General features: G+C 60.5%; 106 protein-coding genes (2 of these 106 running past the window's edge). 39 read left to right on the top strand and 67 right to left on the bottom strand.

The features are described 5' to 3' along the window. From Q8X48_RS06190 to Q8X48_RS05975, 44 genes are all read right to left on the bottom strand, one after another. A protein-coding gene (locus Q8X48_RS06190; protein WP_007980738.1) for a flagellar motor protein crosses the window boundary here: on the bottom strand, nt 1–710 show its 5' portion. 31 nt of this gene lie to the left of the window's left edge; 710 of the gene's 741 nt are visible here — the first part of the coding sequence; its start codon is at nt 708–710; the stop codon falls past the left edge of the window. Beyond that, nucleotides 710–1,840 carry a protein-glutamate methylesterase/protein-glutamine glutaminase gene (locus Q8X48_RS06185; RefSeq protein ID WP_407799443.1) on the bottom strand — a complete coding sequence of 377 codons (1,131 nt, stop codon included), beginning with the start codon at nt 1,838–1,840 and terminating at the stop codon, nt 710–712. Before Q8X48_RS06185 ends, Q8X48_RS06190 begins: the two co-directional genes overlap by 1 nt. A 48-nt stretch (nt 1,841–1,888) precedes the next feature. Further along, nucleotides 1,889–4,141: a chemotaxis protein CheA gene (locus tag Q8X48_RS06180; RefSeq protein ID WP_407799442.1), complete on the bottom strand. Its 2,253-nt coding sequence runs from the start codon at nt 4,139–4,141 to the stop codon at nt 1,889–1,891. A 46-nt stretch (nt 4,142–4,187) separates the two neighbouring features. Continuing rightward, nucleotides 4,188–4,976: a protein phosphatase CheZ gene (locus Q8X48_RS06175; RefSeq protein WP_102674960.1), complete on the bottom strand. Its 789-nt coding sequence runs from the start codon at nt 4,974–4,976 to the stop codon at nt 4,188–4,190. Between the two features lie 21 nt (nt 4,977–4,997). Next, complete coding sequence (locus tag Q8X48_RS06170) at nt 4,998–5,369, bottom strand: chemotaxis response regulator CheY (protein ID WP_003183998.1); 372 nt, start codon at nt 5,367–5,369, stop codon at nt 4,998–5,000. Nucleotides 5,370–5,536: 167 nt separating this feature from the next. Then, complete coding sequence (gene fliA / locus Q8X48_RS06165; protein ID WP_007975362.1) at nt 5,537–6,277, bottom strand: RNA polymerase sigma factor FliA; 741 nt, start codon at nt 6,275–6,277, stop codon at nt 5,537–5,539. Then, nucleotides 6,274–7,104 (bottom strand): flagellar synthesis regulator FleN, encoded by an 831-nt coding sequence (fleN, locus tag Q8X48_RS06160; RefSeq protein ID WP_007975361.1) that lies wholly within the window; start codon nt 7,102–7,104, stop codon nt 6,274–6,276. The genes fliA and fleN overlap by 4 nt, the downstream gene beginning before the upstream one ends. Before the next feature lie 116 nt (nt 7,105–7,220). Continuing rightward, nucleotides 7,221–8,549: a flagellar biosynthesis protein FlhF gene (gene flhF, locus Q8X48_RS06155; protein ID WP_407799440.1), complete on the bottom strand. Its 1,329-nt coding sequence runs from the start codon at nt 8,547–8,549 to the stop codon at nt 7,221–7,223. Between the two features lie 11 nt (nt 8,550–8,560). Then, nucleotides 8,561–10,690 carry a flagellar biosynthesis protein FlhA gene (gene flhA, locus Q8X48_RS06150; protein ID WP_126046766.1) on the bottom strand — a complete coding sequence of 710 codons (2,130 nt, stop codon included), beginning with the start codon at nt 10,688–10,690 and terminating at the stop codon, nt 8,561–8,563. 196 nt (nt 10,691–10,886) lie between these two features. Next, a complete protein-coding gene (flhB, locus tag Q8X48_RS06145) occupies nt 10,887–12,026 on the bottom strand; it encodes a flagellar biosynthesis protein FlhB (protein ID WP_102699423.1) in 1,140 nt (379 codons plus the stop codon). A gap of 3 nt (nt 12,027–12,029) precedes the next feature. After that, nucleotides 12,030–12,812 carry a flagellar biosynthetic protein FliR gene (gene fliR / locus Q8X48_RS06140; RefSeq protein WP_407799439.1) on the bottom strand — a complete coding sequence of 261 codons (783 nt, stop codon included), beginning with the start codon at nt 12,810–12,812 and terminating at the stop codon, nt 12,030–12,032. A 3-nt stretch (nt 12,813–12,815) separates the two neighbouring features. Next, nucleotides 12,816–13,085: a flagellar biosynthesis protein FliQ gene (gene fliQ / locus Q8X48_RS06135; RefSeq protein ID WP_057398373.1), complete on the bottom strand. Its 270-nt coding sequence runs from the start codon at nt 13,083–13,085 to the stop codon at nt 12,816–12,818. Beyond that, nucleotides 13,082–13,840, bottom strand: coding sequence for a flagellar type III secretion system pore protein FliP (gene fliP / locus Q8X48_RS06130; protein WP_015096239.1), 759 nt, complete (start codon nt 13,838–13,840; stop codon nt 13,082–13,084). Before fliP ends, fliQ begins: the two co-directional genes overlap by 4 nt. Beyond that, entirely contained in the window at nt 13,840–14,295 is a 456-nt protein-coding gene (gene fliO, locus Q8X48_RS06125; RefSeq protein ID WP_407799438.1) for a flagellar biosynthetic protein FliO, read from the bottom strand. The genes fliP and fliO overlap by 1 nt, the downstream gene beginning before the upstream one ends. After that, the gene (gene fliN / locus Q8X48_RS06120) at nt 14,296–14,742 is read right to left on the bottom strand and encodes a flagellar motor switch protein FliN (protein WP_095963854.1); all 447 of its coding nucleotides are present in this window, start codon (nt 14,740–14,742) and stop codon (nt 14,296–14,298) included. It lies immediately after the preceding gene. 66 nt (nt 14,743–14,808) lie between these two features. Next, nucleotides 14,809–15,777, bottom strand: coding sequence for a flagellar motor switch protein FliM (fliM, locus tag Q8X48_RS06115; RefSeq protein ID WP_008052878.1), 969 nt, complete (start codon nt 15,775–15,777; stop codon nt 14,809–14,811). Between the two features lie 9 nt (nt 15,778–15,786). Further along, nucleotides 15,787–16,290, bottom strand: coding sequence for a flagellar basal body-associated protein FliL (fliL, locus tag Q8X48_RS06110; protein ID WP_095963853.1), 504 nt, complete (start codon nt 16,288–16,290; stop codon nt 15,787–15,789). A 181-nt stretch (nt 16,291–16,471) separates the two neighbouring features. Further along, nucleotides 16,472–17,818: a flagellar hook-length control protein FliK gene (locus Q8X48_RS06105; protein ID WP_407799437.1), complete on the bottom strand. Its 1,347-nt coding sequence runs from the start codon at nt 17,816–17,818 to the stop codon at nt 16,472–16,474. A 100-nt stretch (nt 17,819–17,918) separates the two neighbouring features. After that, nucleotides 17,919–18,269: an Hpt domain-containing protein gene (locus Q8X48_RS06100; protein WP_015096245.1), complete on the bottom strand. Its 351-nt coding sequence runs from the start codon at nt 18,267–18,269 to the stop codon at nt 17,919–17,921. A 30-nt stretch (nt 18,270–18,299) separates the two neighbouring features. Then, entirely contained in the window at nt 18,300–20,006 is a 1,707-nt protein-coding gene (locus Q8X48_RS06095; RefSeq protein ID WP_407799436.1) for an ATP-binding SpoIIE family protein phosphatase, read from the bottom strand. Nucleotides 20,007–20,011: 5 nt separating this feature from the next. Then, nucleotides 20,012–20,311, bottom strand: a complete 300-nt coding sequence (locus Q8X48_RS06090) for an STAS domain-containing protein (protein WP_126046775.1) — start codon at nt 20,309–20,311, stop codon at nt 20,012–20,014. A gap of 137 nt (nt 20,312–20,448) precedes the next feature. After that, complete coding sequence (gene fliJ / locus Q8X48_RS06085; protein ID WP_407799435.1) at nt 20,449–20,898, bottom strand: flagellar export protein FliJ; 450 nt, start codon at nt 20,896–20,898, stop codon at nt 20,449–20,451. A 6-nt stretch (nt 20,899–20,904) separates the two neighbouring features. Beyond that, on the bottom strand, nt 20,905–22,263 hold the full coding sequence (gene fliI, locus Q8X48_RS06080; RefSeq protein WP_407799434.1) for a flagellar protein export ATPase FliI: 1,359 nt from the start codon (nt 22,261–22,263) through the stop codon (nt 20,905–20,907). Then, complete coding sequence (gene fliH / locus Q8X48_RS06075; protein ID WP_407799433.1) at nt 22,253–23,050, bottom strand: flagellar assembly protein FliH; 798 nt, start codon at nt 23,048–23,050, stop codon at nt 22,253–22,255. Before fliH ends, fliI begins: the two co-directional genes overlap by 11 nt. A 4-nt stretch (nt 23,051–23,054) precedes the next feature. Continuing rightward, nucleotides 23,055–24,074: a flagellar motor switch protein FliG gene (gene fliG, locus Q8X48_RS06070; protein WP_126052867.1), complete on the bottom strand. Its 1,020-nt coding sequence runs from the start codon at nt 24,072–24,074 to the stop codon at nt 23,055–23,057. Continuing rightward, nucleotides 24,067–25,854, bottom strand: a complete 1,788-nt coding sequence (gene fliF, locus Q8X48_RS06065; protein ID WP_218501875.1) for a flagellar basal-body MS-ring/collar protein FliF — start codon at nt 25,852–25,854, stop codon at nt 24,067–24,069. Before fliF ends, fliG begins: the two co-directional genes overlap by 8 nt. Nucleotides 25,855–25,870: 16 nt before the next feature. Beyond that, nucleotides 25,871–26,197, bottom strand: coding sequence for a flagellar hook-basal body complex protein FliE (fliE, locus tag Q8X48_RS06060; protein ID WP_102674967.1), 327 nt, complete (start codon nt 26,195–26,197; stop codon nt 25,871–25,873). A gap of 238 nt (nt 26,198–26,435) precedes the next feature. Continuing rightward, nucleotides 26,436–27,821 (bottom strand): sigma-54-dependent transcriptional regulator, encoded by a 1,386-nt coding sequence (locus Q8X48_RS06055; protein ID WP_407799432.1) that lies wholly within the window; start codon nt 27,819–27,821, stop codon nt 26,436–26,438. Next, the gene (locus Q8X48_RS06050; RefSeq protein ID WP_193601790.1) at nt 27,822–29,027 is read right to left on the bottom strand and encodes a sensor histidine kinase; all 1,206 of its coding nucleotides are present in this window, start codon (nt 29,025–29,027) and stop codon (nt 27,822–27,824) included. Nucleotides 29,028–29,155: 128 nt separating this feature from the next. Next, nucleotides 29,156–30,631, bottom strand: coding sequence for a sigma-54 dependent transcriptional regulator (locus Q8X48_RS06045; protein ID WP_095963843.1), 1,476 nt, complete (start codon nt 30,629–30,631; stop codon nt 29,156–29,158). Between the two features lie 172 nt (nt 30,632–30,803). Beyond that, complete coding sequence (locus Q8X48_RS06040) at nt 30,804–31,100, bottom strand: flagellar protein FliT (RefSeq protein WP_407799431.1); 297 nt, start codon at nt 31,098–31,100, stop codon at nt 30,804–30,806. Between the two features lie 11 nt (nt 31,101–31,111). Beyond that, entirely contained in the window at nt 31,112–31,507 is a 396-nt protein-coding gene (fliS, locus tag Q8X48_RS06035; RefSeq protein ID WP_126046789.1) for a flagellar export chaperone FliS, read from the bottom strand. A gap of 187 nt (nt 31,508–31,694) precedes the next feature. Then, nucleotides 31,695–33,119 carry a flagellar filament capping protein FliD gene (gene fliD / locus Q8X48_RS06030; RefSeq protein WP_407799430.1) on the bottom strand — a complete coding sequence of 475 codons (1,425 nt, stop codon included), beginning with the start codon at nt 33,117–33,119 and terminating at the stop codon, nt 31,695–31,697. 86 nt (nt 33,120–33,205) lie between these two features. Then, nucleotides 33,206–33,571 (bottom strand): flagellar protein FlaG, encoded by a 366-nt coding sequence (locus Q8X48_RS06025; protein ID WP_126046792.1) that lies wholly within the window; start codon nt 33,569–33,571, stop codon nt 33,206–33,208. Nucleotides 33,572–33,645: 74 nt separating this feature from the next. Next, on the bottom strand, nt 33,646–34,476 hold the full coding sequence (locus Q8X48_RS06020; RefSeq protein ID WP_126046794.1) for a flagellin domain-containing protein: 831 nt from the start codon (nt 34,474–34,476) through the stop codon (nt 33,646–33,648). Between the two features lie 306 nt (nt 34,477–34,782). Further along, nucleotides 34,783–35,709, bottom strand: coding sequence for a ketoacyl-ACP synthase III (locus Q8X48_RS06015; RefSeq protein WP_126046796.1), 927 nt, complete (start codon nt 35,707–35,709; stop codon nt 34,783–34,785). A 315-nt stretch (nt 35,710–36,024) separates the two neighbouring features. Continuing rightward, nucleotides 36,025–37,593, bottom strand: coding sequence for a flagellar hook-associated protein 3 (locus tag Q8X48_RS06010; protein WP_407799429.1), 1,569 nt, complete (start codon nt 37,591–37,593; stop codon nt 36,025–36,027). 13 nt (nt 37,594–37,606) lie between these two features. Continuing rightward, on the bottom strand, nt 37,607–39,664 hold the full coding sequence (gene flgK, locus Q8X48_RS06005) for a flagellar hook-associated protein FlgK (RefSeq protein WP_407799428.1): 2,058 nt from the start codon (nt 39,662–39,664) through the stop codon (nt 37,607–37,609). Between the two features lie 23 nt (nt 39,665–39,687). Next, nucleotides 39,688–40,974, bottom strand: coding sequence for a flagellar assembly peptidoglycan hydrolase FlgJ (gene flgJ / locus Q8X48_RS06000; protein ID WP_407799427.1), 1,287 nt, complete (start codon nt 40,972–40,974; stop codon nt 39,688–39,690). Nucleotides 40,975–40,985: 11 nt separating this feature from the next. Continuing rightward, nucleotides 40,986–42,095, bottom strand: coding sequence for a flagellar basal body P-ring protein FlgI (locus Q8X48_RS05995; protein WP_407799594.1), 1,110 nt, complete (start codon nt 42,093–42,095; stop codon nt 40,986–40,988). Nucleotides 42,096–42,113: 18 nt separating this feature from the next. Next, entirely contained in the window at nt 42,114–42,809 is a 696-nt protein-coding gene (gene flgH / locus Q8X48_RS05990; protein WP_015096281.1) for a flagellar basal body L-ring protein FlgH, read from the bottom strand. 52 nt (nt 42,810–42,861) lie between these two features. Further along, nucleotides 42,862–43,647: a flagellar basal-body rod protein FlgG gene (flgG, locus tag Q8X48_RS05985; RefSeq protein ID WP_015096282.1), complete on the bottom strand. Its 786-nt coding sequence runs from the start codon at nt 43,645–43,647 to the stop codon at nt 42,862–42,864. A 45-nt stretch (nt 43,648–43,692) separates the two neighbouring features. Then, nucleotides 43,693–44,433 (bottom strand): flagellar basal body rod protein FlgF, encoded by a 741-nt coding sequence (locus tag Q8X48_RS05980; protein ID WP_015096283.1) that lies wholly within the window; start codon nt 44,431–44,433, stop codon nt 43,693–43,695. Nucleotides 44,434–44,789: 356 nt separating this feature from the next. After that, a complete protein-coding gene (locus tag Q8X48_RS05975) occupies nt 44,790–46,349 on the bottom strand; it encodes a sigma-54-dependent phenylalanine hydroxylase transcriptional regulator PhhR (RefSeq protein ID WP_046037726.1) in 1,560 nt (519 codons plus the stop codon). 404 nt (nt 46,350–46,753) lie between these two features. On the opposite strand from Q8X48_RS05975, the gene phhA reads away from it, so the two are divergent. From phhA to Q8X48_RS05945, 6 genes are all read left to right on the top strand, one after another. After that, the gene (phhA, locus tag Q8X48_RS05970) at nt 46,754–47,539 is read left to right on the top strand and encodes a phenylalanine 4-monooxygenase (protein WP_007983447.1); all 786 of its coding nucleotides are present in this window, start codon (nt 46,754–46,756) and stop codon (nt 47,537–47,539) included. Between the two features lie 105 nt (nt 47,540–47,644). Further along, nucleotides 47,645–48,001 (top strand): 4a-hydroxytetrahydrobiopterin dehydratase, encoded by a 357-nt coding sequence (locus tag Q8X48_RS05965; protein ID WP_007975310.1) that lies wholly within the window; start codon nt 47,645–47,647, stop codon nt 47,999–48,001. Continuing rightward, nucleotides 48,001–49,194: an amino acid aminotransferase gene (locus Q8X48_RS05960; RefSeq protein ID WP_102674980.1), complete on the top strand. Its 1,194-nt coding sequence runs from the start codon at nt 48,001–48,003 to the stop codon at nt 49,192–49,194. The genes Q8X48_RS05965 and Q8X48_RS05960 overlap by 1 nt, the downstream gene beginning before the upstream one ends. A gap of 264 nt (nt 49,195–49,458) precedes the next feature. Continuing rightward, nucleotides 49,459–49,590 (top strand): hypothetical protein, encoded by a 132-nt coding sequence (locus Q8X48_RS05955; RefSeq protein ID WP_015096286.1) that lies wholly within the window; start codon nt 49,459–49,461, stop codon nt 49,588–49,590. Between the two features lie 74 nt (nt 49,591–49,664). Beyond that, on the top strand, nt 49,665–49,862 hold the full coding sequence (locus Q8X48_RS05950; protein ID WP_102699463.1) for a hypothetical protein: 198 nt from the start codon (nt 49,665–49,667) through the stop codon (nt 49,860–49,862). Between the two features lie 99 nt (nt 49,863–49,961). Beyond that, nucleotides 49,962–51,161 (top strand): MFS transporter, encoded by a 1,200-nt coding sequence (locus tag Q8X48_RS05945; protein WP_407799426.1) that lies wholly within the window; start codon nt 49,962–49,964, stop codon nt 51,159–51,161. Here Q8X48_RS05945 and arfB read toward each other — a convergent pair. From arfB to Q8X48_RS05910, 7 genes are all read right to left on the bottom strand, one after another. Further along, on the bottom strand, nt 51,158–51,571 hold the full coding sequence (gene arfB / locus Q8X48_RS05940) for an alternative ribosome rescue aminoacyl-tRNA hydrolase ArfB (RefSeq protein ID WP_007984117.1): 414 nt from the start codon (nt 51,569–51,571) through the stop codon (nt 51,158–51,160). The two genes, Q8X48_RS05945 and arfB, sit on opposite strands and share 4 nt — an antisense overlap. Before the next feature lie 229 nt (nt 51,572–51,800). Then, nucleotides 51,801–53,213 (bottom strand): amino acid permease, encoded by a 1,413-nt coding sequence (locus Q8X48_RS05935; protein ID WP_126046814.1) that lies wholly within the window; start codon nt 53,211–53,213, stop codon nt 51,801–51,803. Nucleotides 53,214–54,065: 852 nt separating this feature from the next. Further along, on the bottom strand, nt 54,066–55,286 hold the full coding sequence (gene rluB, locus Q8X48_RS05930) for a 23S rRNA pseudouridine(2605) synthase RluB (RefSeq protein WP_015096290.1): 1,221 nt from the start codon (nt 55,284–55,286) through the stop codon (nt 54,066–54,068). Nucleotides 55,287–55,580: 294 nt separating this feature from the next. Further along, complete coding sequence (gene scpB / locus Q8X48_RS05925) at nt 55,581–56,552, bottom strand: SMC-Scp complex subunit ScpB (protein ID WP_407799425.1); 972 nt, start codon at nt 56,550–56,552, stop codon at nt 55,581–55,583. Nucleotides 56,553–56,563: 11 nt separating this feature from the next. Beyond that, entirely contained in the window at nt 56,564–57,322 is a 759-nt protein-coding gene (locus tag Q8X48_RS05920) for a segregation and condensation protein A (RefSeq protein ID WP_172435665.1), read from the bottom strand. Nucleotides 57,323–57,382: 60 nt separating this feature from the next. After that, entirely contained in the window at nt 57,383–58,012 is a 630-nt protein-coding gene (locus Q8X48_RS05915) for an L-threonylcarbamoyladenylate synthase (protein WP_041475076.1), read from the bottom strand. A 13-nt stretch (nt 58,013–58,025) separates the two neighbouring features. Next, nucleotides 58,026–58,889, bottom strand: coding sequence for a PHP domain-containing protein (locus Q8X48_RS05910; RefSeq protein ID WP_015096293.1), 864 nt, complete (start codon nt 58,887–58,889; stop codon nt 58,026–58,028). An 87-nt stretch (nt 58,890–58,976) separates the two neighbouring features. Between Q8X48_RS05910 and Q8X48_RS05905 the strand changes: the two genes are divergently transcribed. From Q8X48_RS05905 to Q8X48_RS05880, 6 genes are all read left to right on the top strand, one after another. After that, nucleotides 58,977–59,573: a septation protein A gene (locus tag Q8X48_RS05905; protein WP_095963823.1), complete on the top strand. Its 597-nt coding sequence runs from the start codon at nt 58,977–58,979 to the stop codon at nt 59,571–59,573. 1 nt (nt 59,574) lies between these two features. Then, nucleotides 59,575–59,874, top strand: coding sequence for a YciI family protein (locus tag Q8X48_RS05900; RefSeq protein ID WP_102699473.1), 300 nt, complete (start codon nt 59,575–59,577; stop codon nt 59,872–59,874). Between the two features lie 112 nt (nt 59,875–59,986). After that, nucleotides 59,987–60,400, top strand: a complete 414-nt coding sequence (locus Q8X48_RS05895; RefSeq protein WP_407799424.1) for a translation initiation factor 2 — start codon at nt 59,987–59,989, stop codon at nt 60,398–60,400. Between the two features lie 7 nt (nt 60,401–60,407). Beyond that, a complete protein-coding gene (locus tag Q8X48_RS05890; protein ID WP_007975295.1) occupies nt 60,408–61,085 on the top strand; it encodes a response regulator transcription factor in 678 nt (225 codons plus the stop codon). A 249-nt stretch (nt 61,086–61,334) separates the two neighbouring features. Continuing rightward, complete coding sequence (locus Q8X48_RS05885) at nt 61,335–61,784, top strand: Spy/CpxP family protein refolding chaperone (RefSeq protein ID WP_126046817.1); 450 nt, start codon at nt 61,335–61,337, stop codon at nt 61,782–61,784. Nucleotides 61,785–61,971: 187 nt separating this feature from the next. Beyond that, a complete protein-coding gene (locus Q8X48_RS05880) occupies nt 61,972–63,315 on the top strand; it encodes a sensor histidine kinase (protein WP_015096298.1) in 1,344 nt (447 codons plus the stop codon). Between the two features lie 136 nt (nt 63,316–63,451). Here the strand turns inward: Q8X48_RS05880 and Q8X48_RS05875 are convergent, their stop codons facing one another. Further along, entirely contained in the window at nt 63,452–64,018 is a 567-nt protein-coding gene (locus tag Q8X48_RS05875; protein WP_126046821.1) for an NAD(P)H nitroreductase, read from the bottom strand. Between the two features lie 121 nt (nt 64,019–64,139). On the opposite strand from Q8X48_RS05875, the gene Q8X48_RS05870 reads away from it, so the two are divergent. Further along, nucleotides 64,140–65,594: a TrkH family potassium uptake protein gene (locus Q8X48_RS05870; protein WP_126046823.1), complete on the top strand. Its 1,455-nt coding sequence runs from the start codon at nt 64,140–64,142 to the stop codon at nt 65,592–65,594. Here the strand turns inward: Q8X48_RS05870 and Q8X48_RS05865 are convergent. Continuing rightward, entirely contained in the window at nt 65,551–66,612 is a 1,062-nt protein-coding gene (locus Q8X48_RS05865) for an AraC family transcriptional regulator (protein ID WP_126046825.1), read from the bottom strand. The genes Q8X48_RS05870 and Q8X48_RS05865 overlap by 44 nt on opposite strands. A 160-nt stretch (nt 66,613–66,772) precedes the next feature. Here Q8X48_RS05865 and Q8X48_RS05860 point away from each other — a divergent pair, with 160 nt between their 5' ends. Beyond that, nucleotides 66,773–67,084 (top strand): DUF962 domain-containing protein, encoded by a 312-nt coding sequence (locus Q8X48_RS05860; RefSeq protein ID WP_102673841.1) that lies wholly within the window; start codon nt 66,773–66,775, stop codon nt 67,082–67,084. Nucleotides 67,085–67,111: 27 nt separating this feature from the next. Beyond that, nucleotides 67,112–67,702: an HD domain-containing protein gene (locus Q8X48_RS05855; RefSeq protein ID WP_126046829.1), complete on the top strand. Its 591-nt coding sequence runs from the start codon at nt 67,112–67,114 to the stop codon at nt 67,700–67,702. 138 nt (nt 67,703–67,840) lie between these two features. Here the strand turns inward: Q8X48_RS05855 and Q8X48_RS05850 are convergent, their stop codons facing one another. Beyond that, a complete protein-coding gene (locus Q8X48_RS05850) occupies nt 67,841–68,656 on the bottom strand; it encodes a UDP-2,3-diacylglucosamine diphosphatase (protein ID WP_095963815.1) in 816 nt (271 codons plus the stop codon). Nucleotides 68,657–68,790: 134 nt separating this feature from the next. On the opposite strand from Q8X48_RS05850, the gene Q8X48_RS05845 reads away from it, so the two are divergent. Further along, on the top strand, nt 68,791–69,555 hold the full coding sequence (locus Q8X48_RS05845) for a helix-turn-helix transcriptional regulator (protein WP_407799423.1): 765 nt from the start codon (nt 68,791–68,793) through the stop codon (nt 69,553–69,555). A gap of 71 nt (nt 69,556–69,626) precedes the next feature. Further along, nucleotides 69,627–70,520, top strand: coding sequence for a DMT family transporter (locus tag Q8X48_RS05840; protein WP_407799422.1), 894 nt, complete (start codon nt 69,627–69,629; stop codon nt 70,518–70,520). On the opposite strand, the gene Q8X48_RS05835 is transcribed toward Q8X48_RS05840, so the two are convergent. From Q8X48_RS05835 to recQ, 4 genes are all read right to left on the bottom strand, one after another. After that, nucleotides 70,514–70,801, bottom strand: a complete 288-nt coding sequence (locus Q8X48_RS05835; RefSeq protein WP_095963812.1) for a SelT/SelW/SelH family protein — start codon at nt 70,799–70,801, stop codon at nt 70,514–70,516. The two genes, Q8X48_RS05840 and Q8X48_RS05835, sit on opposite strands and share 7 nt — an antisense overlap. A 33-nt stretch (nt 70,802–70,834) precedes the next feature. After that, nucleotides 70,835–72,085, bottom strand: a complete 1,251-nt coding sequence (locus Q8X48_RS05830) for a type IV pilus assembly protein FimV (RefSeq protein ID WP_407799421.1) — start codon at nt 72,083–72,085, stop codon at nt 70,835–70,837. A gap of 127 nt (nt 72,086–72,212) precedes the next feature. After that, the gene (locus Q8X48_RS05825; RefSeq protein ID WP_007975279.1) at nt 72,213–72,647 is read right to left on the bottom strand and encodes a MarR family transcriptional regulator; all 435 of its coding nucleotides are present in this window, start codon (nt 72,645–72,647) and stop codon (nt 72,213–72,215) included. 119 nt (nt 72,648–72,766) lie between these two features. Further along, nucleotides 72,767–74,893: a DNA helicase RecQ gene (gene recQ / locus Q8X48_RS05820; protein ID WP_407799420.1), complete on the bottom strand. Its 2,127-nt coding sequence runs from the start codon at nt 74,891–74,893 to the stop codon at nt 72,767–72,769. A gap of 388 nt (nt 74,894–75,281) precedes the next feature. On the opposite strand from recQ, the gene Q8X48_RS05815 reads away from it, so the two are divergent. The 5 genes from Q8X48_RS05815 to Q8X48_RS05795 all read left to right on the top strand — a co-directional run bounded on the left by Q8X48_RS05815 (nt 75,282) and on the right by Q8X48_RS05795 (nt 80,438). Beyond that, on the top strand, nt 75,282–75,869 hold the full coding sequence (locus tag Q8X48_RS05815; protein ID WP_007975277.1) for a UPF0149 family protein: 588 nt from the start codon (nt 75,282–75,284) through the stop codon (nt 75,867–75,869). A gap of 10 nt (nt 75,870–75,879) precedes the next feature. After that, nucleotides 75,880–76,275, top strand: coding sequence for a YbaN family protein (locus tag Q8X48_RS05810; protein ID WP_015096310.1), 396 nt, complete (start codon nt 75,880–75,882; stop codon nt 76,273–76,275). 142 nt (nt 76,276–76,417) lie between these two features. Beyond that, nucleotides 76,418–77,125: a cysteine protease LapG gene (gene lapG / locus Q8X48_RS05805; protein ID WP_407799419.1), complete on the top strand. Its 708-nt coding sequence runs from the start codon at nt 76,418–76,420 to the stop codon at nt 77,123–77,125. 22 nt (nt 77,126–77,147) lie between these two features. Next, entirely contained in the window at nt 77,148–79,118 is a 1,971-nt protein-coding gene (gene lapD, locus Q8X48_RS05800; protein WP_407799418.1) for a cyclic di-GMP receptor LapD, read from the top strand. A 102-nt stretch (nt 79,119–79,220) separates the two neighbouring features. Beyond that, nucleotides 79,221–80,438: a carboxypeptidase regulatory-like domain-containing protein gene (locus Q8X48_RS05795; RefSeq protein ID WP_407799417.1), complete on the top strand. Its 1,218-nt coding sequence runs from the start codon at nt 79,221–79,223 to the stop codon at nt 80,436–80,438. Nucleotides 80,439–80,559: 121 nt separating this feature from the next. Here the strand turns inward: Q8X48_RS05795 and Q8X48_RS05790 are convergent, their stop codons facing one another. Further along, entirely contained in the window at nt 80,560–89,955 is a 9,396-nt protein-coding gene (locus Q8X48_RS05790) for a retention module-containing protein (protein ID WP_407799416.1), read from the bottom strand. A 587-nt stretch (nt 89,956–90,542) separates the two neighbouring features. On the opposite strand from Q8X48_RS05790, the gene Q8X48_RS05785 reads away from it, so the two are divergent. From Q8X48_RS05785 to Q8X48_RS05775, 3 genes are all read left to right on the top strand, one after another. Next, complete coding sequence (locus tag Q8X48_RS05785) at nt 90,543–91,901, top strand: TolC family outer membrane protein (protein ID WP_407799415.1); 1,359 nt, start codon at nt 90,543–90,545, stop codon at nt 91,899–91,901. Between the two features lie 16 nt (nt 91,902–91,917). Next, nucleotides 91,918–94,077, top strand: coding sequence for a type I secretion system permease/ATPase (locus Q8X48_RS05780; protein ID WP_407799414.1), 2,160 nt, complete (start codon nt 91,918–91,920; stop codon nt 94,075–94,077). Between the two features lie 180 nt (nt 94,078–94,257). Beyond that, nucleotides 94,258–95,622 carry an HlyD family type I secretion periplasmic adaptor subunit gene (locus Q8X48_RS05775; protein WP_407799413.1) on the top strand — a complete coding sequence of 455 codons (1,365 nt, stop codon included), beginning with the start codon at nt 94,258–94,260 and terminating at the stop codon, nt 95,620–95,622. Between the two features lie 145 nt (nt 95,623–95,767). Here the strand turns inward: Q8X48_RS05775 and Q8X48_RS05770 are convergent, their stop codons facing one another. Continuing rightward, complete coding sequence (locus Q8X48_RS05770; RefSeq protein ID WP_407799412.1) at nt 95,768–96,364, bottom strand: tRNA-uridine aminocarboxypropyltransferase; 597 nt, start codon at nt 96,362–96,364, stop codon at nt 95,768–95,770. A gap of 4 nt (nt 96,365–96,368) precedes the next feature. Next, nucleotides 96,369–97,262, bottom strand: coding sequence for a LysR family transcriptional regulator (locus Q8X48_RS05765; RefSeq protein ID WP_007972518.1), 894 nt, complete (start codon nt 97,260–97,262; stop codon nt 96,369–96,371). 350 nt (nt 97,263–97,612) lie between these two features. On the opposite strand from Q8X48_RS05765, the gene speB reads away from it, so the two are divergent. The 7 genes from speB to Q8X48_RS05730 all read left to right on the top strand — a co-directional run bounded on the left by speB (nt 97,613) and on the right by Q8X48_RS05730 (nt 103,721). Next, nucleotides 97,613–98,563 carry an agmatinase gene (gene speB, locus Q8X48_RS05760; RefSeq protein WP_007972517.1) on the top strand — a complete coding sequence of 317 codons (951 nt, stop codon included), beginning with the start codon at nt 97,613–97,615 and terminating at the stop codon, nt 98,561–98,563. A 9-nt stretch (nt 98,564–98,572) separates the two neighbouring features. Then, nucleotides 98,573–98,995: a YybH family protein gene (locus tag Q8X48_RS05755; protein ID WP_126046857.1), complete on the top strand. Its 423-nt coding sequence runs from the start codon at nt 98,573–98,575 to the stop codon at nt 98,993–98,995. A gap of 54 nt (nt 98,996–99,049) precedes the next feature. Continuing rightward, the gene (locus tag Q8X48_RS05750; RefSeq protein WP_126052864.1) at nt 99,050–100,561 is read left to right on the top strand and encodes a purine-cytosine permease family protein; all 1,512 of its coding nucleotides are present in this window, start codon (nt 99,050–99,052) and stop codon (nt 100,559–100,561) included. A gap of 163 nt (nt 100,562–100,724) precedes the next feature. Next, nucleotides 100,725–102,104, top strand: coding sequence for a sodium:solute symporter (locus Q8X48_RS05745; RefSeq protein ID WP_407799411.1), 1,380 nt, complete (start codon nt 100,725–100,727; stop codon nt 102,102–102,104). Nucleotides 102,105–102,190: 86 nt separating this feature from the next. After that, complete coding sequence (locus Q8X48_RS05740; protein ID WP_116580303.1) at nt 102,191–102,916, top strand: MBL fold metallo-hydrolase; 726 nt, start codon at nt 102,191–102,193, stop codon at nt 102,914–102,916. A gap of 70 nt (nt 102,917–102,986) precedes the next feature. Beyond that, nucleotides 102,987–103,238, top strand: coding sequence for an acyl carrier protein (locus Q8X48_RS05735; RefSeq protein ID WP_126046863.1), 252 nt, complete (start codon nt 102,987–102,989; stop codon nt 103,236–103,238). A 168-nt stretch (nt 103,239–103,406) separates the two neighbouring features. Further along, the gene (locus tag Q8X48_RS05730) at nt 103,407–103,721 is read left to right on the top strand and encodes a hypothetical protein (RefSeq protein WP_407799410.1); all 315 of its coding nucleotides are present in this window, start codon (nt 103,407–103,409) and stop codon (nt 103,719–103,721) included. Between the two features lie 151 nt (nt 103,722–103,872). On the opposite strand, the gene Q8X48_RS05725 is transcribed toward Q8X48_RS05730, so the two are convergent. Together Q8X48_RS05725 and ptrR are read right to left on the bottom strand one after the other, a co-directional pair. Then, nucleotides 103,873–103,995, bottom strand: a complete 123-nt coding sequence (locus Q8X48_RS05725) for a PA1414 family protein (RefSeq protein WP_265102312.1) — start codon at nt 103,993–103,995, stop codon at nt 103,873–103,875. A 135-nt stretch (nt 103,996–104,130) separates the two neighbouring features. Continuing rightward, on the bottom strand, nt 104,131–105,024 hold the full coding sequence (gene ptrR / locus Q8X48_RS05720; protein ID WP_407799409.1) for a putrescine utilization regulator PtrR: 894 nt from the start codon (nt 105,022–105,024) through the stop codon (nt 104,131–104,133). Between the two features lie 104 nt (nt 105,025–105,128). Between ptrR and Q8X48_RS05715 the strand changes: the two genes are divergently transcribed. Next, nucleotides 105,129–106,310: an MFS transporter gene (locus Q8X48_RS05715; protein ID WP_407799408.1), complete on the top strand. Its 1,182-nt coding sequence runs from the start codon at nt 105,129–105,131 to the stop codon at nt 106,308–106,310. Here the strand turns inward: Q8X48_RS05715 and Q8X48_RS05710 are convergent. After that, nucleotides 106,255–107,187, bottom strand: a complete 933-nt coding sequence (locus tag Q8X48_RS05710; protein WP_126046871.1) for a DMT family transporter — start codon at nt 107,185–107,187, stop codon at nt 106,255–106,257. The two genes, Q8X48_RS05715 and Q8X48_RS05710, sit on opposite strands and share 56 nt — an antisense overlap. Nucleotides 107,188–107,381: 194 nt before the next feature. Next, nucleotides 107,382–108,218 carry a CvfB family protein gene (locus Q8X48_RS05705; protein WP_007972500.1) on the bottom strand — a complete coding sequence of 279 codons (837 nt, stop codon included), beginning with the start codon at nt 108,216–108,218 and terminating at the stop codon, nt 107,382–107,384. Between the two features lie 351 nt (nt 108,219–108,569). On the opposite strand from Q8X48_RS05705, the gene Q8X48_RS05700 reads away from it, so the two are divergent. The 3 genes from Q8X48_RS05700 to Q8X48_RS05690 all read left to right on the top strand — a co-directional run bounded on the left by Q8X48_RS05700 (nt 108,570) and on the right by Q8X48_RS05690 (nt 110,632). Next, on the top strand, nt 108,570–108,758 hold the full coding sequence (locus Q8X48_RS05700; RefSeq protein WP_015096330.1) for a hypothetical protein: 189 nt from the start codon (nt 108,570–108,572) through the stop codon (nt 108,756–108,758). Nucleotides 108,759–108,962: 204 nt separating this feature from the next. Continuing rightward, nucleotides 108,963–109,685, top strand: a complete 723-nt coding sequence (locus tag Q8X48_RS05695; protein WP_407799405.1) for a TorF family putative porin — start codon at nt 108,963–108,965, stop codon at nt 109,683–109,685. A gap of 77 nt (nt 109,686–109,762) precedes the next feature. Further along, a complete protein-coding gene (locus Q8X48_RS05690) occupies nt 109,763–110,632 on the top strand; it encodes a DUF6279 family lipoprotein (RefSeq protein ID WP_407799404.1) in 870 nt (289 codons plus the stop codon). Nucleotides 110,633–110,768: 136 nt separating this feature from the next. On the opposite strand, the gene Q8X48_RS05685 is transcribed toward Q8X48_RS05690, so the two are convergent. Beyond that, on the bottom strand, nt 110,769–111,161 hold the full coding sequence (locus tag Q8X48_RS05685; protein ID WP_407799403.1) for a transcriptional regulator: 393 nt from the start codon (nt 111,159–111,161) through the stop codon (nt 110,769–110,771). A gap of 194 nt (nt 111,162–111,355) precedes the next feature. On the opposite strand from Q8X48_RS05685, the gene Q8X48_RS05680 reads away from it, so the two are divergent. Further along, the gene (locus Q8X48_RS05680) at nt 111,356–112,090 is read left to right on the top strand and encodes a DUF899 domain-containing protein (RefSeq protein ID WP_015096334.1); all 735 of its coding nucleotides are present in this window, start codon (nt 111,356–111,358) and stop codon (nt 112,088–112,090) included. A 188-nt stretch (nt 112,091–112,278) separates the two neighbouring features. Beyond that, nucleotides 112,279–112,557, top strand: coding sequence for a hypothetical protein (locus tag Q8X48_RS05675; protein ID WP_407799402.1), 279 nt, complete (start codon nt 112,279–112,281; stop codon nt 112,555–112,557). Nucleotides 112,558–112,620: 63 nt separating this feature from the next. On the opposite strand, the gene Q8X48_RS05670 is transcribed toward Q8X48_RS05675, so the two are convergent. Continuing rightward, a complete protein-coding gene (locus Q8X48_RS05670) occupies nt 112,621–113,961 on the bottom strand; it encodes a DEAD/DEAH box helicase (protein WP_126046881.1) in 1,341 nt (446 codons plus the stop codon). Nucleotides 113,962–114,152: 191 nt separating this feature from the next. Between Q8X48_RS05670 and Q8X48_RS05665 the strand changes: the two genes are divergently transcribed. Next, nucleotide 114,153 carries a 1-nt sliver of a mechanosensitive ion channel family protein gene (locus Q8X48_RS05665; protein ID WP_407799401.1) on the top strand. 1,295 nt of this gene lie beyond the right edge of the window, so just 1 of its 1,296 coding nucleotides falls inside the window; its start codon straddles the right edge of the window (only 1 of its three bases is visible, at nt 114,153); its stop codon lies off the right edge, out of view.

Genomic DNA, 114,153 nt, shown 5'->3' with positions numbered 1-114,153 from the left:
ATGGAACGAGGGTTTTCACCTTCGGCGATCGACAGCAGTCCTTCCAGCAACATTTCGCGATAACGCGACTGGCGCAGCGCGATGGCTTTGAGTTTGGCGGCAATCGGCAGCAGCACCAGGTTGGCACTGGCCACGCCGTAGATGGTGGCGACGAAGGCCACGGCGATGCCGTTACCCAGTTGCGACGGATCCCCCAGGTTGCCCATGACGTGAATCAGGCCCATCACCGCACCGATGATGCCGATGGTCGGCGCGTAACCGCCCATGCTTTCGAACACCTTGGCCGCTTCGATATCGCGGCTTTCCTGGGTGTAGAAATCCACTTCCAGAATGCTGCGGATCGCTTCCGGCTCGGCGCCGTCGACCAGCAGTTGCAGGCCTTTGCGGGCGTAATTGTCAGGCTCGGCGTCGGCGATGCCTTCAAGCCCCAGCAAACCTTCCTTGCGAGCGGTCAGGCTCCAGTTCACCACGCGATCGATGCCACCGGCCAGGTCGACGCGAGGCGGGAACAGGATCCAGGCGAGGATCTGCATGGCGCGCTTGAAGGCGCTCATCGGTGATTGCAGCAGCGCCGCACCAATGGTGCCGCCGAGAACGATCAGCGCTGCCGGGCCGTTGGCCAGGGCGCCCAGGTGACCGCCTTCAAGGTAGTTGCCGCCGATGATCGCGACAAAGGCCATGATGATGCCGATCAGGCTTAGAACATCCATCAGATGCACGCCTCGACCAGATGCTTGCCAATGTCGTCGAGGCTGTACACCGCGTCGGCCAGTTCAGCTTTTACAATGGCCATCGGCATGCCGTAGATCACGCAACTGGCTTCGTCCTGTGCCCAGATCGAACTGCCGCCCTGCTTGAGCAGACGCGCGCCTTCACGGCCATCGGCGCCCATGCCGGTCAGGACCACCGCCAGAACTTTGTCACCGTAGGACTTGGCTGCCGAACCGAAGGTGATGTCCACGCACGGCTTGTAATTCAGACGCTCGTCACCCGGGAGGATTTTCACCGCGCCGCGACCGTCGATCATCATCTGCTTGCCACCCGGCGCCAGCAGCGCCAGGCCCGGACGCAGGATGTCGCCATCCTCGGCTTCCTTGACGCTGATGCGGCAGAGCTTGTCCAGGCGCTCGGCGAAGGCCTTGGTGAAAGCGGCCGGCATGTGTTGAACCAGCACGATCGGGGCCGGGAAGTTGGCCGGCAATTGGGTCAACACCCGTTGCAGTGCCACCGGGCCGCCGGTGGACGTACCGATGGCCACCAGCTTGTAGTTTTTGCGTTTTGGCGCGGGCGACGCCGTAGCGGTTGCATGCGTACGCACCGGGATCGGTGCCGGTGCCGGACGCGCGGGCGCGCTGCTGGCAAAACTGCCCACACTGGAAGGCACAGGCGTCGGCGCTGGCGCAGCGACAGGCGCCGGAGCACTGTAGTGACTGACACGACGATTACTGCGCGAGATGCTGAGAATCTTCTCGCACAGCAGTTGCTTGACCTTCTCGGGGTTGCGCGAGATGTCTTCGAAATTCTTCGGCAGGAAGTCCACTGCACCGGCATCCAGCGCATCGAGGGTGACCCGGGCGCCTTCATGGGTCAGTGAGGAGAACATCAGGACCGGGGTCGGGCAGCGCTGCATGATGTGCCGTACGGCCGTGATGCCGTCCATCATCGGCATCTCGTAGTCCATGGTGATCACGTCGGGCTTGAGGGCCAGCGCCTGATCGATCGCCTCTTTGCCGTTGGTCGCCGTGCCGACGACCTGGATATTGGAATCCGCTGAAAGAATTTCCGAGACGCGGCGGCGGAAAAACCCCGAATCGTCCACCACCAGGACTTTGACTGCCATAAACACTCCATTAGATGGAGCGAGGCCAGGCGCCCCGCTCCACCAGAATCAAATACGCCGTGTGGCGTAACGCTTGAGCATGCTCGGAACATCGAGAATCAGCGCGATGCGGCCGTCACCGGTGATGGTGGCGCCGGACATGCCCGGCGTTCCCTGGAGCATTTTGCCCAATGGCTTGATGACCACTTCTTCCTGGCCCACCAGTTGATCGACGACAAAGCCGATTCGCTGTGTGCCCACCGAAAGGATCACCACATGGCCCTCGCGCTGCTCTTCGTGAGCGGCGGAGCTGACCAGCCAGCGTTTGAGGTAGAACAATGGCAACGCCTTGTCCCGTACGATCACCACTTCCTGGCCGTCCACGACGTTGGTGGTCGATAGATCGAGGTGGAAGATCTCGTTGACGTTCACCAGCGGGAACGCGAACGCCTGGTTGCCGAGCATGACCATCAGCGTCGGCATGATCGCCAGGGTCAGCGGCACCTTGATGACGATCTTCGAACCCTGGCCCTTGGCCGAGTAGATGTTGATCGAACCGTTGAGCTGGGAAATCTTGGTTTTCACCACGTCCATGCCCACGCCGCGACCCGACACGTCGGAGATCTCGGTCTTGGTCGAGAACCCCGGGGCGAAGATCAGGTTGTAGCACTCGGTGTCGCTCAGTCGATCGGCCGCGTCCTTGTCCATCACGCCACGTTTCACCGCGATGGAACGCAGGACATTCGGGTCCATGCCTTTACCGTCATCGGAGATCGACAGCAGGATGTGATCGCCTTCCTGCTCGGCTGCCAGGATCACCTTGCCGCCACGGGCCTTGCCCGAGGCTTCGCGTTCTTGCGGCGACTCGATGCCGTGGTCGACGGCGTTGCGCACCAAGTGGACCAACGGGTCGGCCAGGGCCTCGACGAGGTTCTTGTCGAGGTCGGTTTCTTCGCCGACCAGCTCCAGGTTGATCTCTTTCTTGAGCTGGCGAGCCAGGTCGCGAACCAGGCGCGGGAAGCGCCCGAAAACTTTCTTGATCGGTTGCATCCGGGTCTTCATGACCGCGGTTTGCAGGTCGGCGGTGACCACGTCGAGGTTCGATACGGCCTTGGACATGGCTTCGTCGCCGCTGTTGAGCCCCAGGCGGACCAGGCGGTTACGCACCAGCACCAGCTCGCCGACCATGTTCATGATCTCGTCCAGACGCGCGGTATCGACCCGTACGGTGGTCTCGGCTTCGCTCGCCGGTTTTTCCGCCGGTGACGCGGCCGGGGCGCGGGCAGCAGCCGGTGCAGCGGCGGCCGGCGCTTGGGCTTTTGGCTCGGGGGCCTTGGCCACAGGTTTGGGCGCCACAGCCTTGGCTGCCGGTGCCGCAACCGCAGCGTTCGAACCGTTGGCCGCCGCCGCGGTGCCGACTTCGCTGAACTTGCCTTTGCCATGCAATTCGTCGAGCAGCGCTTCGAACTCGTGATCGGAAATCAGATCGCTGCCAGCCGCTACCGCGCTTGGGGCAGCAGGTGCAGGCACCGAAGCAATGGCCGACTCCAGGGCCTCGACAGCAAAGTTGCCCTTGCCATGCAACTGGTCGAGCAGTGCTTCAAATTCGTCGTCCGTAATATCGGAACTGTCGCCCGACGCTTTCGGAGCTTCTGACGCAGCCGGAGCCTGCGCAATCGCATCGACGGCAAACTGGCCTTTACCGTGCAACTGATCGAGCAACGACTCGAACTCGGCATCGGTGATTTCGTCGCTTGCAGGTGCTTCGCTTGCAGGTGCGTGGGCAACCGCTGGCGCCTCGGCCTGTGCCTTGACGGCATTGAGCGAGTCCAGCAATTGCTCGAATTCGTTATCGGTAATATCGCCTGAATCGGCTTCAGCCACCGGCGCTTCAACCACGGCGGCAACAGGTGCAACCACTTCGTCAGCCGATTGCGGCTCGGCCAGACGGGCCAGCGCCGCTAGCAGTTCAGGTGTCGCCGCCGTGATCGGGCTGCGCTCGCGGACTTCGCTGAACATGCTGTTCACCGCGTCCAGCGCTTCGAGAACCACGTCCATCAGTTCCGAATCGACGCGACGCTCACCCTTGCGCAGGATGTCGAACACGTTCTCGGCGATGTGGCAGCACTCCACCAGTTCGTTGAGCTGGAGGAAGCCGGCGCCCCCTTTTACAGTGTGAAAACCGCGAAAAATTGCATTGAGCAAATCCGCATCATCCGGACGGCTTTCCAGCTCGACCAGTTGCTCGGACAGTTGCTCTAGAATCTCGCCGGCCTCAACCAGGAAATCCTGAAGGATCTCTTCATCGGCGCCGAAGCTCATCAGGGGGGTGCTCCTAAAGGTCTAAAAACCCAAAAAACCTAAAACTCTAAAATCCCAGGCTGGATAGCAAATCGTCCACATCGTCCTGACCGGACACAACGTCTTCTCTTTTATCGGCATGAATCTGCGGACCTTCACCCTGAGAGAGATGTTTTTGTGGATCTTTTTCTGCAAGCATCGCTTCACGGTCATGCTCGATGCCCGCAAAGCGGTCCACCTGACTGGCCATCAACACGAGCTTGAGCAGGTTGCTTTCAACTTCGGTGACCAGTTGGGTCACACGCTTGATCACTTGCCCCGTGAGGTCCTGATAATCCTGGGCGAGCAGGATGTCGTTGAGGTTGCCCGACACCGCGCGATTGTCCGTGCCGCTGCGCGCCAGGAAGCCGTCGACCCGCCGGGCCAGTTCACGAAACTCTTCGGCACCGACTTCACGACGCATGAAGCGCCCCCAGTCCGTGCTCAAGGCCTGGGCTTCGTCCGCCAGGCTGTTGACCAGCGGCGTGGCATTTTCCACCAGATCCATGGTGCGGTTGGCCGCGGCCTCGGTCAGCTTGACCACATAGCCCAGGCGCTCGGTGGCGTCGGTGATCTGCGACACTTCTTCGGCTTGCGGCATGTGCGGGTCAATCTGGAAATTGACGATCGCGCTATGCAGTTCGCGAGTGAGCTTGCCCACTTCCTGATACAGGCCGCGGTCACGGGTCTGGTTGAGCTCATGGATCAATTGCACCGCGTCGCCGAACTTGCCTTTTTCAAGGCTCGCGACCAATTCGACGGCGTGTTTTTTCAGGGTCGATTCAAAGTCGCCCAATGAAGTTTCGTTATTGCCCATAGCTCCCCCGTGGCGCAGTCATCAACCGATGCGTTCGAAAATCTTCTCGATTTTTTCTTTCAACGCCTGGGCCGTGAAGGGCTTGACCACATAGCCGTTAACGCCGGCCTGGGCCGCTTCGATGATCTGCTCACGCTTGGCTTCAGCGGTCACCATCAGCACCGGCAGGTGCTTGAGCTTTTCATCGGCACGCACGTGACGCAGCAGATCGATGCCGGTCATGCCCGGCATGTTCCAGTCCGTTACCAGAAAGTCGATGCTTCCGCTGTTGAGCACCGGAATGGCGGTAGTGCCATCGTCGGCCTCGACGGTGTTGGTGAACCCAAGGTCACGCAGCAGGTTCTTGATGATCCGCCGCATCGTTGAGAAGTCATCAACGATGAGGATTTTCATGTTCTTGTCCAATTCGACCTCCAAGCAGTCTTAAACGCGCCCAGCACCTGGACGCGCCATTTCAATCAATCCGGCAAAGCACTCAATGACTGTCTGGAGCACAACAGATCGGGACCGGCGCAGTTCAACACCACACCCGCCTCTTTCGCAGTGTCCCCACACTGCCTTCAGCGCGCTCGCCACTCCCCCAAACGCCCCCGCAAGCGGGCCGCGCACTGGCTGTGTAACTGGCTGACCCGAGATTCGCTGACCCCCAGGACCTCACCGATTTCCTTGAGGTTCAACTCTTCGTCGTAGTACAGCGCCAACACCAGTCGCTCACGCTCCGGCAAATTGGCAATCGCATCCGCCAGCGCAGCCTGGAAGCGTTCATCTTCCAGATCGCGTGACGGCTCGGTATGAGCACTCGCGCCATCCTCGTGCAGCCCTTCGTGTTCGCCGTCCTGCAATAGGTCGTCGAAACTGAATAACCGGCTGCCCAAGGTGTCGTTCAAAATTCCGTAGTAATCGTCGAGACTCAATTGGAGTTCGGCCGCAACTTCGTGATCTTTAGCGTCACGGCCGGTTTTCGCTTCAATCGAGCGAATGGCGTCGCTGACCATGCGCGTATTGCGGTGGACCGAACGTGGCGCCCAGTCCCCCTTGCGCACTTCATCGAGCATGGCGCCGCGGATTCGAATGCCCGCGTACGTCTCGAAACTGGCGCCTTTGCTGGCGTCATATTTGGTCGATACCTCAAGCAGGCCAATCATCCCGGCCTGGATCAGGTCTTCGACCTGGACACTGGCCGGCAAACGCGCCAGCAAGTGGTAAGCAATGCGTTTTACCAGCGGCGCGTAACGCTCGATCAGCTCGTACTGCGCATCACGAGCCGATTTTTTGTAGAGGTTGTAACCGCTGGCTGTCATAGAACAGGTCCTGCTGTCTGCTGCACGAGACGCTCGACGAAAAACTCCAGGTGCCCGCGCGGGTTGGCAGGCAGCGGCCAGGTATCGACCTTCTGCGCGATGGCCTTGAACGCCAGCGAGCACTTGGAACGCGGGAAGGCCTCGTAGACGGCGCGCTGCTTCTGCACAGCTTTGCGCACGCTTTCGTCGTAGGGCACCGCGCCGACGTATTGCAGGGCGACGTCGAGGAAGCGATCCGTGACCTTGGTCAACTTGGCGAACAGGTTGCGCCCTTCCTGCGGGCTCTGGGCCATGTTGGCCAGGACGCGGAAGCGGTTCATGCCGTAGTCGCGATTGAGCAACTTGATCAAGGCGTAGGCATCGGTAATCGAGGTCGGCTCGTCGCACACCACCAGCAGCACTTCCTGGGCTGCACGAACGAAGCTGACGACCGACTCACCAATGCCCGCAGCAGTGTCGATCACCAATACGTCGAGGTTGTCGCCGATATCACTGAAGGCCTGGATAAGGCCCGCGTGTTGCGCTGGACTCAGATGCACCATGCTCTGAGTGCCGGATGCGGCCGGAACGATACGGATGCCGCCAGGCCCCTGCAGCAGTACATCGCGCAGTTCGCAGCGGCCCTCGATCACGTCGGCCAGGGTACGTTTGGGTGTCAGGCCCAGCAGAACGTCGACGTTCGCCAGTCCCAGGTCGGCGTCCAGCAGCATGACGCGCCGGCCAAGCTCAGCCAAAGCCAGGGACAAGTTCACTGACACGTTAGTTTTCCCGACGCCACCTTTGCCGCCGGTCACCGCGATCACCTGTACGGGATGCATGCTGCCCATGTTATTTCTTTACCTTGTCTTGCATAGACGGAGGCCACATTACTGGCTGCGCGTTCACAAACGGAACAATGCATGGCAGACCATCGATGTAGGTACAAAAACGATTCATTATTACCTCAGCCAACCTGCTTGGTCGGGCTGTGGTAGATGTCAGCGAACATGTCAGCCATGGCTTCTTCGCTGGGTTCTTCCTGCATTTGCACACTGACGGCGCGACTGACCAACTGATGACGGCGCGGCAGATGGAGATCATCCGGAATCCGCGGGCCATCGGTCAGGTACGCCACTGGCAACTCATGACTGATGGCCAGGCTCAACACTTCGCCCAGGCTTGCCGTTTCATCCAGTTTAGTCAGGATGCAGCCGGCAAGCCCGCAACGCTTGTAACTGTGATAAGCGGCGGTTAGAACCTGTTTCTGGCTGGTGGTTGCCAGGACCAGATAATTTTTTGAGCGGATGCCACGACCGGCCAGACTTTCGAGCTGCATGCGCAAGGCCGGGTCGCTGGCCTGCAGGCCGGCGGTATCGATCAGCACCACGCGCTTGCGCAGCAATGGATCGAGCGCCTGCACCAGGGACTGGCCCGGATCGACGTGGGTCACCGGCACATTGAGAATGCGCCCCAGGGTCTTGAGTTGCTCCTGGGCACCGATGCGGAAGCTGTCCATGCTCACCAGCGCAATGTTCTGCGCGCCGTACTTGAGCACGTAACGGGCAGCCAGCTTGGCCAGGGTGGTGGTCTTGCCCATGCCGGCAGGGCCGACCATGGCGATGACTCCACCCTCTTCCAGCGGCTCGACTTCCGGGGTAACGATCATGCGCGCCAGGTGCGCCAGCAACATGCGCCAGGCCTGACGAGGCTCCTGGATTTCGGTTATCAGTGCCAGCAGGTCGCGCGACAGCGGGCCAGACAGGCCAATGCGTTGCAGACGACGCCAGAGGTTGGCCTGATCCGGACGGCTGCCTTGCAGCTGGTTCCAGGCCAGGGACCCGAGTTGTACTTCCATGAGTTCGCGCAGGCTGTTGAGCTCGAAGCGCATCGAGTCGAACGCGCGCGGGTCCACGCCACCGACCGCTGGTACAGCAGCTGGTGCCGGGCGACGGGGCTCGTCGTACGTGGGCTCGATCAGCGGCTCGGCTGCGGTGAGCGGCAAGCCGGCGAACAACTGGCGGTTGGTCGCATTGTCGCTCTCGCCATCGCTGCGCAGGCTCAATTCGGCCTGGGCGGTGACGATCCGCGACTGAGTCTTGCGCAGCTCGTCTTCGAGCTCCATGTTCGGAACACGCGGCGCCAGCGCCGACAACTTGTAATCCAGCGCAGCCGTCAGCTCGACGCCCCCGGCAATTCGGCGGTTGCCGATAATGGCTGCATCAGCGCCCAGCTCATCGCGAACCAGCTTCATGGCCTGACGCATATCGGCGGCGAAAAAACGCTTAACTTGCATAAACCACTACCTCAGCCGTTGGGCCCTACTGTCGCAACGATGGTCACTTGCTTGTTGTCAGGGATTTCCTGGTAAGCCAACACGTGCAAACCCGGGACTGCGAGCCGGCCGAATCGCGAGAGCATCGCGCGAACCGGACCGGCCACCAGCAGAATCACCGGCTGACCTTGCATCTCCTGGCGCTGCGCCGCGTCAATCAGCGAGCGCTGCAGTTTCTCAGCCATGCTTGGCTCCAGCAGAACGCCCTCTTCCGAGCCTTGTCCTGCCTTTTGCAGACTATTGAGCAATATCTGTTCCAACCTTGGCTCCAGCGTGATAACTGGCAGCTGCGACTCAGTGCCTACAATGCTTTGCACGATTGCGCGGGAGACGCCAACCCGCACGGCAGCCACCAGCGCGGCGGTATCTTGACTCTTGGCGGCATTGTTGGCGATGGCCTCGGCAATGCTGCGGATATCTCGAACCGGCACTTGTTCGGCCAACAGCGCTTGCAACACCTTGAGCAGTTGCGACAGCGAAACCACGCCCGGCACCAGCTCCTCAGCCAGTTTCGGCGAGCTTTTGGCCAGCAATTGCATGAGTTGCTGCACTTCTTCGTGACCGATCAGTTCACTGGAATGCTTGTAGAGTATCTGGTTCAAGTGGGTGGCCACCACTGTACTGGCATCGACCACCGTGTAACCAAGGGACTGCGCCTGGGCACGCTGGCTGATTTCGATCCAGACCGCCTCCAGGCCGAAAGCCGGATCTTTGGCGGTAATGCCGTTGAGCGTGCCGTAGACCTGCCCCGGGTTGATCGCCAGCTCGCGATCCGGGTAAATCTCCGCTTCCGCCAGGATCACCCCCATCAGGGTCAGGCGATAGGCACTCGGCGCCAGATCAAGGTTGTCACGGATATGCACGGTCGGCATCAGGAAGCCCAGATCCTGGGACAGCTTCTTGCGCACCCCCTTGATCCGCGCCAGCAACTGGCCGCCCTGGTTGCGGTCCACCAGCGGAATCAGGCGATAGCCCACTTCCAGGCCGATCATGTCGATGGGCGTCACGTCATCCCAGCCAAGCTCCTTGGTTTCCTGGGCGCGGGCCGGCGACGGCAGCAGCTCCTGCTGGCGCTTGACCTCTTGCAGGGCCTGAACCTTGGCGACGTTCTGCTTTTTCCAGAACAGGTAGGCGCCACCGGCCGCCAGGGCCGCCATGGTCAGGAACGAGAAGTGCGGCATGCCGGGCACCAGGCCCATGACCGCCATCAAACCTGCCGCCACCGCCAGCGCCTTGGGCGAGGCGAACATCTGGCGATTGATCTGTTTGCCCATGTCTTCCGAACCGGACGCACGGGTCACCATGATCGCCGCTGCTGTCGATAACAACAGTGATGGCAATTGCGCCACCAAACCGTCACCGATGGTCAACAGCGCATACACCTTGCCGGCATCGCCGAAGGTCATGCCGTGCTGGAAGATACCGACTGCCATGCCGCCGATCAGGTTGATGAACAGGATCAACAGGCCGGCAATGGCGTCACCACGGACGAATTTGCTGGCACCGTCCATGGAACCGTAGAACTCGGCTTCCTGGGCGACTTCCGAGCGGCGGGCCTTGGCCTGGGCCTGATCGATCAGGCCGGCGTTGAGATCGGCGTCGATCGCCATTTGCTTGCCGGGCATCGCATCGAGGGTGAAACGCGCGCTCACCTCGGAAATCCGCCCCGCACCCTTGGTCACCACGACGAAGTTGATGATCATCAGGATCGCGAAAACCACGATACCAACCACGTAGTTACCGCCGATCACCACCTCGCCGAACGCCTGGATCACCTTGCCGGCGGCTGCGTGACCGTCCTGGCCGTGGAGCATCACCACCCGCGTGGAGGCCACGTTCAATGCCAGGCGCAACAGCGTCGCCACCAGCAAAATGGTCGGAAACACCGCGAAATCCAGCGGGCGCAAAGCGTAGACGCACACCAGCAGCACGACGATGGACAGGGCAATGTTGAAGGTGAAGAACACGTCCAGCAGGAACGGCGGCACCGGCAACATCATCATCGCCAGCATGACCAGCAGCAACAGCGGCACGCCCAGATTGCCCCGACTGAGGTCGGCAATGTTGCTGCGGGCACTGTTGATTAACTGAGAGCGATCCACCGGTTTTCCCCGTTCCTTTAAAGCAAACTTTTGACGCCTGAAGCAGGCGCAGGGCGGCTACTGCAAGAAGCTTTCCAACTTTTGCAAAGGGAGAAATAGAGCGATTTTTCAGTGGGATATGTGCTGCCTGGGCTGACGTCATCGCGGGCAAGCCACGCTCCCACAAGTTATCGCCGAACCTGTGGGAGCGCTAGACTCAGGAATCGCGGCGCAAATCCGGCGGAATCGGCAGGTCATCCTTGAGCGGATCCGGTCGTTTGCCCTTGCCCGCCCGGTACTGTCGAATCTGATAGACGTAGGCCAGTACCTGCGCGACCGCCAGATAGAGCCCGCCGGGGATTTCCTGCTCCAGTTCGGTGGAGTAATAAATCGAGCGCGCCAGCGCCGGTGACTCCAGCAGCAGGATCTCGTTGGCCGCGGCGATCTCGCGGATCTTCAGGGCCAGGAAGTCACTGCCCTTGGCCAGCAGCACCGGGGCACTGCCCTTCTCCGGGTCGTACTTGAGCGCCACGGCGTAGTGCGTCGGGTTGGTGATGACCACGTCAGCCTCGGGAATGGCGGCCATCATCCGCCGCTGAGACATCTCACGCTGCAGCTGTCGAATCCGCTGCTTGACCTCCGGCCGCCCCTCCTGGTCCTTGTGCTCGTCGCGCACTTCCTGCTTGGTCATCAGCAGTTTCTTGTGGCTTTCCCAGAGCTGCACCGGCACATCGACCGCAGCGATGAGGATCAGCCCGCACGCCATCCACAAGGTGCTCCAGCCCACCACTTGCAGGCTGTGGATGATTGCCATGTCCAGGGGTTCATGGGCGATACGCAGCAGGTCGTCGATGTCCGACGACAACACCGCCAGCGCCACGAACAGGATGATGATGAACTTGGCCAGGGCCTTGAGCAGCTCGACCAGCGACTTGGTCGAGAACATGCGCTTGAGGCCGGGACCGGGGTTCAAGCGGCTGAACTTGGGCGCCATTGAGCTTGCCGCGAACAGCCAGCCCCCCAGGGAGATCGGACCGATGATGGCGGCCAGCACCAAGGTGATCATCACCGGCTGGATCGACCACAGGGCAATTTGTCCCGAGCGCATCAGGTAGTTGGCCATTGAGCGCTGATCCAGAATCACTTCCCGCGGCAGCGAGAAGTTGATGCGCATCAGCTCCATCATGTCCTGCGCCATGGCGCCGCCAAAAATCAGCAAGGCCGAGGCACCAACCAACATGATCGCCAGGGTGTTGAGCTCCTTGGACCGCGCTATCTCACCCTTTTCACGGGAGTCTTGCTTGCGCTTCTCCGTGGGGTCTTCTGTTTTGTCCTGACCGCTTTCGCTCTCAGCCATGACTCAGCTCGCCCGCGCCATTTCGCGTAACAACTGCAAGGCCTCGGTGGCCAGCGGTTGATACTGATTGAGAATGTCCGCCAGCCCGACCCAGACGATAAACAGCCCCAGGACCAGGATCAGCGGGAAGCCGACCGAGAAAATATTGAGTTGCGGCGCCGCCCGGGTCATGACGCCAAACGCGATGTTGACCACCAGCAGTGCGGTGACCGCCGGCAACACCAGCAACAACGCCGAACCGAGCACCCAGCCGAGCTTGCCGGCCAGCTCCCAGTAATGGTTGACCATCAGGCCGCCACCCACCGGCAACGTAGTGAAGCTTTCAGTGAGGACCTCGAACACCACCAGATGACCGTTCATGGACAGGAACAGCAGCGTCACCAGCATGGTGAAAAATTGCCCGATCACCGCCGTCGAGACGCCGTTGGCCGGGTCGATCATCGAAGCGAAACCCATGCCCATCTGGATGGCGACAATTTGCCCGGCCACCACAAAGGCCTGGAAGAACAGTTGCAAGGAAAACCCCATCACCGCGCCGATGAGGATTTGCTCGGCGATCAGCAACAGCCCGCTCGGATCCAGGGGATTGACTGGCGGCATCGGTGGCAGCCCCGGCGCGATGACCACGGTAATGGCCAGCGCGAAATACAGGCGGATGCGCCGAGGCAGCAGGGTCGTGCCAAACACCGGCATGACCATCAGCAGGGAGCCGACACGAAACAGCGGCAACATGAAAGTCGCCACCCAGGTGCTGATCTGCGTATCGGTCAGCGCTAGCAGTGACATGGTTTAGCCGATGACCTGAGGAATACTGCCGTACAGCTGCAGGATGTAATCCATGAAGGTCTGTACCAGCCACGGACCGCCGACGATCAGCGTCACCAGCATCACCAACAGGCGCGGCAAAAAGCTCAGGGTCTGTTCGTTGATCTGGGTGGCGGCCTGGAACATCGCTACCAGCAGCCCCACCAGCAGGCTCGGAATCACCAGCACGGCAACCATCATGGTGGTCAACCACAGGGCTTCGCGGAAAATATCTACGGCGACTTCAGGGGTCATGGCGACACACCACCAAAGCTGCTGGCCAGGGTGCCGATGATCAGCGCCCAGCCATCCACCAGCACGAACAACATGATCTTGAACGGCAGGGAAATGATCAGCGGCGAGAGCATCATCATACCCATGGCCATCAGCACACTGGCCACGACCAGGTCGATGATCAGGAACGGAATGAAGATCATGAAGCCGATCTGGAACGCCGTTTTCAGCTCGGAGGTCACGAAGGCCGGTACCAGGATGGTCAACGGCGCCTGATCCGGTGTCGCGATGTCAGTGCGCTTGGACAGGCGCATGAACAGCTCCAGATCGCTGGTGCGGGTCTGGGCGAGCATGAAATTCTTGATCGGCACCTGCGCCTTGGCGACCGCATCCTGAGCCGTCAGTTTTTCCGCCAGATAGGGTTGCAAGGCGTCCTGGTTCACCCGGTCGAACACCGGCGCCATGATGAACAGGGTCAGGAACAGCGCCATGCCGGTGAGGATCTGGTTCGACGGCGTCTGCTGCAGGCCCAGGGCCTGGCGCAGGATCGAGAAGACAATGATGATCCGGGTGAAGCTGGTCATCAGCATGACAAACGCCGGGATAAAACTCAGCGCGGTCATGATCAACAGGATTTGCAGGCTGACCGAGTATTCCTGCGCACCCTGCGCATTGGTGCCCAGGGTGATGGCCGGGATCGACAGCGGATCGGCGGCGAATGCCAGCGGTGCGGCCAGCATCAGGGCCAGCGTCAAGACGATGCGTAGCGCACCCATTACTTCTTATCCTTCTGATCTTTACCCAGCATTTCCAGCAGGCGCTGCGCAAACTCCGGTGTCGGCTTCTCGGTGCCCGGCACCTGCACCGGCTCCTTGAGGACGTGCAGCGCAGTGATGCTGCCTGGGCTCAGGCCAAGCAGAATCTGCTCGTTGCCGACCTGCACCAGCATCAGGCGGTCGCGCGGCCCCAGCGCGCGGGAGCCGACAATCTCGATCACCTGCCCCTTGCCGGCCGGACCGGCCTGCTGGACCCGACGCAACAGCCAGGCGAGGAGAAAGATCAGCCCGAGCACCAGCAGCAGGCCGAACACCAGTTGCGTCAGTTGCCCAGCCACCCCGCTGCTCACCGCGGGCGCAGCAGCCGTGGTCGCCGTAGCGACCGGCTCGGCCGCCAGCACGCTGAACGGCATGGCCAGCGCGCTCCCCAGCACAGCCCCGAGAAACTTTTTCACTCAGCGCAGCTTCTTGATGCGTTCGCTTGGGCTGATCACGTCCGTCAGGCGGATGCCGAACTTCTCGTTGACCACCACCACTTCGCCGTGGGCGATGAGCGTGCCGTTGACCAGCACGTCCAGCGGCTCGCCGGCCAGGCGATCCAGTTCGATCACCGAGCCCTGGTTCAGTTGCAGCAGGTTACGGATGTTGATGTCGGTGCTGCCCACCTCCATGGAAATCGACACCGGGATATCGAGGATCACGTCCAGGTTCGGGCCTTCGAGGCTCACCGGATCGTTGTTTTTCGGCACGCTGCCGAACTCTTCCATTGGCAGGCGGTTGGACGCGGAATTGGCGGAATCGGCGGCAAGCAATGCGTCGATGTCGGCCTGCCCGGCATCACCGGTTTCTTCCAGGGCCGCGGCCCACTCATCGGCCAGGGCCTGGTCGTCTTGCGTGTTCATAATGTCAGTGTCCTCGGCGAGCAAAAGTTCAGAATTCGGTTAGTCGCGAATGGGTAAGAGCGCCGGTCAACGGCGCTCGATCGGCTCGATCACTTGCAACGCCAGGTTGCCCTTGTGCGAACCCATCTTGACCTTGAAAGCCGGCACGCCGTTGGCGCGCATGATCATTTCTTCCGGCATGTCGACCGGGATCACATCCCCCGGCTGCATGTGCAGGATGTCGCGCAGGCGCAATTGACGGCGGGCTACCGTCGCACCGATCGGCACGTCGACGTCCAGCACGTCCTGACGCAGGGCGTTGACCCAGCGCTCATCCTGATCGTCGAGGTCCGACTGGAAGCCGGCGTCGAGCATCTCGCGCACCGGCTCGATCATCGAGTACGGCATGGTCACGTGCAGGTCGCCACCACCGCCATCGAGTTCGATGTGGAAAGTCGACACCACAATGGCTTCGCTCGGGCCGACGATGTTGGCCATGGCCGGGTTCACTTCGGAGTTGATGTACTCGAAGTTGACCTCCATGATCGCTTGCCAGGCTTCCTTCAGATCGACGAACGCCTGCTCCAGCACCATGCGCACCACACGCAGTTCGGTCGGGGTGAATTCACGCCCTTCGATCTTGGCATGCCGGCCGTCGCCACCGAAGAAGTTGTCCACCAGCTTGAACACCAGCTTGGCGTCGAGGATGAACAGCGCGGTGCCGCGCAGGGGTTTGATCTTGACCAGGTTGAGACTGGTCGGCACGTACAGCGAGTGCACGTATTCGCCGAACTTCATCACCTGCACGCCGCCGACCGCTACGTCTGCCGAGCGACGCAGCATGTTGAACATGCTGATGCGGGTATAACGGGCGAAACGCTCGTTGATCATTTCCAGGGTCGGCATGCGTCCACGGACGATGCGATCCTGGCTGGTCAGGTCGTAGCTTTTGACGGCGCCGGGTTCGGCAGCGTTTTCGGTCTGTACCAGACCATCGTCGACGCCATGCAGCAGCGCGTCGATCTCATCCTGGGACAGCAGGTCCTGCACGGCCATGTCGTGTTCCTACTGCAGTACGAAATTAGTGAAAAGCAACTGTTCGATCACCACTTTGCCGAGCTCTTTCTGCGCCACTTCCTGGACGCTGGCGGTGGCCTTCTGCCGCAGCATTTCCTGACCGACCGGCGACGCGAGGGTCGCAAAGTCCTGGCCGGAGAACAGCATGACCAGGTTGTTGCGGATCACCGGCATGTGGACCTTGAGCGCTTCCAGATCCGCCGGGTTGCGCGCGAGCATGGTGATGCTCACCTGCATGTAGCGCTGGCGGCCGTTCTGGTTGAAGTTGGCCACGAAAGCCGGTGCCATCGGCTCGAAAATCGCTGGCTGCTTGCCGACGGGAGCGGCGTCCACCACGGCGGCGGCAGGCTTGTTCTGAGCGCTGTGCATGAAGTACCAGGTCGCGCCCACGGACACACCGATCGCCAGCAGCAGGGCCACCACGATCAGGATGATCAGCTTGAGTTTGCCTTTGGTTGCGGGGTCTTTTACTGCTGCGTCGCTCTTCGCCATGCCAATAATCCGTCACTATTCGGGGTTTCACAGTCGCACGGCAAGGCAAGAGCAAGTGTTATGCCATGTAGGAGCGAGCCTGCTCGCGATGAATTCAAGAGCGCCGCGTTTAGCCAGTAAACACGCGTTATCGTTAACGATCATCGCGAGCAAGCTCGCTCCTACAGGGCGGGGCGTTTGATCAGGCGTAATAGTCGACCGCGCTGGAGCCGATCACACTGGCGGTACTGGCAGCCACTTCAGCGACGCCCGGCGTCAGGTCGTCATCCATGGAGTCGATACGGCCGCCGCTGGCGCTGGTCCGTCCGGTCTGGCTTTGCCGGGCTTGTTCCTGCCCTTGTTGCGAACCACGGGACTGGTCCGAAACGTTGACATCGACCTGCCCCATGCCCTGCTGCGCAAACATGTCGCGCAAGCGATGGACCTGGCTGTCCAGCGCCTCACGGACGCCCGGATGCGCACTCATGAACGTGACCTGGGTCTGCTGATCGGGAACCATGTTCACCCGAATGTCCAGACGCCCCAGCTCAGCGGGTTGCAACTGGATGTCCGCGGCCTTGAGGTTGGCGCTGGACAGGTACATGACCCGGTTCACCACCTCTTCGGTCCAGCCGCTCTGGTGCATGGCGATTGGCTGGTTCACCGGCAAGGCATTGGCGGTCTTCGGTGTGGCCGCCTGGGTCAGCGCGGCCAGACGGCTGGCGAAATCATCGACACGGGTGTCGCTGCCGGCAGCCTTGAGATCCTTCAGACCGTCATCGATCAAGCCGCTGAAAGCCTTGTCGTCACCTTTGCCGGTACTGTCCTTGTCGGCCTGAACATCCAGCATGGTCGCCATGCCGGCGGCAAAGTTTTGTGCCGACGTCAGCTCACCCTCAGCTTGTGTTGGTGCCGCCTTTGGTTGCGCTTGACTGGAAGCCGACACGTGACCGCTCTGCTCCATCGCCAGGCGTAACGCCGGCAGGGCGTCGAGTGGATCGGCCTCGGGATCGAAATCACCGTCAGCGCTGGTCGGCGTCGAAACGCTTGCAGCCGAGATCGCCGCAGCAACCGGCACTTCAACCGTTGACTGCACCGCATCGGCTACGGCAGGCGCTTCTGACGCTGACACCACTGGCTGTATGGCTTGCGGCAATGCGGGATCAAGCGCCGGATCGACCGGCGCGGCATCGACGACCTGAGCCGGCTCGGCCTCTGACGCCTCTTCGCCGGCGGTCTTGTCGTCAGCCCGCACCGATTGGTCGGCAGGCAAGGATTTGCCGCCATCGGCAACCACTGGTTCCCCCGCGGCAGACTTGTCGTCGCCAGCGTCCTTCTTCGCGCCGACACCGGAAGTCTTGTCGCGATCAGGTTTGAACGAAGCATCGGCCAACGCATTGGGCTTGCTTTGGGCCTGATTGGCGTAGACACGGGCGAAGCTTGCGGCCTTGTCCCCGGGCTCTGCGGCCACTGCCGGGGGATTGGCGCAGGCAGCCTGAGTCTTGGCCTGCCTGGAGGCCTGAAGCAGAATATTGGGGGTAACGGGCATGAAACGGTCTCCGCTGCACAGGGCTCGTAAGTACAGTTGGGTTAGATCTTTGCAAAGGTCGAGCCAGTTTCACTCGATAGAGACCAAAAGCAGCGCTTGCTCAGATTTTCGCCGAGCAACGCTTTCGCTCTGCTTCGTAGAGAGGGCGGATATTGGCGAATTCGCGGTCGATTTTGCCGACCAGTTCCTGAACGGCCGCGCATGGCAAACTGGCGGCCTCATGCTCAAGCTGGCGGCAAAGTTCGGTCAGCCTGAGAGCCCCCATATTGCTGCTGCTGCCCTTGAAGCTATGGGCGGTTTCAGCGAGCCGTGCGGCACTGTCAGCCGCTCTCAGGACTTTCAGGCGCTCTTCGGAGTCCGCAAGAAAGATATCCAGCAGATCCGGATAACCCTCCTCCATCACTTCCCGCAATGCACTCAACGCGCTGCGATCCACATGTGTGTCGTCCACTTGCTCACTCCTTGATCAAGAATGCGCGGATTATGCCAGAGCCTCCCAGACAAACTCCACGCGTGCACTTCGACCATTGTCGGTCCAGCGGGCATTACGCCCCAACTGGCGGATCAGGCTGATCCCGCGTCCCGACAGGCGGATGGCGTCCAATGGCCTTTCCATCACCCGCTCGACATCGAACCCCTCGCCACTGTCTTCGACCTGAATCGTCAGGCAACCGCCGTCATCTGTCGGCGCCACCTGCAAATGGACCCGCACATAGCCTTCCTGCAGCTCGCCGAGCCGGGCATTGCGCTCTTGATAATATCGCGCAAAACCCGATGCATTGCGCTTGAGGCTCGAATCCAGCCCCAGCACGCCATGCTCCAGCGCATTGGAATAGAGCTCCGCCAACACACTGTAAAGCGCACCGCTCTGAGCCCGAAGGCCATGCACCTCAAGCAGCAACTGCAACAGATAGGGCAAGGGGTTGTATCGCTTGAGCGTAGCGGCGCGGAACTCGAAGCTCACCGACCAGTCCAGCGGACACGACTGGCCGCTGTCGGAGTAGACCAATGCCGGTGGCGTGACCTGCTCCGACTCCAGCAGGCTGATTTCGACCATGCTGACATCGTCGCGCGCTTGACCACCGAAATCGCGCAGCGCCTGCTCGATCTCTTCGAACAGCGCAGCCGGCTGACGATTGGCGGCGAACACCTGCTGCAATCGCTGCACGCCAAACAACTGTTCATTGGCGCCGCAGGTGTCGATCACCCCATCGGACAGGAGGAACACCCGATCCCCGAGCGCCATGGGAAATACTTCGGTGCGCTCGTCGAAGGATTCCGGGCTCAGCACCCCCAAAGGCAGGTGCCGCGCCGGCAGAGGGGTGCGCTCGCCACTGGTAATGCGATGCAGGTAACCGTCGGGCATTCCACCGTTCCAGACCTCCACTGAACGACGCTGAAAACTCAGGCACAGCATCGTGGCGCAGCAGAACATGTCCACCGGCAGGATGCGCTTGAGCTTGGCATTCATTTCACGCAGGGTTTGCGCCAGGCCATAGCCCTTGGCGGTCATCCCGTAGAAGACTTCGGCCAGGGGCATGGCGCCCACGGCTGCCGGCAGACCGTGGCCGGTGAAGTCGCCCAGCAATACGTGCATGTCGCCGGCCGGGGTGAACGCGGCCAGCAACAGGTCGCCGTTGAACAACGCATAGGGTGATTGCAAATAACGGATGTTCGGCGCGGCGTTCAGGCAGCCGGCGTGCGCCACCTTGTCGAAAACCGCCTTGGCCACACGCTGCTCGTTGAGCAGGTAGTCGTGGTGCCTGGCGATCTGGTCTCGCTGCTGCAGAACGGTGTCCTGCAGGCGCCGCAAGCGATCCATCGCCTTGATCTTGGCCGCGAGAATCACCTGGTTATAGGGTTTCGCCAGAAAGTCGTCACCGCCGACCTCCAGACAACGGGCCAGCGCCTCGCTTTCGGACAAGGACGTGAGGAAGATGATCGGCACCAGGGTTTCCCCGGCCAGGGCCTTGATTTGCCGGGCCGCCTCGAAGCCGTCCATGACCGGCATCATCGCATCCATCAACACCAGGTGCGGTGATTGCTGGCGAAACGCGTCGACCGCTTCGGCGCCGTTGGCCGCCGTCAGCACGTCGTGCCCCTGGCGGCGCAGGATGCTCGCCAACAGCAGGCGATCGGCAGCGCTGTCCTCGGCAATCAGGATCGTCAGCGACTCCAGTGGCTGCATGGCAATCAACTGATGTCGAACAGTTTGTCGAAGTTGGAGATGGCGAGGATTTTGCGCACGTCGGTATTGCTGTTGACCACGCGCACATCGGAGTCGTCGCCACCGGCGTGATCGCGCAGCAAAAGCAGCATGCCCAGGGCCGAGCTGTCGAGGTAAGTGGCGTCTTTCAGGTCGACCACAACCGCCGATAGCTCTTTATCTTCGTAGGACTGACGAAACTCCTGATGCTTGGCGAAATCGAAACGCCCCTTGACCGAGATCGTCAGCTTTCGCCCATCGGGTGATACTTCTGTAACAACTGGCATGTCATGGCTTCCTTGTCATTTGTAAACCTGCTGTACAAGGTTTAGCAGCTGGTAGAGGTTGGGGCAAGGCAGGAAATGGCGCAAATCCTGTGGGAGCGTGGCTTGCCCGCGATGAACGATAACGCGGTCCACCCGATTCAATACTGATCCTGCCGTGGCAATCGTTGGGATAATTCGTCCAACAACTTTTGTTCGCGCCGGTCTTCGAGCGCCCGTGCCTCATCGGCATAGCGCTGAACCAGCTTGCGCAGGCCTTCGACCCGGGCAAATGCCTGCTGCCAGGTTTCCCGGGCCTTGTTCAGGTTGTTCTGATGCCAGGCCAGGCTTTGCCGCTGCTGGTCGATGGCCGTGCCCAGCTGCGCCAGGAAGCCCTGATAACCCAGCAGCCATTGGCCCGAGACGCCGCCACTGCCGCGCACGATCCATTGTTCCTGATAGTCGAGGCGGAAGGCTTCGAGGTCGGCGAGCTTGCTTTGCGCCAGACGAACCTGCCCTTGAAAGTGCCCCAGGCGCTGAACCGCGGCTTTCTCGGCCTTTTCGGCCATTTCCACCACCGGCGCCAGCCTTCCTGCCCGACTCTGGGCCATGACCGCTTAACCGCTCGCCGCGGGTGCGAAGATCGAGGCGAGATACGCTTCGCTTTCACCCAGGCTGATGCTGTCGTTGAGGCCCTGCCGCAGGTATTTGACCAATTGCGGTTGCAGGGAAATCGCCAGGTCGGTCTCGCGATCGCCGCCGGCGACATAGGCGCCGACGCTGATCAGGTCGCGACTCTGTTGATAACGCGACCACAACTGCTTGAAATATTGCGCACGAGCCATGTGCTCCGACGACACCACCGCCGGCATGACCCGGCTGATGGACGCTTCGATATCGATGGCCGGGTAATGCCCCTCCTCGGCCAGGCGCCGGGACAGCACGATGTGCCCGTCGAGTACTCCTCGTGCCGAGTCGGCAATTGGGTCCTGCTGGTCGTCGCCTTCGGACAGCACGGTGTAGAACGCGGTGATCGAACCGCCGCCCTTTTCTGCGTTACCGGCCCGTTCCACCAGTTTCGGCAATTTGGCGAACACCGATGGCGGATAGCCCTTGGTCGCCGGTGGCTCGCCGATGGCCAGGGCGATTTCCCGCTGGGCCTGGGCAAAACGGGTCAGGGAATCCATCAGCAACAGGACATTCTTGCCCTTGTCGCGGAAATATTCGGCGATACGCGTGCAGTACATGGCGGCGCGCAATCGCATCAGCGGCGCATCGTCCGCCGGGGACGCCACGACCACTGAACGCTTGAGTCCTTCTTCACCGAGGATGTGCTCGATGAATTCCTTGACCTCACGACCCCGCTCACCGATCAGACCAACGACGATAATGTCGGCCTCGGTAAAGCGCGTCATCATCCCCAGCAACACCGATTTACCGACACCGGTACCGGCGAACAGGCCGAGCCGCTGGCCGCGGCCGACCGTCAACATGCCGTTGATGCAACGGATGCCCACGTCCAGCGGTTCGCTGATCGGCTCGCGCTTGAGCGGGTTGATGGTCGGGCCGTCCATCGGCACCCAGTCTTCGGCCTTCATCCCGCCCTTGCCGTCCAGTGCGCGACCGGCACCGTCGAGCACCCTTCCGAGCATGCTCATGCCCATGGGCAGGCGACCGTTGTCCGCCAACGGCACCACTCGGGCGCCGGGTGCGATGCCGGCGACACTGCCGACCGGCATCAGAAAGACTTTGCTGCCAGAGAAGCCCATGACCTCGGCTTCCACCTGCACCGGGTGATAGCTGTCGTCATTGATGACCATGCAGCGGCTGCCCATGGCGGCGCGCAGGCCTTCGGCTTCGAGGGTCAGGCCGACCATGCGCAGCAGACGGCCTTCGAGGATCGGTGCGCCCTCCAGTTCCGTGGCCTCGGCGTAGCTGCCCAGGCGCCTGGCGAAGCTGGTGCGTTCAAGGCGCATCAGGTGCATCCGGCTCTGGCGCGGCAGCAGGCTTGCTGTCGACCGGCAGTTCCAGGCTCAGGTCTGGCGCGGCCGGGTGCAGGGCCTGCTCGTGCAACTGGTCGAACAGCTTGTCCATCACCCGCGCGACGCGGGTTTCCACCGTGGCGTCGATGCGACTGTGCTCTGTTTCGACCCGGCAGCCGCCGGGCAACAACGACTCGTCTTCGACGATGCGCCAGGTTTCTTCATGGCGTTCGCGCAGGGCTTTGACCTGTTCGAAATCCTGCGGATTGATGTACAGCCGCACATTGCCCACGCCCAGCGGCAGGAGCTTGAGCGCTTCGCGCATGACGTGTTCGATCTGTGTCGAGTCGATGGCCAGTTCGCGCTGGATCACCTGTCTGGTGATGTGCTGCACGAGGTCGACCAGGGACTTTTCGATCTGGGTGTCCTGTTCGGCGATGGGCTCGAACAGATGCGTCATCAATTGCTCCAGCGCCCTGATCTTGGCGGTCAGGGCCACTTCGGCCTCCTGGCGGACCTTGAGCGTGGTGCTGTGGAAACCTTCCTTCTCACCCACCGCGAAACCTTCGTTGTAGGCTTCCTGGCGAATGCTTTCGAGTTCTTCGAGAGTCAGTGGCTGGACTTCCTCCAGCGGCACTTCCTCCATTTCCGGCGGCTCGGGTTCAGGCTCAGGTTCCGGCTCGGGTTCCGGCGGGTCGAAACTGGGCAACGCCCAGGTATCGAAGCCACTGACATCCCTGGCCCGGATCAGGTCAGTGGGTGCATCATCATTCTTGACCATGGTGTTAAATCATTTCCTCGCCACCCTTGCCGCCGAGAACGATTTCTCCGGCTTCAGCCATACGACGGGCGATGGTGAGGATTTCCTTCTGCGCGGTTTCCACGTCGCTGACGCGCACCGGGCCCTTGGCTTCCAGGTCGTCGCGCAACAGTTCGGCGGCACGCTTGGACATGTTCTTGAAGATCTTCTCCTTGACCCCTTCGTCCGACCCCTTGAGGGCCAGCACCAGCACATCGGAGGACACCTCGCGCAGCAGCGCCTGGATGCCGCGGTCGTCGACATCGGCCAGGTTGTTGAACACGAACATGAGGTCTTCGATCTGCCCGGACAGGTCTTCGTCGACTTCGCGGATCGAATCCATGAGCTGGCCTTCGATCGAGCTGTCGAGGAAGTTCATGATGTCCGCCGCACGCTTGATGCCACCCAGAGTGGTGCGCGAGGCATTCGAGTTGCCGGAGAACTGCTTCTCGAGAATCTGGTTGAGTTCTTTCAGGGCCGCCGGTTGCACGGTGTTCAGCGAGGACACGCGCAGGATGATGTCCAGTCGCACCTTGTGGTCGAAGTTGCCGAGCACTTCGCCGGCCTGGTCCGGATCGAGGTAGGCCACCACGATCGCCTGGATCTGCGGGTGCTCATAACGGATCACGTCGGCGACGGCGCGCGGCTCCATCCACTTCAGGCTGTCGAGGCCACTGGTGTTGCCACCGAGCAGGATGCGGTCGATCAGGCCGTTGGCCTTGTCTTCGCCCAAGGCCTGGGTGAGCATTTTGCGCACATAGTCGTCGGAACCGACGCCCAGGCTGGTCTGGTCGCCGACGATATCGATGAATTCGCTCATCACCTGCTCGACCTGCTCGCGGTGCACATTACCCATCTGGGCCATGGCCACACCCACGCGCTGAACCTCTTTGGGCCCCATGTGGCGCAGCACCTGGGCCGCGTCGGTGGAACCAAGGGACAGCAACAGGATTGCGGCTTTGTCGACCTTGGACAGTTTGGCGGCAACGGCTCGGTTATCACTCATCTGCGTTAATCCACTCTTTCACGACCTGGGCCACCCGACCCGGGTCTTCTGCCACCAGACTCTTGATTGCGTTCAACTGAGCGTCATAACCCTCGCTCGGGCTCGGTAGCAGAATGCTGGTCGGGCCACCGAGGCTGACACGGTCGTTGGCCAGTTCGCCATCCAGACCACCCATGCCACCCAACTCGACGTCGCTGCCGATACCGACCAGCTGCTTGCCTTTGCCACCACCGGTGATGTTGTTGAGCACCGGACGCAGGACACCGAACACCAGCACCAGAATGAACAGCACACCCAGCACTTGCTTGACGATGTCCCAGAACCACGGCTGGGAGTAGAACGGAATATCGGCAATCACCTCACCGCGCTCGGCGGAGAACGGCATGTTGATCACACTGACGCTGTCGCCACGGCTGGCGTCGAAACCGACGGCGTCCTGCACCAGACGGGTGAAGCGCGCCAATTCATCGGCGGTCCAGGGCGCACGGGTGGTTTCGCCGTTGGCCGGGTTGATCTTGACCTGATCATCGACCACCACCGACACCGACAGGCGATTCAACCGGCCCTGCTGCTGTTTGGTGTGGCTGATGGAACGGTCGAGTTCGAAGTTCCTGGTCGATTGCTGACGCTTGTCCGCAGGGTACGGGGCGAGCATCGGCTGACCGGTGGCCGGGTCCATGATTTGCTGGCCATTGGCATCAACCAGTGGCTGGCCTGGCTGCACCATGCCAGCTGCACCCGGCGTGCCGCCTGTGGTTTGCGGCGCGGAGGCCGGCGATGGCGGCTGGTTGCTCAAGGCACCCGGCACGCCCTGCGGACCATTGCTGGCGGTACGTTGCTCGTTCACCGACTGCTCGCTGCGCAACGCCGGTTGATCCGGATTGAACTGCTCGGAAGTCGACTCGACCGCACTGAAGTCCACGTCGGCGGACACTTCGGCTTTATAGCGATCGTTGCCCAGCACCGGCTGCAGGATGTTGTGCACGCGCTGGGTGAGCATGCTTTCCATGCGGCGACTGTAGTCGAACTGCTTGCCGGCCATGGTCAGTTCGGAGTTCTCCGCCTGATCCGAGAGCAGGTTGCCCTTCTGGTCGACAACGGTGATCTGCGACTTGCTGAGTTCGGGAACGCTGGTCGCCACCAGGTTGATGATCGCCACGACCTGGCCTGGCTCGAGGGAGCGACCGGAATAGAGTTCAACCAGCACCGAAGCGCTCGGCTTGCGCTCGTCGCGCACGAACACCGAACTCTTCGGGATCGCCAGGTGCACGCGGGCACCCTTGACGTTGTTCAGGCTGGAAATGGTGCGGGCCAGTTCGCCTTCGAGGCCGCGACGATAGCGGGTCGCTTCCATGAACTGGCTGGTGCCCAGCCCCTGCTCCTTGTCGAGGATTTCAAAACCGATGTTGCCGTCGCTGGGAGTGACACCAGCGCCCGCGAGTTTGAGCCGCGCACGGGACAGGTCCTCGGCCTTGACCAGCAAGGCACCGGAATTGGGTTCGACGGTATACGGAATATCGGCGGAGGCCAGGGTATCCATGACCTGCTTGGCGTCCATGCCGGCAAGGCTGCCGTACAGAGGCCGGTAGTCCGGCTGTTGAGACCACAACACCACGGCAAAACCAATCGCCACGCTCGCCGCCAGACCGACCAACAGGCCCACCTGACGCAACATGGTCATCTCGGAAAGGTTTTCCAGGAAGGACAACCCGAACAGCGGCGGTTTGCCGTCTATTGGAGTGGCCTTGGCCGGAACGTTATCGGCGACTGCTTCTGCCATGACTCAATCTCGTCCTTTAAACCGGCATCTGCATGATGTCTTGGTAGGCCTGAACCAACTTGTTGCGCACCTGGGTCAACGCCTGGAATGACACACTGGCCTTCTGCGAGGAAATCATCACGTCTGTCAGGTCGACGCCGCTTTTGCCGATTTCGAAGGCGCTGGCCAACTGAGTGGAAGCCTGTTGGGTGTCGTTCACTTTATTGACGGCCTGGCCGAGCATGTCGGAAAAGCTGCTGCCCGCCACTTCAGGGGCGGCAGTCGATTTCGGCGCAGACATGGCATCCATTTGCATGGCGCGCATATCCAGCATCAACCGATTGAATTCAATACCTTGGCTCATGGTTTCTCTCTTTGACGACCCGCAATTTTTTGACACTCACTCGGCGGGTCATGAGGTGTTAGCAACAAGGGTGCCAGCTCCATGGCCACGCTGAACAAAAGCCCTTCCCCGACTCCATGCAAACTTCTGTGGGAGCTGGCTTGCCAGCGAATCGATGGTGGCCGTGACGCAGCCTTCGCTGGCAAGCCAGCTCCCACAGGGATTGTGTTGCGGCATGAATGGTTGTCCAGCTCACGAATCAGGTGGCGAACAGAAAGGCTTCCACATCCATGCCGGCATCACGCATCTGCGCCAGCTTGTAGCGCAGGGTGCGCGGGCTGATCCCCAGGCGCTCGGCCGCCTCTTTGCGCCGACCGCGTTCGGCGCGCAGGGTATCGATGATCATCTGGAACTCACGGCGACGCAGGTCATCCCCCAGCGCACCGGCCGACTCGGACTCGACCTCCACTGACCGCACCGGCGCCGCAACCGACACAGGCAACGGAGCACAGACCACCGGCCCGGCCAGGCAGAAGTCCTGCGGCTGGATCAGACCGCCCTGCTGCAATATCAGCGCGCGCTGAATCGCGTTGTCCAGCTCACGCACGTTACCTGGCCACGGATAACCGATCAGGCACGCCTGAGCCTCGGGCGACAACCTGGCAGTCGAATGCTTCATTTTGTTGACGTGCTTGGCCAACAGACGCTCGGCCAACGGCAGAATGTCAGCGGTGCGCTCGCGCAGCGGACGCCAGGCCAGCGGAAACACCGACAGGCGATAATAGAGGTCTTCGCGAAAACGCCCCGCCGCCACTTCACCCGCCAGGTCGCGGTTGGTGGTCGCCACCACGCGAATATCCAGCGTGATCGGTTTACGCGCCCCAACCCTCTCGACCTCGCGCTCCTGCAGCACGCGCAGCAATTTGGCCTGGAGTCCCAGGGGCATCTCGGAAATTTCGTCGAGCAGCAGGGTGCCGCCGTCGGCCTGCTCGAACTTGCCGGCTTGCGCCGCAATGGCGCCGGTAAAGGAACCCTTCTCGTGACCGAACAACGTCGCTTCGAGCATGTTGTCCGGGATCGCGGCGCAATTGATCGCAATGAACGGCTGACTGGCCCGATGAGAATGCTGATGGATGTAACGCGCCAGCACCTCCTTGCCCGTGCCCGACTCCCCCGAGATCAACACCGTGGAATCACTGCGCGCAACCCGCGCCGCCAGCTCGAGCAACTGCGCGCTCGCCGGCTCGAACGCTACCGGCCCCTCACCCTCGGCCAGGCCAAGACTGCCCAGGGCATGGCGCGCCACCAGATCAAGCAACGCCTTGGGCTCGAATGGCTTGACCAGGTAGTCCGCCGCCCCCTGGCGCATCGCATCGACCGCACGCTCGACCGCACCGTGAGCCGTCATCAGCAACACCGGCAACTGCGGCTGCCGCGCTCGCAGCAGGCCCAGCAACTGGTGGCCGTCCATGCCCGGCATGTTGACGTCGCTGACCACCAGGCTGAAGGCCTCGGCGCCAACGGCAACCAACGCCTCTTGCGCCGAACCCACCGCCTTGTAATCGTGCCCCGCGAGCAACAGCGTATCAGCCAGTGCCTCGCGCAACGCACGGTCGTCCTCGACCAACAGAACCTTGATGCCCATCTATGTCGCCCCCTGAGCGCTGCTGAACAGCGGCAGGATCACCTGCGCGCAAGTGCCGCGACCGAGCCGCGAACGCAGCTGCAATTCTCCCTGATGCGCACGGGCCACTGCCTTGACCACGGTCAGACCAAGACCTGTTCCGGTGGTTTTGGTGGTAAAAAAAGGTTCGCCCAATCGCGCCAGAACCGCGGCATCGATACCCGAGCCACTGTCACTGACACACAGGCGCAGGGTGTTGCCGCGGGTGTAGAGGTGAATCTTCAGGCGCAATTGACCGGCACCGGCCTGAATGGCGTTTTCGATCAGGTTGAGGATCGCGCCGACCAGGGTGTCGCGATTGCACAGCAACTCCCCCGAATGACTGTCGCACTGCCAGCGGATCGGCAGATCCTGCACGTGGGTCAGTGCGGCCGCCTGCAGCGATTGCATCAGTTGGCCAGGGGTTACGCGGTCGGTCAGCGGCAACTCACCACGAGCAAACACCAGCATGTCGCGCACCTGGTGCTCGAGCTCGTGCAGGCGCTCCTTGAGACGCCCGGCAAAGCGCTGCTGGGTAGCGACCGGCAACGCTTGCTCGGCCAAATGACTGGCGTACAGCAACGCGGCGGACAGCGGCGTGCGTATCTGATGAGCCAGGGAAGCGACCATGCGCCCCAACGACGACAGACGCTCATGCCGAGCCAATTGATCCTGCAGATGGCGGGTTTCAGTCAGGTCATTGAGCAACACCAACTGGCCTGGCTCGGCGTCCAGCGAGCGCGTGGCGATCGACAGACGCCGGCCATCCTTGAGGGAGACCTCATGGCCATCGTCTTCGCGCGGCGCAAAACAGCGGGCAATGACGTGGCGCCACAATTCACCTTCCAGCGGCAGGCCCAGCAACTCGCACGCCGCCGGATTGGCTTCGCGCACGATGCCTTGGGCGTCGATGACGATGACACCGCCAGGTAACAGATCAAGGAGATTTTGCAGGCGGTTGGCCAGGCGTTCTTTTTCCGCCAGCTCCTGCATGCGCTGGGCGCTGACCACCGCCAGCTCACCCTTGAGCTCGGTGACCCGGGCTTCAAGCATGCTGTAGGAATCGGTCAACTGACTGGACATCTGATTGAACAGCGCGAATGCCTGCTCAAGGCCCAGACGGCTCGCCTGCTCTACGGACGACGGTTGCCGCGAAGCATCCCCAAAAGCATCTGAGGCAGGAGATATCTGGGCGGATGGGGGCATTGTGCTCTCTCGCTTGGCTGACCGTCAGTGAAACGGAACGTTGCGAGGGACAAAGCAATACCCATGCCTAAAAAAAACTTCTTATAAATGAACGGTTTGAAAAACAGGCGTCAATCATCCGCCTGTTCGTCTCCATCACGACGACTCATGCCGTACTTGCGCATCTTTTCCACCAGCGTGGTACGACGAATACGCAGGCGCTCGGCCGCGCGCGCCACGATGCCATTGGCATCATCCAGCGCCTGCTGAATCAACCCTTGCTCCAGGCCACCGAGGTAGTCCTTCAGGTCCAGGCCCTCCGGCGGCAACATGGCGCTGGCCGTGAAGTCCTGCGTATGGCCGTTGATGGCCACGCGCTCTTCCAGATCGGTGCGCAGGCTGTCGACCATTTGCTCGTCTTCATCGTCGACGTAGCGGAATTTCTTCGGCAACTCGACCACACCGATCACGCCGTATGGATGCATGATCGCCATGCGCTCCACCAGGTTGGCCAGTTCACGGACGTTGCCCGGCCAGCCATGCCGGCACAGCGACATGATCGCCGCCGAGTTGAAACGGATCGAACCGCGCTTCTCGTGCTCCATGCGCGAGATCAGCTCGTTCATCAGCAGCGGAATGTCCTCGACGCGCTCTCGCAGCGGCGCCATCTCGATCGGGAACACATTCAGGCGGTAGTACAGGTCTTCGCGGAAGGTGCCAATCTCGATCATGCTTTCGAGATTCTTGTGGGTCGCGGCAATGATGCGCACGTCGACGCTCTGGGTCTTGTTGCTGCCCACGCGCTCGAAGGTGCGCTCCTGCAATACGCGCAGCAGCTTGACCTGCATCGGCAGCGGCATGTCACCGATTTCATCGAGGAACAGGGTGCCGCCATTGGCCAGCTCGAATCGACCGGCACGGCTGGTGATTGCCCCGGTGAAGGCGCCCTTCTCATGACCGAACAATTCGCTTTCCAGCAACTCGGCCGGGATCGCCCCGCAGTTGACCGGCACGAACGGCGCTTCACGGCGCTTGGAATGGTAATGCAGGTTGCGCGCAACCACTTCCTTGCCGGTGCCGGACTCACCGAGGATCAGCACGCTGGCATCGGTATCGGCGACTTGCTGCATCATCTGGCGGACGTGCTGGATCGCCCGGCTGGTGCCGACAAGACTGCGGAAAAGATTGGGTTCGCGATGACGACCGCGCTCGCGGGCCTGGTCGTACATCTCGCGATAGACCTGGGCACGGTGCAGCGAATCGAGCAACTTGCTGTAGCTGGGCGGCATTTCGAGGGTCGAAAGCACCCGGCGACGCTGGTCTTCCGGCAGGTCAATGGAAGAATTATCGCCCATTAACAAAACCGGAAGGAACTCATCCCAGGTCGAGAGTGTCTTTAGCAAGCCCAGAAGTGCACCAGGAGCATTGACCGTCCCGATCAGGACACAGATTACTTCACGACTTGACGACAAAGAGCCGACAGCCTGCTGCCAGTCATGGCTACCGCAGGGTAAATTTTCTTCGCCAAGAAAATTTAAAATCACCGCCAGGTCGCGGCGGCGGACGCTATCGTCATCAATCAGCAGAATTTTGGTTTCACGCCACATGCAATAGCAACTTCCCTAGTCAACTCAATGCCCAAAATGCTGGGGCAAGCTAGACGCTTGCAGACACGTTATGCCTGAAGACGACTGAAATCTGGAACCAGCCACTAGTTAAGTCAAAAAACCGTTCACAGTCAAATTTATGGCGCACTATGTCTGGATTAACTAGCGTCAATTAACCAAACAGATGGTAAACCTTTGATGCCTTTTGTGCTTGGGTGATCTGCGACATCTCTTCGACTATCGCTTGTCGCTCCCCAGTAGCCACCTCAAGAAGCTGCTTGTACACACCCAGCAACTCCTCCAGGTTATCGCGCAACTCGGCCTCGTTCACTGAAGCTTCACTCAAGACGTCTTCCACACAGGAACGGCAAGCCAGGTCCAATTCACCGATGGCTTCCCAGTTTCGCTTGGCTAATGCATCCACCAGACCCTCACGGGCTTCTTCGATTCGGCGCAGTACAAGACTCATGGTGCTCTCCTTCAGAACTGTGGAGCAGGCGTGCCAATAGCATCCCAACCGTCTTTGACCGTACGCAGCAGATCAGCGACTTCGTCGAGGATTTTCGGATCGGTCTTGGCGTTAGCCTCGGTCAGGCGCTTCATCATGTATTCGTAGAGGCTATCCAGTTCGCCTACCGTTTCGGCCTGATTGTCCAGATCCAGACCTTCGCGCAGGCCACCGATGATGCCGATGGCCTTGCCAATCAGAACACCTTTGTTCGGGATATCCTTACGTTCCATGGCACCCTTGGCCTGGGCAATTCGATCCAGACCACCCTCCATCAACATCTGCACAAGGCGATGGGGACTGGCTTCGGAAGTCTGCGCCTGCGCGCCAATCTTCTGATACTGCCGAAGGGCTAACATTGGGTTCATGTTTTACCTCATCAAAACGCTAGTATTCGTATGATCCATGTATCGACCGCGCATCAAAAAACTTTAGCCGGGTGCCGGGCTGGAGTAGCGCATGCTTCACCATGCCTGTTTTTTGGCGATTCCCAAAGTAAAAAGCCCGACACACTGGAGCGTGCTGTCGGGCTTTTGCGTCAATGCGCTAACAGCACTAGGAGTTCCTTTGCTGCGCCGTCATGGCTTCAAATATCGAAGTAATGTTGCTGGCCGTAGCTTTCAGCTTGCCCACCAGAGAATCCATATCGTTGTATTTTTTGGTCAACACCGCAGTCAGTGTTGCTACCCGACGATCGAGGGCCGCTTGCTGCTCGGCCAGGTTGGCTTTGTTCTTGTTCAGATTGGTGGTGCGAGTATCAAGGATCTCCCCCGTTTGGGTGTAAGGGACAATCGCCTTGTCCATTCGCTCCAGCAAGCCACCGGTCCCGGTAAAGAACGCCTGAACCTCGCCACCAAGGCTCTTGTCGGTCATTGCCGCAGTGAACTTGGTGCTATCGAAGTCCAATGCACCGGTCTTCTGATTGGTGGTGATACCCAATTGCGCCAGCACGGTAAGCTTATCCCCTGCCCCTATCTCGGTCAGCGGCCCACGGATAGCCGCCAGAATGGAGCGCGGCAGCGCGTCCCCAGTCAACGCAGCAGCGACCGTCGGCTTACCGTCACTGTCGAGCGTGGGCTTGGTCAACGTGCCAATGCTGCTGACTACCGCGTTGTAAGCATCGACGAACTTCTGGATCGAGGCCTTCAGGCCATCGGTATTAGTCGCCACCGTCACCGTCGACGTGGCCCCGCCCCCAGCCAACAGGTTGAAGCTCAAACCCGAGACGGCATTGTCGATGGTATTGGTTTTGCTGGTCATGCTCAGACCGTCGACCGAGAACTTCGCATCGGTTGCCGCATCACCAATACGCCCGGCTCCCAGAGGGACATTAGGATAATCAGGGTCATTAGGGTCTGCGGCCATCGCTTGCTGGCCGTTGATGGTCATCACACCAGTGACGGAAATTTCAGACCCCGCCCCCGTAGCCGAGGAGCCCAGCACCAGTCGCGAGCCGTCTTTGTCGGTAATGATGTTGGCGTTGATGCCATCGCCCTGGAACTTGCTGTTGATCAGGTCGCGGACTGACTGCAGGGTCGCACCGGCCGGGACATCAAGGACATAGTCCTTGCTGTTCAGCGTGATGGTCAGAGGACCCTCTGCAACAGCGCTGCTTGCATTTGTAAAGACTTCGCTGGCAACTTTGGCCGAGGTAGCAAGGTTATCGACTTTGATAACGTAGCTGCCCTTGACCGCCGAGTTATTGGAGGTTGCGGTCACAACCTTGACATCGGAAGAGCTTGCAGCAAAACCCGAGAACTGTGGCGTTGTGGTACTGCCAAGGTTCTTCATCGCGGTCTGAAACGCCGCCAACACCGACTTCAAGGTCCCGATACCGGAAAGGCTCGAGGTGGTAATCTTTGTCTGCCGGTCGATCTGCGTCTGCTTGGCCACCTTGTCTGCGTCGACCAGAGCCTTGACGATAGCACCGGTGTCCAGGCCGGAACCCAGCCCAGCACCCGGTAGAATTGGACTTGCCATGTGAATCTCCCTTCAGTTTGTCGGTCGCCAGCCGTTTGACTCTTACTGCGCCGCAAAGAACGGTGCAACACTTTTCATGCCAGCCTTCAGGCCTCGGCGCTGAACAACAGGCTGCTCGCATCATTCAAGCTATTGGCCAGCCTCAGGACTTCTTCATTGGGGATCTGGCGAACTACTTCTCCCGACTCGCTGGCTATGACCTTAACCACCACCTGGCCGGAGGCCTCGTCGATAGAGAACTCCAGATTACGCTTGACCGACTGCACGAACTTTTCAATTTCCTGAACAGCCGCTTTCAGTTTGCCTTGCTCGGTTTCACTTCCTTTGCTTTGATCCTCGACATCGGCGACCGGCGTCACATTCGTTCTAGGCTTTTCCAGCGCTTTTTCCACGACAGGTGTCGCGGGCTGGGCAACAGAGTAAGACAAGTTCAGCTTGACGCTCATATCCATGTCCATCACCTCACTGAAGCAAAAAAGCGGGAGAGCACGACCAGCGCACTCTCCCGCCAACTTTCAACCGGCGATTACTGAAGCAGTTTCAGTACAGCGGAAGGCAGTTGGTTGGCTTGAGCCAGGATAGCAGTGGACGCTTGTTGCAGAGTCTGCTGCTTGGTCATCTGAGCGGTTTCAGCGGCGAAGTCGGTATCTTGTACGCGACCCAGTGCGGCGCTGGCGTTTTCGTTGATGTTTTGCAGGTTGGAGATGGTGCTGGTCAGGCGGTTCTGAGCGGCACCCAGGTTGGAGCGCAGGGTGTTAATAGTGTCCAGAGCCGTATCAATTGCGGTAATCGCAGCCCCGGCGTTGGTAATATCGTCAAGATCAGTGGTATCCAGCAACAAGCCAGCTGCAGTCATTGCTGTCGCACCCAGATCCAAATCGATATCGTCAACACCAGCAGTGACGCCAGCACCCACCTGAATTTTGATAACACCCGCACCATCCAGTAGCGTAGTACCGTTCAAATTAGTGCTAGAGGCAATACGGGTCAGCTCAGCTGACATGTCCTGATATTCTTTGTTCATTGCAGTGTTATCGAGCGTGGTATTGCTACCATTTCGAGCCTGAATACCCAGCTCACGCATACGCTGCAGAATATTGGTGGACTCTTGCAGAGCGCCTTCAGCGGTCTGAGCCATCGAGATACCGTCGTTGGCGTTTTTGATCGCCATGGTCTGGCCGCGAATCTGGCTGGTCATGCGGGTAGCGATTTGCAGACCGGCAGCGTCGTCTTTGGCGCTGTTGATTTTCAGGCCGGAAGACAGACGAGTCATCGAGGTGGACAGAGCATCGGAAGCGCGGTTCAGGTTCTTTTGAACGTTCAACGATGCAACGTTAGTGTTTACGGTTAAAGCCATGACGAATTCCTCGTTGGTTGGGTACTGCGGTTTCCGGCCCTGGCAACCGCCGGGTATGGCCTAGAGAACCTTCGTAATAGTTATCGTCGCGATGGCAGGTTGCTTTAGGAATTTTTGAAAATATTTTGCCATCACACTGCCACCTCCAACAAAAACAAAGGGTTAACACCACCACGAATGAAAAAATGGCGCCAGGGAACTGTCGGGCGCAATGTCATAGGTGCTTTTCTGCTCATAAAAATCGGGCACAAAAAAAGCGCTCAAGGAGAGACCTTGAACGCTTTTTTTGTGCCCGGGCTTAATGATTCAAGGGCGATAAATGATCGCCGACCCCCAAGACAACCCCACGCCAAATCCGCTCAATGCAACGCGCTTCCAGCCGGAGTCCAGAACGTGCTTCTCCAACAGCAACGGAATGCTCGACGACACGGTGTTACCGGTCTCGACCATGTCCTTGATGAACTTCTCGGGTTCTCCCTCGAAACGCCGCGCCACCGCGTCGACAATCGCCGCACTGCCCTGATGAATGCAAAATGCGTCGATGTCATCGGCCGTCAGCCCGGAATCATTGAGCAGTTCCTGCAAGTGTGCAGGAACTTTGAGCAGCGCAAAATTGAACACCTGACGACCATTCATGAAGAACACCCCGTCAGTAACCTTCAAATGCGGCGCACCGGAACCATCGGTGCCGAACTTGGCTTTGCCCAACTGCCAGGGCGCCTCTTCGCCCATCCACGTAGCGGTAGCTGCATCACCGAAGAGCATTGTGGTGTTGCGATCTTCTGGATCAACGATCTTGGAATACGGATCGGCGGTCACCAGCAGGCCATTCTTCAGGCCCGCGGCTTCCATGAAGCCCTTGATCGCATAAATCCCGTAGACGTAACCGGAGCACCCCAGGGATATATCGAACGCGGCGACACTGGTCGGCAGGCCGAGTTTGTCCTGAACGATGGCTGCGGTGTGTGGCAGGCCTTCTTCGTCGCCGTTCTGGGTGACGACGATCAACACGTCGATGGATTCACGCTTCAATTCGGGATTATTGGCGAACAGCGCATTGACTGCTTCGACACACAGGTCCGAAGTTTCCTGCCCGTCGTCTTTGCGCGGCAGGAAGGCCGAACCGATTTTGCCCAGGATGAACGCTTCATCCTTCTCGAATTTTGCACCTTGTGCGTAATTGTCCACGCCGGCTACAGGAACGTAGCTCGCAATGCTTTTTATGCCAATCATTACGGCTTCCCAATAATAAACAGCCCAATACTACCGCTCGTAATGATTCGAGGGGCGCCGACAAACAAAGAAAGACGTCGCCCCGAAGCGGCGACAGCGGCAGGAATTAAAGGCTATCACTGGGCTAAACAGAGACCAGGCGCCATCTTACCGATTCATAGAATACAGTGAAGATGCACGCTATGACTCACAGGTCACGCTAATTTGTGGATTCAACCGCAGAAGCAGACAGGCGAACAGCGACCATTCCTGCGGTTTACCCCGCTTGAGGGCCTGACCAGCACCTCAATAAAATCGAGCGCACATCAACCAGGTTCAAACCTTGTTGAACAGGCCCAACTGCGCGATCTTGCTGAACGCCAATTGCGACGCTTGCAGCATGGTTTGCTGCAAGGTCAGACGGGTCATCACTTCTGCCGGATCGGAGTCGCGAATCGCTGACTGAGTCTGTTTGTTAGCGAGGGAGATACTGGCGTTGGCTTCGGTTTGAGTGTCGAGTGCCGCGCCGCGCCCGCCCACTGAACTCAGGGCACTGGAGAGTTGCTCGGTACCGCTGGTCAAGTTGGAGATGCCAGCACTCAACTCGGCAGTGAAGCGCTGCCCAAGGACCGGATCAGTGCTGATGGGGGCTAATAATGCCGAACGCAACTGACTGACGGTATCCAGAATGTTCTGTGTCTGATGGTTGTTCACGGCAATCACATACTGGTCACCCGCCTGCGGTGCGCCACTTAGATTGAAATCGACACCCGCCGCCGTCGCAGTCGATCCAACCAGGCTACCCGTGGAAACAGGTTTGCTATCGGCCGTGAACGGCGACGCATAAAGCTCGTAACCGGTGGCGCTGGTGAACTTGAGGATGGCGCCCCCCGTCGGAAAGCTGCCGTTGTAATCCGCTGCGTTGCTGACGGTGCTGGCGGTGACCTGTGCTGTAGACGGGTTACCGGGAGAGCGAGAGACGTTGAAGCTGTCCGGTTTGCTCGTGAGGCTGAAACTATGCCCGGCGATCACCGCATCCGGATCAGTATCACCGGCTTGCAGATTAATGTTCAAACGCAGTTCAAGCCCACGAAAATTGATGGATTGTGTGGTTGCGTCCTTGGAACTGAACGCACCATTCTGGCTGGCTTCAGCTGTCACATCATTGCCTGACGCGTCAGTGATCTTCAATTGCGTGCCGCTCAAGAAGTCGACCGTGTAAGGCTCGCCACTACGAAAGCGATTATTGTAGGTCGCACTTGCGGACACCAGACCGTCAGACAGCAGTACCCGCCCATCGTTGACAGCTGGCGACGTGAGGGCGGTCTGGCTCCGACTGGTGTTGATCGCCTGCTGAAAAGCTTCCCAGCCGGTGCTGTTGGCGGCCATCGACATGGTATCGCCAATAGGCAGATTCAGCGTGGTCTGATCACCGTTGTAGCTGTAGGTACCGTCGGAGTTGCGTGAAAACGGAACCGTATCGCCCTTGGAACCGGCGAAAATATATTTACCGCTTTCATCCTTGGTATTCATCAAACTCAGCAACTGCTCTTCAATCTGCCCCAGTTCAGAGGCGGTGGCCTGTCGATCAGCATCGGCATAGGCACCATTTCCTGCGCCGATCGCCAGCTCGCGCGCGCGCTGCAGCACATTGCCAATGCTGGTCATCACCGATTCAGTCGTACCCAAAGTCGCCTTGATGGCATTGGTATTGGCCGTGTACTGATCGAGCATCGAAGCCTGCTGCCCCAATTGCAGCAGGCGCGAAGCGCCAACCGGATCATCGGCGGCGGTGTTGACGCGAACCAGGCTGCTGGCCTCTTCACTGCTTTTGACCGCGTTCGCGAAATTCTTCTGATAGTTCGCAGCCGAAGACTCGTAAAACTGGGCGGTAGAAATGCGCATGGGCTACGACTCCTTAAAGGCTGTTGATCAGTGTGCTGAAGATTTCCTGCGCAGCCTTGATGATCTGCGAAGAGGCGGTGTAGTACTGCTGATACTTGACCAGGTTGCCGGTTTCCTCATCGAGGTCGACACCGGAAAGCGAGTCACGTGCGCCCTTGGCGTTCGCGAGAATGGCGGTGGTCGCCGCACTGTCAAGCTTGCCTTGAGCCGCCTTGGAGCCGACGCCCTCGACCAGCTTGCCGTAGGCGTCGCTCAGGGAAATGCCTTTGCTGGCCGACCCCGTGTCTACGGTCTGTCCGGTTTGCAAACCAGCCAGCGCGGTGCCGTTACGGTTATCCAGCGTACCCGACTGACTGAGCGTGACGTTGATCGCGGTGCCTTTGCCTGGGGAGCCAGCCACGGTCATAGCGAAAGTTGCGGTGTATTGCGTGGCAGGAGCGGCCGGAATCGGCGCACCACTGGCATCCTGGAGCGGAATACTCAGGCTCAGGGCATTGTTCTCGCCAGGCTTGATGGTGCCACTGCTGATAACACCACCCTTGGCATCCAGGAACTGGTAGGTCTGGCTGGTGCCGTCAGCGGAAACATCGCCAAACACGACCTTGGTTGGCGTGGAGTTTTTCAGGCCGTTCTGCATCGCCGTGGCGGTGGCCGAGTCGTAGATATCGAACTTCGTGGTCAGGGTCGGCTGACCACTGGCCGGAATGGTCAGCGTGCCGCTACCACCCGGAGCGATGGCCGCCCCCAAGGGCGCCGCGATAGCCAGACGCTTGGAGTCGGTCATCTCGGTTTTGATATCAGCCGATGCGTTACGCGTCGGCGTGAGCTTGAAGGTGTCGCCTTGAGCCGCTCCCCCGTTGAACGTCATCGAGAACCCGTCGATCACCGGCGCAGGTGTGGTCGTCGTGCTGAAGCTGCCAATCGACGTGTTATCTGGCAGGCGCCGAACGGTGTAGTCGGTGGCGGACGTGAACATGACCTTGTAATCGTTGATGGTCAGCTTGCCAGTGTCCTCGATGCTTACATCGAAGTTGCCGGAACCGGCACTGTTGCTGGTGGAAGCAATGCTGCGCTGAGACATTTGCGCGGCACTGTTGATGCTGTTGAACAGGTTCGAACCGAAATCACCGTTCTTGTCGATGCCCTGAGCCTGGATACTGTTCATCTGATCGGCGACGACCAGCGCCACACGACCCAATTCGTTCATGGCCGGATCGAGTACTTCGCTGCGATAACGTAGCAGGCCGCCGATTTCACCACCAGTCATGATCGACGTGATATCGATGGTGCCCGAGCCACGATTGATCTGCAGCGACAAGCGACCCGGATCATCTTTACCCGGGACAGCCTCAAGCTTGTTGACTGTATTGCCAATCACCAGTGGCTGACCGCTACCCAGATAGATATCAACATTGCCGTCGCGTTCGACAAACTGTGCGCCGGTGAAGGTCGATAGCTGGCGCATGGTTTCGTTACGTGCATCAAGCAGCTCATTCGGCGTGCCGCCGGAGCTCGAAATCTCGCTGATTTTCTGGTTCAACTGCGCCACGGTAGTGGCCAGCTTGTTGACCTGATCAGCCATGTTCGCCAGGTTGCCGTTGATGTTCGCATTCTGCGTGTTCAACTGGCTGGACACGGAATTGAAACGATTGCTCAGGGCTTGGGCATCGCTGAGCAGCGACTGGCGGGAGGCGTCGTCGCCCGGTTTGGCATTGACGTTCTGTACCGAGGCAAAGAATTTGCTCAGGGCACCATTGAGACCGGTGCTACTGTCGGACAGCAAGGTATCGAGTGGCGTGACTTGCCCAAGGTACGCAGCCGAATCACTGTTGAGCGACGTCGTTGTCTGCAACTGCGCATCGAGGTAGCTGTTGTATACCCGGCGTACATCGGCCAGCGTCGTGCCAGTGCCGATGTAGACGTTGCCGTACTGAATCGAACTCTTGGTGCCCTGCACGGTTTGCTGGCGTGAGTACCCGGCGGTGTCGGCGTTGGAAATGTTATTGCCGGTGGTCATCAATGAAGACTGGCTGGCGGACAGCCCCGACATCCCGATATTGAGCAAACTCATGTTTCAGACCTTATACCTTGTGCCTATAAAGGCGTGGTGGAAACGCCCGCCGCAGCGTAGTTCTGGTAACTCGTCATCTGCTTGGCTATCTGCGAAATCTTGCTCGCGTAGTCCGGGTCGGTTGCGTAACCGGCCTTCTGCAACTCGCGTACAAACTGTTCTGGGTTATCGGCCGACTTCACGACATCTTGATAGCGATTATTGGTCTGCAGCAAAGTCACAAGGTCATGGAAACTGTCCTTGTAGGAGTCGTAGGAACGGAACTCGGCCGTCTCCTTGACCATCTGCCCGTTTCGGAATTCGCTGGTGATCGCCCGCGCCGAATTACCCTGCCAACTGTTGCCGGCCTTGATGCCGAACAGGTTGTGGCTGCTGCTGCCGTCCTGAGCACGCATGACCGACTTGCCCCAGCCGGTTTCCAGGGCCGCCTGGGCCACCAGGTAACGCGGATCGACACCAATGCGGGCCGCCGCTTCCCTGGCCATCGGCAACATGGTGTTGACGAACTGGTCGGCGGAACCGAAGGCTTTCTTCGCTGGCGCCAGAGGAATCTGCGCCATGGCGCGACCGTAGATCTGCATGCCGCCAGAGGAGGATTGCTGCGCAGTCGCCAGCCAGTCACCGTTGTACAGCGGTCCCGTACCGGTGCTTGTCGCGCGCTCAGGCAACGGGGTCTTGTTGATCGTCGTGGCAGCGGGCGTCGCCGAAGGCACCAGCCCTGCCAACAGACGATCAGCCAGCTTCGGCGGCAATGCCAGGCGTCGCTGATTGATCAGCGCCATGTCATTGCGATGACCACCCTCACCCGCCTCTTGCGGCGCATGGACCGAGCGCGAAGCCCACAATGGACGCTGGCCATTGACCCGCGACAGCGGTCCGTTGATTGCCGTTGTGCCGGCCGCCACCGGCGTTTGCACGGCGGCTTTCGCGGCCTCTTGCTTGGCCAGAGACGCTGCGGCGGCCTCACCCGGCGCCAGCGGTTTATTCTTCGACATCTGGCGCATCAGCACGTCAGCCAGACCGATACCACCACCCTCACGGGACATGGAAACGGCCAGTTGCTGGTCGTACATTTCCTGATATTGCTTGGCCGCCGGGGTGTTCATCGGATTGTCCTGGCCCAGCGCTTCGGTCGCCGAACGCATGGACTTGAGCATTTCCCCGAGGAACAGCGACTCGAACTCCTGCGCCACCTTGCGTAGGTTGTCGTCGCTGTTCTTGTCGCCGACCTTGAGCTGATTCAGACGATTGAGGTCCGAGTAGGAACCCGAATCGCTGCTGCTGACCAGACCGCTCTTGCGCATATCCACGATGGCCGTCCTCAGATCACGATCAGGTCGGCTTGCAGGGCGCCGGCCTGCTTCAGCGCTTCGAGGATGGCCATCAGGTCACCCGGTGCCGCTCCGACCTGATTCACCGCCCGCACGATCTCGTCGAGGGTGGTGCCAGGGCCGAACTTGAACATCGGCTTGGCTTCCTGCTGGGCATTGACCGTCGAACGCGGCACCACCGCCGTCGTGCCATTGGACAGAGGGCCGGGCTGGCTGACGATCGGGTCTTCGGTGATGGTCACGGTCAGGCTGCCGTGGGTCACGGCGGCCGGAGAAACCTTGACGTTCTGGCCGATCACGATGGTGCCGGTACGGGAGTTGATGATGACTTTCGCCACCGCCTGGCCCGGATCGATCTCGAGGTTTTCCAGGATCGACAGGTAGTCGACCCGCTGGCTTGGATCGAGCGGCGCGGTGACGCGAATCGAACCGCCATCGATGGCCTGGGCCACGCCAGGGCCGAGCATGTTGTTGATCTTGTCGACGATGCGCTTGGCCGTGGTGAAGTCGGAACGGTTGAGGTTCAGCGTCAGGCTGTTGCCCTGGTTGAAACCGCTCGGCACCGCGCGCTCCACCGATGCACCCCCGGGGATGCGGCCGGCCGACGGAACGTTGACGGTGATCTTCGAGCCGTCGCGCCCTTCCGCATCGAAACCGCCAACCACCAGGTTGCCCTGGGCCACCGCATAGACGTTGCCGTCGATCCCCTTGAGCGGCGTCAGCAGCAAGGTACCGCCGCGCAAGCTCTTGGAGTTGCCGATGGAGGAAACAGTGATGTCGACCTGCTGACCCGGCTTGGCAAACGCCGGCAGATCGGCGCTGATCGACACGGCCGCCACGTTCTTCAACTGCACGTTGCCCGAACCCGGCGGCACCTTGATGCCGAACTGCGAGAGCATGTTGTTGAAGGTCTGCAGGGTGAACGGGGTCTGCGTCGTCTGGTCGCCGGTGCCGTTAAGTCCGACCACCAGGCCGTAGCCGATCAACTGGTTGGAGCGCACGCCGGAAATGCTGGCGATGTCCTTGAGGCGCTCGGCTTGAGCATTGAAGGCTGCCGACAGAATCAGGGTAGCCACCATAAGGTGTTTGAAGTTCAACATGCTCAACTGGAAAGCCACCTAGAAAGGGAACAGCGGGCTGAGGAAGAAACGGTCGAACCAGCCTGGCTGACTCGCATCGGCAAACGAGCCGGTGCCCGAGTAGGTAATGCGCGCATCGGCGACACGGGTCGACGACACGGTGTTGTCGGTCGAGATGTCATCGGCGCGAACCAGGCCGGCGATCCGCACCAGCTCATCGCCGGTGTTGAGGGTCATCCACTTCTCGCCGCGCACCGCGATGATGCCGTTGGGCAACACATCGGCAACGGTCACGGTGATCGAACCGGTCAGGGTGTTGCCCTGCGCCGCCTTGCTGTCACCCTTGGTCGCGCGGTCACCTTCGTAGCTGGCACTCAGGCTCAGGTCGCCATCGCCGAACGGGTTGTTGGTGGTGGCGCTGCTGCCGAACAGCGAACTCAGGCCGATGTTGGCCTTGCTGTTCTTGCCGATTTGCGAGTTGGCGTTTTTGCTGGCCTGGGTCCTTTCGTTCAGGGTGATGGTGATGACATCACCGACCCGGAACGCCTTGCGGTCGCTGTAGAGGTTCTGTTCGAAACCGGCCTGATAGATCGAGCCGTTGTTGGCAGCCGCCGGCAACGGCGTGCGCGGCAACACCGGGGCGTAGTAAGGGTCATTGGGTTTGGGCGTCGCAGGCACGCAACCTGCGAGCGCGGCGATCCCACTCAGTGCCAGAACAGATACATAGCGATTCATGACCCTACCTCACGGTGTTGCAGGCAGCCTCATGGCCGCCCCATAGACTTGATTACAGGTTCTGCGTTACGAACGAGAGCATCTGGTCGGCGGTGGAGATCACCTTGGAGTTCATCTCGTAGGCGCGCTGGGTGGTGATCATGTTGACCATCTCCTCAACGGTGCTGACGTTGGAGGTTTCCAGGGTGTTCTGCAGCGTGGTGCCGAAACCGTTCAGGCCCGGTGTGCCGACTTGCGGCGCACCACTGGCGGCGGTTTCCAGGAACAGGTTGTTGCCCACTGCCTGCAGGCCGGCCGGGTTGATGAAGTCGGCGGTTTGCAGGTTGCCGATCACCTGGGCAGCCGGGTTGCCGGCAATGGTGATGGACACGGTGCCGTCGCGGCCGACGGTGAAGGTCTGCGCATCGTTCGGAATGACAATCGCCGGCTCCAGGGCAAAGCCGCTGGCGTTGACGATCTGGCCGTTGGAGTCCAGGTGGAAGGTACCGTCACGGGTGTAGGACGTGGTGCCATCCGGTTGCAGGATCTGGAAGAAACCGCGACCGTCGATGGCCATGTCCAGTGGCTGCTCGGTGGTTTGCAGGCTGCCGGCGGTGAAGTTCTTCTGGGTGCCGACGATGCGCACACCGGTACCCAGTTGCAGACCCGACGGCAGTTCGCTGTCCTGGGTCGACTGGGCGCCTGGCTGACGCTTGATCTGGTAGAGCAGGTCCTGGAACTCGGCGCGGTCACGTTTGAAACCCGTGGTCGACACGTTCGCCAGGTTGTTGGAAATGGTGGTCAGGTTGGTGTCCTGGGCGGACAGGCCTGTTTTGGCAACCCATAGAGCCGGAAGCATTCGATTCTCCTCGTGCGCCTGTTTTACGGCGCGACGTTCTGGTAATTAGCTGATCTGCAAGACCCGAGCCATGGCCTGGTCATCGTCTTTGGCGGTGTTCATCATCTTGATGTGCAGCTCGAACTGCTTGGACAAGGCCAGTACCGAGGTCATCTCTTCCACGGCATTGACGTTGCTCGACTCGAGGAACCCGGACACCAGTTTGACGTCGGCATCGGCCTGCGCCGGCTTGCCGTCCTTGGTGTGGATCGAACCATCCAGGCCCTTGGTCATGTTCTTCAGGTCCGGGTTGACCAGCTTGATGCGGTCCACTTCAGCCATCACCCGCGGACCTTCGCCCATCGCGCGAATGCTGATGGTGCCGTCCTCGCCGACTTCGATCTGCTGCTCCGGCGGCACGGCAATCGGCCCGCCATTGCCCATGACCGGCATACCGTTGCCGGCACGCAGCACGCCCAGGGCGTCAACGTTCAGGCTGCCAGTGCGCACGTAGCTTTCACCGCCATCGGGATTCTGTACGGCAATCCAGCCGCCGCCCTGCACGGCAACGTCCAGGTCCCGGCCGGTTTCCACCAGTGAGCCCGGGGAGAAATCCGTGGCCGGGCGTTCGGACATGGCAAACGCACGCGCCGGAAAGCTGTCACCAAACACCGGCATCGAACGGGCCTGCTCCAGGTCTTTCTGGAAGCCGTTGGTGGAGATGTTCGCGAGGTTGTTGGCATGCGCCTTTTGCGCCAGTGCATTCTGGCTGGCGCCGGTCATTGCCACATAAAGGTACTTGTCCACACTCTTTCCTCTGCCTGCCGGACGTTTGCCGCCCACTGCTGTGTTGCTGAGCCATAAGCAATTTGCAGACCAACTTGTTTTTGGCGGCGCGAGGCCCGGTAAACAGGGGACTTGAGGAGATCAGAGGGGATTGGTGATTTGTGTCAAAGACGAAAAACCGGCGGTGTCATGCCGGTGGGTGGCAAGAGTTCACCTCATTATTCTGTGGCGAGGGGGCTTGCCCCCGTTCGGTCGCGTAGCGGCCGCAAATCCATTTGACGCGTTTTACCTGACAGAAATTGACTGCATGGCTTGGGGCTGCTTCGCAACCCAACGGGGGCAAGCCCCCTCGCCACAAAAACTCGCTCGCCAGAGACTCAGGTGTTGTCCTTGCCCACCTCATACTCACGCAACTTGTTGGCAATGGTGGTATGCGAAACCCCCAACCGCTTGCCCAGCTGCCGACTGCTCGGATGCTCGGAATACAACCGTTCCAGCACCGCCTTCTCGAAACGCCCGACAATCTCGTCCAGCCCGCCCTCCAGCGAAAAATCGCCAAGGGGCTGACGCACGCCATAATCCGGCAGGCGAATATGCTCGGCCTTGACCGTGCCGCCGTCGCACAGGGAAACCGCCTGGAACAGCACGTTCTCCAGTTGCCGCACGTTGCCCGGCCAATGGTAGTGGCTGAGCCGCTCCATGGCCGCAGGGGCCAGTTTCGGCAACGGGCAACCGATCTGCCGACTGGCCTGATCGAGGAAGTGCTCCACCAGCGGCGTCAAACCGTCGAGGCATTCGCGCAGCGGCGGGATGTGCAGCGACAACACATTCAAGCGGTGATAGAGGTCCTGGCGGAACTCGCCGCGCGCGCACAGTTCGGACAGGTCGACCTGGGTCGCGCAGATCACTCGCACGTCGAGGTAGACCTCCTCGTCGCTGCCCACACGACGGAAGCAGCCGTCCTGCAAAAAGCGCAGCAATTTCACCTGCAAGCGCGGGCTCATTTCCCCGACGCCATCGAGAAACAGCGTACCGCCCGCCGTCAGCTCCAGCAGCCCGAGCTTGCCTTCGGCCCGCGCCCCTTCAAAGGCACCGGGGCCATAACCGAACAGCTCCGTCTCGGCCATGGACTCCGGCAGCCCGGCACAATTGAGCGCCATCAACGGCGACTGCCCACGCGGACTGGCCAGATGGCAGGCCCGCGCCAGCAACTCTTTGCCGGTGCCGGTTTCGCCCTCTATCAATAGCGGCGCATCCAGCGGCGCCATGCGCCGTGCTTCGCGCACCACCGCGGCCATCACTTTCGAGCTCTGGAAGATGCTGTCGAAGCCACGCAATTCCTGCTTGCGCACGTTATAGATGCGTTCACCCACCCGGTCGGCGCGGTGCAGCGTCAGCACGGCACCGGCCATGGCCTCGCTGTCGTCGTGCTCCGACTGCAAGGGCGCGATGTCGGCCAGGAATACGTCACCCTTGACCTTGACCCGCAGCCCGTTGATTCGCGATTTGTTGGCGCGCACCAGTTCTGGCAAATCGAAATCTTCGGCGTAGCGCGACAATGGAATACCCGGCACCTCGTCGACCCGCACCCCCAGCAACTGCGCCGCTGCCCGGTTGGCCGCGACGATGGAACCACCCATGTCGATCGACAGCACCGGAAACTCCAGCGCACCGAGCAGGGCATTGAGTTCCATGTGCCGACGCTCGCTGGGCATCAGCCCTACACGCTTGACGCCGAAGACCCCGGCAATCGCTTCGAATTTCGGACGCAAGGCCTGGAACTGGATGTTGATCAGGTTCGGGCAATGCAGGTAGATGGCGTTGCCATGCTCACCCCCCACTTCACCGCGGGCCACGTTGATCCCGTACTCCACCAGCAGGTTGAGAATGTCGCGCAGGATGCCGATGCGGTTCTGGCAGTGGACTTTGATACGCATGAAAAAGGCCTGAAAAAGCAGTGATTGTGGTGGATGCCTGGAATGCACCCTGTGGGAGCGAGCCTGCTCGCGAAAGCGCGGTATCAGTCGACACATCTATCAACTGGAAGGCCGTCTTCGCGAGCAGGCTCGCTCCCACAGTGTTTTTGCAGCGCCCCGGACGATTTTTTCTGCAAAGGCGCTCAGATAGTCGTCAAGATTATGTGACAGCCAACGCGCTTTTCAAACCTGAAAATCCCACCACCTGCGCGACAACAGCCAATACGTAACGAAAACTTTACGATTCTTGAGGGTTTTTTCCCACTCGATGCGCCGACCACCTGCTGCAATGCCGCAATCCTTGGGGTATTTCTAGGTCCATAGCAGTACATAACAAGAACGAAATCCCTTAGCAGGAGAGCAGCATGAAGCAGACGCAATACGTGGCTCGCGAGCCCGATGCGCAAGGTTTTATCGACTACCCCGCCGAAGAACACGCGGTGTGGAACACGCTGATCACTCGCCAACTGAAAGTGATCGAAGGGCGTGCGTGCCAGGAATACCTGGACGGTATCGAAAAACTCGGTCTGCCCCACGACCGCATTCCTCAACTCGGCGAAATCAACAAGGTCCTCGGTGAAACCACCGGCTGGCAGGTTGCCCGGGTTCCCGCATTGATTCCCTTCCAGACCTTTTTCGAATTGCTGGCCAGCAAGCAGTTTCCGGTAGCGACCTTCATTCGGACCCGCGAAGAACTGGACTACCTGCAAGAGCCGGACATTTTCCACGAGATCTTCGGTCACTGCCCGCTGCTGACCAACCCCTGGTTCGCTGAATTCACCCACACCTACGGCAAGCTCGGCCTCAAGGCGTCCAAGGAAGAACGCGTGTACCTGGCGCGCCTGTACTGGATGACCATCGAGTTCGGCCTGGTCGACACCCCGCAAGGCCAGCGCATCTACGGCGGCGGCATCCTGTCTTCACCGAAAGAGACCGTCTACAGCCTGTCGAACGAGCCTGAACATCAAGCCTTCGACCCTCTGGAATGCATGCGCACGCCTTACCGCATCGACATCCTGCAACCCCTGTATTTCGTTCTGCCGAACCTCAAGCGCCTGTTCGACCTGGCCCACGAAGACATCATGGGCATGGTCAAGCAAGCGATGCAGATGGGTCTGCACACGCCGAAATTCCCCCCAAAGGCCGCGTGAACCGCGACTTTTGCTGACAAGTGAGTCTGTCAGTCACCGTCGCTTTGGTTTAGCGTGACGGCACTGTCGACCGATATAAAAACACTCGATTACAGGAAACACACCATGTCCACCTTGAACCAAGCCCATTGCGAAGCCTGCCGCGCCGACGCCCCACAAGTCAGCGACGAAGAACTGCCGATCCTGATCAAGCAGATCCCGGACTGGAACATCGAAGTACGTGACAGCATCATGCAGCTGGAAAAGGTCTTCCTGTTCAAGAACTTCAAACATGCACTGGCCTTCACCAACGCCGTCGGTGAAATCTCCGAGGCTGAAGGCCATCACCCGGGCCTGCTGACCGAGTGGGGCAAAGTGACCGTGACCTGGTGGAGCCACTCGATCAAGGGCCTGCACCGCAACGACTTCATCATGGCCGCGCGCACTGACGAAGTAGCGAAGGACGCTGAGGGGCGCAAGTAATGCACTTCGACGCCATCGGCCGAGTGCCCGGCGACCCGATTCTGGGCCTGATGGAGGCCTACGCGCAGGACCCGAACCCGCGCAAGTTCGATTTGGGCGTGGGTGTCTATAAAGACGCCCAAGGCCTGACGCCGATTCTCGAGTCGGTGAAACTTGCCGAGCAGCGCCTGGTGGACGGCCAGTCCACCAAGACCTACATCGGTGGTCACGGCGAACCGGCGTTCGGCAAGGCGATCAATGAGCTGGTGCTGGGCGCCGACTCGAAGCTGATCAGCGCACAACGCGCTGGCGCCACCCAGACTCCGGGCGGCACCGGGGCCTTGCGCCTGAGCGCTGACTTCATCGCCCAGTGCCTGCCGGGGCGCGGCGTCTGGCTGAGCAATCCGACCTGGCCGATCCATGAAAGCATTTTCGCCGCCGCCAAGGTCAAGGTCAGCCATTACCCCTACGTCGGCAGCGACAACCGACTGGATGTCGATGGCATGCTGGCAGTGCTCAACGAAGCGCCCAAGGGTGACGTGGTGTTGCTGCATGCCTGCTGCCACAACCCGACCGGTTTCGACCTGTCCCAGGATGACTGGCAGCGGGTGCTGGAGGTAGTACGCAAGCGCGAACTGCTGCCACTGATCGACTTCGCGTATCAAGGATTCGGCGATGGCCTGGAGCAGGATGCCTGGTCGACCCGGCTGTTCGCCGCCGAGTTGCCGGAACTGCTGATCACCAGCTCTTGCTCGAAGAACTTCGGCCTGTACCGCGACCGCACCGGCGCACTGATTGTCTGCGCGAAAAGCGCCGACAAGCTCACCGATATCCGCAGCCAGCTGGCCAACATCGCCCGCAACCTGTGGTCGACGCCGCCGGATCACGGTGCGGCCGTGGTCGCGACCATCCTCGGCGACCCGGAGTTGAAAAACCTCTGGGCTGACGAAGTGGAAGGCATGCGCTTGCGTATCGCCCAACTGCGCAGCGGTCTGGTGGAAGCACTGGAGCCTCACGGTTTGCGCGAGCGGTTTGCGCACATTGGCGTGCAACGCGGGATGTTTTCCTACACAGGCCTGTCGCCAGAGCAAGTGAAGAACCTGCGGGATCATCACAGCGTGTACATGGTCAACTCCGGCCGCGCCAACGTTGCAGGCATCGATGCCACGCGCTTGGATCTGTTGGCCGAGGCGATTGCCGCAGTCTGCAAATAACACCACCAAACCCTGTGGGAGCGAGCTTGCTCGCGATGAGGCCATAACATTCAACATCTCTGTTGACTGTCAGGCCGCTATCGCGAGCAAGCTCGCTCCCACATTTGTTTTGTGTCGCTCTTCCAGTCATGTCTAGACAATCCCATCCGTCGAAACAAATGGATATAAAAGTCCGTTTGTCATTTTCAGTGCTGTATCCTGCCCAGGCTTTTTCAAAGCGCGGATCTACCAGATCTATCAACAGACTTAGCGAGGAGCGCAACCATGCACGAGATTCCTAATCTCCCCTTCCCAAGCCTGCACGTACCTGAGCAGACGACCACGCAACAAGCCGGTGCCCAACAGCCCGAGCCGAAAGAAGCCACTGACCGCCGCCAGGCTGACAGCGAAGACTGAAACACCCGACGTACAGACCGTGTGGAAAGCGCTACCATGCGCTTTCCACACTGCCTGAAGCGAGAACCCGCAACATGACCGATGAACTCAGCGAAACCTTTGATGAAAAGCAGGCCAGCGTCCTGATTGGCACCGCCGAGAAAATGATCGAGATCTGGAATCGCCTCTCCCCCGAGAAACAAGCCGCATTGCTCGCCCGTTTCGGCACCCAGGAAAATGCGCTGGCCGCCCTGGTCACTACGCAACTGGTTGCTCCCGTCAAAGCTGAATGACATCGCCGGGCAAATAGTTTTACTTTTTCACAACCAACGTCCGTCCACACCGCTATCATAAGCAGCCTATCTATCCTGCTTTACCGTGGACCTTTACCCATGCCTGAAAACCAGCGCCCCCTGTCGGTCACGCTGCAAGTCGTTTCCATCGTCCTTTTCACCTTTATCGGCTACCTGAACATCGGCATTCCCCTGGCCGTATTGCCCGGTTACGTCCACAGCGACCTGGGTTTCGGCGCGGTGGTCGCGGGCCTGGTGATCAGCGTGCAATACCTGGCCACCCTGCTCAGCCGCCCCTATGCCGGGAAGATCATCGACAACAAGGGCAGCAAACTGGCCGTGATGTATGGCCTGGCCGGTTGCGGCCTGAGCGGCGTGTTCATGTTGATCTCGGCCTGGACCCAGAGCCTGCCGACCTTGAGCCTGATCAGCCTGTTGATCGGTCGTCTGGTTCTCGGCAGCGCGGAAAGCCTGGTGGGCTCGGGCTCGATTGGCTGGGGCATCGGCCGGGTCGGCGCGGCGAACACGGCCAAGGTCATCTCCTGGAACGGGATCGCCAGCTACGGCGCACTGGCCGTCGGCGCACCCCTGGGTGTGTTGATCGTCCATCAACTGGGTTTGTGGAGCATGGGCGTGAGCATTGTGCTGCTGGCCGTGCTCGGCCTGCTGCTGGCCTGGCCGAAAACCGCCGCACCGATCGTTGCCGGTGAGCGCCTGCCGTTCATGCATGTGCTCGGGCGGGTCTTCCCCCACGGCTGTGGCCTGGCCCTGGGCTCCATCGGCTTTGGCACCATCGCCACCTTCATTACCTTGTATTACGCCACGCAACACTGGGACAACGCGGTGCTGTGCCTGAGCCTGTTCGGCGCCAGCTTCATCGGCGCTCGCCTGCTGTTCGGCAATCTGATCAACCGTCTCGGCGGCTTTCGCGTCGCCATTGCCTGCCTGTCGGTGGAAACCCTGGGGTTATTGCTGCTGTGGCTGGCACCGGATGCGCATTGGGCACTGGCGGGTGCGGCGCTGAGCGGCTTCGGCTTCTCGCTGGTGTTCCCGGCGCTGGGCGTGGAAGCGGTGAATCTGGTGCCGGCCTCCAGCCGTGGCGCAGCCGTCGGCGCCTATTCGCTGTTCATCGATTTGTCGCTGGGGATCACCGGGCCGCTGGCCGGGGCCATTGCGGCCGGGTTCGGTTTCGCTTCGATCTTCCTGTTTGCCGCCCTCGCCGCCTTGAGCGGATTGATACTGAGCCTTTACTTGTACCGGCAGGCACCGAAGCAACGCGAGGCGCGGGGAGCCCGCTAGAAGTCGACCTTGCCGCGCCCGGCCTTGATGTTGCCGCGTTTGCTCTTGGATTCGAGACGACGGGTCTTGGAGCCGAGGGTTGGTTTGGTCGGACGGCGCTTTTTCTCGACCTTGGTGGCACTCTGGATCAACTCGGTCAGGCGCAACAGCGCATCGGCGCGGTTCTGCTCCTGCGTCCGGTACTGCTGGGCCTTGATGATCAGCACACCGTCGCTGGTGATGCGGCTGTCGCGCAACGCCAGCAACCGCTCCTTGTAGAACTCGGGCAAGGACGACGCCGGAATGTCAAAGCGCAGGTGCACCGCGCTCGACACCTTGTTGACGTTCTGCCCACCGGCACCCTGGGCGCGAATGGCCGTCAACTCGATCTCGGCATCCGGCAGATGCACGTTGTTGGAAATCACCAGCATGGAAAAGCGTCCGTATTCAGAGCGTGCAGGATACCGCGAAAGGGTCGGACAAACGCGTTCCCTGTGGGAGCGAGCTTGCTCGCGATAGCAGTGTGTCAGGCAACGATGATGTCGACTGACACGGCCTCATCGCGAGCAAGCTCGCTCCCACAGGGTTTAATGTCCTGCCATGAATTCGATATCCACAAAAAACCCGGCGCATGGCCGGGTTTGTTGTTTCTGCGGGGAGTTACTTCACCGCCGCCTGCAACGCATGTTGCGCACTGCGCTTGTTCTTGATGCCGTAGCAGACCCACATGAACACGAGCCATACCGGAATCGCGTACACCGATGTCTGGATCCCCGGAATCAACAGCATCACACCGAGAATGAACAACACGAACGCCAGGCAGATGTAGTTGCCGTACGGGTACCACAGGGCCTTGAACAGCGGCGTCTGTTTGGTTTTGTTCATGTGCTGGCGGAACTTGAAGTGCGAGTAGCTGATCATCGCCCAGTTGATCACCAGGGTGGCCACCACCAGCGACATCAGCAGTTCCAGCGCGCTGTGCGGAATCAGGTAGTTCAGCAGCACCGCGATCAGGGTCACGGCGGCCGAGGCCAGGATCGAACGCACGGGCACGCCACGCTTGTCGATCTTCGCCAGGCTTTTCGGCGCATCGCCCTGTTCGGCCATGCCCAGCAGCATGCGGCTGTTGCAGTAGGTGCCGCTGTTGTACACCGACAACGCCGCAGTCAGGACCACGAAGTTGAGGATGTGCGCCGCGGTGTTGCTGCCCAGCATCGAGAACACTTGCACGAACGGGCTGCCGCTGTAGGAATCACCGGAGGCGTTCAGGGTGGTCAGCAAGCTGTCCCACGGGGTCAACGACAGCAGGATCACCAGGGCACCGATGTAGAAAATCAGGATCCGGTAGATCACCTGGTTGATCGCTTTCGGGATCACGGTTTTCGGCTTGTCGGCTTCTGCAGCGGTGAAGCCGAGCATTTCCAGGCCACCGAAGGAAAACATGATGAAAGCCATGGCCATCACCAGGCCGCTGATGCCGTTCGGGAAGAAGCCACCGTGGGACCACAGGTTGCTCACCGCCGCTTGCGGGCCGCCATTGCCGCTGACCAGCAGGTAGCTGCCCAGGGCAATCATGCCGACGATCGCCACGACCTTGATGATCGCGAACCAGAACTCGGCCTCGCCAAACACTTTGACATTAGCCAGGTTGATGACGTTGATCAGCACGAAGAAGCCCGCTGCGGAGACCCAGGTCGGGATGTCCGGTGCCCAGTAGTGGATGTACTTGCCGACCGCGGTCAGCTCCGACATGCCCACCAGGATGTACAGAATCCAGCAGTTCCAGCCCGACAGGAAGCCGGCAAAGCCGCCCCAGTACTTGTGGGCGAAGTGGCTGAAGGAGCCGGCCACCGGATCTTCGACGATCATTTCGCCCAGTTGGCGCATGATCATGAAAGCAATGAATCCGCAGATGGCATAGCCGAGGATCATCGACGGGCCGGCGGACTTGAGTACCCCGGCCGAGCCGAGGAACAGACCGGTACCGATCGCGCCACCTAAGGCAATCAATTGAATATGGCGATTTTTCAGGCCGCGTTTCAGCTCGCCTGATTGCGGGTTTTGTCCACTCATGAAAAGGGTCTCACGCAAGGTTTGATGATGTTCAGTAGACGTTGCTGCTCAAGAAAGGCGTTAAGCGGCACCGATCAAACCCCAGCGCAGGCACCAGGAGTTCAGCGTATTTACAACGGTCATGCGTCACCTGTTTGTTTTTATCTGTGACGAAATCGAACCCGACACGCTCGTGACGCGGCGGAGTGAACAAGGCGGATAGCCTTGAGGGTTGCGCAAATGCGCAGGAGGTCACAGGTAAAACGCGGCGCATTGTACACCTGTAACCCCCTGCTGCCAGACCCGCTGGACAAGCGTGTCTATGGCCGGGATTGCCTGTGTCCGCCCCGGGAGGCCCGGGCGGCTGCAAAAAATGGGTCAGATCCTTGCGGATCATCGACGGGAAAGGCAGGAAAACCGCCTCTCGCAGAGAGATGGAGATGGAATACGGCGTTCATTGCGCCTCCTTTTTGTTATGCACCTGCACGACAGGCATGGCGCGCATAACACCCTGCATGGAGCGGTGAAACAAGCGGGCCAGAGGGCTGGAAGGCGCAAGGAAGGCGTTGATGCGTAAGCGTTTTCTTACGGCATCCCGGGAATGGCGAATCCACGGGGCTAATCGGTGAATTTTGTCAGGTTTTCTTTACAGGCCGTAACATCGGGTTTCCATTCGGGAGAGTGTGGTGTTGCCGCTGACGCCTTCGCGGGCAAGCCCGCTCCCACAATGGATCGCATTTCTTCAGAACAACCCGGTCTCCTGTGGGAGCGGGCTTGCCCGCGAAGAGGCCCTTGAAAACACCCCATCGCTAAAGCCAGCCAAAAAAAAACGCCAACCCGAAGGTTGGCGTTTTTTATGAAGCGCTCAGCCGATTATTCCGGCTTGCGACGACCAAAGCCCGGACGCTGACCGGAACCGGCCGGTGCGCCACGGCGCTTGCCCGATGGCGTGTCACCGTCGACCAGCTTGATCCCCGGACGCTTCGGCGCCGGCTTGGCCGGGCGCTTGGTGTCGGCCGGGCGATCGGCTACCGGCGTACCACGGCCTTCGCCACGCTCGGTACGGCCATTGGCCGGACGTGGCGTACGTGGACCGCGTTCGCCGTCCTGGCGCGCAGCAGGCTTGCGCCCTGGACGCTCGCCTTCGATCTGCGGCTCGCGGCTGGCACGTGGAGCAACAGGAGCGGCAGCCCCCCCAGCGGCTGGACGCAGGGTACGTACACGCTCGGTCTTGGCCATCGGACGCGACGACTTGCGCTGCATACGGTCAAGCTTGTCTTTGCTCTTGGCGTTCATCTGCGGCATCGCGACCGGCGTCAGGCCGACCTCGGCACTCAGAATGTCGACTTCGTACTGGCTCATTTCGCGCCAGCGGCCCATCGGCAGGTCGGAGTTGAGGAACACCGGACCGAAACGCACGCGCTTCAGACGGCTGACCACCAGGCCCTGGGATTCCCACAGGCGACGAACTTCGCGGTTACGACCTTCCATGACCACGCAGTGGTACCAGTGGTTGAAACCTTCACCGCCTGGCGCTTGCTTGATATCGGTGAACTTGGCCGGGCCATCTTCAAGGACAACGCCAGCCTTCAGACGCTCGATCATCTCGTCATCGACTTCGCCACGCACACGTACCGCGTATTCACGGTCCATTTCGTAGGAAGGGTGCATCAGGCGGTTGGCCAGCTCACCGTCGGTGGTGAACATCAGCAGACCGGTGGTGTTGATGTCCAGGCGACCGATGTTGATCCAGCGACCCTCTTTAGGGCGCGGCATCTTGTCGAACACGGTCGGACGACCTTCCGGATCGACACGGGTGCAGATTTCGCCGTCGGGTTTGTTGTACATGATCACGCGGCGCACCGATTCGGCGGCCTCTTCACGCTTGATCACCTTGCCATCGATGGTGATGGCGTCGTGCATGTCGACGCGCTGGCCAAGGGTGGCGTCTTTGCCGTTGACCTTGATGCGGCCGTGGCTGATCCAGGCTTCCACGTCACGGCGCGAGCCGACGCCGATACGGGCGAGGACTTTCTGCAGTTTTTCGCCTGCGGGGCCGATTGGCTGGTCGTCTTGCTGGTCTTTGATACTCATCTGGGCACCTCCCGGTGTGGTCTGAAATCTGGGTACTTTGGCGAAGGGATCGCCGAAGGGTCGCGAATCATACGCGCATGCGGGCGTTTGCGCATCACAGACTAGCTCATCAAGGCCAGGTTATTGGTTTTTCCGCTGACCGGTGGTTCGCTGTTTTGCTGTGAACACAATCCCCTGTGGGAGCGGGCTTGCCCGCGAAGAGGGCGTTTCAGTCGGCATATTTATTGGCTGACCCACCGCATTCGCGGGCAAGCCCGCTCCCACAGGGGTCTTTAGTGATCGTAAAAGCTGCGGTCAATCTTCGAATTGGCGGCGCTCGGCCTCGATGGCTTCGGCCAGGGCCCGGGCTTCGGCCTCTTCGTCGGACAGCTCCGGCTCGGGCTTCGGTTGTTCGAGGGCAGCGACGGCAGCCAGGAGTTTTTCCCGGGCCTCGGCCACGCCGAGGATGTCGTCGTCCTGCTCCGGTTCAATGTCCGGCTCAGGCTCGATCCGGGCAACTTCAGGTTCAGGCTCGATGTCGGGCTGTTCCGAATCAAACTCAGTCACCGCGCCATCGCGCAACAGATCATCGAAATCGGTCTTGATCCCCTCCTCCATGCTGTCGAGCTCCAGCAACAGAGTGTGGAAACTGGTTTCTTCCTTCGGTTCTTCCGGTTCCGCGCTGGCGTCGGCCAACGCCTGCAACCCGGCGGGTACGGGGGCGTCGTCGAAATCGAGCACCGGGTCCGGTTCCAGCTCGCGCAGCTCCGCCAAGGGTGGCAAGTCGTCTAGGTTTTTCAGGTTGAAGTGATCGAGGAACGCCTTGGTGGTGGCGAACATCGCCGGTTTGCCGGGGACGTCGCGGTAGCCGACGATGCGGATCCATTCGCGCTCCATCAAGGTCTTGACGATGTTGCTGTTGACCGCCACCCCCCGCACGTCTTCGATTTCGCCGCGGGTGATCGGCTGGCGATAGGCGATCAGGGCCATGGTTTCGAGCATGGCGCGGGAGTAACGCTGCGGGCGCTCCTCCCACAGACGCCCGACCCACGGCGCAAATTTCTCGCGAATTTGCAGGCGATACCCCGAGGCCACCTCCTTGAGTTCAAACGCGCGGCCATCGCAAGACTTGGCGAGCATCGTCAGGGCCTTCTTGAAGACCGGCGGTTCCGGGCGCTCGCCCTCCTCAAAGAGCTCGAACAGGCTTTCCAGGGATTGCGGCTTTCCCGAAGCCAACAGAAAGGCTTCAAGCAAGGGTGCCAGGTCACGGGGTTCAGTCAGGTTCATGTTTCGACTCTTTATTCGGCTCGGGCTCGCACGTGGATCGCGGCAAATGGCTCATTCTGCACCAGCTCGACCAGGGATTCCTTGACCAGTTCAAGGATCGCCATAAAGGTCACCACCACGCCAAGGCGCCCTTCTTCAGCGGTGAACAGTTCGACAAACGGCACGAAACCGCCGCCCTTGAGCCGCTCCAGCACATCGCTCATGCGCTCGCGGGTAGACAGCGCCTCGCGGCTGACCTGATGGCTTTCGAACATGTCGCCACGGCGCAATACCTCGGCCATGGACAACAGCAACTCGGACAGGCGCACGTCCGGCAACAACTTGCGAGCCCGGGCCTCCGGGGCGTCCAGTTTGGGCACTACCACGTCGCGACCGACGCGGCTCAAGCCATCGATGCCTTCGGCGGCAGCCTTGAAACGCTCGTATTCCTGCAAGCGGCGGATCAGTTCGGCGCGCGGGTCGTCTTCTTCGTCTTCGATGGTTTCGGCCCGCGGCAGCAGCATCCGCGACTTGATCTCGGCCAGCATCGCGGCCATCACCAGGTACTCGGCGGCCAGCTCCAGGCGCACCGACTGCATCAACTCGACGTAGCCCATGTACTGGCGGGTGATTTCCGCCACCGGGATGTCGAGGATGTTGATGTTCTGTTTGCGGATCAGGTACAGCAGCAGGTCGAGGGGGCCTTCGAAGGCTTCGAGGAAGACCTCGAGGGCATCCGGCGGGATGTACAGGTCCAGCGGCATTTCCATGACCGCCTGGCCATAGACCATGGCGAAGGGCAGTTCCTGTTGGGCTCCGGCCTGACTGTCGACGGGTTCTACTGCGGACATCTAGGCCTCGACCATGAACGGCGCAGGGTCGCCGCAACCGACGCGGATGACTTCCGGTTCGCCGTCGGCGAGGCTGATCACGGTGGACGCCTTGATCCCGCCGAAACCGCCGTCGATGATCAGGTCGACCTGGTGCTCGAGCAACTGGCGCATCTCGTGCGGGTCGGTCAACGGATCTTCATCGCCGGGCATGATCAGGGTCACGCTCATCAACGGTTCGCCGAGCTGCTCCAGCAGTGCCAGGGCAATCGGGTGGCTCGGCACGCGCAGGCCGATGGTGCGTTTCTTGGGGTGCAACAACAGCCGCGGCACTTCGCGGGTGGCGTTGAGAATGAAGGTATAAGGCCCCGGAAGATGGGCCTTGAGAATGCGGAAAGTGCCGGTGTCGATCTTGGCAAACAGTCCCAGTTGCGACAAATCGCTGCAGATCAGCGCAAAATTGTGCTTTTCATCCAGCTGCCGCAGGCGCCGAACGCGCTCCACAGCCACCTTGTCGCCGATCTGGCAACCAATGGCGTAGGAAGAGTCTGTGGGATATATCACCACCCCGCCCTTGCGGATGATTTCTACCGCCTGTTTGATCAGGCGCGCTTGCGGGTTTTCCGGATGAATCTGGAAAAATTGACTCACATTCTCTACCTGTTCAGACGGCGGCAATAACTGGGTCATGTTTGAATCGACACCATAGCGGTGGCAGATCCTCCGGGAGCGGCCGGTATTCGCCGATCTCCGACCAGCCTCCGGGGCCATGAAAATCACTGCCGGCGCTGACCAGCAGACCGAACTCGCGGGCCAGAATGGCCAGGCTGCCCACTTGTTCGGCAGGCTGGTAACCATTGACCACTTCGATGGCGTGGCCCCCTGCTTGAATATAGTCGGCAATCAGGCGACGTCGCTTGCTTCGAGTGAATTCGTAGTGCCAGGGGTGTGCCAGGCTGACCCAGGCCTTGGCCGCACGCAGGGTTTCGACGGTTTCTTCCAGGGTCGGCCAGTGTTGCTTGACGTCGCCCAGCTTGCCGGCACCCAGCCATTTGCGGAACGCCTCGGCGCGATCCTTGACGAAACCTTCACGCACCATCCAGTCCGCAAAGTGCGGGCGGGCCGGCGCGTTACCGCTGTCGCCCAGCGCCTGCTGGATCTCCCGGGCGCCATCCAGCGCCCCCGGCATGCCTTTGAGCGCCAGTTTGCGGCTGATTTCCTCGGAGCGCAGCCAACGGCCATCATGCAATCTGGCGATGGCCTCGACCAGCGGCGCGGCGTTCACGTCAAAACCGTAGCCCAGCACATGAATGGTCGCGCCGCCCCAGGTGCAGGACAATTCGACGCCATTGACCAGTTGCATCCCCAGTGCGGCAGCCGCGTGCCGCGCCTCGTCGAGCCCTTCAAGGGTGTCGTGATCGGTCAAGGCCAGGACTCGCACGCCTTTCTCGAACGCCCGCGCCACCAGAACCGCAGGCGCCAGGGCGCCATCGGAGGCCGTGCTATGGCAGTGCAAATCAACATTCACAGGGCTTTGTAACCTCAAATCAGCTGGCGCTATCGCGCGCCCATATGTTTGTTATTATGCCGCCACATCCTGCTTCTGGCTGCCACTGTGAAACAATTCATCGATTTCATCCCGCTCCTGCTGTTTTTCATCGTCTTCAAAATCGATCCACGGGTCGTCGACATCGCCGGCCATGAGCTCACTGTAGGCGGTATCTACAGCGCCACCGCGATGCTGATCGTCAGTTCCCTGGTGGTCTACGGCACACTGTTCATCAAACAGCGCAAGCTGGAGAAGAGCCAGTGGCTGACCCTCATCGCCTGCCTGGTCTTCGGCAGCCTGACCCTGGCCTTCCACAGCGAGACGTTCCTCAAGTGGAAAGCCCCGGTGGTCAACTGGCTGTTCGCCCTGGCGTTCATCGGCAGCCACTTCGTCGGTGACAGCCTGCTGATCAAACGCATCATGGGCCACGCGCTGACCTTGCCGGAACCGGTCTGGACACGCCTGAACATCGCCTGGATCGCCTTCTTCCTGTTTTGCGGTGCCGCCAACCTGTTTGTCGCGTTCACCTTCCAGAGCTACTGGGTCGACTTCAAGGTCTTCGGCAGCCTGGGCATGACTTTGCTGTTCCTGATCGGCCAGGGCATTTACCTGTCCCGCCATCTGCACGATGCCGACACCACTACGCCAAAAACCGAGGACTGACATGCTTTACGCAATCATTGCCACAGACGTCGCCAACTCCCTGGAAGCCCGCCTGGCCGCACGGCCTGCGCACCTCGAGCGCCTGCAAGCGCTCAAGGGCGAAGGTCGCATCGTATTGGCCGGCCCACACCCGGCCGTCGACAGCAATGATCCGGGCGCAGCGGGTTTCACCGGCAGCCTGATCGTCGCCGAGTTCGATTCCCTGGGCGCCGCCCAGGCCTGGGCCGACGCCGATCCGTACATCGCCGCAGGTGTCTACGCCAACGTTCTGGTCAAGCCGTTCAAGCAAGTCCTGCCGTAACAAATCCCCCCACGCGATGAACCTTGTCGGTTCATCGCGTTCTCAATCGCTCATTATTCCTGATTATCGGCCGACAACTTGCCCAATACCCGTATTGGAATCAGGAGTCGCGATGCGCAAGGGTCCGTTGTGTCTGATGTTGGTCACGTTGTCGATCGTGGCGCCCGTCCACGGCGAAGAATACGCCGAGGGTGGAAACTCGACGCCGCTTTCCTTGAGCGCCGGCAGCCAGATCACCGAGTTGCAGCAACGCTTGAAAGAAAGCGAACGGCAACGGGAAGAACTGAGCAAACAATTGCAAACTGCCGATGGCGAACGCGAAAGCCCGCTGCTGGCCCGGTTGCGCCAGGAGAACCAGCGTTTGAAGCTGCAACTCAAGGAAGCCCAGGCCAGCAGTCCGCTGCCGCGTCTGCTGACCGACCAGCAACAATGGTTTGTCATTGGCGCCGGGGTAGCGCTATTGGCACTGCTCTGCGGTATCTTCGCCAGTGGAGCAAGTCGAAAACGTCGACAATGGCTAAATTGAGTGAGTCATGAGCGAGCTGTTACTGATTGATGATGACCAGGAGCTGTGTGAGCTCCTGAGCAGTTGGCTGAGCCAGGAAGGGTTTCAGGTACGCGCCTGTCACGACGGCCAGAGCGCGCGCCGTGCGCTGGCCGAAACCGCTCCGGCAGCCGTGGTACTGGATGTGATGTTGCCCGATGGCAGCGGCTTGGAACTGCTCAAGCAGTTGCGCAGCGATCACCCGGATTTGCCGGTGCTGATGCTCTCGGCCCGGGGCGAGCCCCTGGACCGTATTCTCGGCCTGGAACTTGGCGCCGACGATTACCTGGCCAAACCCTGCGACCCGCGAGAGTTGACCGCCCGCCTGCGCGCCGTCCTGCGCCGCAGCCACCCGGCAGCGGTGTCCAGCCAGCTGGAACTGGGCGACCTGTGTTTCAGCCCGGTGCGCGGCGTGGTCAGCATCGACGAGCAGGAGTTCACCCTCACCGTTTCCGAAAGCCGCCTGCTGGAAGCCCTGCTCAAGCAGCCCGGCGAACCCCTGGACAAACAGGAACTGGCGCAGATTGCCCTCGGCCGCAAGCTGACCCTGTACGACCGCAGCCTGGACATGCACGTCAGCAACCTGCGCAAGAAGATCGGTCCACACCCCGACGGCCGTCCGCGCATCGTGGCCCTGCGCAGCCGCGGCTACTACTACAGCCTCTGAAACCATGTGCCCCCTGTAGGAGCGAGCTCGCTCGCGATGGACGTGAACGATGACGCGCACTGTCTGACAAGAAGCGCCGACCTCGAAATCTTCGCGAGCAAGCTCGCTCCTACAGTCATCTGAAGTTTTGTCAGGTCGGCGGGAAATCGTCTTTACCCAAGCTTTACTCTTCGCTGACCGCCGCTGACCTTGATCTGCGTAATCTGTACTCATCCGGAACGTACCGGGAACGAGACAAGGAGATTCACCATGCGCAAGACTCTTATCGCTCTGATGTTCGCGGCTGCCCTGCCGACCGTTGCCCTGGCCATGCCTGAAGGCACCGGCCCCATGGATGGGCCGATGGACGGATCGCGCCACGGTGGTCAGATGCACGGCATGCACGGCAAAGGCCCGTACAGTGAACTGGACCTGAGCCGCGAACAGCGCGAGCAGATCCGCAAGATCATGGGCGAGCAGATGCACGAGCGTAAGCAACTGGTTGACAAGTACCTGGAAAAACTCTCGCCAGCCGACCAGAAAGCCATGAAAGATGAAATGGCCGCCAACCACAAGAAAGCCGAAGCTGACGTACGGGCACTGCTGAAACCGGATCAACAGAAGCAATTCGACGAGATCCAGAAGAAACAGGCAGAGCGTCGCGCCGAATGGACCGAGTTCAAGGCGTGGAAAGCGCAACAACCGCAAAAAGCGCAATAATGCGCTGACCCCGGACCCGACGGCTGAACACCGTTGAGTCTGATGCTTTTGATCTACTGTAGGAGCGAGCCTGCTCGCGATGGACGTCAATGATAACGCGCGGCATCAGGCAGCCCGTGTTGTCCATGCGTTTTTCGCGAGCAAGCTCGCTCCTACATGGGATTCTGTGTTTGTTTGAGGATTTCCTGTGCGTTCATTGTTCTGGCGTATCCTGGCCAGCTTCTGGCTGGCCATCGCTCTGGTTGCAGGGCTTTCCATCCTGCTCGGGCACATGCTCAACCAGGACGCATGGATTCTCAGCCGCCACCCGGGCCTCAACACGCTGGCCGAACAGTGGACGCAGACTTACGAAAGTCAGGGCGAAGACGCCGCCCAGGACATTCTCCAGCAACGCAAACGCCAGTATCACATCGACGTTCAGGTGCTTAACGAAAGCGGCGATCCGGTGGTGCGCGGCACCTTCCCCAGACGTGCGGCGGCCTTCGAGGCGCGCCAGAACAATGATGACCGGCGCCTGCCATGGCGGCGTCTGACCGATGAGTTCACCAGTGAAAAAACCGGTGACACCTTCCTGTTCATCTATCGCATTCCACACCCGGAACTGAACGCCTGGCACCGCGAGAGCCTGCTCTGGCCGCTCAGTGCCCTGGGAATCGCCCTGGTGGTGCTGACCCTGTTCAGCCTGCTGGTGACCTTTTCCATCACTCGCCCGCTCAGCCGTCTGCGCGGAGCGGTGCATGACCTGGGACAAACCACGTATCAACAGAACAGCCTGGTCAAGCTGGCCAACCGTCGCGATGAGTTTGGCGTCCTGGCCAATGACTTCAACCGCATGGGTGCGCGCCTGCAGAGTCTGATTGGCAGCCAGCGGCAACTGCTGCGCGATGTCTCCCACGAACTGCGCTCGCCTCTGGCCCGTCTGCGTATCGCGCTGGCGCTCGCCGAACGGGCTGGCCCACAGGAACGGGAACAGCTATGGCCGCGCCTGACCCGGGAATGCGACCGACTGGAAGCGCTGATCAGCGAAATCCTGGTACTGGCGCGGGTCGACTCCGATAACGCCAGTGCCGAAGAGGTGGACCTGAATGCCTTGCTCAACACCTTGCAGAAGGATGCTCAACTCGGTTCACCCGAGCAACTCGTACACCTCGAAGCCGAGTCGCAACTGAATCTGAAGGGCTGGCCGACCATGATCGAACGGGCCGTGGACAATTTGCTGCGCAACGCCCAGCGTTTCAATCCGGTGGGTGGCCTGCCGATCGAAATGCAGGCACTGCGTCAGGGTGAGCGGATCGTCGTGACCGTGCGCGATCACGGGCCCGGGGTCAGTGCCGAATATTTGAGCCAGCTCGGTGAGCCGTTCTATCGTGCACCGGGGCAGACCGCGGCCGGACACGGCCTGGGCCTGGCCATCGCCCGGCGAGCGGCGGAGCGCCATGGCGGCTGCCTGGTACTGGCCAATCACCCTGAAGGCGGGTTCATTGCCAGCCTGGAATTGCCGTTGGTGCCGGGGGCTGTCGTACAGCCCTGAGGCTGTCACCCCGACTCTGAATGACACAGATCCACTGTGGGAGCGAGCTTGCTCGCGATGGCGGTTTTTCAGTCACTTCAATGTTAAATGTACTGCCGCTATCGCGAGCAAGCTCGCTCCCACAGGGTCTGCGGTGTCAGTCCTTCCCGGACCAGGCGCTGACGAATTCGGCCAGGTCGACTTTCTCGGCCACCCGCGGTTCTTTCTGCGGTGTACCCAGGTACAGGAAAGCAATCACCTCTTCCCCCTCCGCCAGGCCCAAACCCTTGGCCACATGCGGCGAGTACGCCAGGTCACCGGTACGCCACACCGCGCCAATGCCCTGCGCATAGGCCGCCAGCAAGATCCCGTGGGCCGCACAGCCCGCCGCCAGCAACTGCTCGGACTTCGGATACTTGACGTGATCCTGCAACCGCGCAATCACCACCACCACCAACGGCGCCCGCAGCGGATTATTGCGCGCCTTGTCGATGGCCGCTTCGCTGACTTCGCTGTCCGAAAGTTTCGCCGCTTCGACCAGCAGCTCGCCCATTTGCTCACGTGCCGCGCCTTCCACCGTCAGGAAGCGCCAAGGCTGCAAGTGACCGTGATCCGGGGCGCGCATGGCGGCACCGAACAGCACCTCGCGCTGCTCGGCAGTGGGTGCAGGGTCAATCAGTCGCGGAACGGAAACACGGTTGAGCAAAGCGTCGAGAGCCTGCATCGGCCACCTCCTGAAAAAATTGTGCGGCTATTCTAGCTGTAACTGCCGCAGCAGTGCCGGTTTACATGCCCTGCCTCACAGGTAGAATGGCGCCCTTTCCTCTATCAGCCGAGCGGACCTCATGGCGTTGCCGACCTTACGGATCATTGGTTTCATCATCGGCATCTTCCTGATCACGCTGGCGATCTCCATGGTCATACCCATGGCCACGCTGGTCATTTTCGACCGCACCAGCGATCTGCCGTCGTTCCTCTGGGCCAGCATGATCACCTTTATCGCCGGTTTGGCGCTGGTGATTCCCGGGCGCCCCGAACACGTGCACCTGCGCCCCCGGGACATGTACCTGCTGACCGTCAGCAGCTGGCTGGTGGTGTGCATCTTCGCCGCGCTGCCGTTCCTGCTGACCCAACACATCAGCTACACCGACTCGTTCTTCGAAAGCATGTCCGGGATCACCGCCACTGGCGCAACCGTACTCAGCGGCCTGGATACCATGTCCCCCGGCATCCTGATGTGGCGCTCGTTGCTGCACTGGCTCGGCGGCATCGGCTTCATCGGCATGGCGGTGGCGATTCTGCCGCTGCTGCGCATCGGCGGCATGCGGCTGTTCCAGACCGAATCGTCGGACCGCTCGGAAAAAGTCATGCCCCGCTCGCACATGGTGGCGCGCTTGATCGTGGCAACCTACGTCGGCATTACCATTGTTGGCAGCCTGGCGTTCTGGTGGGCCGGGATGAGCCTGTTCGACGCGATCAACCACGCCATGTCGGCGATTTCCACCGGCGGTTTCTCTACCTCAGACCAGTCTTTGGCCAAGTGGCCGGAGCCAGCGGTGCATTGGGTCGCGATCGTCGTCATGATTCTCGGTGCCCTGCCGTTCACCCTGTATGTCACCACATTGCGCGGTAACCGTCGGGCGCTGATCAAGGATGAACAGGTTCAAGGCCTGCTCGGCATGCTGCTGGTGACCTGGCTGGTACTCGGCACCTGGTACTGGTGGACTACCCAGCTGCATTGGCTGGAGGCGTTGCGCCATGTGGCGCTGAACGTGACGTCGGTGGTGACCACCACCGGTTTTGCACTGGGGGACTACAGCCTCTGGGGCAATTTCTCGCTAATGCTGTTTTTCTATCTGGGGTTTGTCGGCGGTTGTTCCGGATCGACCGCGGGCGGTATCAAGATTTTCCGCTTCCAGGTGGCCTATATCCTGCTCAAGGCCAACCTTAACCAGCTGATTCATCCGCGCGCGGTGATCAAGCAGAAGTACAACGGTCACCGCCTCGACGAAGAAATCGTGCGTTCGATCCTGACCTTTTCGTTCTTCTTTGCGATCACCATCTGCGTGATTGCGCTGCTGCTGTCGCTGCTCGGCGTGGACTGGATGACCGCCCTCACCGGCGCGGCCAGTACCGTGTCCGGTGTCGGCCCGGGGCTCGGTGAGACCATCGGCCCGGCCGGTAACTTCGCGACCCTGCCGGATGCCGCCAAGTGGATTCTGTCGTTCGGCATGCTGCTCGGCCGACTGGAGATCATCACTGTGTTTGTGCTGTGTATTCCGGCATTTTGGCGTCATTGACCGCTTCAGGCGCCTGCATCAGCCGCATCCGGTACTCGCCGGGTGTGGCATCGAACCAGCGGCGAAAAGCGCGGAAGAAGTTGCTCGGATCGGCGAACCCCAGCAAGTAGGCAATTTCCAGCAGGGTCATGTTCGGTTGCGCCAGGTACTGTTCGGCCAGTTCGCGCCGGGTATCGTCCAGCAGCGCCTGAAAACTCGTGCCCTCTTCCTGCAAGCGCCGTTGCAAGGTGCGCTGGGAAAGATGCAGTGTCTGCGCCACGGCGTCGCGCTTGGGCTCGCCCTGGGGCAACAGGCGGCACAACACCTGCCGCGCCTTGTGCGTCACGCGGCTTTCGGAAAAGCGCGCCAGGTACTCGCCGGCAAAGCGGTCATGCAGCAACGCCATGGCTTCGTTGGCCGTCGGCAAGGGCGCTTCCATGTCCGCACGCTCGAAAATCAGCGCATCGTAAGGCGCGTTGAACACCAGAGGTGCATGGAAGGCTTGTTTATAGGGTTCCGGATTGGCCGGCTCGGCGCCTTGCAGCAGCACTTTGCGTGGTTGCAGCGTACGCCCGGTCAACCAGCTGCACAGCGCCAGGGCGCAGGCCAGTGAAGCTTCGGCACTCTGCCGGGTCGGTGGCAGATGATCGCCATGCACCGTCAGAATCAGCGCATAGCCTTCGTCCAGCAACTGGAAACTCAGGTCGGCACTTTCGGCAATGATTCGCTGATAGCGCACCAGACGGTGAAAACCTTCGGCCAGTGTCTGGCTGGACATCAAGGCGTAACCGGTCACATGGAACTGCGCCGGTCGCACCACCTTTCCCATGTTCAAGCCGATGGCCGGGTTGCCGGACAGTTCGACCGCGCGTTGCCACAGCCGTGTCATGGAATCTTGCGGGAAGCGTGCATCCGGATCATCCAGGGCCGCGTAGTCGAGCCCCAGCTGCTTGAATAGAACCCGGCAATCCAGGCCGTCCATCTCCAGCGCTTTGACAATCCCCATCGCCCAGCTTGCAGAAGTCGTTCGTTCGCTCATGGCGTTTTCTTACATGGTGAGCCGCATGCGACGGCTATTGACCGAAGGATACTAAAGTGGCGCCTATTGTCACTGGCTGATGCCATTGATCACTCTAGACTCAAATAAGCTACCCGCAGAACAACTTGCAGCCAGAACAATAACCACAGAGATCGCAGTCGTGGAAAACATCAAACGATTCAACAGTTTCGCTGAGTTCTACCCGTATTACCTCAGCGAACACAGCAACAGTACCTGCCGCCGTCTACATTTTATCGGCACGACGCTGGTAATCTTGATACTGGCGCTGACCGTTGGTCGCGGAGCCTGGATGCTGTTGTGGGCCCTGCCTGTGGCGGGTTACAGCTTTGCCTGGGTCGGTCACTTCTTCTTCGAGAAGAACCGCCCGGCAACGTTCCAACACCCCCTCTATAGCCTGCTCGGCGATTTTGTCATGTACCGGGACATGGTGCTGGGGCGCGTTCCGTTCTAGAGAACATCCGTCACAAGAGAGTTGCCTATGAATGCCAATGCCCGCTTCACCCACATGAAGGACGGCACGCAGGAAGACTGGGCGATCATCGCCGCAGACTTCAGTGCCTACGCGCGACAATTGCCGACAAGGATTGTGGCGCACCTGAAGTTACTGGAGGGGGATTTTGGCGGGTTCCCGGTGGATCGCCTGACCCACTCCCTGCAAACCGCCACCCGCGCCTTTCGCGATGGTCGCGACGAGGAATACGTGGTCTGCGCCCTGCTCCATGACATTGGTGACACCCTGGGCTCCTACAACCACCCGGACATCGCCGCAGCAATCCTCAAGCCGTTCGTCAGCGCCGAGAACCTGTGGATGGTGGAAAAGCACGGGATTTTCCAGGGCTACTACTTCTTTCATCACCTGGGCATGGATCGGCATCTGCGTGAGCAGTTCCAGGACCATCCGCAGTACCAGGCGACCGTAGAGTTCTGTGCCAAATACGATGCGGCGGCGTTTGATCCGGCGTATGACACGCTGCCATTGAGCTTCTTCGAGCCGATGATGGAGCGGTTGTTTGCGCACCCCAGAAACTCGATCTACAAGGCGGCGATGGAAGAACACTCGCCAGCCTGACAGGACCGCTGCGCGGTCCATTCGCGGGCAAGCCCGCTCCCACAGGGTTATCTGGCGACCACAAGTTTTGTGCTCACCTTCGCCCACTGTGGGAGCGGGCTTGCCCGCGAAGAGGCCAGTACAAACACCAAATGACTGTCAGGCCAACTCGGCAACTTTCGTCGCCTTCATCTGCGCCTCCCGCGCCTGGGCATCCGCCAACCGGTACAACTCGATCGAACCATCCCAATGCTCGATCAGCGCCGTGCACGACTCCACCCAGTCGCCGCAATTGAGGTAGTCCACCTCGCCCACTTTGCGAATCTCGGCATGGTGAATGTGCCCGCACACCACGCCGTGCAGCTCGCGCTTCACGCATTCATGGGCGATGGCTTCTTCGAAGTCGCTGATGAAGCTGACTGCGGTTTTCACCTTGTGCTTGAGGTAGGCCGACAGCGACCAGTAGCCGTAGCCATATCGCGCGCGCCAATGATTGAGCCAGCGGTTGAGGGTCAGTGTGAATTCGTAGGCCGAATCGCCGAGAAAGGCCAGCCAGCGATGATACCGGGTGATCACATCGAACTGGTCGCCATGGATCACCAGCAGATGCCGGCCGTCGGCGGTGACGTGTACTGCTTCGTCCACCAACTGGATATTGCCCAGAATCAGTTTCGAATAGCGGCGCAGAAACTCATCGTGGTTGCCGGTGACGTAGATCACCTCGGTGCCACGTTTGCTCATGGTCAACAGGCGACGGATCACGTTGGTGTGCGCCTGCGGCCAGTACATGCCGCCGCGCAGTTTCCAGCCGTCGATGATGTCACCGACCAGGTAGATTCTGTCCGCGTGGTAGCCCTTGAGAAACTGCGACAGGTGTTCAGCCTGGCAATCCCGGGTGCCCAAATGCACGTCGGAAATCCATAGCGTCCGTACGCGTTGCTTACGGGTGGGTTTGGCGAGCTCGGCGCTGGTCATGGGCAACCCTCTGGCAAGTTTTGCCAAGTCTGCCGCGGCCCGGTTAATGGTCCATGACAGCGTCAAGTCAGTCCTGTGACAACGCTTGTTGGCCCGCTCGGTGTAGACTGACGCCCTGAACCGGGAGACCCGCGATGAGACCGATCCTCACGCTGCGCCAATACAGCCACGACCTGATCGTCCACAGCCACGACCACGCGCAACTGGTGTTCGGGCTTTCGGGCGCCCTGGATTTCGAGGTCGACGGCCGTGGCAGCCAGGTGGTCCAACAGAGTTTCGTGGTGGTGCCCTGCGGCGCGCATCACGCGTGTGGCAGCGCCAATGGCAGCCGCTGCCTGGTGCTGGATGTGCCCGGCGAACAATGGGTTTCGCAGTCGTTGGGCGATCACGCCGAGTCCAGCCGACGCTTGCTCGACAACCCCGGCCGCCTGCCTCTGGACGCGGGACAAAGCCAATTGGTCAGTTGGCTGGCGAACAGTCCGGTCGATGATCCGCTGATCGCACAACAAGGTGCGGTGCTGTTGCTGGCCAGCCTGAACAACGCCAGGCCCGACACCGTCGGCGGTCGGCGCCTGCCCTACGCTGCGCTGAATGCACACATCGATCAGTACGCGGCGTACCCGCTGCAGGTGGCCGACCTGGCCCGGGTGGCCGGCCTCTCCAGTGCCCGTCTGCATGCGCGGTTCGTGGCTGAATGCGGGCAGACGCCGATGGACTACATCCGCAGCCGACGCCTGCATATCGCTGTGGGCTTGCTGCGCAACTCCGCGCTGCCCATCGGCGAGATTGCCAGCCGCGTCGGCTACAGTTCCCAGAGTGCCTTCGCGGCGGCGGTGCTGCGCGAGTTCGGGGCATCGCCCGGAAAACTGCGGCGCGAGGCTGGCGACAAAAAACGCTAGTCTGCCGACAGACTTGACGGGCCATTACGCGCTTCAATGATGCCTCTGTTCGTTTGTCATCAAGGATTGCAATGACTCCCCGTACCGCACTTGGCGCCTTGCATATCGGCGCATTGATGTTCGGCCTGACCGCCGTGTTCGGCAAACTGGCTGCCGCATCACCGGCGATCATCGTGTTCGGCCGTGCCGCTTTTGCCGTGCTCGCGCTGGCGTTTTTTGCACGGTTCGCCAGCCAGACGCGCTGGCATAAACTCGAGGCCGTGGACTGGCGTCGGCTGCTGCTCGGCGGCTTGTTGCTCGCCGGGCACTGGGTGAGTTTCTTCATTGCGGTGAAAGTCGCAGGCGTGGCGATTGCAACGCTCGGCTTCGCCAGTTTCCCGGCCTTTACCGTGATCCTCGAAGGGTTGATCTTCCGCGAGCGCATTCGCGCCAATGAGATTGTGCTGGTGCTGCTGGTGAGTGTCGGGCTGGTGCTGGTCACGCCTGATTTTGACCTGGCCAGCGGCGCCACCACCGGCCTGCTGTGGGCCGTGGGTTCAGGGTTGTTGTTCGCCCTGCTGTCGCTGACCAACCGTGCCGGCTCCGGGCGCGTCCCGCCCGTGCAGGCCGCGCTGTGCCAGAACGTGGTGGTTGCCCTGTGCCTGCTGCCGGTAGCGGCGCCTCAATTGAGCGAAGTACGCGCCATCGACTGGCTGTGGATCGGCCTGCTCGGGGTGTTCTGTACCGGTGTCGCCCACAGTTTGTTTGTCGCCAGCCTGGCGGTGATCAAGGCACGCACCGCCGCCGTGGTGTTCGCCCTGGAGCCGGTCTACGGCATCACCGTCGCCTGGCTGCTGTTCAACGAAAACCCGACCCTGCGCATGTTGCTGGGAGGTGCGTTGATCATTGTGGCAATCGCGGTGTCCAGCAGCCTCTCAAGCAGTTCGAGCAAGAAAGCCGTTACCGCCGAGGCTGCGTCTCACTGAGTGCGGTCGTTGTGTCCCAGGTCGCGGTCCGGGTCGATCTGGTCGCGGACCCGCTGCTTGAGCACTTTGGCTTCAGGGAAGCCACCGTCCGCCTTGCGCTCCCAGATCTGCACGGCGTCACAGAACACATGAAAGACCCCGCCAGTGCCCGGTACCAGGGAGACTTTGCCCAGGTCGTCACCAAAGGTGCTGAGCAGTTCCTGGGCCAGCCAGGCCGCACGCAACAGCCACTGGCATTGCGTGCAATAGGTGATGACGATTTCCGGTTTGTGGGCAGTCATGATGGGAAGCAACTCCAGAGTTTGACGACGCCGCTATGATAGCCCGGCCGGTGACTGTCGAGTCGGCTGATCAGGTTGTGCCTCTAACCCGAACGCAGGCTCGATCATGGCCAGAGCCACCGGCTGCCTGGTCTCGTCCAGGCTGATCACGTCCCAACTCGACGCCATGGACAGCTCCTCCAGGTTGAGCCGGTACTCATCGTCAATGACGGATTCGCCGGGTATCGCCAAACCCGGAGCCGCCACGGCAGCAGCGACCGGGATGGTGTGACGGTTATCGACCCACTCGAGTTCAACATTGGCTGGCACCCCGTCGCGCTGCGCAGTGGGCGATTGCGCGACGGGCGGCCAGATCACTGGCTCGGTAAAAAACTCAGCCGACGGCTCATGTGGCGACGGCAGAGCCTCTGAATCCGTGGCCTGATGCTGCTGGCGCCGACGACGTACAAACCAGCCCAGCGCCAGCAACCCCATCAACGCCGACACACCGGCAATCTGCAACCAGCCAACCCCGGGGGGGTCAGCAATGGCGGGGGCCGGTGCCACTGCATCAGAAACCATGGGTTGCGCCTTTACCTTCTTGAGTTCAGCCAGCTGGGTTTGCAGCTCGGCCAACTGCTGTTTCTGGCCGTCGATCAGCTCATCCTGGCTTTGCAGCTTCGCATTGAGTTCATCGACTGTGGATTGCAACTGGTGGTTTTGCAGGGTGCTGGCAGCCAGTTGCTCCACAGCGGGGTCGACCATGGAGGCGTCTGTGGCTGGCGCCGTCTTTGCCACGGGTGGCGGCGTTTCGACCGGTTGAACCCTGGGGAATGCGGACGCGGCGGAGCTGGAAACCGGCTCATCGGTGGCGGCAACAATGCCTGGCGACCCCGGTGGATCGATCAGCACCGTGTACTCGCGCAATAACCGGGCGCCGGGCTGATTGAGCTGCACGAGGAAATTCAGGAAGGGTTCACTGACCGGTTTGCTGGATGTCACCTGGATCACGCTGCGCTTGCCGCGCAGGACCGGAGTGAATGTCAGATTGTCGAGGAAAAAGACCCGGTCGACCCCGGCACGGCTGAACTCGTCTGCCGATGCCAGGCCCACCGACAGCTCGCCCTCCTCCAGGCCAGCCGCATCCACCAGGGCGATATCGGCACGCAGCGGTTGATTCAGCGCCGAATGCAGGGTGATTTCCCCCAGGCCCAGCGCCGGAGCCCATGCCGAGTAAGTGACCGCCGCCCCAGCCAGCAACCCCTTTGAACAACCGCGCAAAACCAACCGCCAACACTTGAGCATGAGCATCCTTGAGATCTACAAAAATTACCCGTACGCGTTCGTACATCCGTTACGAACACGATATCGCCGAGTAGTTCTTATAGTCTGCGCAATGCGGTCTCTCAAAAGCCTGGCAGTCGGTTATGCCTCAGGATTTTTCAAGGTTGCCCAGGATATGGCCGTGAACCCGCATGCACACCTTCAAATCCGCCTCATCGACGCCTTCGAACAGTTCGTGACGCAGTTGCGTGGCAATGGTTTCAATTTGTTCGATCAAGGGAAGCGCCGGGGCGCAGAGCACGATTTTCTTCGCCCGACGGTCTTCCAGCACAGCCTGGCGCTGCACCAGACCCTGGCTTTCCAGACTGTCGAGCAAACGGGCCAGGGTCGGGCCTTCGACGCCAACGCTTTGTGCCAGCTCCCGCTGGGTCGGAGCTTCTTCGAAACGGGCCAGGTGCAGCAGCACCAGCCAGCGCGCCTGGGACAAGCCCATGCCCGCCAGACGGCGGTCCAGTTCGGCACGCCAGCCACGGGACATCTGGGCCAATTGCATGCCAAAGCGGTGTTGATCGGTTAACGGCATAAAACACTCATGATTAGACTGAAATAAATAAAAACTAATTATTAGTCAGCTAAGCATGAGCCTCGATCCGAGGCAAGGCTTGATCTGTACTGAATCGTTACATCAGCACTACGGATGTCTCAAATCTCGAATTCCGACTGCAAGGCAGCGCGAACACAGTACAAAACCCCTTCCGGTACCCGGCCCGCGAACAGCGCGGCGATCTCGGAAACCGGCGGCAATTCGCCTTCGCCGTCGAGGAAGGCGTCCTGGACTTCACCCATCAGGTCTTCAGGCAGATCCAGCGCCTGCTCCAGCGACAACTGTTGCTTGCCGATCGCTTCGGCCAGCATGGTGTAGACGTTCTTTTCCGAGCACTGCAACTGACCGGCGATCTGCACCGGTGTCATCCCGGCCCGCGCCAGCGTGATCAATTCGTGACGTACGTCGGCCACCGGTTTCGGCGCCTCGACCTGGCCGCCGAGTACTTCGAGGAAGGCCTTGCCGTAACGCTCCAGCTTGCGCGCGCCGACGCCGCTGACGGTGGCCATTTCGGCCAGCGAGGTCGGCTGACTGCGCAGCATTTCCAGCAAGGTCGAGTCGGGGAAGATGACATACGGCGGCACGCCATGTTCTTCGGCGAGCTTGCGCCGCAGGGCGCGCAAGGCTTCCCACTGTTCGCGCTCCTCGCCACGGACCAGTTGGCTCGCCTGGCTCTTGCTGCTTTTCGCCACGGTTTGCGCCTTGAGATCGCGGCGCAACTCCAGGGTCACCTCGCCTTTGAGCAGCGGCCGGCAACTGTCGCTCAGGCGCAGGCCACCGTAGCCTTCGAGGTCGATGTCGGCCAGACCACGGGCCACCAGTTGGCGGAACAACGAGCGCCACTCGCCCTCTGTCATCGCCTTGCCAACGCCAAACACCGAAAGATGCTGATGGCCGATGTTTCGGACCTTTTCGTTGTCCTTGCCCAGCAATACATCCACCAAGTGTCCGACACCGTAGCGTTGACCGGTGCGGTAGATCGCCGAAAGCGCCTGCCGCGCGGGCTCGGTGGCATCCCAGGTCTGCACGCCGTCGACGCAGTTGTCGCAATGACCGCAAGGCTGGGGCATGTCCTCGTCGAAGTAGGCCAGCAGCGTTTGTCGACGGCAGCGGGTTTCTTCACAGAGCGAGAGCATGGCGTCGAGCTTATGCTGCTCCAGGCGTTTGTGGCGCTCGTCGCCTTCGGAGTTCTGCAGCATCTGCTTGAGCATCACCACGTCCTGCAGGCCGTAGGCCATCCAGGCGTCTGCCGGCAGGCCGTCACGGCCACCACGACCGGTTTCCTGGTAATAGGCCTCCAGGGATTTCGGCAAATCGAGGTGCGCGACAAAACGCACGTTGGGCTTGTCGATGCCCATGCCGAACGCCACGGTGGCAACCATGATCAGGCCTTCTTCGTTGAGGAAGCGCTTCTGATGGTAAGCCCGCAAATCGTTGGGCAGACCGGCGTGGTACGGCAGCGCCGGAAAGCCCTGCTCGCTGAGGAACGCGGCGACTTCCTCGACTTTCTTGCGCGACAGGCAATACACGATACCGGCATCGCTGCGGCGTTCGGCGAGGAACGCCAGCAACTGCTTGCGCGGCTGTTCCTTGGGCACGATGCGATAAAAGATGTTCGGTCGGTCGAAGCTCGACAGGAAGCGCTCGGCGTCTTGCAGGTGCAGCCGGGTGACGATTTCTTCCCGGGTGCGCTTGTCGGCCGTGGCGGTCAGGGCGATGCGCGGCACGTCGGGGAACATTTCCGCCAACTGGCCCAGTTGCAGGTATTCCGGACGGAAGTCATGTCCCCATTGCGATACGCAGTGGGCTTCGTCGATGGCGAACAGGGAAATGTTCAGTCCCTGCAGAAATGACAGCATGCGCGGCTGGACCAGACGCTCCGGCGCCAGATAGAGCATTTTCACTTCACCGCGGCGGATGCGGGCGGCGAGGTCGCGCTGCTGCTCGGCGCTGAGGGTGGAGTTCAACGCGGCGGCGGCCACGCCCAGCTCTTCCAGGGTGGCGACCTGATCGTCCATCAGGGCGATCAGCGGCGAGACCACCACGGCCAGGCCTTCGCGCAGCAGCGCCGGGACCTGGAAACACAGGGATTTGCCGCCACCGGTAGGCATCAGGACCAGGGCATCGCCACCGCTGGCCACGCGCTCAATGATTGCACCCTGGCGGCCACGGAAACTGTCGTAGCCGAAGATGTCCTTGAGGACGCGTTGAGCCTGTTCGAGCATAAAAACTCCAAAAATCACCGAAACATCCCTGCAAGGCTGGTTCAGAACCCGCGATGCTGCACCGACAAATCGTAAGTGCGCATTGCATGACGCTTCACATTTCAGCCGTGAAGCCAGCAGGGCATCACAAAACGCGCGAGTATACCCGAGCCCCGTCCGGCAAAGGGCACCGCTGATAAGAGGGAATGGACATGATCCTTGTAGGAGCTGCCGGAGGCTGCGATCTTTTGATCTTGTCTTTAAAAAGAAAAATCAAAAGATCGCAGCCTCCGGCAGCTCCTACAGGGAGAGGCGGGGTACATGAGCGGCAAATATGCCGTGCGGCTGGCCCAAGCGCTCAAGAAGGCCTAGAATTCCCGCATCGAACATTCCCCAAGGTAGTCCTTTAATGTCCTTCGCTGAGCAACTAACCCGCCTGCAAGTCTTCCTCGACGCTGATGAACTGCATGACGAGGCGCTGGACTACGTGGCCGCCCACGGCTACCTCACTGCGCTGTCGATCTGTTCCGAAGTGGTCCCGGACCGTGAATGGATCGACGCACTGTTCGCCGAAGAGCCGCATTACAGTGGCGAAGCCCAGCGCGAAGAGATCGAAGCCACGCTGATCGGCCTCAAGGCCCACATCGCCCGCCAACTGGCCTCCGACGAGGAGTTCGAGTTGCCGTGCGACCTGGACCTGGGCGACGACCCGGACGATTCCGAACTGCGCGGCTGGTGCATCGGTTTCATGGAGGGCGTGTTCCTGCGCGAAGAAGCCTGGTTTGAAACCGCCGAAGACGAAGTCAGCGAAATGCTGCTGCCGATCATGGTCGGTTCTGGCCTGTTCGACGAGCAACCGGAATTCTCCGACATTGCCGCCGACGCCAACCTGATGGACGACATGATCGTGCAGATCCCGGAAGCCCTGACTGCGCTGTACCTGCTGTGCAACGCGCCAGACGAAAAACCGGCGATTCTCAAACCCCGTCACCACTAAGGTTTTGCCTATGGACAACCCCATAGGCAACCGCCCCCTGATGTTGCGCTACGTGCTGCTGGCCATCGGCTGGCTGAGCGTAGCGTTGGGGGTCATCGGGATTTTCCTGCCGGTATTGCCCACCACCCCCTTCCTGCTGCTGGCGGCCGCCTGCTTCGCCCGCAGTTCCCCGCGTTTCTATCAATGGCTGGTCAAGCATCCACGGCTTGGTCCGTGGATTCGCGATTACCTCGACGGCAACGGCATTCCGCTCAAGAGCAAGGTCTACGCCATCGGCCTGATGTGGGCGAGCATCCTGTTGTCCTGTTATCTGGTGCCGCTGCCTTGGGCACGGGGGTTCATGCTGACCAGTGCGGTGCTGGTGACGATCTACATCCTCAGGCAAAAAACCCTGCGCAAAACCTGAAGTCTCCCGAGGCCATTGTGGCGAGGGGGCTTGTCGGATCGCCACAAAAAGCCGTCCACCGAACTCTCTTCCTCCGACGACCTGCCCTCCCCCTGCAGAATCTCCACCTAAACTCCACGAACCTACACTCGAGCAGCCAGACATGGCCCGCAGTCTGCGTAGTCCAGGATGGCCAGCGCTCCGACTTCGGCTCGGCGGCGGGTTGCTGCTGGCCGGTTTGCTACTGACCGTTTTCAACGGCGTCCGGGCCGACTGGGATTTTGCGCAGATCCTGCAAACCGTGGAAAAACGCTACGGCCCGTCGGGACCGGCACGAAACCGGATCGAGGCGTGGAGTCAGATGCTGCAAAGTGCACGCGGTGCGCCCGAACGTGAGCAGCTCAACGCGGTGAACCGCTTCTTCAATCAGCAGTTGAATTTCCAGGACGACACGCGCATCTGGCAACAGACCGATTACTGGGCCACGCCTGTCGAAGCCCTGATCAAGGGTGCCGCCGATTGCGAGGACTACGCGCTGGCGAAGTATTTCAGCCTGCGCCGGCTAGGTTTTCCCAGCGAAAAACTGCGCATCACCTACGTCAAGGCCCTGAGCCAGAACCAGGCGCACATGGTGCTGACGTTCTACAGCGCCCCCACGGCCGATCCACTGGTGCTGGACAACCTGATCGGCGATATCCGCCCCGCCTCCCAACGCAAAGACTTGCTGCCGGTGTACGCCTTCAACGCCGAAGGCCTGTACCTCCCGGGCAAGAACGGCAGCCAACGCAGCAGCGACTCGAAAAAACTGTCGCGCTGGCAGGACGTGTTGAAAAAGATGCAGAGTGAAGGGTTCGACATCGGCGACGGCTAACCGCCATGGCAAGGAGCGAGATATGACACTGCGTAAACAGTTGTTCCTGGCCATCTGCCTGTTCCTGCTGGTGGCGTTCAGCGGCAGTTTTTTTGCCAGCCTCGAAAGCTCCCGCGAGCAAACGCTCAGTCAGCTGCGCGCCCACGCCCAGGATGCGGCCACCGCGCTGGGGCTGTCGCTGACGGCACAGGTCGATGACCCGGCAATGATGGAGCTGATGGTCAGTTCGATTTTCGACAGCGGCTATTTCAGCAGCATTCGCGTGATCAGGCTCAAGGATCAGCAAACCCTGGTGGAGCGCAGCACACCGACAAAAATCGACGGTGTGCCTGACTGGTTCGTCAACCTGGTCAACCTGCGCCCGGAGGGTGGCGACGCCTTGGTCATGCGCGGCTGGGAACAGCTGGCACGGGTCGAAGTACTGAGCAATCCTCAATTCGCCCTGGCCAAGCTCTGGGACAGCACCCTCGGCAGTCTGATCTGGTTGCTGTTATGCGGGCTGTTCAGTGCGGTGATTGGAGGATGGATGCTGCGCAGGCAGTTCCGCCCACTCGACAACATGGTCCGACAAGCCGAAGCCATCAGTAAACGCGAGTTTCTCAGCCTGCCCAACCTGCCACGCACACCAGAGCTGAAACGGGTAGTGCTGGCCATGAACCAGATGGTCGAAAAACTCAAGGCGCTATTTGTCGAAGAAGCTGCGCGCAGCGAGAAACTGCGGGCCGAATCCTATCTGGACAGCCTTACAGGCCTGGCCAACCGGCGCCTGCTCGACGAACAACTGGGCGACCAATTGAGAGTGTGCGAACAGAGCCGCGATGGCCACCTGCTGATGTTGCGGATCAACGACCTGAACGGGCTCAACCAGCGACTGGGCGGCCAACGAACGGACGCACTGATCAGCGCCGCCGGCGAACTGCTCAGGCGCCTGACCCAATTGCCGGAACGTCGCACCTGGCTGGCGGCGCGCAATCGCGGTGGCGAATTCAGCCTGCTGACACCGGGTCTGGACGCCGAAAGTGCCGTGCGCCTGGCCACAGATGTCAGCATCAGCCTGGAGAACCTGCGCCTGACCGGCGCCAGCGATTGCATGCCGGTCGCCCACCTGGGCGTTGTCGCCTATCGCCCCGGAGAGCCGATCGGCAACGTACTGCTGCGCCTTGATCAGGCATTGACTGAATCCCGGCAACGTCCCGAGCGACCCTGGGTGTATCTGGGCCACCATGACACCGCGCCGAATCACTCCCAGCACGACTGGCGCACCTGGATCGACGATGCCTTGAGCGAAGGCAAGATGCAGTTGTACTTCCAGCCCGTCGTGCAATGCGCCGACACCCGCCAGGTACTGCATCACAAAGTGCTCGCACGCCTGCTCGATCCACAGGGCGAGGCAATTGCCGCCGGGCATTTCCTACCGTGGATCGAGCGTCTCGGCTGGTCGGCACGCTTCGACCTGGCCATGCTCGAAGCCACGCTGGACGACCTGGTGGTCAACCGCAGGCCCTTGGCATTGAGCCTGTACGGGAGCACCCTGCGCGACCCGGTGCAATGGCGAACAATCCTCGACCTGCTTGACTCTCTTCCCGAACTGGCACCGCTGCTGACCCTGGAAATCGACGAGCGCCAGTTGCCCTCCCCCGAAGAACTGCAGCATTTGAGCCACAGTCTGCTGAACACCGGTTATCGCATCGGCCTGCAACACTTCGGCGGGCGTTTCAGCCAGATCGGCAACCTCACCCAGTTGGGTTTGGCGTACCTGAAAATCGATGGAGCCTACATTCGCAACATCGACGAGCAGCCTGACAAGCGGCTGTTCATCGACGCAATCTTTCGCGCGACCCACAGCATTGATTTGCCGTTGATTGCCGAGATGGTCGAGACGTCAGGGGAGTTGGCGGCCATCAGAGAGCTGGGTGTTTTCGGCGCGATGGGGCGGTTGATCGGGCCGCCGGAGCCAACCTTGCCTGGCCTCCAAGGCAACGTCGACCATTGACCGAAAACCAACTTACAGCTGTCACTTATGAGAGTAGGCAGGTTATCTGACGAGGTTTTAAATCACTCCGGCATCCAAAATTCTTCAACACCCGGAGTCATCATGACCACTACCCCCCCGAAAACCTCGGCAATCACGCCAAACATACAGAATGAAACAATAGCGAAAGTAACCTTCGATGAAGTCCGAGACAGCAACGGTCATCTCGTTGGCAATAACAGCGTTACTTTTGACAAAACCCTGAACTTCAAGGGTACGGCCGGCGCAACTACGGTGCTCGAGATTCGCCATGGGGAGGACACAATTACTGACGTGACCAGCGATGGTTCAGGAGACTGGATCAAAGAGGTCACTCTGCGAAGCTTCCAGCGCTACAGCCTTTACGCTATCGAGAAAAACCCGCCTCAAGATCGCTCCAGACCACCGTACGTTATCGTCCTGGCGACCGAGACGCCAATCATCGACACAGTCATCGGCAAGAATGGCCCGATTAAAGATGGCGATCCCTACGACGGCGACTCGCTCGAGTTCTCCGGTTACGCACCTCCCGGTATGGAGTTTGAAGCGTTCAACGGTGACACCCCCACGGGCAAGAAAGACACGGTGGATGATGTCGGGCGGTTCCAGCTCACCCTCGACGGGCTTACCGCAGGCGACTACAGCATCAAGATCAGGGCCGCCAATGGCAAAGAATCCAGTGCGTTTACCTTCCGCGTCATATTGGATGTGAAACTGAGCCTGGATGACGTCCTCGAGTCCGAAGACGGCCCTTCTGTGCCTGAAGGTTGCACCACCGGCAAGAGTCAGTTGATCATCAAGGGGCATGCCATGCTCGGTGAGAGCATTCAGCTACTCAATGGCGGCGCCCCCATAAAAGATGCCGTCGCAACTGCTGATCCCGTCAATGGAGCCTGGAAAATCCTGCTCGATGTGACAGATGGAGACTACAGGCTCGCTGCCAGGGCGGACTATGGCGATGGGGAAATCACCGCCCCGCCCCGCACCTTTACCGTGGAATCCACCATCAAACCGCACAATACCCGAGTGTACGATTCGGACGGCCTGATCCAGGACAACGCTACCACCCCATACAACCATGTCATTGTCAGGGGTGATGCGGCCCAGTCAGCGCAGATCAGGCTGAAGATCAATGGCGTCACCGGGCCGAAGCCGGAACCGACCGACGATACGGGTAAATGGGCCAGATTGGTTACAGGTCTGGAATACGGAACCACCTATCAATTCATCGCGGTGGCAGACTATGGTGACAACTCAGAGTCCGCCCCCTGGACGATTACTACCGGGGTACCGAACGTATAAGCAGTCATCGCAAGCGTTGCAGACTCCAGTGGCCAGGCAGCGCCCTGGTTAGAAACTATTGAATGAAAAAACCCGCCATCCCTTACACAGCAATGGCGGGTTTTTCCGTTCCGGTTTCAGGTCACACGGTATCCACCTTCAACGAATGATCGTTGAGCATGCCGTTGATGATGGTCGCCGTGTCATGCCCGCTCGCGACCACCCCACCCGCTCCCGGCGTGACACCGTATTGGCTGGCGAGGTTGACGCCGGCCAGGTCGATGGTCTGGTTCGGCGCGGCGCCGGCCATGGCGCTGACGTCGATGCTGGTCACCGTCGACGCCCCGCTGCCGGTGACGGTGAAGTGCAGGTAGTCGTCCAGCGAAGCCGTGGTGCCGTTTTCCCCTTGCAGCAGTTGCGACAGGTCGAGCTTGTCGGTGCCGGGCGTGAAGTCGGTGATCACGTCATGGCCGCTGTTGCCCTTGAGCCACTGGAAGGTGTCGGCCCCTGCCCCGCCGCTGAGGGTGTTGTTGCCCAGGCCACCGATCAGCAAGTCATCGCCGCCCCCGCCATTGAGGATGTCGTTGCCCAGGCCGCCGTTGATCACGTTGTTGGTGTTATCGCCGCTCAGGGTGTCGTTGAAGTTAGAGCCGGTGAGGTTTTCGATAGCCATCAGGGTGTCCGTGCCCGCGCCGAGAGTGTTCTGCGCAGCGAGCAGGCTGAGGTCGACCGTGACCCCGGCGGTGGCGTGGGCATAGCTGGCCGTGTCGATGCCCGTACCGCCATCCAGGGTGTCATTGCCCGGGCCGCTGTAGAGCAAGTCATTGCCGGCGTCGCCGTGCAGTTCGTTGTTGCCGGAGCCGGCGGTGAGCACATCGTTGCCGTCGCCGGCATTGATGATGTTGCTGCCCGTGCCCGCCACCAGGATGTCATCCCCGCTGGTGCCGGTGAGGGTGTGGCCGTCCTGATAGCTGATGGTCAGGTTGGCCGAGTCGCTGCCGCCATGGTTGTCGTTGGCGGTGTAGGTACCGTGGTAGTCCGTGGTGACTTCTTGTGCCCCGGCGTAGTTCACCGTCATGGTCAGTTCGTAGTTTTCTGCCGAATTCTTATTGCTGCCACTGGTGTTGGCGATGTTGGTCACGTGGATCTGGTAAGTACCGTCCGCGCCTGCGGTGATAGTTCCGCCATCGGCGATGCTGACAAACGCCCCACCGTTGAGCGAATACTCCATCGTGATGTGCCCAGGGTCCAGGTTGTGATCGAGGCTGAGCGTCTCTCCCTGTTTCAGTTTGACCGTGATGAGGTCTTCATTGTTGCCATTGGATTGGTTCGCTGCGCTGAGATAGCCACTGACCACCAGCATCGCCGTCATGGTCGCTGCGTTGGCCGCAAAGGCGTTGCGTACGTTGGCCAGACTCTGGTTGGCGGGGTTGTTGTTTTCGCCGGTGAAGCTTATCGCGCCGGTACCGGTGAAGTCCCCGCCTTTCACGACCCAGCCGGTGTTGAACGAGGTCGGTGTCGCCGAAAGTTGGTCGCCATCGGGGTCGGTGTCGTTGGCCAGCAACAGTTCGCCCGGCACCACGATGTTGCTCGACAGCACGTTGGTGATGACGTAGTCATCGGCGGCCACTGGCGGTGCGTTCGGTATGACTTTGATCGTCAGGGTTGAGCTGGCCAGGTCGCCATCGTTGTCGCTGACGGTGAAGCCGATGTTTTCGGTGATCAACACCGAGGTGGTTTTCTGCGAAATGTAGGCGTATTCACCGGTGTCGAGATTGATCTGCAAGGTACCGCTGTTGTTGGTGGCAATGTTCAGTGTGTTGTCCACGGTGTTGAACGTGCCATGGTTGAGCCCGCCGCTGAAGTTCAGGGAGCCCTGATTGGTGTTGCCGCTCGGATCGTAAGTGTACGTGGTGCCGTCCACCGTGATGGTCTTGATGAAGCCGCCATCGGCGCCGAAAGCACCGCCCTCGCCCAGCAGCAAACCGGTCACCGGTGCACCGTTCACCGTGCCGGACAGCACCGAGTTGAGCTGGTTGAGGTCGGTCACCACCACCGCATTGGTGTCGGTGTGGCTATTGCCGTCATAGGCCAGTGGATTGAGGTTCGCGTTGCTTACGCCACTGCCCAGGCCGATCGCGTAGTTCTTGATGTTGTTGGCATCGAGGAAGGCTTTCAGCGCGATTTCGTCGGCGGTGCCGATTTCCTGGCCGGTGGTGGGCTTGCCGTCGGAGAAGAAGTAGCCGACGTTTTGTGCACCGGTCAGTTTGCCCGAGGTGTTGAACGCGGTCTGCATGGTCACCACGGCCGCGTCATAGTTGGTGCCACCGTTCGCGGTGAGGCCGGCAAGCAGGGTCTTGGCGGTCGCAACATCGACCCATACCGAAGTCATGTCGGTGGCGCTGCTGCTAAAGGTGACGAGTTGCACTTTCACGTCGCCCAGGTCGTCGTATTTATCCAGCAAGGCACTGATGGCCTGCTTGGCCAATTCCAGCCGCGACAGGTTCGACACGCCGGAAGGGTCGATCATACTGCCGGAGACGTCGAGCACGATCAGCAGGTTGGAATCGATCTCCACCGCTGCCACCGAGCGATCCGATGCCACCGCCTTGGGCACGTCATCGACAATATTGACCACGATGGTGCTGGTGCTGCTGTTGCCAGACGCATCGGTGGCCTTGTAGGTGAAGCTTTCACTCAGGCTGTTCGGACCGTCGTTGGCATTCGGCGAGGTTTTTGGCGCCGAGGTCAGGGTGTAGGTGTAGCTGCCGTCGGGGTTGAGCAGGATTTGCCCGTAGGTGCCGGTGGCGCTGCCGACCAGGGTGTAGGTGAGCGCGCCGCTGGCACCCGAGACAGATCCGACCAGGGTCCCGGATGCGGTTTCACCAGTATTGCCCGGATCGCTGCCGGTGACTGTACCGGCGGCCAGGTCCTGGTCGCCCTGGCTCAGGTCGAGGGCTTTTTCGTAGACCGTCACGTCGCTATCGGGATTGGCCTTGATGATGCTGTTGGCCACGTCGATGGTGATGGTGGTGGTGCTTTCATCGCCATCGGAGTCACGCACGGTGTAGGTGAAGGTATCGGTCGCCCCCGCATCGCCGACTGAACCCGGGTTGCTGTGATACACCGCATTGCCATTGGCATCGAGGGTCAGGTAGCCATAGGTGCCATTGATCGGGTTGCCCAGCCCGCCAATGGCCGACGTCGAGGTATTGCTACCGGCGCGCACGCCGACCACCGTCGCCGGACCATCGGCGCCGCTGATGTCATTGCCCAGCACACCGATATTGACCGTGCCGCCCTCCGTTACCGACGACGAGTCAGGTTTGGCGCTCGGCAAGTCATCGACGATGTTGACGTTGATCTGCCCGTTCGCGATGTCGCCATCGGTGTCAGTGGCTACGACGTTGATGTTCTCGATGAGGTTGTTGGTGCCGTTGGCCGTTGGATGGGCTTCGTTATCGTTGAGGGTGTAGCTGTAGCTGATCACGCCGGTGGCCGGGTTGTAGCCGGTGATGGTCAGGGTGCTGCCCAACGGCGTGACGGCGGTTTGCGGGAAGCCGGCGGCCACGCCACCGCTGACCACGGTGATGCCGCCCACGGTCAGGGTTTGCAGGCCATCGAGGGCGGTGACCGTGAAGGTGCCGCTCTGGGTCAGGGCCGGTGCGTTGGGGTCGGTGCCGTCAATGAGGTTTTTCTCGTAAACGGTCAGCTCGCCGCCGTACACGTTGAGGCCGTTGAGTGTCACTTGATTGTCGTTGTTGTGGATCTGCAGTACCAGGTTGGCGGTGCTGATGTCACCGTCGGCGTCCGTGAGGGTGTAGGTGAAGGTTTCGGTATCGCTGCCACCGCCGTGCAGGTTTTTGAAGTCCGCACTATTGGGATCGAGCGTGTAGGTGTAGGTGCCGTTGGCATTGAGCACCAGGGTGCCATAGGTACCGGTGAAGGTGCCTGGGGTGACCGGGCCGACGGCGACTTTATCAGCGCCGATCACGTCGTTGCCGAACACATCGCCGCTGAGGCTCGGCACTGTCTCCGAGGCGGTGCCGAGGTTGCTGTCGTTCATCGCTTTGGGCACGTCATCGACAATGTCCACCACGATGGTGCTGGTGACGATATTGCCCAGCGAGTCGGTAGCCTGATAATTGAAGGTCTCGTGCATCACGTTCGGGCCGTCATTGGCGTTCGGTGTGGTGCTCGGCGGGGTCGTCAGGGTGTAGGTGTAGGTGCCGTTGGCGTTGAGCTGAATCTGTCCGTATGCCCCCAGGTTGCTGCCGACCAGGGCGTAGGTGATCGCGCCGACGGCGTGAGTGACCGAGCCCACCAGTGTGCCGGAAGCGGTTTCGCCCGTGCTGGTCGGATCGCTACCGACGACCGCACCGGCGGCCAGGTCCTGTCCGCCCTGGCTCAGGTCGAGGGCTTTTTCGTAGACCGTCACATCGTTGTCGCTGACCGCTTTCAGGCAGCTGTTGTAAACATCGATGGTGATGGTGGTGGTGCTTTCGTCACCATCGGAATCGCGCACGGTATAGGTGAACACATCCACCGCACCAGGGCCGCTCACCGCGTTAGGCGTGCTGTGATACACGGCGTTGCCGTTGGCATCGAGGGTCAGGTAACCGTAGGTGCCGTTGATCGGGTTGCCCAGCCCGCCGATGGCCGAGGTTGATGTATCGCTACCCGCGCGCACGCCGACCACGGCGCCAGCAGCCGCCGGACCATCGGCACCGCCGATGTCGTTGTCCAGCACATTGCCGCTGACGGTGCCGCCCTCCTGCACCGAGTCCGCATCAGCTTTGGCGGTCGGCAGGTCGTCGATGATGTTGACGTTGATCTGCCCGTTCGCGATGTCGCCATCGGTGTCGGTAGCGACGACGTTGATGTTCTCGGTGAGGCTGTTGGCGCCGTTGGCGGTTGGATGGGTTTCGTTGTCGTTCAGGGTGTAGCTGTAGCTGATCACGCCGGTGGTTGAGTTGTAGCCGGTGATGGTCAGGGTGCTGCCCAGCGGCGTGACGGCGGTTTGCGGGAAGCCGGCGGCCACGCCTGCGCTGACGACAGTGATGCCGCCCACGGTCAGGGTTTGCAGGCCATCGAGGGCGGTGACCGTGAAGGTGCCGCTCTGGGTAAGGGCCGGGGCGTTGGGGTCGGTGCCGTCAATGAGGTTTTTCTCGTAGACCGTCAGCTCGCCGCCGTACACGTTGAGGCCGTTGAGTGTCACTTGATTGTCGTTGTTGTGGATCTGCAGTACCAGGTTGGCGGTGCTGATGTCGCCGTCCGCGTCGGTAATGGTGTAGGTGAAGGTTTCGGTGCCGTCGCCACCGCCGTGCAGGGCTTTGAAATCAGCATCGCTGGTGTTCAGCGTGTAGGTGTAGGTGCCGTTGGCATTCAGCACCAGAGTGCCGTAAGTGCCGGTGAAAGTGCCGGGGGTGATCGGGCCAGTGCTTTCTCCAATGGTTACCCGGTCGGCGCCTTGCACGTCGTTGGTCAGCACGTTGCCGTTGAGGGTCAGCAGGGTTTCCGAGGCGGTGCCATTGCTGTCGTTCATGCCTTTTGGCAGGTCGTCGACGATGTTGACGTCCAGTGAACCGGTCGCGGTGGTGCCGTTGTCGTCGACCGCGGTCACGGTGAACTGTTCAGGCAATGTGTTGGCGCCGTTGGCGGTTGGGTGCGCTTCGTTGTCGTTGAGGGTGTAGCTGTAGCTCACGACACCCGTGGCCGCGTTGAAGCCGGTGATGGTCAGCGTGCTGCCCAATGGCGTAGTGATCGATTGTGGGAATCCCGCCGCTACGCCTCCCGTGACCACGGCGATGCCGCCCACGGTCAGGGTTTGCAGGCCATCGAGGGCGGTGACCGTGAAGGTGCCGCTCTGGGTCAGGGCCGGTGCGTTGGGGTTGCTGCCGTCACTGAGGTTTTTCTCGTAGACCGTCAGCTCGCCGCCGTACACGTTGAGGCCGTTGAGTGTCACTTGATTGTCGTTGTTGTGGATCTGCAGTACCAGGTTGGCGGTGCTGCTGTCGCCGTCCGCGTCGGTGATGGTGTAGGTGAAGGTTTCGGTGCCGTCGCCACCGCCGTGCAGGGCTTTGAAATCGGCATCGCTGGTGTTCAGCGTGTAGGTGTAGGTGCCGTTGGCGTTGAGTATCAAAGTGCCGTAGGTGCCGGTGAAGGTACCGGGGGTGATCGGGCCAGTGCCTTCACCAATGGTTACCCGGTCGGCGCCCTGCACGTCGTTGCTCAATACGTTGCCGTTCAGGGTCAGTTGGGTTTCCGAGGCGGTGCCATTGCTGTCGTTCACGCCTTTTGGCAGGTCGTCGACGATGTTGACGTCCAGTGAACCGGTCGCGGTGGTGCCGTTGTCGTCGACCGCGTTCACGGTGAACTGTTCAGGCAATGTGTTGGCGCCGTTGGCGGTCGGATGGGCTTCGTTGTCGTTGAGGGTGTAGCTGTAGCTCACGACACCGGTCGCCGCGTTGAAACCGGTGATGGTCAGGGTGCTGCCCAATGGCGTGGTGATCGATTGCGGGAAGCCCGCCGCCACACCCGCGGTGACCACGGCGATGCCGCCGACGGTCAGGGTCGTCACACCGTCCAGTGCAGTGACGGTGAAGGTACCGCTTTGGGTCAGGGCCGGCGCGCTGGGGTTGCTGCCGTCATTGAGGTTTTTCTCGTAGACCGTCAGCTCGCCGCCGTACACGTTGAGGCCGTTGAGGACCACTGGATCGTCGTTGTTGTGGATCTGCAGCACCAGTTTCGCAGTGCTGCTGTCGCCGTCCGCGTCGGTGATGGTGTAGGTGAAGGTGTCGGTGCCGTCGCCACCGCCGTGCAGGGCTTTGAAATCAGCATCGCTGGTGTTCAGCGTGTAGGTGTAGGTGCCGTTGGCATTCAGCACCAGAGTGCCGTAAGTGCCGGTGAAAGTGCCGGGGGTGATCGGGCCAGTGCTTTCTCCAATGGTTACCCGGTCGGCGCCTTGCACGTCGTTGGTCAGCACGTTTCCGTTGAGGGTCAGCAAGGTTTCCGAGGCGGTGCCATTGCTGTCGTTCATGCCTTTTGGCAGGTCGTCGACGATGTTGACGTCCAGTGAACCGGTCGCGGTGGTGCCGTTGTCGTCGACCGCGGTCACGGTGAACTGTTCAGGCAATGTGTTGGCGCCGTTGGCGGTCGGATGGGCTTCGTTGTCGTTGAGGGTGTAGCTGTAGCTCACGACACCGGTGGCCGCGTTGAAACCGGTGATGGTCAGGGTGTTGCCCAATGGCGTGGTGATCGATTGTGGGAAGCCCGCCGCCACACCCGCGGTGACCACGGCGATGCCGCCGACGGTCAGGGTGGTGACACCGTCCAGCGCGGTGATGGTGAAGGTGCCGTTCTGGGTCAGCGCGGTGGCATCCGGTGCGCTGCCGTCGCCGAGGTTTTTCTCGAAAACGGTGAGTTCGCCACCCTCGACGTTCAAACCACCAATCGTCACCGGATCGTCGTTGTTGTGGATCTGCAGCACCAGGTTCGCTGTGCTGCTGTCGCCGTCCGCGTCGGTGATGGTGTAGGTGAAGGTCTCGGTGCCGTCGCCACCACCGTGCAACGCTTTGAAATCCGCGTCGCTGGTGTTCAGCGTGTAGGTGTAGGTGCCGTTGGCATTCAGCACCAGGGTGCCGTAAGTGCCGGTGAAAGTGCCGGGGGCGATCGGGCCAGTGCCTTCTCCAATGGTTACCCGGTCGGCGCCTTGCACGTCGTTGGTCAGCACGTTTCCGTTGAGGGTCAGCAGGGTTTCCGAGGCGGTGCCATTGCTGTCGTTCACGCCTTTTGGCAGGTCGTCGACGATGTTGACGTCCAGTGAACCAGTCGCGGTGGTGCCGTTGTCATCGACCAGGGTCACGGCAAACTGCTCAGGCAAGGTGTTGGTGCCATTGGCCGTCGGATGCGCTTCGTTGTCATTGAGGGTGTAGCTGTAGCTCACGACACCGGTGGCCGCGTTGAAGCCGGTGATGGTCAGCGTGCTGCCCAATGGCGTAGTGATCGATTGTGGGAATCCCGCCGCCACACCCGCGGTGACCACGGCGATGCCGCCGACGGTCAGGCTGGTGACACCGTCCAGTGCAGTAACGGTGAAGGTACCGTTCTGGGTCAGCGCCGTGGCATCCGGCGCGCTGCCATCACTGAGGTTTTTCTCGAAGACGGAGAGTTCGCCGCCCTCGACGTTCAAACCGCCAATCGTCACCGGGTCATCGTTGTTGTGGATCTGCAGCACCAGGGTCGCCGTACTGCTGTCGCCATCGGCGTCCGTCAGCGTATAGGTGAAGCTTTCGGTGCCGTCGCCACCGCCGTGCAGGGCCTTGAAGTCGGCATCGTTGGTGTTGAGGGTGTAGGTGTAGGTGCCATTGGCATTCAGCACCAGGGTGCCGTAGGTACCGGTGAAGGTGCCGGGAGTGATCGGCCCGCTGTTTTCACCAACCGGCACACGGTCAGCGCCTTGCACATCGTTGGTCAATACGTTGCCGTTAAGCGTCAGCAAGGTTTCCGAGGCGGTGCCATTGTTGTCATCGACTGCTTTGGGCACGTCATCGATGATGGTGAGATCCAGCGTACCCGTAGCGCTGTCGCCATTGCTGTCGCTGGCCACCACGGTGACGCGCTCGGTAAGACTATTGGCACCCTCGCCGCTTGCATGGGTTTCAGCACGGTTGAGGGTGTAGCTGTAACTGACCACGCCCGTGGCCGGGTTGTAGTTGGTGAAGGTCAAGGTACTGCCCAGAGGGGTGGTGAACGACTGCGCAAAACCTGCCGCCACACCGCCGCTGATCACGTTGATGCCGCCGATGCTCAGGCTGGTCAGCCCGTCTGGCGCATTGATGGTGAAGGTGCCGCTTCGCGTCAGCGAACCTTCGTTCCTCAACGAACCGTCGGTCAGGTTGGCTTCATTGACAGTCCGATCGCCGTTCTGCCCCGACAGACCTTCGAAGCTGACCGGATTGTTCGGCACCTGCGGCGTCACTGGTGGCACCACAGGGGTATCGGCCGCTACAGCGTTATTGTCCGGATTAGCGTTCAGGCGTTCTTCGGGAAGTTCGGGAATGCCATTGAAACCGGCAGTAGGGAAGCCGATGGTGGGTTCGACTCGCCCGCCCACTTCCTCGAGCATGACGAAACTATGGCCGCTGCCCTGGACGCCGCCCGGTACACCGCTAGTCGTAGACGGCCCGGCAGCGGTGGCTTCAGCGGTTTGGGTCGGGTCGTCGCCCGCCGCAATGGCTTTTTGCAGCTGTTCGACATCCGTCAGTTGCGCCTGGCTCGGCGTCACCGCCTCGGACAAGTCCACATGGGGAATCTGATTGGCGAGCAATTGCGGGGTCATCTGCATGCTGCTGCCGCGCCCGAGGGTCAGTTCCTGGCCATTTTGCAGATGCACCGCTACCGCGCCTTCAGCGCCGGTACTCAGTTGGTCGCCAGCGAACAGCTTGTCCCCTTCGACCAAAGCACGCCGGGTGCCATCGCTCGCAACCGCGAACACCTGACCGATGACCTTACTGACGATTCCGATGAGCGTTGCCATGTGCACTTCCTCCGCCGCCAACCGCCGTCGGCACCTTGATTGTGCGAAGAACGTGCTCATGGCTCGAGCGGGTTGCCTGGTGGATCGTGTTCCGGGTGCCGATTTACTTGAGTAAGCCGTGTACCCGGCAACGATCTCGCCCAGCCAGTCGCTCACGGCGCTGTTTACGATTTCGGGAAAATCCCTCTGCAATCAATGGCATCGGATCCCTGTTCGCAACAACGTTGCCTGTGAGCGATGCGTAACGATCTCGAAGCACTCAAGTGACAAAAAACCGTCGCCACCAGATCGCTCGCATCCCTCCCCTCCAGCACTTCTCCGCTCTATTTCGATAAGTGGATTGGAACTTTCCTCAAAGCCCGATGAGCCCCCTAGAGCTCGTAAAACAAGGGCTTTCGACTTGAACAATGTGCTGGATTTTGTAGAGCGCATAAGTTTTTTTTTGCATAGCCGTTATGAAAAAAATTTCTTAGCTACGCTCCAGAATGTTCTTAGCTCTTTTGTTAAATACGTGAAACAACTTTACCTACAAATGTCGTCAATAAATTGGCGACTGATAAGCACCATCAGGAATCAGGGAGATGTACATGCGCCTATTAACCCCCCTCTGCAGCGCGGTTCTTTTGGCCATGGCCTGCTCGTCCCAGGCTCAGGCCATGACGCTGACCGAAGCAATCCAGAGCACCATCGCGACGCACCCGGAACTGGCTTCGCGGGTGGACAGCCGTCTGTCGGCTGACGAAGACGTGAAGGTCGCGAAAGGGGGCTTTTATCCATCGGTAGATCTGAACGCTGCTTACGGGCGCGGGTACAGCGATAACACCAATACTCGCGCGCTCGGCAATCACCACACCGAAATTCTCAACTACACCCAGTCGGAATTGCGCCTGCGGCAAATGCTTTTTGACGGGTTCAACACCGCCAATGAAGTCGATCGCACCAAAGGCGTGGTCAACTCGCGAGCCTATTACGCTCAGGGTACGGCTCAGGATCTGGCCCTGCGCACCACCGAGGTTTATCTCGAGGTGCTCAAGCACCGCGAACTGGTGACCCTGGCCAAGAACAACCTGCAAGCGCACTTGCGGGTCAACGACCAGATCGGCCTGCGCACCCAGCGCGGCGTGGGTAGCAACGCCGATGCCGACCAGTCCAGCGCTCGCCGGGCACTGGCAGAAAACAACCTCGACACCGCCGAAGTCAATCTGGCGGACGCCGAGTCGAACTTTTACGCCGTTGTCGGGCGTATGCCCGATGAACTCGAAACCCCGCCATCGATTCGCGGCGAAGTCCCTGCCTCCCTGCCCGAAGCCCAGCAGAGCATGGTGGAAAACAACCCTTACCTGAAATCCGCCCAGGCCGACGTGCAATCGGCCGAAAGCCAGTACGAAGTTGCCAAGTCGCCCTTCTACCCACGCCTTGACGCCGAGGCGGCAGTGGGCGCGAACAACAACGTGCAGGGTGACGAAGGCCACGACAACGAGTGGCGGGTCGGCGTGGTGATGAATTACAACCTGTTCCGCGGCGGCAGCGACAAGGCGCGCCTGGCCTCCGACGCGCACAAGATCAACCAGGCCATGGACATCCGCAACAATGCCCTGCGCCAGCTCAACGAGAATATTCACCTGGCCTGGAACGCCATGGTCAATGCCAAGAAACAAACCCCGACCGCCCGTGAATACGCCGACACCAGCAAGCGCGTACGCATTGCTTATCAGGATCAGTTCGGCCTCGGCCAGCGGACCCTGCTTGACCTGCTCGACAGCGAAAACGAACTCTACAACGCCAACCGCCGCTACACCGAAGTGCGCTACACCGAAGAGTTTTCGATGTACCGCATCCTGGCGAACATGGGCCAGTTGTTGAGCAAACAACGGGTCGTACTGCCCGCCGACGCGATCGCCCAGACCGAAGTGAAAAACGAAGCTCGTCTGCCTGAAATGAAGTAGTGCATGGGAGGGTTCAATGACCAGCATGGAACCCGGCAACACCGGTGTCGATCCGCGCCTGAGCTTCGATGACCCGCTTCTGGACGGTCTGTTGATCCTCTGCAAACTCCATGGCGCGACGGTCAGTCGCGCCAGCCTCAGTGCCGGGCTCCCCATGGCACACCAACGCCTGAGCCTGGACCTGCTGCCCCGTGCAGCGGCCCGGGCCGGTTTGCAGGCACGCCTGCTGCGCCGTGACCTCAAGGACATCTCGCCGCTCAACCTGCCTGTGCTGCTGTTGCTCAACAACGGCCGCACGGCCGTCCTGCGTCGTTATGCCGAGGACGGCAAGGTGCTGATCCTGCCCAGCGAAGCCGACGGCGGCGAACAATGGCTCAGCCCTGAAGAGCTGGCCGAACACTACAGTGGCCAGGCGCTGTTTGCCCGGCCACGCCACGAACTCGAAGACTTGCGCTCGCCGCTGGTGCCTCGGGTCCAGGCCTGGTTCCGCGATACGCTGAAGCTGTCGAAATGGCTGTACAGCGACGCGATCCTGGCGAGTTTCCTGATCAACCTGCTGGGTCTGATGGTGCCGCTGTTCGTGATGCAGACCTACGACCGCGTAGTGCCGAACCAGGCCACTTCGACCTTGTGGGTGCTGGCGATCGGTCTACTGATCGGCACCGCTTTCGAACTGGTGCTGCGGGTCGTTCGCGCGCACCTGCTGGATACCGCCGGCAAGAAAACCGACGTGATCCTGTCGGCCACCCTGTTCGAGCGCATTACCGGCATGGCGATGAAAGCGCGGCCGGCGACCATCGGTGGTTTTGCCCAAAGCATTCATGACTTCCAGGGCCTGCGGGAGTTTCTCACCGCCGTGACCCTCACCAGCCTGATCGACCTGCCCTTCTGCCTGCTGATGCTGCTGGTGATCGGCCTGCTCGGTGGCTGGCTGGTGGTGATTCCGATTCTGGCGTTTCCCATCACCATCATTTTCGCCATGGTGATCCAGGTCCGCCTGCGCGACACCGTACAGAAAAGCCTCACCCTCGGCGCCGAACGCCAGGCGTTGCTGATCGAAACCCTCAGCGGCCTGGAAACCCTCAAGGCCTGCAGCGCCGAAAGCGAACGCCAGCACAAATGGGAAAGCACCCACGGCGCCCTCACCCGCCTCGACAGCCATGCGCGCAACCTCTCGGCCTTGGCCACCAATGGCACGCTGTTCATCCAGCAGCTGTCGGGCATGGCGACCATCGTCGCCGGGGTCTACAGCATCATCGCTGGCAATCTCAGCGTCGGTGCCCTGGTGGCCAGCTACATGCTCGGCAGTCGGGTATTGGCGCCACTGGGACAGATCGCCGGCCTGATCACCCGCTACCAGCAAGCGCAACTGACCATGAAAAGCACCGACGCGCTGATGGGCCTGCCCCAGGAGCGCGACGCCAAACAACGGCCACTGGAGCGCACGCAACTGCAAGGGGCGCTGGATGTCGTCGGCGTGACCTTCCACTACAACGGCCAGAATACCCCGGCGCTGGCCAACGTCAGTTTCAGCGTGAAACCCGGTGAGCGAATCGGCGTGATCGGTCGCAGCGGCTCGGGCAAAAGCACCCTGGCGCGGCTGGTGATGGGTTTCTACGAACCGGAAGAAGGCCAGCTATTGCTCGATGGCCTGGACTTGCGACAGCTGGACGTCGCCGACCTGCGCCATCAGATCGGTTACGTCGCTCACGACCTGCCGCTGCTGGCCGGCAGCCTGCGCGATAACCTGACCCTCGGCGCGCGCTACATCAGTGACTCACGCATGCTCGAAGTGGCCGAACTCACCGGCGTCACCGAACTGGCCCGGCAACACCCGCAAGGCTTCGACCGGCCCGTGGGCGAGCGCGGACAGTTGCTGTCCGGTGGTCAGCGCCAGGCGGTTTTGCTGGCCCGGGCCTTGTTGCTCGACCCGCCGATCCTGCTGCTCGACGAACCGACCAGCGCCATGGACAACAGCAGCGAAGACGTCCTGCGGCAAAAACTCCACGGCTGGGTCCAGGGCAAAACCGTGCTACTGGTGACTCACCGCACCTCGATGCTGAGCCTGGTGGATCGGCTGGTGGTGCTGGACAACGGACGGATCGTCGCCGACGGGCCGAAAGAAGCAGTCATCGATGCTCTGCGCAAGGGCCGTGTCGGCTCTGCGGCTGTTTAGATACGAATACACAGCCTGTGGCGAGGGAGCTTGCTCCCGCTGGGTTGCGAAGCAGCTCCCTCGTTGTGTCACCTGGATCGCGCCAGCAGTTTTTGCGACGGCTTCGCCGCCGGACGGGAGCAAGCTCCCTCGCCACAGGATTGTGTTCGGCACTATTTCTCTTAACTGACGGGTATCGCCATGTCTGCTCGAACGCCAGATTCAGCGCCCCGAGGCTACTTCAACAGCTTCGGTAAAAGCGCCGAAGTCGAATTCATGCCGGAAACCGCCGGCGCCTCGTTGCAGGACTCGCCGCGCTGGTCGCGGATCACCGTGTGGCTGACCGCTGCACTGCTGATCTGCGCACTGGTCTGGGCCAAGTTCGCCGTCTTGCAGGAAGTGACCATGGGCGAAGGCAAGGCGATTCCGTCGAGCAAGGTCCAGGTGATCCAGAACCTCGAGGGCGGCATCGTCACCGAAATCTTTGTGCGTGAAGGGCAGATGGTGAACAAGGGCGACACCTTGCTGCGCCTGGATGACACGCGCTACCTGTCGAACAAGGGCGAAAGTGAAGCCGATCGCTACGCCTTGACCGCGCAGGTCGAACGGCTCTCGGCCGAAGCCGAAGGCCGGCCATTCAAGCTGTCAGAAGAAGTGATCGCCAAGGCGCCGCAAGTGGCCGAAGACGAGCGCTCTCTGTACGAGCAACGGCAACGTCGACTCGCGAGCGAGCAGCGCACACTGTCCGAACAACTTCGGCAAAAGACTCAGGAACTGGCAGAGTTCCGCTCGAAACAGAGTCAATTCAGTTCCAGCCTGGCGCTCCTGCAACAAGAGATGAACATGTCCACGCCGCTGGTGGGCACCGGCGCCGTGTCACCGGTGGAAATCCTGCGCCTCAAACGCAGCGCCGTGGAGATTCGCGGCTCGCTGAACGCCACCACCCTGGCGATCCCCCGGGCGGAGTCGGCGATCAACGAGATCAAAAGCAAGATCGATGAATCGGAACAGACCTTCCGCTCGGAAGCGGCCAAAGAGCTGAACGAGAAACGCACCGACCTTTCGAAAATCACGGCATCGAGCATCGCCATCGACGACCGCGTGACCCGCACCACCGTGGTCTCGCCGGTGCACGGCATCATCAAGGTGCTGAAGGTCAACACCATCGGTGGTGTGGTCCAGCCCGGCAGTGACATGGTGGAAATCGTGCCGCTGGAAGACAACCTGCTGATCGAAGCCAAGGTCCGCCCGCAGGACGTTGCATTCCTGCATCCGGGCCAGAAAGCCATGGTCAAGTTCAGTGCCTACGACTACACCATTTACGGCGGCCTGAGCGCCAAGCTGGAGCTGATCGGCGCCGACACCATCACCGACGACAAGGGCAACAGCTTTTATCTGATTCAGGTGCGCACCGACAAAAACCATCTGGGCGGGGATGTGAAACCGCTGCTGATCATCCCGGGGATGGTGGCAACGGTGGATATCATTACCGGGGAGAAAACGGTGCTCGATTATCTGCTTAAGCCGGTGCTCAAGGCGCGGACCGAGGCGATGCGGGAAAGGTAGGCCCTCCTCAAAGTCTGTTGTGATCTTGCTGCCGTCATCGCGAGCAAGCTCGCTCCCACAATGTCCGCGTCGTACACAAAATCTGCAAACACCACAAAACCTGTGGGAGCGAGCTTGCTCGCGATGAGGCCAGCAAGACCACCGATCATTTTTCAGAATGATTACGCTGGTAAACCTCCTCCCCCATCGCCGCAATCTGCCCCTCGATCAACGCTTCAAACGGCTTTAACAACAGCGCAAACGAAGTCGGCGCTTCGAGGGTTTCCAGCGCCTGCACAATCGCCTCCACTGTCGACAACGCCCCCGGTCCCGGTGCCTTGCGCAGCCGGTAACGGGACACACCGCCTTCAGCCAGCGTCACCCTCGGCAATGCCGCCAGCAGCGGATTGAGGTGCAGCATCTTGCGCGCCTTGCGCCAGGTGCCATCCGGGACGACCAGCAACATCGATTCATCAGAGCAGCCATAGGCTTTCATCGGCTGCGCTTCTTCGCCCGGAAACAACAACCGCGCCGTATATCCCGGACGGTTCAACAACACCGGCAAATCCTCGAACACCTCGCCCACGATCAACTCGGCATTGCTCAAGCCCAACGCTGCCAACCGCGCTGTATTGAGCGCATGGTTCACTTCGCTCGGATGCTGCAACAACAGCACGCGAGTGCGGCTGTCGAGATTCGGGATCAACGGGCACAGGCAATGAGATTGCGGACGCAGGCAGCGTGGGCATTGGATTCTGGACATCTTTTCAGGCCTGATTCAGTTGGGCTTTAAGCAAATCACGGAACGTCTGGATCAGCGGCTCGCGGCTACGGCCCCGGCGCACGATCATCGAGAACGGCGCCTGATAACCAAAGGTCGCCGGCAGCAACACCCGCAAGTCGCCCTTGTCGGCCCAGGCCTGGGCATAGTGCTCCGGCAGATAGCCGATGTAGGCGCCCGACAGCACCAGAATCAACTGAGCTTCCATACTTTCCACGGTCGCGGCGCTGTGCTTGAAACCGTGACGCGCCAGCTCGGCCTGGCTCCAGTAGCCGCGGCCGACCATGCGCTGCTGGGTGATGACCTGCTCGGGAATGCGCCGCTCGTTGAACAGCGGATGCCGCGTGCTGCAATACAACCAGTGTTGTTCACGGTACAGCGGCATATACACCAGACCGCTCATGCGCGTGGAAAACGCACCGATGGCCAGGTCGAGACGGTTGTCTTGCACGCCGAGCTGCAGTTCGTAAGGGCTCATGACCGACAGGTGCAAGTGCACCGCCGGGTGTTCCTGGCTGTAGGCGCCGATGGCTTCGGCGAACGGCAGGGCCTTGTCGCTGACGGTGGAGTCGATCACCCCGAGGTTCAAGGTGCCGCGCAACTCGCCCTTGAGGGCGGCGGCGTACTGCTCGAAGCCTTCGAGTTCGCCCAACAGACGCAGGGTTTCCTGATGGAACAACTCACCCTTGCTGGTCAGGCTGAACCCGCCACGACCGCGATGGCAAAGCACCAGGCCCAGGGCCGCTTCGAGCTGGCTCATGTAGGTGCTAATGGCTGACGTCGAGAGGTTGAGCTCCTGCTGGGCGTTGGCAAAGCCCTGGTGACGCACCACGCTGACGAAGATGCGCAATAGTTTCAGGTCGGGTAAAGCGTTGGCCATGGAAATGCTCCGATCTCGGGGTAACGCACACCGCTGAAGGTAATGAAGATTATTGTGGGAGCGAGCTTGCTCGCGATAGCGGTGGGTCAGTCAATATTGATGTTGACTGACCCACCGCTATCGCGAGCAAGCTCGCTCCCACAGGTACTGTACAACTCATCACTTTGAAGGATGAGGCAACAAGTCTATCGCCGTCCTCGTCATTAGTTTAGAAAAATCTGAACTAAGTATTTGCCCGTAGCGATTCTTCCCGGCCACTACATTTCGCAGAATCGGTGCCACAAGGTGCGCTCGTACTTCCGTGAACGGCGCAACCACATAAATAAAACAACGACGATGAGGCCCTACCCGTGGACAAGATTCTTCACCAACCACTGGGCGGCAACGAAATGCCGCGCTTCGGCGGCATCGCCACCATGATGCGACTCCCCCACTTGAATACCGCTGCCGGTCTGGACGCTGCCTTCGTTGGCGTGCCGCTGGACATCGGTACCTCGCTGCGCCCTGGCACCCGTTTCGGGCCTCGCGAAATCCGTGCTGAATCGGTGATGATTCGCCCGTACAACATGGCCACTGGCGCTGCACCGTTCGACTCACTGTCGGTTGCCGACATCGGCGACATCGCGATCAACACCTTCAACCTGCTGGATGCCGTGCGGATCATCGAGGAGTCCTACGACAACATCCTCGAACACGACGTGATCCCCCTGACCCTGGGCGGCGACCACACCATCACCCTGCCGATCCTGCGTGCCATCCACAAGAAGCACGGCAAGGTCGGCCTGGTGCACATCGACGCTCACGCTGATGTGAACGATCACATGTTCGGCGAGAAAATCGCCCACGGCACCACGTTCCGTCGCGCCGTTGAAGAAGGCCTGATTGACCCGGACCGCGTGGTGCAGATCGGCCTGCGCGCCCAGGGCTACACCGCTGACGACTTCAACTGGAGCCGCAACCAGGGCTTCCGTGTGGTTCAGGCCGAAGAGTGCTGGCACAAATCGCTGGAGCCATTGATGGCTGAAGTCCGCGAGAAAGTCGGTGGCGGTCCTGTCTACCTGAGCTTCGACATCGACGGTATCGACCCGGCCTGGGCACCAGGCACCGGCACCCCGGAAATCGGCGGCCTGACCACCATCCAGGCGATCGAGATCGTTCGTGGCTGCCAAGGCCTCGACCTGGTCGGTTGCGATCTGGTAGAAGTCTCGCCCGCTTACGACACCACCGGCAACACCTCGCTGCTGGCCGCCAACCTGCTGTACGAAATGCTCTGCGTACTGCCTGGCGTAGTCCACCGCTGAGGGTTGGTCATGAATGAACGCGATCAGGTTCTGAAAGCCGCCGCCGACCTGGTGTCCGCTTTTGCCCGTAACGATCGCGAAGCCTACTTCGGCGCTTTCAGCTTTGAAGCCAGCTTCGTCTTCTACACCCTCGAAAAGCCCCTGCTGTCGCGCGACGCCTACCAGGCGATGTGGGACAGCTGGCGCGCCGAGGATGGCTTCGAGGTGCTCTCGTGCACCTCGAGCAACGCTTTCGTCAGCCTGCAGGGTGACGTGGCGATTTTCATCCATGACGTCGCCACCGAGCTGCGCATGCAAGGGGAGCAGCACTTTAGCCAGGAGCGCGAGACGATTGTTTTCAAGAAACAAGCGTCTGGCCAAGAACAACAAGGCCTATGGCTGGCCTGTCACGAACACTTATCCGCCTTGCCGGAAGGGCTGCCACCCCCTTAGCCAAACAGGTGACGCTCACGCACGATGAGCGCGCCTTTATGATCGGAGCAGATCATGAATAACAACAACAAAGACCAAAGCCTTACGCAAATTGAAACCCACGGGGTCGAACAGATCCCGGACAACGAACGCACCGCAGGCCCGACGGACTTGTTCCGGATGATCTTCGGTGGTTCCAACACCTTTGCAACCGCCGTTCTCGGCAGTTTCCCGGTCCTGTTCGGCCTGTCTTTCCAGGCGGGCGTCTGGGCGATTGTGCTGGGCGTGTTGCTGGGTTCGCTGATCCTCGCGCCAATGGGCCTGTTCGGCCCGATCAACGGCACCAACAACGCCGTGTCTTCCGGTGCTCACTTCGGCGTGCATGGGCGGATCGTCGGTTCGTTCCTGTCGCTGTTGACCGCCATCGCCTTCTTCTCGCTCTCGGTGTGGAGTTCGGGTGATGCGCTGATCGGTGGGGCCAAACGCCTGGTCGGTCTGCCGGAAACCGACCTGACCCTGGGCCTGGCCTACGGTCTGTTCGCGATCCTGGTGCTGACGGTGTGCATCTATGGCTTCCGCTTCCTGCTGTGGGTCAACAAGATCGCGGTGTGGAGTGCCAGCCTGCTGTTCCTGCTGGGTGCCTTCGCCTTCGCAGGTCCCTTCGACGTGAACTACGCCGGCACGGTGAACATGGGTCAGCCAGGTTTCTGGGCCGCCTTCATCGGTGCAGCACTGGTGGCCATGAGCAACCCGATTTCCTTCGGTGCGTTCCTCGGCGACTGGTCGCGCTACATTCCGCGTGACACCTCCAAGCGCCGCATCATGGCGGCGGTGGTGATTTCGCAGATCGCAACGTTCATCCCGTTCCTGTTCGGCCTGACCACCGCCACCATCGTAGCGATCAAGGCACCGGACTACATCGCGGCCAACAACTATGTCGGCGGCCTGCTGGCGGTATCGCCGAGCTGGTTCTTCCTGCCGGTGTGCCTGATCGCGGTGATCGGCGGCATGTCCACCGGCACCACTTCGCTGTACGGCACCGGCCTGGACATGTCCAGCGTATTCCCACGGGTACTGTCGCGGGTCAAGGCCACGCTGCTGATCGGTGTGATGTCGATTGCCTTCATCTTCATCGGGCGCTTCGCGGCCAACCTGGTGCAGAGCGTGTCGACTTTCGCCGTGCTGATCATCACCTGCACCACCCCCTGGATGGTGATCATGATCATCGGCCTGCTGGTGCGTCGCGGCTTCTACTGCCCGGATGACCTGCAAGTGTTCACCCGCGGCGAGAAAGGTGGCCGTTACTGGTTCACCCACGGCTGGAACTGGCGTGGCCTGGGTGCCTGGATCCCGAGCGCTGCCGTCGGCCTGTGCTTTGTGAACCTGCCGGGTCAGTTTGTCGGGCCGCTGGGCGAATTGGCCGGTGGCATCGACATTAGCCTGCCCGTGACCTTGGGCCTGGCCTCGCTGGTGTACCTGGCGCTGCTGAGCCTGTTCCCGGAATCGCGCGAAGTGTTCGGCCCGAACGATGTTCGTAGCCGTGGTGCCAGCGCCGTTGCAAAACCTGAAATACGTCAGCCCGCCTGACACAGATCCACTTGTGGGAGCGAGCCTGCTCGCGAAGACGGCGGCACATTCAACATCGATGTGACTGACCGAACGCCTTCGCGAGCAGGCTCGCTCCCACAGAAAGCAGCCCCACAGAAACGCCTTTGTTTCACATAAAAAAGACAATCGGAGAAACGCCATAATGGCTTTGGATTTATTCGTCGTACTCATCTACGCAGCCGCGATGCTGATACTCGGCTATTACGGCATGCGCAAGGCCAAGACCAACGAAGACTTTTTGGTCGCCGGTCGCAACCTCGGCCCAAGCCTTTACATGGGCACCATGGCTGCCACTGTTCTGGGCGGCGCGTCCACCGTGGGCACCGTGCGTCTGGGCTACGTGCATGGCATCTCCGGTTTCTGGCTATGCGCCGCGCTGGGTTGCGGGATCGTGGCGCTGAACCTGTTCCTCGCCAAACCGCTGCTGAAACTGAAGATCTACACCGTTACCCAGGTGCTGGAAAAACGCTACAACCCGATGGCCCGCTCCGCGAGCGCGGTGATCATGCTGGCCTACGCGCTGATGATCGGTGTCACCTCGATCCTGGCGATTGGCACCGTTCTGCAAGTGTTGTTCGGCCTGCCGTTCTGGATCTCGGTATTGCTGGGCGGTGGCGTCGTGGTGATCTACTCGGCCATTGGCGGCATGTGGTCCCTGACCCTGACCGATATCGTCCAGTTCGTGATCAAGACCGTGGGCCTGATGTTCATCCTGCTGCCAATCTGCATGTACCGCGTCGGCGGCTGGGATGAACTGGTAACGAAACTGCCGGCGGCGAGCTTCAGCTTCACCACCATCGGCTGGGACACCATCATCACCTACTTCATGATCTACTTCTTCGGCATCCTGATCGGTCAGGACATCTGGCAACGGGTGTTCACCGTCAAGACCGCCAAAGTGGCTCAGGTTGCCGGTACCGCCGCCGGTATCTACTGCATCCTCTACGGCCTGGCCTGCGCCCTGATCGGCATGGCTGCACACGTACTGATCCCGGATCTGGACAACGTCAACAACGCCTTCGCCGCCATCGTCAAACTGTCCCTGCCGGACGGTATCCGTGGCCTGGTGATCGCTGCCGCACTGGCCGCCATGATGTCCACCGCCAGCGCCGGCCTGCTGGCCGCTGCCACCACCCTGACCGAAGACCTGCTGCCGAAACTGCGTGGCGGCAAACAGTCGAGCCTGGGCCTCAACCGTCTGGTCACCATGCTGACCGGTATTGTGGTGCTGGGTATCGCCCTGGTGGTCAACGACGTGATCAGCGCCCTGACCCTGGCCTACAACCTGTTGGTAGGCGGCATGCTGATCCCGCTGATGGGCGCGATCTTCTGGAAACGCGCCACCACCGCCGGCGCCATCGCCAGCATGGGCATGGGCTTCGCCACCGCGCTGCTGTTCATGTTCAAGGACGGCCTGGACGCCAACACCCCGATCTACTACAGCCTCGGTGTAGGCCTTGTGAGCTTCGTGGTGGTGAGCTTGATGTCCCGCCGCACGGCAGCAGTGGCAAGCGCCGCCTAAGCTGAAACATAACGACTCGATGCTTTCTTCGACGGGTGTGGCGTCGGTTGCCACACTCGTTTTTTTTCGTCTGAAGGAAACTGCTCATGAAGATCGTCAGCCGCGACCAGTGGTTCGAAGTCAAACATCTCAGCGACGGTATCCGCTTGATTCACGAGCCATACATCCGGCCTTTCTACCGCTGCAACCTCTGGCACATCCAGGGCCGTGACAAGGACCTGCTGCTGGACAGCGGCTCGGGCCTGGTCAGCCTGCGCGAGCAACTGCCATGGATCACCGAGCGGCCGCTGGTGGCCGTGGCCAGCCACTGCCATTTCGATCACATCGCCGGTCATCACGAATTCGCCGAGCGCCTGGTGCATCCGGCCGAGGCGGACATTCTGGCTGCGCCGGATGGCGACAACGACTTGAGCAAAGCCTTTGTCGGCGACGACATGTTCGAGGCGCACCCCGATTGCCCGCTGTGCTACGCCGAATACCGGGTCAAGGCCGCGCCGGCCACGGGGTTTGTCGAAGATGGAGATGTGCTGGACCTGGGCAACCGCGTGTTGCAGGTCGTGCACACACCGGGACACTCACCGGGTGGCATCTGCCTGTACGAAGCCGCCACCGAGACCTTGTTCAGCGGCGACATCATCTACGACGGGCCGCTGATCGAAGACGCCTACCATTCCAACCTCGAGGACTACGCACGCAGCCTGCAACGCCTGCATGCGCTGCCGATCCGCACGGTGCATGGCGGGCATTTCGGCAGTTTTTCCGGAGAGCATTTGCGCGGCATGATTGACGAATGGCAACGCTCACACGGCTAAAGCCTGCTGTACTCAACGGCAGGGAATGCACCGACAGGGAGAACTGCTCCCACCTCCTCGAAGAACGATCATGAAAGAAGCCGCCCTTCGTGCTGTCGTACATCGCTACATCAGCCGCCTGCTGGAAGGTCGGGATGACTTCGACGACAACGCCAGCCTGGCGCAGTTGGGATTGGACAAAAAAGATATCGAAGAGCTGATCTTCCATCTGGAAGATGAGCTGGGTGTGACGGCGTTTACTGACGAGGAAGATCAGATGCTCAATAGCGCAAAAACGGCCAATGACATCAGCCGTTTTCTGATTCAGATCAGCAGGCATTAAATGATAGCCAAATACACCTGACTTAAGTGTTCGCGACTTTCAAATCACCACTCATCGGAACTGTTATTTCTGACAGTAGCTTGGCTTTTCCATCGAAGACTACTTTAGAAATGCCGACTCGAACTCAAAGGGTACCGGCTCTATTCTTTATTAGAATGAGGTGTTGAGATGGAAGATCCAAAAGCAACTCACCCGCCAGCTCCCGTCCTGCCGACCGAAGTCAAGGCGGGAGATTGGGTGTTTTTGAACGGGTATAACGCTGGGGTTTTCTCTGGACTGTATAGTTTTCAATTTACAGGAAAACAAGAAGAGGCTCCAGGGTATCGTTATGCGCTCCGGCGTAGCAGCAAAAATGAAGTGTACTTTCAGGTCTTTGGCGGTCAGTTAGGAACTTTTGAAGTCTCGGGTATTTATGCCGACGATAGCCCGATCCCCGCTAAGGATCGCAGCTTTGGCACTATGCGTATTTCCCCGAATGACTAATGTGTCCGAAAAGAAGTTAAGAAAGTGCTTCAAACGGTGAAACACCACGCATGATAAATGAGTGGTGAAATACTATTGTCGCCTCAGAATAGTGCCCTCGAACCACAGCGCTCGCACGATACAGGCCGTAATCGCGTGAGCGCTTCAGCGCTTACCTGCGGCGTGGTCGACGCTGCTCGTCGTCAGTACGAACAGGTACGGGCTGCATTGGCGGTTCGATCAAGCCGAGCGCCACGCCCAGGTCATGCAGCCAGTTTTGGATTTTCTCTTTCATGGTGCCCCCTTCAGGGTAGTGCCGAGCGGCCAAAATTCTGTAGCCCCTTCGCACTGATAATAGTCCGAAGTCCTACGCAATGCTCGTGCAAAGTCGCAATGATCTGTTACTGAATCCATCACAATCAGCCGGCGTTCAGGCAATTTCACGCGCCTGCACCGGTGCCTGCGGAAAAACCGCCTGTTGCTGCTCGATCCAGGCATTCAGGTTGGCCCCGACCATGCCCTTGCGCCACATCAGCCAGGTGGTCGCGCTGGCAAACGGCTCGGCCAACGGATGCACGGCCACACTCTCGCGGCCCGGCAGGCTGGCAAGCATCGACTCCGACATCAGCGCCACACCGGAACCGGCAATCACACACGCAAGCATTCCCGGATAGGACTCGATCTCCATCGCCCGGCCCATCGCCGCATGGTCATGGGCGAACCAGGCCTCCAGGCGCATGCGATAGGAGCAGCCCTGGCGAAAGGTGAACACCGAGCGACCTTCCACATCCAGCGCGCTGCGCACGGGCGGATGATCGGCCTCGCTGATCAGCACCAGGCGCTCGTCGCACAAGGGCACACCGTCGAGCCCGGCCAGCTCCATAGGGCCATCCACCAGCGCCGCATCGAGTCGACCGGTGAGCAGGCCTTCGAGCAATTCACCGCTGGGGCCGGATTGCACTTGCAGGTTCACCGCCGGATACAAGCGGTGATAGCGCGCCAACAACCCCGGGAGGTGAATAGCCGCCGTGCTGTACATGGTGCCGAGCACGAAGTCGCCCGCCGGTTGCCCGCCCTGCACAGCCGCGCTGGCTTCGTCGCGCAAGGCAAACAACCTGGCGGTGTAGTCCAGCAGGACTTTTCCCGCAGGCGACAGCTGCAAGCGCTGACGCTCGCGCAGGAACAGTTCTACACCCAGTTGCTCTTCCAGCTGTTTGAGCCGGGTCGACAGGTTCGACGGCACTCGATGCAGCCGTTCGGCGGCCCGGGTTATGGACCCTTCCTGCGCCACCGCCTGGAAGATGCGTAATTGGCTGAACTCCACGACATTCTCCAAAAAAGAACAAGTTACTCACTATTATTCATTTTTAAAGAAAGTCAATCAGCCCTAGCCTGACGGTCATCGATCCTCTGAACGGTATCCAGACCATGTCTCCCCTGATTCGCTTATCCGCCAGTTTCGTTGCCCTGATGATGGCCATGGGCATCGGCCGTTTTGCCCTGACGCCGCAACTGCCACACCTGCTCAGCGAAGGTCAGATCGACCTGACCGCCGCCGGGCTGATTGCCGCCGCCAACTACTTCGGTTATTTCATCGGCGCGGTGGACGCCATGTTTTCCCGACGTCCCGCGCAAGTGCGCCGGCGCCTGCTGGGCGGGTTGTGGCTCTGCGTGTTGCTGACCCTGGCATCGTTCTGGGCCAACGGGTTCTGGTCGCACCTGCTGCTGCGCTTCGGTACCGGAGTGGCCAGCGCCTGGGTGTTGGTGATGATCACCGCACTGAGCCAGCCGCTCGCGGCAGCGGCCGGCCGTCCCCGGCTCGGCGCTCTGGTCTTCGCCGGACCGGGCCTGGGGATTTTTCTCACAGGCCTATTGGCCCTGGGCTCAAATCTGCTGGGCCAGAGTTCCGCCACCTTGTGGCTGGTTTACGCCGCCGCAGGGCTGGCGATGCTGCTGGGGGTTCTGCCGTTCCTGCCGCAAGCGAGCGCAATCGCGACCGCTGCACCCGGCGCCAGCGCATCGGGCACTCAAGGCATCGCTCGCCTGGGCTTGATCTACGGCTTGTACGGGTTGGGCTACATCATCCCGGCGACCTTTCTGTCGCAAATGGCCAATGCGCAATTCCATGGCCAATGGCAGGCCGACCTGTTCTGGCCGTGCTTCGGTCTTGCCGCGGCTACGGGTGTGGTGCTGGTGAGTCTGCGTCACCAAAAGGCGGGCGCAACACGGCGCTGGTTGATGGCAACGTTATGGCTGCAAGCCGCTGGCGTGTTTGCCTGCCTGCTGGCCAACGGTCCGGGGCTGGCATTGGGTGTGATCCTGTGCGGCACGCCGTTCCTGGCCTGCATGCAACTGGTGATCCAGCGATCCCGGGAACTGGCCCCCCATGCCACCCAGCGCAATGCCGGCCTGCTGACGGCCTGCTTTGCCGTAGGCCAGCTCAGCGGGCCATTGCTGGCGGCGCTCAGCAGTCATTTCAGTGGCGGCCTGCAGCCGGCACTGGTGGTCGCCGGCTGCGGCTTGCTGATCGCCGGCGGTCTGTTGCTCACGCCGGTCAGTGCTGCCCCAGAGCTTTGCGCAAACGACGGCGCAGCCACTGCTCGGCGCTGACAAAGGTGATGCCCGCCAACACCAGCACTGCGCCGAGAATGAAGTTCAGGCTCAGCTCCTCGCCCAGCAGCACGACACCAAAGGTGACGCCAAACAACGGCGTCATGAACGAAAACACCGCGAGGTTCGCCGCCAGGTATCGGCGCAACAGCCAGAACCAGACCAGGTAACTGAAGAACGACACGACCACGCCCTGAAACAGCACACTGGTGACCGCCACGGTGGTCAGGCTGACATGGGTGATCTGGCCGCTGAGCAGAGCGATCAACAGCAAACCGAAAAAACCGACAATCAACTGATAGAACAGCGTCAGGGTCACCGGTGCTTCCGACAGGCGCGAGGCGCGCACCACCACCGTGGTCGCGCCCCAGGCGGCCCCCGCCAGCACCCCCAGGGCGTCGCCCATCAACATCCGGTAATCAAGGTTGTCCCAGGACACCCCGCCGGCAAACGCGATGGCAATCCCGATAAAGGCCAGGACAATCCCCAGCCATTGCAGGGGTCGCAAACGCTCACTGGGCAATAACCAGTGCACACCCAATGCCGTGAAGATCGGCGCGGTGTAGAGGAACACCGACATGTGCGCCGCCGTGGTCAGTTGCAGACCTTCGGAAATGAAGAAGAACTCCAGGCCGAACAAGGCACCGGCCAGCAGACCGCCACGCCAGGTCGTACTCACCTGGTTCCAGCCGCCTTTCCAGCAGATCAGCAGCCCGACCAGCAACGCCGACATGCCGGAACGTCCGGCCGCCTGCATCACCGGCGCGATATCGGCCGCCGCCCACTTGATCATCACCTGCTGAACGCCCCAGACCAGGCACAATCCGACCATCACTTGCAGGGCAAACCCGTCGGTACTGCGCCGGGTGACGCTCACCGGAACACCTCGAAGACACAATCCATGGCAAAGACTCGGCAGTAAAAGCAAAACCCCGGTCTTCTCGTTGAAAAGAAACCACCGGGGCGAAAAATCATGTTTTCGATTATCAACCAGAAGGCCAGAAAATGCCGCCTGCCAGAGACCTCTACTTCTCCGCCTGCGCCATCCTGGCTCTCTGTATTGTCAGAACCTCAACTGAGATCAATGCGATCGGCATGAATGACAATCTGGCCATTCTTGTACAACGCGCCAATGGCCTTCTTGAAGTTGCCCTTGCTGACACCGAACAGACTGCTGATCAACGCCGGATCGCTCTTGTCGCTCACGGCCAGGGTGCCGTTGTTTTCACGCAACTTGGCGAGGATCTTCGAGTTCAGGCTGGTGGCCGCTTCCTGACCGACCGGCTGCAGGCTCAGGCTGATCTTGCCGTCGGCGCGAACTTCCTTGATGAAACCCTTTTCTTCTTTACCGGCGCGCATGAACTTGAAGATTTCGTTCTTGTGGATCAGGCCCCAATGCTTGTTGTTGATGATGGCCTTGAAGCCCATGTCCGTGGCTTCGGCCACCAGCAAGTCCACTTCCTGGCCAGCCGTGTAGTTGGCCGGGGTCTTGTCCAGGTAGCGGTCCAGGCGCGCGGTCGCGGTGATGCGGCGGGTGTGCTTGTCGAGGTAGACGTGTACCACCACGTACTCGCCCGCCGTCATCTGACGCTTCTCTTCGGAGAACGGCAGCAACAGATCCTTGGGCAAGCCCCAGTCCAGGAATACGCCGATGCTGTTGACTTCAACAACTTTCAAACTGGCGAATTCACCCACTTGAACTTTCGGCTTTTCAGTAGTGGCGATGAGTTTGTCATCGCTGTCCAGATATATAAAAACGTTGAGCCAGTCTTCATCTTCGCTAGGAATATCTTTTGGAATATAACGATTTGGCAGAAGGATTTCGCCATCCGCGCCACCGTCCAGATATAAACCGAAGTTAGTGTGTTTAACCACTTGCAAACTGTTGTAACGCCCGACTAAAGCCATGTCCAATACCCTCATTGCGTGGGCGGCATTCTACCCGGTTTTAAGCGCCGCGTTCGGCCCCCGACCCGGTGGCACGAGAAAATCCTCTGAAGGCCTTGATTTTCAGGGGTTTTCATCGCTTGCCTGGCCGCTCGTCAGACCGATCCGGGCATTCAGACCATACCCAGACAAGCGTGGCGCAGTATTTTTCAAGGCAATGTTCTTATTTAAAACAGCGGCTTAGACGCATATTTCGAATATTGTCCGAGGACTGATTACCCAGATCTCATGATTATTGCGAGGGGATATTTGCCAAGCAATTATCAGGTAAATCCTGTACGATGCCTGGCCAAGTTAATTTTCTACAGGTTAATGGCCGCCATGCGCGTAAAAGCATCCACCAGCAAAGCAAAGCCAGCTCCAGCCGTTGAAACCAGCGAGTCGATCAACAGTCAGATCGCAGCGTTCCTCAAGTCCGGCGGTGAAATCCAGCAAATTGCCAAAGGCGTCAGCGGCCAGACGTTCGGCCCGTCCAAGCAGATCACCCTGGGCAAAAAGTAAACCCACGCGTCACCTGGTCCCAAAGCGCTTTGAGCCTCGAAGCGCTTGGACTGGAACCCTCGTCACTCCCTCGCCCCCCCTTCAAATCCATGGAAATCGACGAACGGCCTTCGCTGCCGATCATTCGCCGGTATCCTTGCAAGCGTCTGGATCAAGCGTTTCAGCGGGCTCGCCAGCCTGCCCTCGCTGTTCATGGAGTGACGCATGTTCAAACCTTCCTGTTTATCGGCATTGCTCGGCGGTCTGTTGGTTTGCTCCGCAGCACACGCACAAATCTTTCAGCGTGAACTGGGTGCCTTCGATCTCAAACTCGGCACCACCCCCACCCGCAGCATGGCCCAAGGCCTGGTCAAACCCTCGGCCGTCGGTTCGTTCCACGGAGGCCTGGACCTGAGCCACGACAGCGGCTTCTACGTAGGCCAATGGTCACCCAGCATGGGCATCAGCCCGGGGAAAGACCTCGAGATCGATTCCTACGCGGGCTTTAAACACCCCTTCGACCAAACCCTCGGCTACGAGGTGGGCCTGATCCGCTACAGCTACCCCGAAGTCACCATCCCTGACAGCCAGGAACTGTTCGGCGGCCTGACCTTGCTCGGCAGCCGTTTCGGCATAGCCTTCAGCAACGACCCGGACAAACAGAACAACACGCTGTTCGCTGATTTGAGCGGCAATCAACCGTTCGGTGTCGGCATCAGCCTGAAATACACCACCCACCAATTCAATACACCAGTGGCGGTGGATGGCGGGTATGTAGGCAGCTTTACCGATTGGTCGCTGAAATTGTCCCGCCCGTTCATGGGCATCGACCTCGACCTGATCTACAGTGACTCCAGCCTGAGCGGCAGCGGTTGCTCGGCCTATGCCGGGCACAACAGCCAATGCGACGGGCTGGTGACGCTCAAGGCCGAACACGCGTTCTATTGATCGGCTGAACTGCCGGCCCCCTCCTGGGCTCACAAGAGAATCAGACCCCGAAGACTGGCTTTCGCAAGGATTCGCCCATGTCCCGCTGGCTCAAACATATCGCCGTTGTGTTGACCGTTACCCTCGCCCTCGGCGCGTGCAGCCGCGTGGGCCTGGCCTACCGCAATCTCGATGTGATCATCCCGTGGACGCTCAGCGACTACCTGGACATGAACGGCGAGCAGAAAAGCTGGCTGGACGAACGCTTGAAGGAACACCTGAGCTGGCACTGCACCACCCAACTGCCCGGCTATCTCGACTGGCTGGACCGCCTGCAAACCATGATCGCGACCAACCAGGTCACCGATGCCGCCTTGCAGGCCCGCGCCCAAGAAGCCGAACAGGCGATCGCCGAGACCGCGCGGGAAATCACCCCGTCGGCCATCGAGTTGCTGCAAGGGCTGGATGACAAGCAAGTCGCCGAAATGAACGATGCCTTCGCCAAGGACCGGCGCAAACGCCAGGCGGAATACCTCAAGCCCACCCTCGACCAACAGATCAAGGAGCGCAGCGCGCGCATGGAGAAGCGCCTGAACGACTGGCTCGGCCCACTGAGCAACACCCAGCAACAGCGGGTCACCACATGGTCCAGGGCCTTGGGTGATCAGAATACGCAGTGGCTGGCCAATCGTGTCCATTGGCAGAAACAGTTCAGCGCGGCCGTTGCGCAACGCCAGAGTCCACAATTCCCACAACGAATCGAGACACTTCTGATCAATCGCCAGAGTTTGTGGACACCCGCCTATCGTAAGGCCTTTGCCAACACCGAGGCCCAGGCACGTTCGCTGTTCGTGGATCTCATGGCTGCAAGCACACCGAGCCAGCGTGAGCGTCTGCTGCAGAAAATCGAGGGTGTGAGGAAGGATTTCAGTGATCTGAAGTGCCTGAAAGCGGCGAAACAAGGCTAAGCCCAAAACAAACCCCATGTGGGAGCGAGCCGGCTCCGGGCGGCGATCCGACGATAACGGTCTCACATTCAATATCAATCCTGAATGTGATGGCCTCTTCGCGAGCAGGCTCGCTCCCACAGGGTGTACACGTACATCAGGCAATCTGCGCCTTCGACGCCACCTGATCAAACGTCATCTCATCCAGCGCATCCTCCTGTTCATCGAGCACCTGCCGCGGGTGATCATTACCGGGAATACTGCTGTCGAGCAGACTCAATAAGCACGAACCCCGCGCCGTCAAAATGTAATTGGCACCCGTACCCCCTTCCTCCTCCGGTCGCGGCGCGATATAGCCACGCATCAGCAGCAGCTTTTCGTACTCGCCAGCCACCGTTTTCAAGTGATCAAGATTATCTATCGACTCGCCTTCCGCGGCCTTCTGCGCCGCATGCTGTTCGGCGTAAGGCCGCGGCGTGAAGTTGTGGCCCGCGCTGTTTTGCGCTTCATGCAGCAAGCGCTCAATCAAGTCCCAGTTGTAAGTCGTCATCCTGATTCAACCTCCGGTGTCCGTTCGATGGATGCCCGTGCAATTGAACGGGCCTTACAGGTTGTGACCGGTGCGCCCGGCAGCCGTTCAGACAGCCTTTCGCTGACGACCGACCGGCGGCATGTCGAATTCCACCCAAGCCAAACGACTAGTCTGTGTAGGTCACCTCCCAGCCCCACGCAGGAGAAAACAACATGAACATCCAGAATCACCCCGTCGTGTCGCGGGAAGAATGGCTCGCTGCCCGCAAACAACACCTGATCCACGAGAAAGCCTTCACCAGGGAACGGGACAAACTCAGCGCCGAACGCCGCGCCCTGCCCTGGGTGAAAATCGACAAGGACTACCATTTCCAAGGGGCCAATGGCGAACTGAAACTGGCGGACCTGTTCGGCGACCGCAGTCAGTTGGTCATCTACCACTTCATGTTCGCCGAGGGCTGGGACGAGGGCTGCCCCGGCTGCTCGTACCTCAGCGATCACATCGACGGCGCCAACCAGCACCTGGCCCACCACGACATTGCAGTGGTGGCGGTTTCCCACGCACCCTTCGATGAATTCCAGGCGTTCAAGCGGCGCATGGGCTGGAAGTTCGACTGGGTGTCGTCGGCAGGATGCGACTTCAACTACGACTTTGGCGTCTGTGCCCGGGCCGAAGAGGTCGCCGCAGGAAAGGCTACGTATAACTACGAAAAAACCGACGGCGCCGAGGAAGAACTCCCTGGTCTCAGCGTGTTTTATCGCAATGAAGCCGGCGAAATCTTCCACACCTACTCCACCTATGCCCGCGGCCTGGACATGCTGGTTGGCGCCTACAACTACCTAGACCTGACGCCCAAGGGTCGCAACGAGGAGGAAATCATGGAGTGGGTGCGCCACCATGACAAATATGAGGAACAGGCGAAGTCGAGTTGCTGCCACAGTGGTTAGCCCCAGACACCTAGGCGCGGCCTTCGCGGGCAAGCCCGCTCCCACAGTTTTCTGTGTTGTTCACAAAACCCGTGGGCTTGCCCGCGAAGTGGCCCTGATAACCAACGCAAATATCACAGACTGAACTTTCCCCAGGGGCCAGCGCTCAACCGGATAACCCGCCTTGACCGGAGCTGAGGCCCCTGCCCATGAAACCACTGCTGAAGACGCTCACTCTCGCCGCTGCCCTCGCTTGTGCCCTGCCCGTCTGGGCCTGCACTCCCGAGGAAGCCACCGCCAAACGCGAACAACTGGCCCAGCAAGTGGCCAGGCTCACCGAGCAGAACCCGACCAAGGCCAAAGAGATCAATGACGAGTTGCAAAAAATGGATCTTGGCACTGCTTCGAAAGACTTGCCGGACAAGTGCCAGTTGATCGACCAGCGCTTGAAGGAGCTGGGCTCTGCCGAGAAGAAAACCGAAGGCTGATAAACGCCAGGTATAAAAAAACCCGGACACTGTCCGGGTTTTTCCTGGGTCGCTTACAGCAACTTACTCAGCTGCTGGCGCTTCCTGCTTGCGGCGCTTGAGCGGCGCCATGCCGTCCTTGCTGACCAGGGAGTCGCTCTTCGGCCGGTTGGCGCTCTTGCGCTTGGTCGGGGTCTTGGCGGCAGTTTTCTTCTTGTCACCCTTGGCGTCAGTCTTTTTCTTCTTCACGCCGACGGCCTTGCCCGAGGCCTTGACCTTCTTCGGTCCGCCGTAGGTGCCTTTGACTTCCTTGATGGTGCGGCGCTCGAAGCTCTGCTTGAGGTAGCGCTCGATGCTCGACATCAGGTTCCAGTCGCCGTGGCAGATCAGCGAGATGGCCAGGCCATCGTTACCGGCGCGGCCGGTACGACCGATACGGTGCACGTATTCGTCGCCACTGCGCGGCATGTCGAAGTTGATCACCAGGTCCAGGCCGTCAACGTCCAGGCCGCGAGCGGCGACGTCGGTGGCAACGAGGATTTTCACGCCGCCCTGCTTCAGGCGGTCGATCGCCAGTTTGCGATCCTTCTGGTCTTTCTCGCCGTGCAGCACGAACGCTTTGTATTCCTGCGCCACCAGGCGGCCGTAGATACGGTCGGCCATGGCCCGGGTGTTGGTGAAGACGATGGCCTTCTGGTAGGTCTCGTTGGCCAGCAGCCAGTTGACGATCTGTTCTTTGTGCTGGTTGTGGTCAGCGGTAATGATCTGCTGGCGAGTGGTGTCGTTCAGCTGGCTGACCGCGTTGAGCTGCAGGTGCTCAGGGTTGTTCAGGACCTTGGCGATCATCTCGCGCAGGCCCGAGCCACCGGTGGTGGCGGAGAACAGCATGGTTTGCTGACGGTTGGTACATTCGTCCACCAGACGCTGCACGTCTTCGGCAAAGCCCATGTCGAGCATGCGGTCGGCTTCGTCGAGCACCAGTACTTCGACTTCTTTCAAGTCGAGGTTGCCAGCGTTCAGTTGCTCGATCATCCGGCCCGGCGTACCGATCAGGATGTCCGGCACCTTGCGCAGCATCGCGGCCTGGACCTTGAAGTCTTCGCCGCCGGTGATCAGGCCGGACTTGATGAAGGTGAACTGCGAGAAGCGTTCAACTTCCTTCAGCGTCTGCTGGGCCAGTTCGCGGGTCGGCAGCAGGATCAGGGTCTTGATGCTGACGCGGATTTTCGCCGGGCCGATCAGACGGTTGAGGATGGGCAAAACGAATGCAGCGGTTTTGCCGCTACCGGTTTGCGCCGTCACCCGCAGGTCACGCCCTTGGAGCGCCAGCGGAATGGCCGCGGCTTGCACAGGCGTTGGCTCGACAAATTTCAGCTCGGCCACGGCTTTGAGCAGGCGTTCGTGCAGGGCGAATTGGGAAAACACGGGTGCTACCTCGAAGAAATGCAAAAAAACAGCTGCATAGGGTAACGGTTTCGAGCGCTCAGGCCGAGTTTCTTTATGCAAATGGCGGTAAACAGTTGGTTTTTTGTTGCCTTGTTTTTCCCAAAACACAATACAAAGCGTCTTAAATGCTCTAATCGCCTCTCGCGCCCTACAGAAGAATCGTCTTGACCA

The organism is Pseudomonas sp. QLc11A (genome assembly GCF_052112305.1).
Lineage (GTDB): Bacteria > Pseudomonadota > Gammaproteobacteria > Pseudomonadales > Pseudomonadaceae > Aquipseudomonas > Aquipseudomonas laurylsulfatiphila.
This window is presented reverse-complemented; position numbering and strand designations above follow the sequence as displayed.

What these genes read in the sequence shown, in the direction of transcription:
- Q8X48_RS05795 (WP_407799417.1), top strand. Translation starts at nt 79,221, where the DNA reads ATGACCACTACCCCCCCGAAAACCTCGGCAATCACGCCAAACATACAG.
- Q8X48_RS06170 (WP_003183998.1), bottom strand. Translation starts at nt 5,369, where the DNA reads ATGAAAATCCTCATCGTTGATGACTTCTCAACGATGCGGCGGATCATC.
- flgG (WP_015096282.1), bottom strand. Translation starts at nt 43,647, where the DNA reads ATGCTTCCGGCTCTATGGGTTGCCAAAACAGGCCTGTCCGCCCAGGAC.
- Q8X48_RS05730 (WP_407799410.1), top strand. Translation starts at nt 103,407, where the DNA reads ATGGAAGATCCAAAAGCAACTCACCCGCCAGCTCCCGTCCTGCCGACC.
- Q8X48_RS05810 (WP_015096310.1), top strand. Translation starts at nt 75,880, where the DNA reads ATGGACAACCCCATAGGCAACCGCCCCCTGATGTTGCGCTACGTGCTG.
- fliF (WP_218501875.1), bottom strand. Translation starts at nt 25,854, where the DNA reads ATGGCAGAAGCAGTCGCCGATAACGTTCCGGCCAAGGCCACTCCAATA.
- recQ (WP_407799420.1), bottom strand. Translation starts at nt 74,893, where the DNA reads ATGCTCGAACAGGCTCAACGCGTCCTCAAGGACATCTTCGGCTACGAC.
- Q8X48_RS05765 (WP_007972518.1), bottom strand. Translation starts at nt 97,262, where the DNA reads ATGGCCAACGCTTTACCCGACCTGAAACTATTGCGCATCTTCGTCAGC.
- Q8X48_RS05955 (WP_015096286.1), top strand. Translation starts at nt 49,459, where the DNA reads ATGCACGAGATTCCTAATCTCCCCTTCCCAAGCCTGCACGTACCTGAG.
- Q8X48_RS05965 (WP_007975310.1), top strand. Translation starts at nt 47,645, where the DNA reads ATGTCCACCTTGAACCAAGCCCATTGCGAAGCCTGCCGCGCCGACGCC.
- fliP (WP_015096239.1), bottom strand. Translation starts at nt 13,840, where the DNA reads ATGGGTGCGCTACGCATCGTCTTGACGCTGGCCCTGATGCTGGCCGCA.
- Q8X48_RS05715 (WP_407799408.1), top strand. Translation starts at nt 105,129, where the DNA reads ATGTCTCCCCTGATTCGCTTATCCGCCAGTTTCGTTGCCCTGATGATG.
- fliH (WP_407799433.1), bottom strand. Translation starts at nt 23,050, where the DNA reads ATGGTCAAGAATGATGATGCACCCACTGACCTGATCCGGGCCAGGGAT.
- Q8X48_RS05865 (WP_126046825.1), bottom strand. Translation starts at nt 66,612, where the DNA reads ATGAGCGAACGAACGACTTCTGCAAGCTGGGCGATGGGGATTGTCAAA.
- Q8X48_RS05840 (WP_407799422.1), top strand. Translation starts at nt 69,627, where the DNA reads ATGACTCCCCGTACCGCACTTGGCGCCTTGCATATCGGCGCATTGATG.
- Q8X48_RS05995 (WP_407799594.1), bottom strand. Translation starts at nt 42,095, where the DNA reads ATGTTGAACTTCAAACACCTTATGGTGGCTACCCTGATTCTGTCGGCA.
- Q8X48_RS05950 (WP_102699463.1), top strand. Translation starts at nt 49,665, where the DNA reads ATGACCGATGAACTCAGCGAAACCTTTGATGAAAAGCAGGCCAGCGTC.
- Q8X48_RS05780 (WP_407799414.1), top strand. Translation starts at nt 91,918, where the DNA reads ATGACCAGCATGGAACCCGGCAACACCGGTGTCGATCCGCGCCTGAGC.
- fliD (WP_407799430.1), bottom strand. Translation starts at nt 33,119, where the DNA reads ATGGCAAGTCCAATTCTACCGGGTGCTGGGCTGGGTTCCGGCCTGGAC.
- Q8X48_RS05945 (WP_407799426.1), top strand. Translation starts at nt 49,962, where the DNA reads ATGCCTGAAAACCAGCGCCCCCTGTCGGTCACGCTGCAAGTCGTTTCC.
- Q8X48_RS05900 (WP_102699473.1), top strand. Translation starts at nt 59,575, where the DNA reads ATGCTTTACGCAATCATTGCCACAGACGTCGCCAACTCCCTGGAAGCC.
- Q8X48_RS05870 (WP_126046823.1), top strand. Translation starts at nt 64,140, where the DNA reads ATGGCGTTGCCGACCTTACGGATCATTGGTTTCATCATCGGCATCTTC.
- lapG (WP_407799419.1), top strand. Translation starts at nt 76,418, where the DNA reads ATGGCCCGCAGTCTGCGTAGTCCAGGATGGCCAGCGCTCCGACTTCGG.
- Q8X48_RS06055 (WP_407799432.1), bottom strand. Translation starts at nt 27,821, where the DNA reads ATGGGCATCAAGGTTCTGTTGGTCGAGGACGACCGTGCGTTGCGCGAG.
- fleN (WP_007975361.1), bottom strand. Translation starts at nt 7,104, where the DNA reads ATGGGCAGCATGCATCCCGTACAGGTGATCGCGGTGACCGGCGGCAAA.
- Q8X48_RS05855 (WP_126046829.1), top strand. Translation starts at nt 67,112, where the DNA reads ATGAATGCCAATGCCCGCTTCACCCACATGAAGGACGGCACGCAGGAA.
- fliA (WP_007975362.1), bottom strand. Translation starts at nt 6,277, where the DNA reads ATGACAGCCAGCGGTTACAACCTCTACAAAAAATCGGCTCGTGATGCG.
- Q8X48_RS05845 (WP_407799423.1), top strand. Translation starts at nt 68,791, where the DNA reads ATGAGACCGATCCTCACGCTGCGCCAATACAGCCACGACCTGATCGTC.
- fliQ (WP_057398373.1), bottom strand. Translation starts at nt 13,085, where the DNA reads ATGACCCCTGAAGTCGCCGTAGATATTTTCCGCGAAGCCCTGTGGTTG.
- Q8X48_RS05745 (WP_407799411.1), top strand. Translation starts at nt 100,725, where the DNA reads ATGGCTTTGGATTTATTCGTCGTACTCATCTACGCAGCCGCGATGCTG.
- Q8X48_RS05825 (WP_007975279.1), bottom strand. Translation starts at nt 72,647, where the DNA reads ATGCCGTTAACCGATCAACACCGCTTTGGCATGCAATTGGCCCAGATG.
- Q8X48_RS05975 (WP_046037726.1), bottom strand. Translation starts at nt 46,349, where the DNA reads ATGCGTATCAAAGTCCACTGCCAGAACCGCATCGGCATCCTGCGCGAC.
- Q8X48_RS05725 (WP_265102312.1), bottom strand. Translation starts at nt 103,995, where the DNA reads ATGAAAGAGAAAATCCAAAACTGGCTGCATGACCTGGGCGTGGCGCTC.
- Q8X48_RS05685 (WP_407799403.1), bottom strand. Translation starts at nt 111,161, where the DNA reads ATGACGACTTACAACTGGGACTTGATTGAGCGCTTGCTGCATGAAGCG.
- Q8X48_RS05735 (WP_126046863.1), top strand. Translation starts at nt 102,987, where the DNA reads ATGAAAGAAGCCGCCCTTCGTGCTGTCGTACATCGCTACATCAGCCGC.
- Q8X48_RS06095 (WP_407799436.1), bottom strand. Translation starts at nt 20,006, where the DNA reads ATGCAGCCACTGGAGTCGCTGACGATCCTGATTGCCGAGGACAGCGCT.
- Q8X48_RS06105 (WP_407799437.1), bottom strand. Translation starts at nt 17,818, where the DNA reads ATGCCCGTTACCCCCAATATTCTGCTTCAGGCCTCCAGGCAGGCCAAG.
- Q8X48_RS05960 (WP_102674980.1), top strand. Translation starts at nt 48,001, where the DNA reads ATGCACTTCGACGCCATCGGCCGAGTGCCCGGCGACCCGATTCTGGGC.
- fliS (WP_126046789.1), bottom strand. Translation starts at nt 31,507, where the DNA reads ATGAACCCAATGTTAGCCCTTCGGCAGTATCAGAAGATTGGCGCGCAG.
- Q8X48_RS06010 (WP_407799429.1), bottom strand. Translation starts at nt 37,593, where the DNA reads ATGCGCATTTCTACCGCCCAGTTTTACGAGTCTTCGGCTGCGAACTAT.
- Q8X48_RS06045 (WP_095963843.1), bottom strand. Translation starts at nt 30,631, where the DNA reads ATGTGGCGTGAAACCAAAATTCTGCTGATTGATGACGATAGCGTCCGC.
- flgH (WP_015096281.1), bottom strand. Translation starts at nt 42,809, where the DNA reads ATGAATCGCTATGTATCTGTTCTGGCACTGAGTGGGATCGCCGCGCTC.
- Q8X48_RS05785 (WP_407799415.1), top strand. Translation starts at nt 90,543, where the DNA reads ATGCGCCTATTAACCCCCCTCTGCAGCGCGGTTCTTTTGGCCATGGCC.
- Q8X48_RS05835 (WP_095963812.1), bottom strand. Translation starts at nt 70,801, where the DNA reads ATGACTGCCCACAAACCGGAAATCGTCATCACCTATTGCACGCAATGC.
- Q8X48_RS05680 (WP_015096334.1), top strand. Translation starts at nt 111,356, where the DNA reads ATGAACATCCAGAATCACCCCGTCGTGTCGCGGGAAGAATGGCTCGCT.
- Q8X48_RS05775 (WP_407799413.1), top strand. Translation starts at nt 94,258, where the DNA reads ATGTCTGCTCGAACGCCAGATTCAGCGCCCCGAGGCTACTTCAACAGC.
- Q8X48_RS05815 (WP_007975277.1), top strand. Translation starts at nt 75,282, where the DNA reads ATGTCCTTCGCTGAGCAACTAACCCGCCTGCAAGTCTTCCTCGACGCT.
- flhF (WP_407799440.1), bottom strand. Translation starts at nt 8,549, where the DNA reads ATGCAAGTTAAGCGTTTTTTCGCCGCCGATATGCGTCAGGCCATGAAG.
- Q8X48_RS06175 (WP_102674960.1), bottom strand. Translation starts at nt 4,976, where the DNA reads ATGGGCAATAACGAAACTTCATTGGGCGACTTTGAATCGACCCTGAAA.
- fliJ (WP_407799435.1), bottom strand. Translation starts at nt 20,898, where the DNA reads ATGGCCCAGAGTCGGGCAGGAAGGCTGGCGCCGGTGGTGGAAATGGCC.
- phhA (WP_007983447.1), top strand. Translation starts at nt 46,754, where the DNA reads ATGAAGCAGACGCAATACGTGGCTCGCGAGCCCGATGCGCAAGGTTTT.
- Q8X48_RS06020 (WP_126046794.1), bottom strand. Translation starts at nt 34,476, where the DNA reads ATGGCTTTAACCGTAAACACTAACGTTGCATCGTTGAACGTTCAAAAG.
- Q8X48_RS05705 (WP_007972500.1), bottom strand. Translation starts at nt 108,218, where the DNA reads ATGGCTTTAGTCGGGCGTTACAACAGTTTGCAAGTGGTTAAACACACT.
- scpB (WP_407799425.1), bottom strand. Translation starts at nt 56,552, where the DNA reads ATGAACCTGACTGAACCCCGTGACCTGGCACCCTTGCTTGAAGCCTTT.
- flgK (WP_407799428.1), bottom strand. Translation starts at nt 39,664, where the DNA reads ATGAGTTTGCTCAATATCGGGATGTCGGGGCTGTCCGCCAGCCAGTCT.
- fliN (WP_095963854.1), bottom strand. Translation starts at nt 14,742, where the DNA reads ATGAACACGCAAGACGACCAGGCCCTGGCCGATGAGTGGGCCGCGGCC.
- fliL (WP_095963853.1), bottom strand. Translation starts at nt 16,290, where the DNA reads ATGGCGAAGAGCGACGCAGCAGTAAAAGACCCCGCAACCAAAGGCAAA.
- Q8X48_RS05895 (WP_407799424.1), top strand. Translation starts at nt 59,987, where the DNA reads ATGCGCAAGGGTCCGTTGTGTCTGATGTTGGTCACGTTGTCGATCGTG.
- arfB (WP_007984117.1), bottom strand. Translation starts at nt 51,571, where the DNA reads ATGCTGGTGATTTCCAACAACGTGCATCTGCCGGATGCCGAGATCGAG.
- Q8X48_RS05675 (WP_407799402.1), top strand. Translation starts at nt 112,279, where the DNA reads ATGAAACCACTGCTGAAGACGCTCACTCTCGCCGCTGCCCTCGCTTGT.
- Q8X48_RS05770 (WP_407799412.1), bottom strand. Translation starts at nt 96,364, where the DNA reads ATGTCCAGAATCCAATGCCCACGCTGCCTGCGTCCGCAATCTCATTGC.
- Q8X48_RS06180 (WP_407799442.1), bottom strand. Translation starts at nt 4,141, where the DNA reads ATGAGCTTCGGCGCCGATGAAGAGATCCTTCAGGATTTCCTGGTTGAG.
- fliM (WP_008052878.1), bottom strand. Translation starts at nt 15,777, where the DNA reads ATGGCCGTGCAGGACCTGCTGTCCCAGGATGAGATCGACGCGCTGCTG.
- Q8X48_RS05755 (WP_126046857.1), top strand. Translation starts at nt 98,573, where the DNA reads ATGAATGAACGCGATCAGGTTCTGAAAGCCGCCGCCGACCTGGTGTCC.
- Q8X48_RS05830 (WP_407799421.1), bottom strand. Translation starts at nt 72,085, where the DNA reads ATGCTCAAGTGTTGGCGGTTGGTTTTGCGCGGTTGTTCAAAGGGGTTG.
- fliI (WP_407799434.1), bottom strand. Translation starts at nt 22,263, where the DNA reads ATGCGCCTTGAACGCACCAGCTTCGCCAGGCGCCTGGGCAGCTACGCC.
- Q8X48_RS06185 (WP_407799443.1), bottom strand. Translation starts at nt 1,840, where the DNA reads ATGGCAGTCAAAGTCCTGGTGGTGGACGATTCGGGGTTTTTCCGCCGC.
- fliE (WP_102674967.1), bottom strand. Translation starts at nt 26,197, where the DNA reads ATGAGCCAAGGTATTGAATTCAATCGGTTGATGCTGGATATGCGCGCC.
- Q8X48_RS05695 (WP_407799405.1), top strand. Translation starts at nt 108,963, where the DNA reads ATGTTCAAACCTTCCTGTTTATCGGCATTGCTCGGCGGTCTGTTGGTT.
- Q8X48_RS05890 (WP_007975295.1), top strand. Translation starts at nt 60,408, where the DNA reads ATGAGCGAGCTGTTACTGATTGATGATGACCAGGAGCTGTGTGAGCTC.
- Q8X48_RS05700 (WP_015096330.1), top strand. Translation starts at nt 108,570, where the DNA reads ATGGCCGCCATGCGCGTAAAAGCATCCACCAGCAAAGCAAAGCCAGCT.
- Q8X48_RS06015 (WP_126046796.1), bottom strand. Translation starts at nt 35,709, where the DNA reads ATGATTGGCATAAAAAGCATTGCGAGCTACGTTCCTGTAGCCGGCGTG.
- Q8X48_RS05740 (WP_116580303.1), top strand. Translation starts at nt 102,191, where the DNA reads ATGAAGATCGTCAGCCGCGACCAGTGGTTCGAAGTCAAACATCTCAGC.
- flhB (WP_102699423.1), bottom strand. Translation starts at nt 12,026, where the DNA reads ATGGCTGAGAGCGAAAGCGGTCAGGACAAAACAGAAGACCCCACGGAG.
- lapD (WP_407799418.1), top strand. Translation starts at nt 77,148, where the DNA reads ATGACACTGCGTAAACAGTTGTTCCTGGCCATCTGCCTGTTCCTGCTG.
- Q8X48_RS06025 (WP_126046792.1), bottom strand. Translation starts at nt 33,571, where the DNA reads ATGGATATGAGCGTCAAGCTGAACTTGTCTTACTCTGTTGCCCAGCCC.
- Q8X48_RS05935 (WP_126046814.1), bottom strand. Translation starts at nt 53,213, where the DNA reads ATGAGTGGACAAAACCCGCAATCAGGCGAGCTGAAACGCGGCCTGAAA.
- Q8X48_RS05920 (WP_172435665.1), bottom strand. Translation starts at nt 57,322, where the DNA reads ATGGTCTATGGCCAGGCGGTCATGGAAATGCCGCTGGACCTGTACATC.
- Q8X48_RS06040 (WP_407799431.1), bottom strand. Translation starts at nt 31,100, where the DNA reads ATGAGTCTTGTACTGCGCCGAATCGAAGAAGCCCGTGAGGGTCTGGTG.
- rluB (WP_015096290.1), bottom strand. Translation starts at nt 55,286, where the DNA reads ATGAGTATCAAAGACCAGCAAGACGACCAGCCAATCGGCCCCGCAGGC.
- Q8X48_RS05885 (WP_126046817.1), top strand. Translation starts at nt 61,335, where the DNA reads ATGCGCAAGACTCTTATCGCTCTGATGTTCGCGGCTGCCCTGCCGACC.
- Q8X48_RS05875 (WP_126046821.1), bottom strand. Translation starts at nt 64,018, where the DNA reads ATGCAGGCTCTCGACGCTTTGCTCAACCGTGTTTCCGTTCCGCGACTG.
- fliR (WP_407799439.1), bottom strand. Translation starts at nt 12,812, where the DNA reads ATGTCACTGCTAGCGCTGACCGATACGCAGATCAGCACCTGGGTGGCG.
- fliG (WP_126052867.1), bottom strand. Translation starts at nt 24,074, where the DNA reads ATGAGTGATAACCGAGCCGTTGCCGCCAAACTGTCCAAGGTCGACAAA.
- Q8X48_RS05690 (WP_407799404.1), top strand. Translation starts at nt 109,763, where the DNA reads ATGTCCCGCTGGCTCAAACATATCGCCGTTGTGTTGACCGTTACCCTC.
- Q8X48_RS05790 (WP_407799416.1), bottom strand. Translation starts at nt 89,955, where the DNA reads ATGGCAACGCTCATCGGAATCGTCAGTAAGGTCATCGGTCAGGTGTTC.
- Q8X48_RS05750 (WP_126052864.1), top strand. Translation starts at nt 99,050, where the DNA reads ATGAATAACAACAACAAAGACCAAAGCCTTACGCAAATTGAAACCCAC.
- Q8X48_RS06090 (WP_126046775.1), bottom strand. Translation starts at nt 20,311, where the DNA reads ATGCCAGTTGTTACAGAAGTATCACCCGATGGGCGAAAGCTGACGATC.
- Q8X48_RS05850 (WP_095963815.1), bottom strand. Translation starts at nt 68,656, where the DNA reads ATGACCAGCGCCGAGCTCGCCAAACCCACCCGTAAGCAACGCGTACGG.